The sequence below is a fragment of the Pantoea coffeiphila genome (assembly GCF_016909495.1).
Lineage (GTDB): Bacteria > Pseudomonadota > Gammaproteobacteria > Enterobacterales > Enterobacteriaceae > Erwinia > Erwinia coffeiphila.
In genome coordinates, this window is the sequence record NZ_JAFBFW010000005.1 from 403,701 (window position 1) to 519,043 (window position 115,343).

The 115,343-nt window shown below is 54.9% G+C and carries 100 protein-coding genes and 2 CRISPR repeat arrays (2 of these 102 cut by a window edge); of the genes, 57 read left to right on the top strand and 43 right to left on the bottom strand.

What is annotated here, in order from left to right; translation table 11 throughout:
• The 11 genes from murF to lpxC all read left to right on the top strand — a co-directional run.
• On the top strand, nt 1–264 hold the 3' portion of the coding sequence (murF, locus tag JOE09_RS18095) for a UDP-N-acetylmuramoyl-tripeptide--D-alanyl-D-alanine ligase (RefSeq protein ID WP_205066711.1). 1,098 nt of this gene lie to the left of the window's left edge; the window shows 264 of its 1,362 coding nt (coding positions 1,099–1,362); its start codon lies off the left edge, out of view; its stop codon occupies nt 262–264.
• Complete coding sequence (mraY, locus tag JOE09_RS18100; protein ID WP_205066712.1) at nt 258–1,340, top strand: phospho-N-acetylmuramoyl-pentapeptide-transferase; 1,083 nt, start codon at nt 258–260, stop codon at nt 1,338–1,340. Before murF ends, mraY begins: the two co-directional genes overlap by 7 nt.
• Before the next feature lie 2 nt (nt 1,341–1,342).
• A complete protein-coding gene (gene murD, locus JOE09_RS18105) occupies nt 1,343–2,659 on the top strand; it encodes a UDP-N-acetylmuramoyl-L-alanine--D-glutamate ligase (protein ID WP_205066713.1) in 1,317 nt (438 codons plus the stop codon).
• Complete coding sequence (gene ftsW / locus JOE09_RS18110) at nt 2,659–3,867, top strand: cell division protein FtsW (RefSeq protein ID WP_205066714.1); 1,209 nt, start codon at nt 2,659–2,661, stop codon at nt 3,865–3,867. The genes murD and ftsW overlap by 1 nt, the downstream gene beginning before the upstream one ends.
• A 3-nt stretch (nt 3,868–3,870) precedes the next feature.
• Nucleotides 3,871–4,929 carry an undecaprenyldiphospho-muramoylpentapeptide beta-N-acetylglucosaminyltransferase gene (murG, locus tag JOE09_RS18115; protein WP_205066715.1) on the top strand — a complete coding sequence of 353 codons (1,059 nt, stop codon included), beginning with the start codon at nt 3,871–3,873 and terminating at the stop codon, nt 4,927–4,929.
• Between the two features lie 60 nt (nt 4,930–4,989).
• Nucleotides 4,990–6,468, top strand: a complete 1,479-nt coding sequence (gene murC / locus JOE09_RS18120) for a UDP-N-acetylmuramate--L-alanine ligase (RefSeq protein WP_205066716.1) — start codon at nt 4,990–4,992, stop codon at nt 6,466–6,468.
• Nucleotides 6,461–7,381 carry a D-alanine--D-alanine ligase gene (locus tag JOE09_RS18125; RefSeq protein ID WP_123337233.1) on the top strand — a complete coding sequence of 307 codons (921 nt, stop codon included), beginning with the start codon at nt 6,461–6,463 and terminating at the stop codon, nt 7,379–7,381. The genes murC and JOE09_RS18125 overlap by 8 nt, the downstream gene beginning before the upstream one ends.
• Nucleotide 7,382: 1 nt before the next feature.
• Entirely contained in the window at nt 7,383–8,222 is an 840-nt protein-coding gene (ftsQ, locus tag JOE09_RS18130) for a cell division protein FtsQ (RefSeq protein WP_205066717.1), read from the top strand.
• The gene (gene ftsA, locus JOE09_RS18135; protein WP_105595356.1) at nt 8,219–9,475 is read left to right on the top strand and encodes a cell division protein FtsA; all 1,257 of its coding nucleotides are present in this window, start codon (nt 8,219–8,221) and stop codon (nt 9,473–9,475) included. Before ftsQ ends, ftsA begins: the two co-directional genes overlap by 4 nt.
• A 78-nt stretch (nt 9,476–9,553) precedes the next feature.
• Nucleotides 9,554–10,708 carry a cell division protein FtsZ gene (gene ftsZ / locus JOE09_RS18140; protein ID WP_105595357.1) on the top strand — a complete coding sequence of 385 codons (1,155 nt, stop codon included), beginning with the start codon at nt 9,554–9,556 and terminating at the stop codon, nt 10,706–10,708.
• Nucleotides 10,709–10,809: 101 nt separating this feature from the next.
• Complete coding sequence (gene lpxC, locus JOE09_RS18145) at nt 10,810–11,727, top strand: UDP-3-O-acyl-N-acetylglucosamine deacetylase (RefSeq protein WP_105595358.1); 918 nt, start codon at nt 10,810–10,812, stop codon at nt 11,725–11,727.
• Nucleotides 11,728–11,739: 12 nt separating this feature from the next.
• On the opposite strand, the gene JOE09_RS18150 is transcribed toward lpxC, so the two are convergent.
• The gene (locus JOE09_RS18150; RefSeq protein ID WP_200545182.1) at nt 11,740–12,249 is read right to left on the bottom strand and encodes a DUF721 domain-containing protein; all 510 of its coding nucleotides are present in this window, start codon (nt 12,247–12,249) and stop codon (nt 11,740–11,742) included.
• A 21-nt stretch (nt 12,250–12,270) separates the two neighbouring features.
• Between JOE09_RS18150 and secM the strand changes: the two genes are divergently transcribed.
• Entirely contained in the window at nt 12,271–12,774 is a 504-nt protein-coding gene (secM, locus tag JOE09_RS18155; protein WP_105595360.1) for a secA translation cis-regulator SecM, read from the top strand.
• A 74-nt stretch (nt 12,775–12,848) separates the two neighbouring features.
• On the top strand, nt 12,849–15,554 hold the full coding sequence (secA, locus tag JOE09_RS18160) for a preprotein translocase subunit SecA (RefSeq protein WP_205066718.1): 2,706 nt from the start codon (nt 12,849–12,851) through the stop codon (nt 15,552–15,554).
• Nucleotides 15,555–15,668: 114 nt separating this feature from the next.
• Here secA and JOE09_RS18165 read toward each other — a convergent pair whose 3' ends face one another.
• Together JOE09_RS18165 and JOE09_RS18170 are read right to left on the bottom strand one after the other, a co-directional pair.
• Nucleotides 15,669–16,445: a prepilin peptidase gene (locus JOE09_RS18165; RefSeq protein ID WP_420830666.1), complete on the bottom strand. Its 777-nt coding sequence runs from the start codon at nt 16,443–16,445 to the stop codon at nt 15,669–15,671.
• A gap of 252 nt (nt 16,446–16,697) precedes the next feature.
• Entirely contained in the window at nt 16,698–17,282 is a 585-nt protein-coding gene (locus JOE09_RS18170) for a winged helix-turn-helix domain-containing protein (RefSeq protein WP_205066720.1), read from the bottom strand.
• Between the two features lie 401 nt (nt 17,283–17,683).
• On the opposite strand from JOE09_RS18170, the gene mutT reads away from it, so the two are divergent.
• Nucleotides 17,684–18,076, top strand: coding sequence for an 8-oxo-dGTP diphosphatase MutT (mutT, locus tag JOE09_RS18175; protein ID WP_105595364.1), 393 nt, complete (start codon nt 17,684–17,686; stop codon nt 18,074–18,076).
• A gap of 43 nt (nt 18,077–18,119) precedes the next feature.
• Here mutT and yacG read toward each other — a convergent pair whose 3' ends face one another.
• The 3 genes from yacG to coaE are packed head-to-tail and all read right to left on the bottom strand — an operon-like array spanning nt 18,120 to nt 19,694.
• Entirely contained in the window at nt 18,120–18,323 is a 204-nt protein-coding gene (gene yacG, locus JOE09_RS18180) for a DNA gyrase inhibitor YacG (RefSeq protein ID WP_205066721.1), read from the bottom strand.
• Nucleotides 18,324–18,334: 11 nt separating this feature from the next.
• Nucleotides 18,335–19,078, bottom strand: a complete 744-nt coding sequence (gene zapD / locus JOE09_RS18185; protein WP_205066722.1) for a cell division protein ZapD — start codon at nt 19,076–19,078, stop codon at nt 18,335–18,337.
• 4 nt (nt 19,079–19,082) lie between these two features.
• The gene (gene coaE / locus JOE09_RS18190) at nt 19,083–19,694 is read right to left on the bottom strand and encodes a dephospho-CoA kinase (protein ID WP_205066806.1); all 612 of its coding nucleotides are present in this window, start codon (nt 19,692–19,694) and stop codon (nt 19,083–19,085) included.
• Between the two features lie 269 nt (nt 19,695–19,963).
• Here coaE and JOE09_RS18195 point away from each other — a divergent pair, with 269 nt between their 5' ends.
• Entirely contained in the window at nt 19,964–21,004 is a 1,041-nt protein-coding gene (locus JOE09_RS18195; protein WP_200563451.1) for a GMP reductase, read from the top strand.
• A gap of 42 nt (nt 21,005–21,046) precedes the next feature.
• On the opposite strand, the gene hofC is transcribed toward JOE09_RS18195, so the two are convergent.
• From hofC to JOE09_RS18230, 7 genes are all read right to left on the bottom strand, one after another.
• Complete coding sequence (gene hofC / locus JOE09_RS18200; protein ID WP_205066723.1) at nt 21,047–22,246, bottom strand: protein transport protein HofC; 1,200 nt, start codon at nt 22,244–22,246, stop codon at nt 21,047–21,049.
• The gene (gene gspE / locus JOE09_RS18205) at nt 22,243–23,634 is read right to left on the bottom strand and encodes a type II secretion system protein GspE (protein WP_205066724.1); all 1,392 of its coding nucleotides are present in this window, start codon (nt 23,632–23,634) and stop codon (nt 22,243–22,245) included. The genes hofC and gspE overlap by 4 nt, the downstream gene beginning before the upstream one ends.
• A complete protein-coding gene (ppdD, locus tag JOE09_RS18210; RefSeq protein ID WP_105595371.1) occupies nt 23,631–24,071 on the bottom strand; it encodes a prepilin peptidase-dependent pilin in 441 nt (146 codons plus the stop codon). Before ppdD ends, gspE begins: the two co-directional genes overlap by 4 nt.
• A gap of 306 nt (nt 24,072–24,377) precedes the next feature.
• The gene (nadC, locus tag JOE09_RS18215) at nt 24,378–25,268 is read right to left on the bottom strand and encodes a carboxylating nicotinate-nucleotide diphosphorylase (RefSeq protein WP_205066725.1); all 891 of its coding nucleotides are present in this window, start codon (nt 25,266–25,268) and stop codon (nt 24,378–24,380) included.
• A gap of 157 nt (nt 25,269–25,425) precedes the next feature.
• On the bottom strand, nt 25,426–25,962 hold the full coding sequence (locus JOE09_RS18220) for a DUF4865 family protein (protein ID WP_205066726.1): 537 nt from the start codon (nt 25,960–25,962) through the stop codon (nt 25,426–25,428).
• Entirely contained in the window at nt 25,959–26,357 is a 399-nt protein-coding gene (locus tag JOE09_RS18225; protein WP_205066727.1) for a tautomerase family protein, read from the bottom strand. Before JOE09_RS18225 ends, JOE09_RS18220 begins: the two co-directional genes overlap by 4 nt.
• Before the next feature lie 3 nt (nt 26,358–26,360).
• On the bottom strand, nt 26,361–26,669 hold the full coding sequence (locus tag JOE09_RS18230; RefSeq protein ID WP_205066728.1) for a carboxymuconolactone decarboxylase family protein: 309 nt from the start codon (nt 26,667–26,669) through the stop codon (nt 26,361–26,363).
• 105 nt (nt 26,670–26,774) lie between these two features.
• On the opposite strand from JOE09_RS18230, the gene JOE09_RS18235 reads away from it, so the two are divergent.
• A complete protein-coding gene (locus JOE09_RS18235) occupies nt 26,775–27,695 on the top strand; it encodes a LysR substrate-binding domain-containing protein (protein WP_205066729.1) in 921 nt (306 codons plus the stop codon).
• Here the strand turns inward: JOE09_RS18235 and JOE09_RS18240 are convergent.
• The 3 genes from JOE09_RS18240 to JOE09_RS18250 all read right to left on the bottom strand — a co-directional run bounded on the left by JOE09_RS18240 (nt 27,670) and on the right by JOE09_RS18250 (nt 29,545).
• A complete protein-coding gene (locus tag JOE09_RS18240; RefSeq protein WP_205066730.1) occupies nt 27,670–28,374 on the bottom strand; it encodes an anti-sigma factor in 705 nt (234 codons plus the stop codon). The two genes, JOE09_RS18235 and JOE09_RS18240, sit on opposite strands and share 26 nt — an antisense overlap.
• Nucleotides 28,371–28,916, bottom strand: a complete 546-nt coding sequence (locus JOE09_RS18245) for an RNA polymerase sigma factor (protein WP_205066731.1) — start codon at nt 28,914–28,916, stop codon at nt 28,371–28,373. The genes JOE09_RS18240 and JOE09_RS18245 overlap by 4 nt, the downstream gene beginning before the upstream one ends.
• Nucleotides 28,917–28,987: 71 nt before the next feature.
• A complete protein-coding gene (locus JOE09_RS18250) occupies nt 28,988–29,545 on the bottom strand; it encodes a fasciclin domain-containing protein (RefSeq protein WP_205066732.1) in 558 nt (185 codons plus the stop codon).
• A 183-nt stretch (nt 29,546–29,728) separates the two neighbouring features.
• Here JOE09_RS18250 and ampD point away from each other — a divergent pair, with 183 nt between their 5' ends.
• Complete coding sequence (gene ampD, locus JOE09_RS18255; protein WP_105595379.1) at nt 29,729–30,298, top strand: 1,6-anhydro-N-acetylmuramyl-L-alanine amidase AmpD; 570 nt, start codon at nt 29,729–29,731, stop codon at nt 30,296–30,298.
• Between the two features lie 3 nt (nt 30,299–30,301).
• Entirely contained in the window at nt 30,302–31,156 is an 855-nt protein-coding gene (ampE, locus tag JOE09_RS18260; RefSeq protein ID WP_205066733.1) for a beta-lactamase regulator AmpE, read from the top strand.
• Between the two features lie 86 nt (nt 31,157–31,242).
• Here ampE and aroP (JOE09_RS18265) read toward each other — a convergent pair whose 3' ends face one another.
• Both aroP (JOE09_RS18265) and aroP (JOE09_RS18270) read right to left on the bottom strand, forming a co-directional pair.
• Nucleotides 31,243–32,598: an aromatic amino acid transporter AroP gene (gene aroP / locus JOE09_RS18265; protein ID WP_205066734.1), complete on the bottom strand. Its 1,356-nt coding sequence runs from the start codon at nt 32,596–32,598 to the stop codon at nt 31,243–31,245.
• Between the two features lie 1,003 nt (nt 32,599–33,601).
• Nucleotides 33,602–34,957 carry an aromatic amino acid transporter AroP gene (gene aroP / locus JOE09_RS18270; protein WP_205066735.1) on the bottom strand — a complete coding sequence of 452 codons (1,356 nt, stop codon included), beginning with the start codon at nt 34,955–34,957 and terminating at the stop codon, nt 33,602–33,604.
• Nucleotides 34,958–35,458: 501 nt separating this feature from the next.
• Here aroP (JOE09_RS18270) and pdhR point away from each other — a divergent pair.
• The 8 genes from pdhR to JOE09_RS18310 all read left to right on the top strand — a co-directional run bounded on the left by pdhR (nt 35,459) and on the right by JOE09_RS18310 (nt 45,132).
• Nucleotides 35,459–36,223: a pyruvate dehydrogenase complex transcriptional repressor PdhR gene (gene pdhR, locus JOE09_RS18275; RefSeq protein WP_105595383.1), complete on the top strand. Its 765-nt coding sequence runs from the start codon at nt 35,459–35,461 to the stop codon at nt 36,221–36,223.
• 190 nt (nt 36,224–36,413) lie between these two features.
• Nucleotides 36,414–39,077: a pyruvate dehydrogenase (acetyl-transferring), homodimeric type gene (gene aceE, locus JOE09_RS18280; RefSeq protein ID WP_205066736.1), complete on the top strand. Its 2,664-nt coding sequence runs from the start codon at nt 36,414–36,416 to the stop codon at nt 39,075–39,077.
• A gap of 13 nt (nt 39,078–39,090) precedes the next feature.
• Nucleotides 39,091–40,701, top strand: a complete 1,611-nt coding sequence (gene aceF / locus JOE09_RS18285) for a pyruvate dehydrogenase complex dihydrolipoyllysine-residue acetyltransferase (protein WP_105595385.1) — start codon at nt 39,091–39,093, stop codon at nt 40,699–40,701.
• Between the two features lie 176 nt (nt 40,702–40,877).
• Nucleotides 40,878–42,305 (top strand): dihydrolipoyl dehydrogenase, encoded by a 1,428-nt coding sequence (gene lpdA, locus JOE09_RS18290; protein ID WP_205066807.1) that lies wholly within the window; start codon nt 40,878–40,880, stop codon nt 42,303–42,305.
• Between the two features lie 254 nt (nt 42,306–42,559).
• Nucleotides 42,560–43,264 carry an SDR family NAD(P)-dependent oxidoreductase gene (locus JOE09_RS18295; RefSeq protein ID WP_205066737.1) on the top strand — a complete coding sequence of 235 codons (705 nt, stop codon included), beginning with the start codon at nt 42,560–42,562 and terminating at the stop codon, nt 43,262–43,264.
• Nucleotides 43,265–43,277: 13 nt separating this feature from the next.
• A complete protein-coding gene (locus JOE09_RS18300) occupies nt 43,278–43,952 on the top strand; it encodes an energy-coupling factor ABC transporter ATP-binding protein (RefSeq protein WP_205066738.1) in 675 nt (224 codons plus the stop codon).
• A complete protein-coding gene (locus JOE09_RS18305) occupies nt 43,949–44,593 on the top strand; it encodes an energy-coupling factor transporter transmembrane component T family protein (RefSeq protein ID WP_205066739.1) in 645 nt (214 codons plus the stop codon). Before JOE09_RS18300 ends, JOE09_RS18305 begins: the two co-directional genes overlap by 4 nt.
• Nucleotides 44,593–45,132 carry a biotin transporter BioY gene (locus JOE09_RS18310; RefSeq protein ID WP_200545234.1) on the top strand — a complete coding sequence of 180 codons (540 nt, stop codon included), beginning with the start codon at nt 44,593–44,595 and terminating at the stop codon, nt 45,130–45,132. The genes JOE09_RS18305 and JOE09_RS18310 overlap by 1 nt, the downstream gene beginning before the upstream one ends.
• A 582-nt stretch (nt 45,133–45,714) precedes the next feature.
• Here JOE09_RS18310 and JOE09_RS18315 read toward each other — a convergent pair.
• On the bottom strand, nt 45,715–46,701 hold the full coding sequence (locus JOE09_RS18315; protein WP_205066740.1) for a zinc-dependent alcohol dehydrogenase family protein: 987 nt from the start codon (nt 46,699–46,701) through the stop codon (nt 45,715–45,717).
• Between the two features lie 46 nt (nt 46,702–46,747).
• Here JOE09_RS18315 and JOE09_RS18320 point away from each other — a divergent pair, with 46 nt between their 5' ends.
• The 3 genes from JOE09_RS18320 to JOE09_RS18330 are packed head-to-tail and all read left to right on the top strand — an operon-like array spanning nt 46,748 to nt 49,864.
• Nucleotides 46,748–47,182: an acyl-CoA thioesterase gene (locus JOE09_RS18320; RefSeq protein ID WP_200545238.1), complete on the top strand. Its 435-nt coding sequence runs from the start codon at nt 46,748–46,750 to the stop codon at nt 47,180–47,182.
• Complete coding sequence (locus JOE09_RS18325; RefSeq protein ID WP_205066741.1) at nt 47,182–48,699, top strand: class I adenylate-forming enzyme family protein; 1,518 nt, start codon at nt 47,182–47,184, stop codon at nt 48,697–48,699. The genes JOE09_RS18320 and JOE09_RS18325 overlap by 1 nt, the downstream gene beginning before the upstream one ends.
• On the top strand, nt 48,656–49,864 hold the full coding sequence (locus JOE09_RS18330) for a thiolase family protein (protein ID WP_205066742.1): 1,209 nt from the start codon (nt 48,656–48,658) through the stop codon (nt 49,862–49,864). Before JOE09_RS18325 ends, JOE09_RS18330 begins: the two co-directional genes overlap by 44 nt.
• Nucleotides 49,865–49,879: 15 nt before the next feature.
• On the opposite strand, the gene JOE09_RS18335 is transcribed toward JOE09_RS18330, so the two are convergent.
• On the bottom strand, nt 49,880–50,767 hold the full coding sequence (locus JOE09_RS18335; protein ID WP_205066743.1) for an enoyl-CoA hydratase/isomerase family protein: 888 nt from the start codon (nt 50,765–50,767) through the stop codon (nt 49,880–49,882).
• The gene (locus tag JOE09_RS18340; protein WP_205066744.1) at nt 50,764–51,705 is read right to left on the bottom strand and encodes a LysR family transcriptional regulator; all 942 of its coding nucleotides are present in this window, start codon (nt 51,703–51,705) and stop codon (nt 50,764–50,766) included. Before JOE09_RS18340 ends, JOE09_RS18335 begins: the two co-directional genes overlap by 4 nt.
• Nucleotides 51,706–51,806: 101 nt before the next feature.
• Between JOE09_RS18340 and JOE09_RS18345 the strand changes: the two genes are divergently transcribed.
• A complete protein-coding gene (locus JOE09_RS18345; protein ID WP_205066745.1) occupies nt 51,807–52,805 on the top strand; it encodes an aldo/keto reductase in 999 nt (332 codons plus the stop codon).
• Between the two features lie 39 nt (nt 52,806–52,844).
• Here the strand turns inward: JOE09_RS18345 and JOE09_RS18350 are convergent, their stop codons facing one another.
• From JOE09_RS18350 to JOE09_RS18360, 3 genes are read right to left on the bottom strand one after another with little or no spacing between them, the layout of a single operon-like run.
• Complete coding sequence (locus JOE09_RS18350) at nt 52,845–54,227, bottom strand: aspartate aminotransferase family protein (RefSeq protein ID WP_205066746.1); 1,383 nt, start codon at nt 54,225–54,227, stop codon at nt 52,845–52,847.
• A 50-nt stretch (nt 54,228–54,277) separates the two neighbouring features.
• Nucleotides 54,278–55,696 carry an APC family permease gene (locus tag JOE09_RS18355; RefSeq protein WP_205066747.1) on the bottom strand — a complete coding sequence of 473 codons (1,419 nt, stop codon included), beginning with the start codon at nt 55,694–55,696 and terminating at the stop codon, nt 54,278–54,280.
• A gap of 30 nt (nt 55,697–55,726) precedes the next feature.
• Nucleotides 55,727–57,220 carry an aldehyde dehydrogenase gene (locus JOE09_RS18360; protein WP_205066748.1) on the bottom strand — a complete coding sequence of 498 codons (1,494 nt, stop codon included), beginning with the start codon at nt 57,218–57,220 and terminating at the stop codon, nt 55,727–55,729.
• 1,564 nt (nt 57,221–58,784) lie between these two features.
• Between JOE09_RS18360 and acnB the strand changes: the two genes are divergently transcribed.
• Complete coding sequence (acnB, locus tag JOE09_RS18365; RefSeq protein WP_205066749.1) at nt 58,785–61,382, top strand: bifunctional aconitate hydratase 2/2-methylisocitrate dehydratase; 2,598 nt, start codon at nt 58,785–58,787, stop codon at nt 61,380–61,382.
• A gap of 276 nt (nt 61,383–61,658) precedes the next feature.
• Here acnB and JOE09_RS18370 read toward each other — a convergent pair whose 3' ends face one another.
• Nucleotides 61,659–62,582 carry a LysR family transcriptional regulator gene (locus JOE09_RS18370; RefSeq protein ID WP_205066750.1) on the bottom strand — a complete coding sequence of 308 codons (924 nt, stop codon included), beginning with the start codon at nt 62,580–62,582 and terminating at the stop codon, nt 61,659–61,661.
• Between the two features lie 66 nt (nt 62,583–62,648).
• On the opposite strand from JOE09_RS18370, the gene JOE09_RS18375 reads away from it, so the two are divergent.
• Nucleotides 62,649–63,266, top strand: coding sequence for a LysE family translocator (locus JOE09_RS18375; RefSeq protein WP_205066751.1), 618 nt, complete (start codon nt 62,649–62,651; stop codon nt 63,264–63,266).
• Nucleotides 63,267–63,461: 195 nt separating this feature from the next.
• Nucleotides 63,462–63,827, top strand: coding sequence for a protein YacL (yacL, locus tag JOE09_RS18380; protein WP_205066752.1), 366 nt, complete (start codon nt 63,462–63,464; stop codon nt 63,825–63,827).
• Between the two features lie 344 nt (nt 63,828–64,171).
• Here the strand turns inward: yacL and speD are convergent, their stop codons facing one another.
• The 3 genes from speD to JOE09_RS18395 all read right to left on the bottom strand — a co-directional run bounded on the left by speD (nt 64,172) and on the right by JOE09_RS18395 (nt 66,324).
• Nucleotides 64,172–64,981: an adenosylmethionine decarboxylase gene (gene speD / locus JOE09_RS18385; protein ID WP_105595407.1), complete on the bottom strand. Its 810-nt coding sequence runs from the start codon at nt 64,979–64,981 to the stop codon at nt 64,172–64,174.
• A gap of 27 nt (nt 64,982–65,008) precedes the next feature.
• Nucleotides 65,009–65,866, bottom strand: coding sequence for a polyamine aminopropyltransferase (gene speE, locus JOE09_RS18390; RefSeq protein WP_205066753.1), 858 nt, complete (start codon nt 65,864–65,866; stop codon nt 65,009–65,011).
• A gap of 110 nt (nt 65,867–65,976) precedes the next feature.
• The gene (locus JOE09_RS18395) at nt 65,977–66,324 is read right to left on the bottom strand and encodes a YacC family pilotin-like protein (protein WP_105595409.1); all 348 of its coding nucleotides are present in this window, start codon (nt 66,322–66,324) and stop codon (nt 65,977–65,979) included.
• A 180-nt stretch (nt 66,325–66,504) separates the two neighbouring features.
• Between JOE09_RS18395 and cueO the strand changes: the two genes are divergently transcribed.
• From cueO to cas6f, 12 genes are all read left to right on the top strand, one after another.
• Nucleotides 66,505–68,193: a multicopper oxidase CueO gene (cueO, locus tag JOE09_RS18400; protein WP_205066808.1), complete on the top strand. Its 1,689-nt coding sequence runs from the start codon at nt 66,505–66,507 to the stop codon at nt 68,191–68,193.
• A 183-nt stretch (nt 68,194–68,376) separates the two neighbouring features.
• Nucleotides 68,377–69,846: a CRISPR direct-repeat array (repeat unit 28 nt; unit sequence GTTCACTGCCGTACAGGCAGCTTAGAAA).
• 362 nt (nt 69,847–70,208) lie between these two features.
• Nucleotides 70,209–71,141 (top strand): retron St85 family RNA-directed DNA polymerase, encoded by a 933-nt coding sequence (locus JOE09_RS18405; RefSeq protein WP_205066754.1) that lies wholly within the window; start codon nt 70,209–70,211, stop codon nt 71,139–71,141.
• Nucleotides 71,138–72,796, top strand: coding sequence for a retron Ec78 anti-phage system effector ATPase PtuA (gene ptuA / locus JOE09_RS18410; protein WP_205066755.1), 1,659 nt, complete (start codon nt 71,138–71,140; stop codon nt 72,794–72,796). The genes JOE09_RS18405 and ptuA overlap by 4 nt, the downstream gene beginning before the upstream one ends.
• Nucleotides 72,793–73,437, top strand: a complete 645-nt coding sequence (gene ptuB, locus JOE09_RS18415; protein ID WP_205066756.1) for a retron Ec78 anti-phage system effector HNH endonuclease PtuB — start codon at nt 72,793–72,795, stop codon at nt 73,435–73,437. The genes ptuA and ptuB overlap by 4 nt, the downstream gene beginning before the upstream one ends.
• A 141-nt stretch (nt 73,438–73,578) precedes the next feature.
• On the top strand, nt 73,579–74,556 hold the full coding sequence (gene cas1f, locus JOE09_RS18420; protein ID WP_205066757.1) for a type I-F CRISPR-associated endonuclease Cas1f: 978 nt from the start codon (nt 73,579–73,581) through the stop codon (nt 74,554–74,556).
• A complete protein-coding gene (gene cas3f / locus JOE09_RS18425) occupies nt 74,553–77,828 on the top strand; it encodes a type I-F CRISPR-associated helicase Cas3f (RefSeq protein WP_205066758.1) in 3,276 nt (1,091 codons plus the stop codon). Before cas1f ends, cas3f begins: the two co-directional genes overlap by 4 nt.
• Nucleotides 77,829–78,303: 475 nt before the next feature.
• Entirely contained in the window at nt 78,304–78,837 is a 534-nt protein-coding gene (gene abiEi / locus JOE09_RS18430) for a type IV toxin-antitoxin system AbiEi family antitoxin (protein ID WP_205066759.1), read from the top strand.
• A complete protein-coding gene (locus JOE09_RS18435) occupies nt 78,830–79,750 on the top strand; it encodes a nucleotidyl transferase AbiEii/AbiGii toxin family protein (protein ID WP_205066760.1) in 921 nt (306 codons plus the stop codon). The genes abiEi and JOE09_RS18435 overlap by 8 nt, the downstream gene beginning before the upstream one ends.
• Before the next feature lie 106 nt (nt 79,751–79,856).
• Nucleotides 79,857–81,203, top strand: coding sequence for a type I-F CRISPR-associated protein Csy1 (csy1, locus tag JOE09_RS18440; RefSeq protein ID WP_205066761.1), 1,347 nt, complete (start codon nt 79,857–79,859; stop codon nt 81,201–81,203).
• Nucleotides 81,200–82,150 carry a type I-F CRISPR-associated protein Csy2 gene (gene csy2 / locus JOE09_RS18445; protein ID WP_205066762.1) on the top strand — a complete coding sequence of 317 codons (951 nt, stop codon included), beginning with the start codon at nt 81,200–81,202 and terminating at the stop codon, nt 82,148–82,150. The genes csy1 and csy2 overlap by 4 nt, the downstream gene beginning before the upstream one ends.
• A gap of 23 nt (nt 82,151–82,173) precedes the next feature.
• On the top strand, nt 82,174–83,178 hold the full coding sequence (csy3, locus tag JOE09_RS18450; protein ID WP_205066763.1) for a type I-F CRISPR-associated protein Csy3: 1,005 nt from the start codon (nt 82,174–82,176) through the stop codon (nt 83,176–83,178).
• Between the two features lie 9 nt (nt 83,179–83,187).
• Nucleotides 83,188–83,742 carry a type I-F CRISPR-associated endoribonuclease Cas6/Csy4 gene (cas6f, locus tag JOE09_RS18455; RefSeq protein WP_205066764.1) on the top strand — a complete coding sequence of 185 codons (555 nt, stop codon included), beginning with the start codon at nt 83,188–83,190 and terminating at the stop codon, nt 83,740–83,742.
• Nucleotides 83,743–83,871: 129 nt separating this feature from the next.
• Nucleotides 83,872–85,520: a CRISPR direct-repeat array (repeat unit 28 nt; unit sequence GTTCACTGCCGTACAGGCAGCTTAGAAA).
• A gap of 59 nt (nt 85,521–85,579) precedes the next feature.
• Here the strand turns inward: cas6f and JOE09_RS18460 are convergent.
• Complete coding sequence (locus JOE09_RS18460; RefSeq protein ID WP_205066765.1) at nt 85,580–86,860, bottom strand: cystathionine gamma-synthase family protein; 1,281 nt, start codon at nt 86,858–86,860, stop codon at nt 85,580–85,582.
• Between the two features lie 248 nt (nt 86,861–87,108).
• Here JOE09_RS18460 and hpt point away from each other — a divergent pair, with 248 nt between their 5' ends.
• Nucleotides 87,109–87,645 (top strand): hypoxanthine phosphoribosyltransferase, encoded by a 537-nt coding sequence (gene hpt, locus JOE09_RS18465; RefSeq protein ID WP_105595412.1) that lies wholly within the window; start codon nt 87,109–87,111, stop codon nt 87,643–87,645.
• A gap of 113 nt (nt 87,646–87,758) precedes the next feature.
• Here the strand turns inward: hpt and can are convergent, their stop codons facing one another.
• Nucleotides 87,759–88,421, bottom strand: a complete 663-nt coding sequence (gene can, locus JOE09_RS18470) for a carbonate dehydratase (protein WP_105595413.1) — start codon at nt 88,419–88,421, stop codon at nt 87,759–87,761.
• A 119-nt stretch (nt 88,422–88,540) separates the two neighbouring features.
• Here can and JOE09_RS18475 point away from each other — a divergent pair, with 119 nt between their 5' ends.
• Nucleotides 88,541–89,467: an ABC transporter ATP-binding protein gene (locus JOE09_RS18475; protein ID WP_105595414.1), complete on the top strand. Its 927-nt coding sequence runs from the start codon at nt 88,541–88,543 to the stop codon at nt 89,465–89,467.
• Complete coding sequence (locus JOE09_RS18480; RefSeq protein WP_205066766.1) at nt 89,464–90,234, top strand: ABC transporter permease; 771 nt, start codon at nt 89,464–89,466, stop codon at nt 90,232–90,234. The genes JOE09_RS18475 and JOE09_RS18480 overlap by 4 nt, the downstream gene beginning before the upstream one ends.
• A 50-nt stretch (nt 90,235–90,284) precedes the next feature.
• Here JOE09_RS18480 and panD read toward each other — a convergent pair whose 3' ends face one another.
• The 9 genes from panD to thpR all read right to left on the bottom strand — a co-directional run bounded on the left by panD (nt 90,285) and on the right by thpR (nt 97,403).
• Nucleotides 90,285–90,665: an aspartate 1-decarboxylase gene (panD, locus tag JOE09_RS18485; protein ID WP_062747172.1), complete on the bottom strand. Its 381-nt coding sequence runs from the start codon at nt 90,663–90,665 to the stop codon at nt 90,285–90,287.
• A gap of 63 nt (nt 90,666–90,728) precedes the next feature.
• Entirely contained in the window at nt 90,729–91,583 is an 855-nt protein-coding gene (gene panC, locus JOE09_RS18490) for a pantoate--beta-alanine ligase (protein ID WP_200563069.1), read from the bottom strand.
• Nucleotides 91,584–91,598: 15 nt separating this feature from the next.
• The gene (panB, locus tag JOE09_RS18495; protein ID WP_200563068.1) at nt 91,599–92,393 is read right to left on the bottom strand and encodes a 3-methyl-2-oxobutanoate hydroxymethyltransferase; all 795 of its coding nucleotides are present in this window, start codon (nt 92,391–92,393) and stop codon (nt 91,599–91,601) included.
• A 101-nt stretch (nt 92,394–92,494) separates the two neighbouring features.
• Nucleotides 92,495–92,974 carry a 2-amino-4-hydroxy-6-hydroxymethyldihydropteridine diphosphokinase gene (gene folK, locus JOE09_RS18500; protein WP_205066767.1) on the bottom strand — a complete coding sequence of 160 codons (480 nt, stop codon included), beginning with the start codon at nt 92,972–92,974 and terminating at the stop codon, nt 92,495–92,497.
• Entirely contained in the window at nt 92,971–94,398 is a 1,428-nt protein-coding gene (gene pcnB, locus JOE09_RS18505; protein ID WP_205066809.1) for a polynucleotide adenylyltransferase PcnB, read from the bottom strand. The genes folK and pcnB overlap by 4 nt, the downstream gene beginning before the upstream one ends.
• A 58-nt stretch (nt 94,399–94,456) precedes the next feature.
• Nucleotides 94,457–95,368, bottom strand: a complete 912-nt coding sequence (gluQRS, locus tag JOE09_RS18510; protein WP_420830662.1) for a tRNA glutamyl-Q(34) synthetase GluQRS — start codon at nt 95,366–95,368, stop codon at nt 94,457–94,459.
• A gap of 68 nt (nt 95,369–95,436) precedes the next feature.
• The gene (gene dksA, locus JOE09_RS18515) at nt 95,437–95,892 is read right to left on the bottom strand and encodes an RNA polymerase-binding protein DksA (protein WP_105595421.1); all 456 of its coding nucleotides are present in this window, start codon (nt 95,890–95,892) and stop codon (nt 95,437–95,439) included.
• Nucleotides 95,893–96,161: 269 nt separating this feature from the next.
• Complete coding sequence (gene sfsA / locus JOE09_RS18520; RefSeq protein WP_205066768.1) at nt 96,162–96,866, bottom strand: DNA/RNA nuclease SfsA; 705 nt, start codon at nt 96,864–96,866, stop codon at nt 96,162–96,164.
• Nucleotides 96,867–96,875: 9 nt separating this feature from the next.
• Nucleotides 96,876–97,403 (bottom strand): RNA 2',3'-cyclic phosphodiesterase, encoded by a 528-nt coding sequence (thpR, locus tag JOE09_RS18525; protein WP_205066769.1) that lies wholly within the window; start codon nt 97,401–97,403, stop codon nt 96,876–96,878.
• Nucleotides 97,404–97,479: 76 nt separating this feature from the next.
• Between thpR and hrpB the strand changes: the two genes are divergently transcribed.
• From hrpB to fhuB, 7 genes are all read left to right on the top strand, one after another.
• Complete coding sequence (gene hrpB, locus JOE09_RS18530) at nt 97,480–99,921, top strand: ATP-dependent helicase HrpB (protein WP_205066770.1); 2,442 nt, start codon at nt 97,480–97,482, stop codon at nt 99,919–99,921.
• 123 nt (nt 99,922–100,044) lie between these two features.
• The gene (gene mrcB / locus JOE09_RS18535) at nt 100,045–102,606 is read left to right on the top strand and encodes a bifunctional glycosyl transferase/transpeptidase (RefSeq protein WP_205066811.1); all 2,562 of its coding nucleotides are present in this window, start codon (nt 100,045–100,047) and stop codon (nt 102,604–102,606) included.
• 296 nt (nt 102,607–102,902) lie between these two features.
• Nucleotides 102,903–103,625 carry an acid phosphatase gene (locus JOE09_RS18540; protein ID WP_275584435.1) on the top strand — a complete coding sequence of 241 codons (723 nt, stop codon included), beginning with the start codon at nt 102,903–102,905 and terminating at the stop codon, nt 103,623–103,625.
• A gap of 294 nt (nt 103,626–103,919) precedes the next feature.
• Entirely contained in the window at nt 103,920–106,121 is a 2,202-nt protein-coding gene (fhuA, locus tag JOE09_RS18545; protein WP_205066771.1) for a ferrichrome porin FhuA, read from the top strand.
• 48 nt (nt 106,122–106,169) lie between these two features.
• Nucleotides 106,170–106,964, top strand: coding sequence for a Fe3+-hydroxamate ABC transporter ATP-binding protein FhuC (fhuC, locus tag JOE09_RS18550; RefSeq protein ID WP_105595428.1), 795 nt, complete (start codon nt 106,170–106,172; stop codon nt 106,962–106,964).
• A gap of 9 nt (nt 106,965–106,973) precedes the next feature.
• Nucleotides 106,974–107,855, top strand: a complete 882-nt coding sequence (gene fhuD, locus JOE09_RS18555) for a Fe(3+)-hydroxamate ABC transporter substrate-binding protein FhuD (protein ID WP_205066772.1) — start codon at nt 106,974–106,976, stop codon at nt 107,853–107,855.
• A complete protein-coding gene (gene fhuB / locus JOE09_RS18560; RefSeq protein ID WP_239553166.1) occupies nt 107,852–109,831 on the top strand; it encodes a Fe(3+)-hydroxamate ABC transporter permease FhuB in 1,980 nt (659 codons plus the stop codon). Before fhuD ends, fhuB begins: the two co-directional genes overlap by 4 nt.
• 122 nt (nt 109,832–109,953) lie before the next feature.
• Here the strand turns inward: fhuB and hemL are convergent, their stop codons facing one another.
• A complete protein-coding gene (hemL, locus tag JOE09_RS18565; RefSeq protein ID WP_205066773.1) occupies nt 109,954–111,234 on the bottom strand; it encodes a glutamate-1-semialdehyde 2,1-aminomutase in 1,281 nt (426 codons plus the stop codon).
• A gap of 274 nt (nt 111,235–111,508) precedes the next feature.
• Between hemL and erpA the strand changes: the two genes are divergently transcribed.
• Complete coding sequence (erpA, locus tag JOE09_RS18570) at nt 111,509–111,853, top strand: iron-sulfur cluster insertion protein ErpA (protein ID WP_105595431.1); 345 nt, start codon at nt 111,509–111,511, stop codon at nt 111,851–111,853.
• Nucleotides 111,854–111,927: 74 nt separating this feature from the next.
• Here the strand turns inward: erpA and JOE09_RS18575 are convergent, their stop codons facing one another.
• The 3 genes from JOE09_RS18575 to mtnN form a co-directional block, all read right to left on the bottom strand.
• Nucleotides 111,928–112,185 (bottom strand): hypothetical protein, encoded by a 258-nt coding sequence (locus JOE09_RS18575; RefSeq protein ID WP_205066774.1) that lies wholly within the window; start codon nt 112,183–112,185, stop codon nt 111,928–111,930.
• Between the two features lie 146 nt (nt 112,186–112,331).
• Nucleotides 112,332–113,126, bottom strand: coding sequence for a vitamin B12 ABC transporter substrate-binding protein BtuF (gene btuF / locus JOE09_RS18580; protein ID WP_205066775.1), 795 nt, complete (start codon nt 113,124–113,126; stop codon nt 112,332–112,334).
• Complete coding sequence (gene mtnN, locus JOE09_RS18585) at nt 113,119–113,817, bottom strand: 5'-methylthioadenosine/S-adenosylhomocysteine nucleosidase (protein ID WP_205066776.1); 699 nt, start codon at nt 113,815–113,817, stop codon at nt 113,119–113,121. Before mtnN ends, btuF begins: the two co-directional genes overlap by 8 nt.
• 89 nt (nt 113,818–113,906) lie before the next feature.
• Between mtnN and dgt the strand changes: the two genes are divergently transcribed.
• Nucleotides 113,907–115,343: the 5' portion of a dGTPase gene (gene dgt / locus JOE09_RS18590; protein ID WP_205066777.1), read on the top strand. The gene runs 69 nt beyond the window's last position; the window shows 1,437 of its 1,506 coding nt (coding positions 1–1,437); its start codon is at nt 113,907–113,909; its stop codon lies off the right edge, out of view.

Genomic DNA, 115,343 nt, shown 5'->3' on the forward strand with positions numbered 1-115,343 from the left:
GCGGAAGCCGCCGAATGCCATCGCCAGGTCGGTGAAGCGATTCGCCTGGCCGGGATTGATAAAGTTTTAAGTACAGGCAGCCTCAGCCATGACATCAGTGATGCCAGCGGCGTTGGGGAGCATTTCAGTGATAAGGCATTACTTAGCGCTCGCGCGCTGGCGCTGCTTTCTGAACATCAAAAGATAACCGTATTAGTCAAAGGATCGCGTAGTTCTGCAATGGAGCAGATCGTACGTACCTTACAGGAGAAAGGCGCATGTTAGTCTGGCTGGCCGAGCATTTGGTCTCTTTATATTCTGGCTTTAACGTCTTTTCCTATCTGACGTTTCGCGCCATTGTCAGCCTGCTGACCGCACTGTTTATCTCGCTGTGGATGGGTCCACGGATGATCGCCCGCCTGCAGGAAATGTCATTTGGCCAGGTCGTGCGTAATGATGGCCCGGAGTCGCACTTCAGCAAGCGCGGCACGCCGACCATGGGCGGGATTATGATCCTGACCTCGATCACCATTTCCGTTCTGCTGTGGGCGTATCCTTCTAACCCTTACGTCTGGTGCGTGCTGTTTGTGCTGGTGGGTTACGGCATCGTCGGCTTTGTGGATGATTACCGTAAGGTGGTACGTAAAGATACCAAGGGGCTGATTGCTCGCTGGAAATACTTCTGGCAGTCAGTGATTGCTCTGGCGGTTGCCTTTGCTATGTACGCTATTGGTAAAGATACCCCAGCAACCCAGCTGGTGGTGCCGTTCTTTAAAGACGTGATGCCGCAGCTGGGTCTGCTCTATCTTCTGCTGACCTACTTTGTGATCGTCGGCACCAGTAACGCCGTTAACCTGACCGATGGCCTGGATGGCCTGGCCATTATGCCAACGGTGTTTGTTGCCGCAGGCTTTGCCTTAGTTGCCTGGGCTACCGGTAACGTGAAATTTGCTGAGTACCTGCATATTCCTTATCTGCGCCATGCCGGTGAGCTGGTGATTGTCTGTACCGCTATTGTCGGTGCCGGGCTTGGATTCCTGTGGTTTAACACTTACCCGGCTCAGGTCTTTATGGGCGATGTCGGCTCTCTGGCCCTCGGCGGTGCGCTTGGGACTATCGCCGTGCTGCTGCGTCAGGAATTCCTGCTGGTGATTATGGGCGGCGTGTTCGTGGTTGAAACCCTGTCCGTTATCCTGCAGGTCGGCTCGTTTAAATTACGCGGCCAGCGTATTTTCCGCATGGCACCGATTCATCACCATTACGAACTGAAGGGCTGGCCGGAGCCGCGCGTGATTGTGCGCTTCTGGATTATTTCACTGATGCTGGTGCTGATTGGCCTGGCAACGCTGAAGGTACGTTAATCATGGCTGACTATCAGGGTAAAAAAGTCGTCATCATCGGGTTGGGCCTGACCGGCCTTTCCTGTGTTGATTTCTTTTTAGCGCGTGGCGTAACGCCGCGCGTGATGGATACCCGTGTCGTTCCGCCTGGGCTGGAAAAACTCCCGGCGGCGGTTGAACGCTGGCTGGGGTCTCTGAACGACAGCTGGCTTCTGGACGCTGACCTGATAGTCGCCAGCCCGGGAATGGCGCTGGCGCATCCTTCACTGATGGATGCGGCGGAAGCGGGCGTTGAAATTGTCGGTGATATCGAACTGTTCTGCCGCGAGGCTCAGGCACCGATTGTCGCCATTACCGGTTCGAACGGTAAAAGCACCGTCACCACGCTGGTCGGCGAAATGGCGCAGGCCGCAGGCTGGCAGGTAGGGGTCGGCGGCAATATCGGCCTGCCAGCGCTGATGCTGCTGGATAAACCGGCGCAGCTGTACGTACTGGAGCTTTCCAGCTTCCAGCTGGAAACCACAAGCAGTCTGCGTGCGGCGGCGGCAACGATCCTCAACGTGACTGAAGATCATATGGACCGCTACCCGCTGGGCATGCAGCAGTATCGTGCGGCTAAGTTACGAATTTATGAAAACGCTGCGGTGTGCGTGGTCAACGCGGATGACGCTATGACCATGCCGGTACGCGGTGCAGACCAGCGCTGCGTCAGCTTCGGCGTGGACGTTGGCGACTACCATCTCAATCGCCAGCAGGGCAGTACCTGGCTGCGGGTGAAAGGTGAGAAGGTGCTGAATACTGCGGAAATGAACCTGACGGGCCAGCATAACTACACCAATGCGCTGGCCGCGCTGGCGCTGGCGGATGCCGTTGGCCTGCCGCGTGCGACCAGTCTGAAGGCGCTGACGACCTTTGCTGGGCTGGCGCATCGCTTCCAGCTGGTGCGTGAAAATAACGGTGTGCGCTGGATTAACGACTCTAAAGCCACCAACGTCGGGAGCACCGAGGCTGCGCTGAATGGTCTACAGGTTGCCGGTACGCTCTGGCTGCTGCTGGGCGGCGACGGCAAGTCCGCCGATTTCAGTTCGCTGACCCGGTTCCTGCAGGGCGATAACATTCGCGTTTACTGCTTTGGCCGTGATGGTGCTGAGCTGGCGGCGCTGCGGCCGGAAATTTCCGTACAAACAGACACGATGGCTGAAGCGATGGCGCAGATTGCCGGTCAGGTTAAATCGGGCGATATGGTGCTGCTGTCACCCGCCTGCGCCAGCCTGGATCAGTTTAAAAACTTTGAGCAGCGCGGCGACCTGTTTGCCCAGCTGGCACAGGAGATGGGCTGATGCGATTACCCGGTCTGAGCCTTGCTGGTGGCATTTCCGATCGCCTGAAGGGCTGGGTGATGGGATCGCGCGAGAGCGATACCAACTCAATGGTGCTGTACGACCGCATGCTGCTGTGGCTGACCTTTGGCCTGGCGATTATCGGTTTTGTGATGGTGACGTCGGCATCGATGCCGGTGGGGCAGCGCCTCTCCGACGACCCGTTTTATTTCGCCAAGCGTGATGCGTTCTATATCGCACTGGCGTTCGGCATGTCGCTGGTTACGCTGCGGGTGCCGATGGCTGTCTGGCAGCGCTACAGCAACATCATGCTGATGGTGACGATTTTTATGTTGTTGGTGGTACTGGTGGTGGGAAGCTCGGTGAACGGTGCATCGCGCTGGATTGCCCTCGGGCCGCTGCGTATTCAGCCCGCGGAACTGTCAAAGCTGGCGCTGTTTTGCTATCTGGCCAGCTATCTGGTGCGCAAGGTTGAAGAAGTCCGCCATAACTTCTGGGGCTTCTGTAAGCCGATGGGTGTGATGGTGGTGCTGGCCGTACTGCTGCTGGCTCAGCCTGACCTTGGAACCGTGGTGGTACTGTTTGTGACCACGCTGGCGATGCTGTTTCTTGCCGGAGCGAAATTATGGCAATTCCTGGCGATCATCGGCTCCGGGATTTTTGCCGTTTGCCTGCTGATTGTGGCGGAACCGTACCGTATGCGACGCGTCACATCGTTCTGGAACCCGTGGGAAGATCCGTTCGGCAGCGGCTACCAGTTAACCCAGTCGCTGATGGCATTTGGTCGCGGTGAATTCTGGGGCCAGGGCCTTGGGAACTCGGTGCAAAAACTGGAATATTTACCCGAGGCACATACCGATTTTATCTTCTCGATTATTGGGGAAGAACTGGGTTATATCGGTGTGGTTTTCGCGTTGTTAATGGTATTCTTCGTCGCTTTTCGCGCGATGTCCATCGGGCGCAAGGCGTTAGAGATCGATCAGCGATTTTCGGGCTTTCTGGCGTGCTCAATCGGCGTCTGGTTCAGCTTCCAGGCTCTGGTTAACGTTGGCGCTGCGGCGGGCATGTTACCGACCAAAGGCCTGACGCTGCCGCTGATCAGTTACGGTGGATCGAGTCTGATTATTATGTCGACTGCCATCGTGCTGTTGTTACGTATTGATTATGAAACGCGTCTGGCAAAAGCCCAGGCGTTTACGCGAGGTTAGTCGATGAGTGGAAAGCGACTGATGGTGATGGCCGGTGGAACCGGGGGGCACGTTTTCCCCGGGCTGGCAGTTGCGCACCATCTGATAGCACAGGGCTGGCAGGTGCGCTGGCTGGGAACCGCAGACCGAATGGAAGCGGACCTGGTGCCAAAACACGGAATCGACATCGAGTTTATTCGTATTAGCGGACTGCGCGGTAAAGGTATCAAGGCGCAGCTGGCTGCACCGCTGCGGATCTTTAACGCCTGGCGCCAGGCGCGGGCGATTATGAAACGCTGGCAGCCGGATGTGGTGCTGGGAATGGGCGGTTATGTTTCCGGTCCCGGCGGTCTGGCGGCATGGAGCTGCGGAATTCCGGTCGTGCTGCATGAGCAAAACGGTATTGCCGGGCTGACCAATAAGTGGCTGGCAAAAATTGCCAAAAAAGTGATGCAGGCGTTCCCGGGTGCATTTCCGAATGCGGAAGTCGTCGGTAACCCGGTGCGAACCGACGTGCTGGCGCTGCCGTTACCGGCAGAACGTCTGACCGGTCGTGATGGCCCGGTGCGAGTACTGGTGATCGGCGGTAGTCAGGGTGCGCGTGTGCTAAACCAGACTCTGCCACAGGTGGCTGCGATTCTGGGCGACAGCATTACGTTGTGGCATCAGGTCGGGAAGGGCGCGCTGGACAGCGTTAACCAGGCGTATGCGCAGGTGGGGCAGACCCAGCATAAAGTCACCGAATTTATTGATGATATGGCGGCAGCCTATGCCTGGGCGGACGTTGTGGTATGTCGCTCCGGCGCATTAACCGTCAGCGAAGTCGCGGCGGCAGGGTTACCGGCGATTTTTGTCCCGTTCCAACATAAAGATCGCCAGCAGTACTGGAACGCGCTACCGCTTGAGCAGGCCGGTGCCGCAAAAATTTATGAGCAGCCGCAGTTTACCGCTGAAACGGTTGCCTCAACGCTGGCAGGCTGGGATCGCGCAACGCTGCTGCAGATGGCCGAAAAGGCCCGCGCCGTTGCCATCCCGGATGCTACAGAGCGCGTCGCTGCTGAAGTCAGCAAAGCGGCGCTGTAAACACTATTTGCAGAGTCGGGATTACCCGATTCAAAGAAACACAGGTGTGGCAAAGAAGAGATGAATACACAACAACTGGCAAAACTGCGTTCTATCGTGCCCGAGATGCGTCGCGTCCGGCACATCCATTTTGTTGGCATCGGTGGTGCCGGCATGGGCGGTATTGCCGAAGTGTTGGCGAATGAAGGTTATGAAATCAGCGGCTCCGACCTGGCACCGAATGCGGTGACCCAGCATCTGAGCGCGCTGGGCGCAACGATCTATTTCAACCACCGCCCGGAAAACGTTAGCGATGCCAGCGTGGTGGTGGTGTCGACCGCGGTGGCACAGGATAACCCGGAAGTGGTGGCTGCCCGTGAAGCACGTATCCCGGTGATCCGCCGCGCAGAGATGCTGGCTGAACTGATGCGTTTCCGTCACGGCATTGCGATCGCCGGAACTCACGGGAAAACCACCACCACGGCGATGGTTTCCAGCATTTATGCCGAAGGCGGACTGGACCCGACATTCGTAAACGGTGGGCTGGTTAAAGCCGCAGGCACCCATGCTCGCCTGGGCAGCAGCCGCTACCTGATTGCTGAAGCGGATGAGAGTGATGCGTCATTCCTCCATCTGCAGCCGATGGTGGCGATTGTTACCAACATCGAAGCCGACCATATGGACACGTACCAGGGCGACTTTGAGAACTTAAAGCAGACGTTTATTAACTTCCTGCACAACCTGCCGTTTTACGGCCGTGCGGTGCTGTGTATTGATGATGCCGTAATCCGCGATCTACTGCCGCGCGTCGGCCGCCAGATCACCACCTACGGCTTCAGCGATGATGCCGATGTGCGGGTTGAGAATTACGAACAGCGCGGCGCGCAGGGGCTGTTTACTCTGGTTCGCCACGATAAACCGTTAATGCATGTGACGCTGAACGCGCCGGGCCGCCATAACGCGCTGAACGCCGCTGCTGCCGTGGCGGTTGCCACAGAAGAAGGCATTGAGGATGAAGATATCCTCAGCGCACTGGAAAGCTTCCAGGGCACCGGACGTCGCTTTGACTTCCTCGGCGAATACCCGCTGGCAGAAGCCAACGGTCATCCGTCGGGCACCGCGATGCTGGTTGATGACTATGGACATCATCCGACCGAAGTTGACGTTACGATTAAAGCCGCACGCGCGGGCTGGCCGGACAAAAACCTGGTGATGATTTTCCAGCCGCATCGCTACACGCGTACTCGCGATCTGTATGACGATTTCGCTAACGTGCTGTCGCAGGTCGATGTATTGCTGATGCTGGACGTCTATTCTGCCGGTGAAACCGCCATTCCCGGGGCCGATAGCCGGTCACTGTGCCGCACGATTCGCGGCCGCGGCAAAGTAGACCCGATTCTGGTTTCCGATCATGACGCCGTACTGGAAACCCTGCTGCCGAAGCTTTCCGGCAATGATTTGATCCTGGTACAAGGTGCAGGAAACGTTGGGCGTATTGCCCGCAAACTGGCAGAGCTGAAGTTACAACCGCAGACGAAAGAAGAGGAATATCATGGCTGATAAAGTAGCGGTATTGCTGGGTGGAACGTCCGCAGAGCGTGACGTATCCCTGTTATCGGGTGCGGCCGTACTGGCCGGACTGAAAGAAGCGGGCGTGGATGCACATCCGGTAGATATTCGTGATGTTCCTGTACTGAGCCTGAAAGAACAGGGCTTCACCAAAGCCTTTATTGCTCTGCACGGTCGCGGTGGCGAAGACGGCACGCTGCAAGGCGTTCTGGAGTTCCTGGATATTCCTTACACCGGCAGTGGCGTGATGGCATCAGCGATTACCATGGACAAGCTGCGCAGTAAGTTCCTCTGGCAGGGCTGTGGGCTGCCGGTTTCGCCGTATGTGGCGTTAACCCGCAAGCAGATGGATGCCGGTATCGACGGTGACGTCGCTGACAGCATCGCTGCCCTCGGTATGCCGCTGTTTGTGAAGCCAAGCCGTGAAGGTTCCAGCGTGGGGATTTCCCGCGTGAACCATGCTTCTCAGCTGCATGCAGCGCTGGTGGAAGCCTTCCGCCACGATGACGAAGTGCTGGTTGAAGCCTTCCTCAGCGGTCCGGAATACACCGTTGCGGTGATCGGCGACCAGATTATGCCGTCTATCCGCATTCAGGCAGCCAGCGAATTTTATGACTATCAGGCGAAGTACATTTCTGATGATACGCAATATTTCTGCCCGTCAGGATTAAACGATGAGCAGGAAGCAGAACTGAGCCAGCTGGTGATCGCCGCATGGCGCGCACTGGGATGCAGCGGCTGGGGTCGTGTTGACGTGATGATGGGCGGTGACGGTCGTTTCTACCTGCTTGAGGTGAACACCTCGCCAGGGATGACCAGCCACAGCCTGGTACCGATGGCGGCTAAGCAGGCTGGCCTGAGTTTCTCACAGCTGGTAGTACGTATTCTGGAACTGGCCGACTGATATGTCTCAGGCGGCGTTAAATGTTCGAAACCGCGAAGCGCAGGAGAAAGCGCGAACCGGGCGTAGCAATGGCTCACGCCTGGCCGGGATACTGTTTTTGCTGATGGTTATCGGCACCATGCTGGCCGGCGGTTTTGTTGTATTGAAGTGGATGAACGATGCATCAAGACTGCCGTTATCGAAGCTGGTAGTAACGGGGCAAACCCACTACACCAGGAATGATGATATCCGTCAGGCGATTTTATCGCTTGGCGAACCCGGCACCTTTATGTCGCAGGATGTGGACATCATCCAGCAGCAGATCGAACGTCTGCCGTGGATACAACAGGTGAGCGTGCGCAAGCAGTGGCCGGACGAATTAAAGATTCATCTGGTTGAGTATGTGCCGGTTGCGCGCTGGAATGATGTGCACATGGTTGATGCCGACGGGAAATCGTTCAGCGTTCCGGCCAGCCATCAGGATAAAGAAGCGTTACCGCTGCTGTATGGCCCGGAAGGGAGCGAAACGGAAGTGTTGACCGGCTACCACCAGATGCGGGATGTACTGGCGGCGAGCAAGTTTAAGTTAAAGGCTGCGTCAATGACTGCGCGTCGGTCATGGCAGCTGGTGTTAGATGATGATACCCGCCTGGAGCTGGGGCGTAGTGAAGATATGAAGCGGTTAAAACGCTTTATCGATCTCTACCCGACTCTGCAACAGCAGGGCCAGGCGGAAAACAAGCGTATCAGCTACGTGGACCTGCGTTATGACTCTGGCGCGGCAGTAGGATGGACACCCGAACTCATTACTAGCGCTGAAAGTCATCAGCAACAGAATCAGGTACAGGCTAAACAACAATGATCAAGTCGACGGACAGAAAACTGGTAGTTGGACTCGAGATAGGCACCGCGAAGGTTGCCGCCCTGGTAGGAGAAGTCCTGCCCGATGGCATGGTCAATATTATCGGGGTGGGCAGTTGCCCGTCTCGCGGCATGGATAAAGGCGGCGTTAACGACCTGGAATCGGTAGTGAAGTGCGTTCAGCGCGCTATCGACCAGGCTGAGCTAATGGCAGATTGTCAGATTTCTTCGGTTTATCTGGCGCTGTCGGGCAAACATATCAGCTGCCAGAACGAAATAGGGATGGTTCCTATTTCAGAAGAGGAAGTAACCCAGGAAGATGTGGAAAACGTGGTTCACACCGCGAAATCCGTCCGTGTTCGTGATGAACACCGCATCCTCCATGTTATTCCGCAAGAATACGCGATCGACTATCAGGAAGGGATCAAGAACCCGGTTGGATTATCCGGCGTGCGCATGCAGGCAAAAGTGCATCTGATCACCTGCCACAACGATATGGCGAAGAACATCGTCAAAGCGGTAGAACGCTGCGGCCTGAAAGTGGATCAGCTGATTTTTGCCGGGCTGGCCTCAAGTTTTGCTGTGTTGACCGAAGATGAGCGTGAACTGGGCGTCTGCGTGGTGGATGTCGGTGGTGGCACGATGGACATTGCGGTTTATACCGGCGGCGCGCTGCGTCACACCAAAGTTATTCCTTATGCGGGTAACGTGGTAACCAGCGATATCGCTTATGCTTTTGGTACACCACCAACGGATGCCGAGGCGATTAAAGTCCGTCACGGTTGTGCGCTTGGTTCTATCGTTGGCAAAGATGAAAACGTTGAAGTGCCGAGCGTGGGTGGCCGACCACCGCGCAGCCTGCAGCGTCAGACGCTGGCTGAGGTTATCGAGCCGCGTTACACCGAGCTGCTGAATCTGGTCAACGACGAAATCCTGCAATTGCAGGAACAGCTTCGCCAGCAGGGCGTTAAACATCACCTCGCGGCCGGTATCGTTCTGACCGGCGGCGCGGCGCAGATTGAAGGATTGGCGGCTTGCGCCCAGCGTGTTTTCCACACGCAGGTGCGTATCGGACAGCCGCTAAACATCACAGGATTAACGGATTACGCGCAGGAGCCTTACTACTCAACGGCGGTTGGCTTACTGCACTACGGAAAAGAATCTCACCTCAGCGGTGAAGCAGAAGTAGAAAAAAGAGCCTCAGTGGGTAACTGGTTCAAGAGAATCAACAGCTGGCTGAGAAAAGAGTTTTAATTTTTACCATAGAGATCATGCTAGTCTTATTAGTATTAGTGATCTCCAGGCGAACAGGCACATAAACGGAGAGAAATTATGTTTGAACCTATGGAATTAACCAATGACGCGGTGATTAAAGTCATCGGCGTCGGCGGCGGCGGCGGTAATGCCGTAGAGCATATGGTGCGTGAACGTATCGAAGGCGTTGAGTTCTTCGCGGTAAATACAGATGCTCAGGCCCTGCGTAAAACCGCAGTCGGCCAGACAATCCAGATTGGTAACGGAATCACCAAAGGTCTGGGCGCGGGTGCAAACCCGGAAGTCGGCCGTAACTCTGCCGAAGAAGATCGTGAAGCACTGCGTCAGGCACTGGATGGTGCGGACATGGTGTTTATCGCTGCTGGTATGGGCGGCGGTACTGGAACAGGTGCTGCGCCTGTTGTTGCCGAAGTGGCGAAAGAGCTGGGCATCCTGACCGTTGCCGTGGTGACCAAGCCGTTTAATTTCGAAGGCAAAAAACGCATGGCGTTTGCCGAGCAGGGCATCGCTGAACTGTCTAAGCATGTCGATTCACTGATCACTATCCCGAACGACAAGCTGCTGAAAGTTCTGGGCCGCGGAATTTCTCTGCTTGATGCATTTGGTGCGGCGAACGACGTACTGAAAGGTGCCGTGCAGGGTATTGCCGAACTGATCACCCGTCCGGGTCTGATGAACGTTGACTTTGCTGACGTGCGTACCGTGATGTCCGAAATGGGCTACGCGATGATGGGCTCCGGCGTGGCATGCGGTGAAGACCGTGCGGAAGAAGCAGCAGAAATGGCGATCTCCAGCCCGCTGCTGGAAGATATTGACCTTTCTGGTGCACGCGGCGTGCTGGTTAACATTACCGCCGGCTTCGATCTGCGTCTCGACGAATTCGAAACCGTGGGTAACACCATCCGTGCCTTCGCCTCCGACAATGCTACCGTGGTTATCGGTACATCACTCGATCCGGAAATGAACGACGAACTGCGCGTCACCGTGGTGGCAACCGGTATCGGTATGGACAAGCGTCCAGAAATCACACTGGTGACTAACAAGCAGTCTTCTCAGCCTGTGATGGACCATCGTTACCAGCAGCACGGTATGTCGCCGCTGCCGCAGGAACAGAAGCCTGCTGCAAAAGTGGTTAACGATCAAAGTCCTCAGACTAACAAAGAGCCAGATTATCTGGATATTCCGGCCTTCCTGCGTAAGCAGGCGGATTAAGAATTTACCTAAAAAGTGGGAAAATTCACTCTTTGTGTTAAACTATTCGCCCGCCAGTGCAGTAAACTGGCGATCGGATAGAATTTTTGCGAGATAATGCGATGATCAAACAACGGACATTAAAACGTATTGTTCAGACGACTGGCGTCGGTTTACACACCGGCAAAAAAGTCACGCTGACGTTACGCCCTGCGCCGGCTAATACCGGGGTCATCTATCGCCGCACTGACTTGAATCCACCGGTAGATTTTCCGGCTGATGCAAAATCCGTGCGTGATACCATGCTCTGTACTTGCCTGGTGAATGAGCATGACGTGCGTATTTCGACAGTCGAACATCTGAACGCTGCCCTTGCCGGCCTCGGCATCGATAATATTGTGGTGGAAGTTAACGCGCCTGAAATTCCAATTATGGACGGCAGCGCAGCACCCTTTATCTATCTGCTGATGGATGCCGGTATTGAAGAACTGAACAGCGCTAAGAAATTTGTCCGCATCAAACAGCCTGTCCGGGTTGAAGACGGCGACAAATGGGCCGAGCTTTCGCCGCATAATGGTTTCTCTTTGGATTTCACCATTGATTTTAACCATCCGGCAATCGACTCCAGCTCTCAGCGCTACCGCATGGACTTCTCTGCTGAAGCCTTTGCGCGTCAGATCAGCCGTGCTCGTACTTTCGGTTTTATGCGTGATATCGAAGCGCTGCAGTCTCGTGGCCTGTGCCTGGGCGGCAGTTTTGACTGTGCAATCGTGGTGGATGACTACCGCGTATTGAACGAAGACGGTTTACGCTTCGAAGACGAATTCGTACGTCACAAAATGCTCGACGCGATCGGTGACCTGTACATGTGTGGCCACAACATTATTGGTGCGTTTACCGCATTCAAATCGGGTCATGCACTGAACAACAAGTTACTGCAGGCGGTTCTGGCTAAGCAGGAAGCGTGGGAATGGGCAACGTTTGAAGACGAAGCTGAACTCCCGGTGACATTCAAAGCACCAAATCTGGTTCTGGCGTAAGCCATAACCACTCTAACGACTGGTTGAGCTGGTACTCTCTCCGGCCAGCGAGGCCAGTCGTTCTAATATCTTCTTAAGTTTTTCCGGGCTTTGGCTCGCAACGCTGCGTAAAATCTCCGCACTATGTTCACTCAACTGCCTGATTGGCGGTTTTTCTGCTTTTTGCGCCTGAATGCTGCTTTCTTGAACGGATTCATGTCCTTTTGCCGCGAGGGAAGGATTAATCCTGATGTCGATCGACGTCAATGATGGTAATATTTGGGCACGTAATGCTGACAGCAGGCTGGATTGTTCATAGCGTAAACGCATCAACCAGCTGGCGTTAGCCGTTTCGATCACCAGAATTCCCTGGCGAAAATTAGCCACACGGCACCAGGGATGCAGCTGAGCGGGAATAACTCCCTGCACTGCGCGATTCAGCTTGTTCAAGGCAATCGCGCGCTGCTGAATATTTTGCAGCATGCTTTTATCCTGGGCCTGGTCGAAATAACTTTCAATTGATTGTGGGCGACTATCACGCATAGCTAGCTCCGGCGGAACACAGTGATCGGTATTCTAAATCGTTGGCGACAATTTGGCAGACGGTATTTCTGGCCGCATCTCCTGTTGGGGATGGTCGCGGCGAGTCTCGGCCTGCCTCAGGCGTCAGCGCATGACCGCACTACCTTAGCAGAAACCTCTTCCAGAAGCCTGAATATCGGCAGCGCTGCGCGTTTTGACAGCCTGGCACTGCTACAGGAAAGCGTTCGCCGCCCTTCATTTAGCGTAGACTACTGGCATCAACATGCGATTCGTACGGTCATCCGCCATCTGTCGTTTGCCCTGACGCCTTCTGTCGTTCCGGCTGCTGAGGAAGTTCAGCCGCTGCAGGCGCAGAAGCTGGCTCTGCTGGACACCCTTAACGCGCTACTGACACATGAGGCCCGGCCTCCGGTCATTATTCGGCGTACCGCTCCGCGTGAAGTGGCTGTTCTTCCGTCTCATCATATCGGCCTGTGGCTGGCCCAGGTTCGCGGTATTCGTGCCGGGCCCTCTCTTCTCAGCTAAATTCATATAAAAATCGTTAATAATCAAACAGTATGACCGCGGAAAAAAGCCGTGGCTGAGAGAAATTACTTATTATGTTTACAAAATTACTGACTAAAGTTTTTGGTAGCAGCAATGACCGTACCCTGCGTCGCATGCGCAAAGTCGTTGAGCAGATTGGCAAAATGGAACCGGATTTCCAGAAGCTAACCGATGAAGAGCTGAAAGCGAAAACCGGCGAATTCCGTGCCCGCCTGGAAAAAGGTGAAGTGCTGGAAAACCTGATCCCGGAAGCCTTCGCCACCGTTCGTGAAGCCAGCCGTCGCGTGTTCGGTATGCGCCACTTCGACGTCCAGCTGCTGGGCGGTATGGTACTGAACGATCGCTGCATCGCCGAGATGCGTACCGGTGAGGGTAAAACCCTGACGGCAACCTTGCCAGCCTACCTCAATGCCCTTAGTGGCAAAGGGGTTCACGTGGTGACCGTTAACGACTATCTGGCCCAACGTGACGCCGAAAACAACCGTGGGCTGTTCGAATTCCTTGGGCTGAGTATCGGTATCAACCTGCCGGGTATGCCTGCACCAGCCAAGCGTGCCGCCTATGCTGCGGATATCACCTACGGCACCAACAACGAATACGGTTTTGACTACCTGCGTGACAACATGGCGTTCAGCCCGGAAGAGCGCGTACAGCGTAAGCTGAACTATGCGCTGGTGGATGAGGTGGACTCAATCCTGATCGATGAAGCGCGTACGCCGCTAATCATCTCCGGTCCTGCGGAAGACAGCTCAGAACTGTACATCAAAGTTAACAAAATCATTCCTCACCTGATCCGTCAGGAGAAAGAAGACTCCGACTCATTCCAGGGCGAAGGTCACTTCTCTGTTGATGAAAAAGCGCGTCAGGTTCACCTGACCGAGCGCGGCCTGGTGACGATTGAAGGGCTGATGGTCAGCGAAGGCATTATGGAAGAAGGCGAGTCCCTTTACTCACCGGGCAACATTATGATGATGCACCATGTGACCGCTGCGCTGCGTGCCCATGTGCTGTTCACCCGCGACGTTGACTACATCGTAAAAGACGGTGAGGTGATCATCGTTGATGAACACACCGGCCGTACCATGCAGGGGCGTCGCTGGTCTGACGGCCTGCATCAGGCGGTAGAAGCCAAAGAAGGCGTGGATATTCAGAACGAAAACCAGACGCTGGCTTCGATCACTTTCCAGAACTACTTCCGCCTTTATAACAAGCTGGCCGGTATGACCGGTACTGCGGATACCGAAGCGTTTGAATTCAGCTCGATCTATAAACTGGATACCATTGTTGTACCAACCAACCGTCCGATGGTGCGTAAAGATCTTCCTGACCTGGTCTACATGACCGAGAAAGAGAAAATTGATGCGATCATTGAGGACATCCGCGAACGTACCGCTAACGGTCAGCCGGTGCTGGTCGGTACTATCTCGATTGAAAAATCAGAAGTGGTTTCCAACGAGCTGACCCGCGCGGGCATCAAACACGAAGTTCTGAACGCCAAGTTCCACGCCCGTGAAGCGGATATCGTGGCGCAGGCCGGTCAGCCGGGTGCGGTAACTATCGCCACCAACATGGCTGGTCGTGGTACAGACATTGTGCTGGGCGGCAGCTGGCAGGCTGAACTGGCCGAGCTGGAAGAGCCAACACAGGAGCAGATCGACGCCATTAAGAGCGCGTGGCAGATCCGTCATGATGCAGTGCTGGCTTCCGGTGGTCTGCATATTATCGGTACCGAGCGCCATGAATCCCGCCGTATTGATAACCAGCTGCGCGGTCGTTCCGGTCGTCAGGGTGACAACGGTTCATCCCGTTTCTATCTGTCGATGGAAGATGCTCTGATGCGTATTTTCGCCTCTGACCGCGTTTCCAATATGATGCGTAAACTGGGGATGAAGCCGGGCGAAGCGATTGAGCACCCATGGGTGACAAAAGCGATTGCCAACGCGCAGCGCAAAGTGGAAAGCCGCAACTTCGATATTCGTAAGCAGCTGCTTGAATATGATGACGTAGCTAACGACCAGCGCCGTGCTATCTACACCCAGCGTAACGAACTGCTGGATGTTTCCGACGTGTCAGAGACCATTATCAGTATTCGCGAAGATGTCTTTAAAGCCACCCTCGACAGCTACATTCCACCGCAGTCGCTGGAAGAGATGTGGGATATTCCTGGTCTGCAGGAGCGTCTGAAAGCTGATTTCGACCTCGATCTGCCGATTGGCGAATGGCTGGATAAAGAGCCAGATCTGCATGAAGAAACGCTGCGCGAGCGTATTATGGACCAGGCGAAAGAGCAGTATCAGCGTAAAGAAGAAGTCGTTGGCGCTGAAATGATGCGCAACTTCGAAAAAGGCGTGATGCTGCAAACGCTGGACTCACTGTGGAAAGAGCACCTGGCCGCTATGGACTACCTGCGTCAGGGCATCCATCTGCGTGGTTACGCGCAAAAGGACCCGAAGCAGGAGTACAAGCGTGAATCCTTTGCCATGTTTGCCGCGATGCTGGAGTCGCTGAAGTATGAAGTTATCAGCACGCTGAGCAAGGTTCAGGTACGTATGCCGGAAGAAGTTGAGCAGATGGAAGAACAGCGCCGTCAGGAAGCTGAACGCCTTGCTCAGCAGCAGCATCTCAGCCATGTCGATGATGAAACTGAAGCCGCTCAGGAACTCGCTGCGCAGACCGGTGAGCGTAAAGTGGGCCGTAACGACCTCTGCCCGTGTGGTTCAGGTAAAAAATATAAACAGTGTCACGGCCGTCTGGCGTAATTTGCCAGCCAGCTAAGCGCTGAAACAGGGCCGGGTGATTACCCGGCCTTTTTTTGTCTGAAGGAAAAGTAAGAAAGAATAAACAAAGAAGGAGCGAGGGTGGGTGAATGGTCCTTATGCCGCGTTTCTGATAATAAACAGAATGAGTCCGGCAGCGGCGAGTCCTGGCCCGAACGGAAAGGGGGCTGATAACGATCGCCGGGAAATCAGACGGCTGGCACAAAGCCAGATAATGCTGCTGAGTGATGCCAGCAGTAACAGCAGCGGTAAGGCCTGCCAGCCCAACCAGGCACCTAAGGCTGCCAGCAGCTTGGCATCTCCCAGTCCCAGCGCTTCTTTCCCCCGCAGCAGGCGATAGCCATACGCAAGCAGCCACAGCACCAGATAGCCGACCAGTGCGCCGATTACACTCTGCTGTAATGAAATATGCGGCAGACAGTGGAGGAGCTGAAACAACATACCCAGCCATAACAGCGGAAGCGTCAGTAAATCGGGCAACAGCTGATGCTCAATATCGATCAGGGTCAGTGCCAACAGTAGCCAGACAAGTATCCATGAGGCGATCAGCGTTCCTCCTGGCGGCAACAGTGCGGCCATCATCACCCATAACAGCATGCAGCTTAACTCGACCAGCGGATAACGACACGATATGCCGTGCGAACAGTAGCGGCAACGCCCTCGTAGTATCAGCCAGCTAAAAAGAGGGATATTATCAAAGCATTCAAGCGGATGAGCACATTGCGGGCAATGGGATCGCGGCAGCCACAGATTAAAGCCGTTCTCCTGACGCTTGATCATGTGCGGCAGGCGATAAACCACCACATTGAGCAGACTGCCAAAGCAGATCCCCAGCAGCGCAGTGAAGAAGAACAGAACGGGATTATTCATCAGGTAACTCCTTTTACCTTTTACATATTATCCGGGGCGATAAGCCTGTTACTGCGTTACTGCGTTACTGCGTTACTGCGTTACTGCGTTACTGCGTTACTGCGTTACTGCGTTACTGCGTTACTGCGTTACTGCGTTACTGCGCTGGTTGAGTGAAGCTATCGCCATTTATCCGTTAGGTACAGCATAAATGGCGGCTTTATTGCGGCTATGGAAACCTGCTCGCAGCTTCTCTTCGTCTTTACATTCATGTTGTTAAATAAATACGATCAGAGCCACAAACATACACAGGATAAAAGCATTCTGCGTAATTGATGATTGTGAAAAATACGGTGAGCGCATTAATTGCTCTGATAGTGCAACATTGTTGTGTCGTGCATTTTCTGCATTTATTATCGTATTCTCAATAGTCGTATCAGAATCTGAATTTGCTGCGCCTGTTTGCCGTTTCACTGATGTATATTCTTCAACAGGTGCTTTTGCCAGCGTTTTCCACTGATTCTCATTTAATTTCAAACCGTAATACGGTACGGTAATCAGCAAATTTGCGGGTAAGTTATTGCGATGCAACAAAGCCCTGATCTGGAATGTCAGTTGATGATAATTGTTGTCGCTAATTCGCTGGTGATTTTCGTACCAAACGATATTGATAATATCCCGTTTGGTGTAGACTTTTTTAATCAGACATACGAGTAAACGTTTTTGTGCTTCATTTAAATCGATGCTGAGCTGGCGCGATGCTATCTCCAGAGTATTAGTATTACAGTTAACGATTACACCTTCAGATAACTCCAGTGTATCGTGATTGAGTATTTCAATACATTCTTCAGTGCTAAACATGATGTAATCCTTATGCGTTGATGTTTTCAATGCCGATAATGCTAATTTTAAGTGTTATTTCTTGCAAGAGGGTGAAATTATTAAGGCGTGATTAATAATAAATTAATGTTTTTATCTTGTTGTTTTTAAAGTAATTAATGGTCTGTTTTTGATATTGCTTAATAATAAATTAAAAACAATATTATTGGTTTTTTTTATCTTTTTTCATGATGGCTTTCATTTTTTTATGGTGGTTTAATACATTTTTACATGCTTTTTCTTCATCTTTTAATGAATTCAGGGTTTCCTGGCTTTGACTGAATTCTCTACAGGGAACATACACTGAAATCATGAGAAGAGTGTTGCGGATGCACCAGGGTAAATGCTAATGTTTAACAGGTTTTTCTATCAGAGTGATAATTATGAAGTATCTGCACATTGCTGTGGGGATTATACGTGATGCACAGCAGCGTATTTTTTTGACGCAGCGTTCGGCTGATTCTCATATGGCAAATAAATGGGAGTTTGCTGGCGGTAAGTTGGAGTCTGGGGAAACGGCTGAACAGGCATTAAAACGTGAGCTGAATGAAGAAGTCGGCATTGACGCGATTAGTTTTCTCCCCTTTATGACAATTGAACATCAATTTGACGATCGGCACGTGACAATCGATTTCTTTATTGTGGAAGAATGGCTAGGTGAACCCTATGGACGGGAAGGTCAACCACAGCGTTGGGTGGCTCAAAGTGAACTGGTGGCTGAAGAATTTCCACCAGCTAATGCTGAAGTTATTGCTCGTCTTAAAGCCAGCGCGTAAAGCATCAGGTAATATTCGACGAGCTATAACATTAAACTAGCCGTTATCGGAATTCGTCTTGCTGCTCACTCCAGTCATCGCTGTCGTTTTGATCGCTATGGCTGGGGATATATTTCTCTTCAGCAGCCCATTCACCTAAATCAATCAGCTGACAGCGCTTGCTGCAGAAAGGGCGCCACGTGCTTTGTTGATCCCAGGCCACCTGTTTACCGCAGGTGGGGCAATCCACCATCGTTACGTCACTCATTTTTTATAACCTTAACAACAGGCCAGCTCGAAATCGAGACGGGCAGGGACTTCACCATTTTCACTGTCCAACGGCAGGAAGCGAATGGCATAACGGCTCTTATGGCCGGAAACTTGAGGATATAGCGAATCCTCAAGCTTTAACTGTAAACGCAGCAGATCGGCGTTTTCGGCGTTGTCCTGAAAGAACCCATTCAGGCTGGTGTGATTGCGGAAGATCCCTGCCTGGCGAATCAGGTCAAGAATGGTGGTGAGTGCAGCTCGAATCGGTTCCAGCGAACTGAGCCACTTACTGACCTGGCGATCGCGCACCGATTGTTCAACGTGCAGCCAGATGTGCAACGTCGGGAGATCAAAACTACAGCATCCACCAGGAATGCTTAAACGCTGACGGACCAGACCGATCATCCGATCTTCACGTAGAGCCTGTCCCATCCGCGGTGCAGCCATCAGCGCATCGTTGCGCTTTCTGAGGTCGCTGCTCAGGGCATTGACTAAGGTGATATCAACACCGGGCAGTTCAGCCCATGAACGCAACTTCTGCTGCTGCCGTTCCAGTTCTTTTAAAATTTCGGTTCTTAACTCGCCGCGTTCAAAAACGTCCAGCAGTTCTGCCGCATTGCGAAAAAAAGTCAGTGCGCCAAGATGGTCAACAATATTCTGGCTTGCGGATAGCTGCTTGAGTAAGAACTCAATGCGTAGCCAGGTGCGCATTTTTTCATTCAGTGGGTATTCAAAAAGAACCGTTGTACTCATGCTGTTAATCCCGATCTTTTGCCGCAGCCAGTGCGATGTAGCGCTGGTTGAGTACGGCAACATGCGCTATCACCTCTTCCGGTGACGCGCTGTTATCAATAATGTCATCAGCCACCGCCAGGCGCTCATCGCGTGAAGCCTGGGCGGCCAAAATGTTTTCAGCCTGTTCACGACTGATATTGTCGCGAGCCGTGGTGCGGATCAGTTGGGTTTCTCGATCCACATCAACAACCAAAACCCGGTCAGCCAGGCGTTGTAGTCCATTTTCTACCAGTAGCGGGACAACCCACAAACACCATGCAGAACGTGCTAATGCTAACTGTCGTTGTGTCTCAGCGTGGATAAGAGGGTGTAACAAATTGTTAACCCAGTTTTTCTCTACGCCAGAATTAAAAATGATATGGCGTAACGCCGATCGGTTCAGGCCGCCGGTTGGCAACAGAACATCGTCACCAAACCTTTCCTGCAAGGCCAACAGCGCCGGTTGACCGGGCTCGACCACCTGACGGGCAATGATATCGGCATCAATAACGTCAATGCCCAGCTGCGCAAAGGCATTGGCAACGGTACTTTTCCCGCTGCCGATCCCGCCGGTCAGCGCTACGGTGTAAGGCATAGCTTGATTCTCGCTCCCTTGCAACGGTACATCTGCAACGTCACCGGGCTTTACAATGCGGAAGACGGCAAATATGAGGCACAGATCACAAGAGATATTTACAGGTAAATTTATGGGATTGTAGCGTAAATATTTCATGTTTCGCAGTCTTGTCGACGCGTTTTTAGCGCGTATGATAACGTCACTGGAACTGGCATTCAGCCTGTGATCGGAGATCTCCCCTGAAAGGGGACGTTTCTGAATCAACGCCATAAACCAGGAAAATCGTTATGCGTATTGAAGAAGATATCAAGTTAGGCTTCAAAGATGTCCTCATTCGGCCTAAGCGTTCAACGCTACAAAGCCGTTCTCAGGTGGAACTGGAACGTCAGTTTACCTTCAAGCATTCGGGTATTGCCTGGTCAGGTGTACCGATTATCGCCGCCAATATGGATACCGTTGGTACCTTCAGCATGGCGGAGGCGCTGGCTTCTTTCGATGTTCTCACCGCGGTACACAAGCATTACAGCGTTGAGCAGTGGAGCCAGTTTATCGCCCGGGTGCCGCAGTCTGTGCTGCAACATGTCATGGTTTCAACCGGTACCTCTGCTGAGGACTTCAATAAACTGCAGAAAATTCTCGCACTTTCGCCGCATTTGAACTTCATCTGTATTGATGTTGCCAACGGTTATTCAGAGCATTTTGTTACGTTTCTTAAACGGGCGCGAGAAGCCTGCCCTGGCAAAACGATCTGTGCCGGAAATGTGGTAACCGGTGAAATGGTGGAAGAACTTATCCTTTCCGGTGCCGATATTGTAAAAGTTGGCATCGGGCCGGGTTCAGTCTGCACTACGCGGGTAAAAACCGGCGTCGGTTATCCGCAGCTTTCCGCCGTTATTGAGTGCGCCGATGCCGCACACGGCCTTGGCGGTCAGATCGTCAGCGATGGTGGCTGTTCCGTACCGGGCGATGTTGCTAAAGCTTTTGGCGGTGGCGCGGACTTCGTCATGCTGGGCGGGATGCTTGCCGCTCACGATGAGTGCGAGGGCGAAATCATTGAAGAGAACGGCGAGCAGTTTATGCTGTTTTACGGCATGAGTTCTGAGTCTGCGATGAAACGCCACGTCGGCGGCGTAGCGCAGTATCGTGCAGCAGAAGGTAAAACCGTTAAACTGCCGCTGCGTGGCCCGGTTGAACTGACTGCCCGTGACATACTGGGTGGCTTACGCTCGGCTTGCACCTACGTTGGTGCGGAACGACTGAAAGAGCTGACCAAACGCACAACGTTTATTCGCGTTGCCGAGCAGGAAAACCGCGTTTTTAACCGCTAACGGCCGCTGTTGAACCTCCCTGCGTTGATTGAAAAGGGAGGTTCAGCCCAGCGCATCCCCAAGGCGAAATACCGGCAGATACATTGCCACCACCAACGTTCCTACGATAATACCAATCACCACCATCATCATCGGTTCCAGTGCTGCAGCAAGCGTATCGGCCAACTGGTGTGTCTCGGCCTCATGCCAGCTGGCAAGTCGGGTCAGCATCGCGTCCAGCGATCCAGACTCTTCACCCACCTTGATAAGCTGGTAGCACAGAGGCGTAAACAGACTGTGTGGTTTCAGCGCCTGGTGCAAAGGATTACCTGCGGCAATATGCTGCTGAAGCTTAACGATGGCTTCCTGCCAGAGTAATGCGCTGACGGTTTTCTCCACCGCCTGTAGGCTTTGCAATAAAGTCAGACCCGCGTGCTGAGTCAGCGCCAGGGTCGTGTAAATCTGGCTGAGCTGGCTGCCCCGATAAAGCGGTGATAATAACGGAGTCTTCAGCAGAAGCCTTTGTTCAACTCTTTGCCAGTTCGGGATGTTTTTACGCTGCCTGCGATAGAACATGCCGGCAGCGATGACCGGCACTATCAGCAGTGGTGCCTGCTGCTGTAACCATTCTGAAAAGGCAATCACCGCCGCGGTAAAGGCAGGCAGTGGCGCATCAAAAGTCTGATAGATCGCGACAAATTCCGGCAGTACAAAAATCAGCATGCCGATGCTCACCAGTAGCGCGACGGCCAGAATAAACAGCGGATAGCGCAGCGCTTTCTTCACTTTCTGCTGCAACAGCTGCTGCCGTTCCTGCTGCTGTGCAAGCCGCAGGCAGCATTCATCCAGCTCGCCTGTGAGTTCACCGATATGAATCAGTGCAGGATAAAGTGGCGAGAACACTTCTGGCCACTCCCGTAGTGCTGATGAAAATGGCTCGCCGTGCGTTATCTTCTCCTGCAGGTTTAGCAGGAGTGCCCGCCAGCCTGAATCGGGATGGCCTTCAGCGAGCAGCTGAAGCCCACTGACCAGTGGCATTCCCGCTTTTAACAGCGTTGCAAGTTGACGGATGAAGGCGATTTTATGTTGCCACCGCCAGTCACCAGCACGGTAGCGGCGACCGCGGGAAATTTTTAACGGTAGCTGTTTCATACCGACGATTTCATCAACGACCCTGGCAGAATCTGGCGCAAAGCCGCAGCCGCTGTGAATAGCACCATTATCGTCGATCGCCTGCCAGCGAAATAAATAGCGCCTGCTCATCCCGGTCCTCCGGTCACTCGCGTCAGCTCTTCGAGTGTTGTCTCTCCTCTATTAACGCAGTGCAGCCCGCCGGTGAATAAAGGTTCCATACCCTGTTGGAGAGCTAACTTTGCCAGTGTTTCCGGACTGGCATTCTGTGCAAGGGCATTTTGCAGTGATGGAAAAACGGGCAGCATCTCAAACAGCGCCAGCCGACCGTAATATCCCGAAAAGCAACGTTCACACCCAACGGCTCGCCAGTTCTGCACCGTTCCCGGCCAGATATCGCTGGGAAAATGCGCCAGTGCTTCCGCTGGCTCGCGGCAGTGCGAACAGAGCTTCCTCACCAGGCGCTGCGCAACGATCAGTTTGAGTGCGGAGGCCAGCATATAACCCGGAACACCCATCTGCCCCATGCGAACCAGCGTTTCCGTGGTGGAGTTAGTGTGCAGGGTAGAGAGCACCAGATGCCCGGTTTGCGCGGCCTTGACGGCTATTTCAGCCGTTTCAGCGTCGCGGATTTCCCCCAGCATAATCACGTCCGGGTCCTGGCGAAGCAGCGCCCTCAGCACAAGATTGAAACTCAGCCCGGAACGCGTGTGGATCTGGGTCTGATTGACTCCCGCAAGCGGGATCTCTACAGGGTCCTCTACGCTGCACAGATTGCGGCTGGGTGCATTAAGCCAGCTCAGGCCGCTGTAAAGCGTAAACGTCTTGCCGCTGCCGGTAGGGCCGGTCACCAAAATTAACCCCTGTGGTTTAGAGAGCGCGCTACGGTAGTGTTTTAGCAACGTCGCAGGCATGCCGAGTTTTTCCAGTGATATTGCCTGTTCATCACTTTGCAGTAGCCGTATTACTGCTTTTTCGCCGCAGCGCGTGGGCAGGGTCGATAACCGGAAAGACTCGGTTTTATCGGCAAGCACCAGCGAAAACTGGCCATCCTGCGGGACTCGCCGTTCAGCGATATCCAGACTGGCAAGTATTTTAAGCCGGGCGATTAGCGGCGCGCTGCCCTCACTGAGAACCATTGCCTGCTGTAAAACGCCGTCCACCCTTATCCTGATCCGCAGACCGTGCTCCTGGGGTTCAATATGCACATCGGAGGCGCGTTTTTGCAGTGCCATACTCAGCAGTTGGTTAACTCTGTCTATTGCGCCAGCGCCTGCCTCATCAGGGCGTTCTGCCCCTTCCTGGGGTCCCTGATTACGGTGTAAATATTGCTCGAGCCGTGCCTGCGGCCAGCATTCCACGTCGATTACGCCAGGTGTGAGAAAACGCAGCTCCGTCATCATCTCGTGCGGTGGCGTACCGGACAGCGCAATGTGCAGGCGCTGGTGGCTGAACTCAACGATTGCGGCCTGATAGCGCTCGCAGATGGCTTCAACGGCACGCTGGCTGGCGCTAATCATTGTTTCTGCTCCTGTTCAAAGCGGAACAGGTCCTCACAGGCTTCTTTTAATCCACTGCTGTCGCTGGTGCAGCTACGCTGCCAGCTGAGATAGCCGTCGCTGCTGTCCCACTGTGGTGTTAATGTCACGTTCAACCCTTTCAGGCTTTCCTGACCGGTGAGCGAGATAATGCCTGCGCTTACCGTTATCGCAGAAACGTAGCGCGAAGTTCGCGTTGAAGGCACACCCTGACTGCCAGCATCACAGCCGGTAATGCCGCCGTGCTCAATCGCACATAGCTCAACACCGGTTTTATACGGCATAGCCGTTTGCAGCATGTCTGTCAGTGCAGCCTTCTGCAGGTAGTTCTGGTATGCGGGCAGGCCAATCGCACTCAATATGGCGACAATGGCAATAACGATCATCAATTCAATCAACGTAAATCCCTGCTGGCTCATGGTAAGTCTCCTTGTGGTTAACAGGAGGCACCATAATCCTGAATAAAAACGTGGAATAGCGGCAAAGCAGGCAATTCAGAGGCTGATTCAAAACAATTAAACGGGGTAGCTTTGTTGCATAAAAGGTTTGCGGCAAGTGCCGCATTTTGCCTCTTAAGGGCTTTTGAGGGACAGGCGCACGGCGTATCTTTCGCCACTCCCGGCTATGTATTTCAGGCCGGAGGGCACCAGTTAAAGGGATTTCAGGGATAAAAAAGGTCAGCACAAAAGGCTGACCGTGGGAGGTATATGGAAAGCGGCAGAGGCTTAACGAAAACGCATCGACAGATCCAGTGCCCGCACGTGCTTGGTCAGTGCGCCAACAGAAATATAGTTGACCCCGGTTTCGGCAAAGGTCCGCAGCGTTTCATCGGTGACGTTGCCAGACACTTCCAGCAACGATCGGTTATTGCTCAGAGTGACGGCTGCGCGCATCTGCTCAACGCTGAAATTATCCAGCATGATAATGTCTGCGCCAGCATTCAACGCCTGTTCCAGTTCGTCCAGGGACTCGACTTCAACTTCAACCGGCACGTCCGGGTGCAGCCAGAATGCTTTTTCAACCGCTTTGGCAATCGAACCACAGGCGATGATGTGGTTCTCTTTAATCAGGAAAGCATCGGACAGGCCAAGTCGATGGTTAGCACCACCTCCGCACAGCACGGCATACTTCAGCGCTGTGCGCAGTCCCGGCAGCGTCTTTCGTGTGTCCAGCAGCTGAGTGTGTGTGCCTTCCAGCAGGGCAACATAGCGGCTAACCTCCGTTGCCACACCGGAAAGCGTTTGAACAAAGTTCAGCGCTGTGCGTTCCGCCGTCAGGATCAGCTGGGCCGGGCCGCTAACCTCAAACAGCGTCTGGTTGGTGGTAATCGCATCCCCATCGGCAACGTGCCAGGTAATTTGCGTTTTATTCCCCAGCTGGATAAACACCTCTTCAACCCAACGTTTGCCGCAGAAGATCCCAGGTTCACGGGTGATCACCACCGCGTGAGCCTGGGTATCCTCTGGCAGCAGGCCAGCAGTGATGTCTTTGCAGGGATCGACTTCGCCACCAAGGTCTTCACGCAGCGCCTGGGCGACGGCAGGGGGAATATCGTCCTCAATACGCTCCATCAACTCGATACGGCGGTTATCAGGATCGTAACGGCGGGATGTCATGATTTAACTCCGAAAGGTCGGGTAACAGATATTGCCATGCTAGCCTGTTTTTCCCCCGTTTGTCAGCCATCGGTGGGGCCTGTTATCCGACATTTTCTTATCGACTCCGGTACCAGAAACACCGGTATCCGCTCTATTCTGGCGTTAACCCGGCTGGCTACCGAGTAGAGAGGGAGATATGCCCAACGCGATAGCGCTCTGTACTCGGGGCATCGCCAAACGGCATTTCGCTTAGCTCAAAGCAGAGCCGCCGCCACTGCTGTACATCCCAGGCAAGGATGCGGGTGATACCGGCTGCTGGTTCGGGGAGGTTGCTGATTTGGCTTAAATCGCTGTCTACAGCAATGGGCACGATCTCACGTCGGGCAAAGGCGGACCGTTGCAAAGTGCTACCCGGGCGGAAGCCCAACACCGGCCAGCAGTCGATAGCGGGCCTGCCGAAGTCAGAAATCAGTTTTTTAAAACTGTTGCTTTGTAAAAAAACGGCCATGCCAGCGCTGTCCTGCCACAAATAGAACGGCGCGTAGAGTGGTTCACTGGCGGTATGCGGATCTCTACTGCAGGCATAGCACCAGGCTTTGATAACCAGGCCGGGAAAGTTATCCAGCAGGTGTCCGTTTTCCCGCACGCGATTTTCAATAATCGTCATGTCGTAGTCGGTGGGCAGACGAAAGCGATATTGCATGGCGATCATAGCGGCTGCTCCTGCGGCCAGTTGAACGGATTTCCGTTGGCAAATGACCAGTCTTCAGGCTGGCTGAAACTTAATGTGATCATCACATCTTCCGGGCGCACCGCCAGTTCGGCAGAGAGCCGCCGGGCAAGATGCTGATAGAAGCGCTGTTTCTGTTCCACGCTGCGTGGCCGGCCTGCGGTGATATGAAACCAGATAAATCCCTCTGAACGCGGTCCGCCAAGATAGTGACGAGGGAAAACACGCAGCCCGGGGGCATATTCATCAAACAGCTGGAAGCAGTCATCCTGCGGCACATCGAAGAAATCGACCAGCGTCTGATGTAAAAGGGCTGAAAGGGCCTGCCGGAACTCCGCGGTTTTTCCAGCAGGCAGAGCGATACGAGTAAAAGGCATGGTTTACTCCTCCGGAAAATGTAAATGACCGAGTGCGGTGACTGCGGCGGGCCAGCCGCAATAAAACGCCAGATGGGTGATAACTTCCGTCAGTTCGGCGTGGGTGAGGCCATTTTCCTGGGCAAAATTCAGGTGCCACGGCAGCTGCTGATGGCGGCCTGCGGCAATCAATGCAGCAACGGTAATCAGGCTGCGATCGCGCCTGCTCAGCTCGCTGCGCTGCCAGATAGCGCCAAACAAAGTTTCATTTGTAATCGCAGCAAAATGGGGGGCAATTTCTGCCAGATCGTCGCGGGTAAGTGAGTGAGGCATCTTAACTCCCTGTGGATGTTGATGAGTGAATGCCAGAATAGAGGGAAGTAATTGTTTATAAAATCGCATATATTTGGATTGATAATCCCGAAAATCAGGATGGTTATGTCTCAGAATAAACGTGTGACTTTTGACCTTGAAGCGCTGCGCACTCTGGTAACCGGTATTGAGCTGGGCAGCTTTGCGCTGGCCGCCGTAAAACTTAATCGCTCAACGTCAGCGGTCAGCGCCCAGTTGAAAAAGCTGGAACAGCAAAGTGGCCTGCCGCTGCTGCAAAAGTCCGGACGTCGACTGGAACTCACTGCTAATGGTGAATTGCTAATGGCATATGGTCGCCGCCTGCTTGCCCTCAATGACGAAGCTTTCAGCGTGCTCTGTGGTCGTCATCTGGCAGGCAGCGTAAGCCTGGGAATGCAGGAGGACTTTGGTGAGTCGCTCTTGCCAGACTTGCTGGGGCAGTTTGCCCGTGCTTTTCCACAGGTTGAAGTCTCAGCAAGTATTGGTCGCAATGGTGAACTTGTGCAGGCGATGCGTCAGGGAGAGCTTGATCTGGCGCTGTGCTGGCAGGGTGACGAAAATACGCGGTTTATGCAGGCACTGCCTGCCGCACCGCTTCACTGGATTGGACGTTCTGATGCCGATCTGGCGCGCTGGCTGACAGGAGAGGAGACGCTGCCGCTACTTCTGTTTGATGCGCCCTGCATGATGCGAAGCCGTGCAATTGATGCCCTTGACCGGGCGGCGATCCCCTGGCGGGTGGCTTTTACCAGCCGTAGCCTGAGCGGTATCTGGGCCGCCGCCGCCGCCGGGCTGGGTATTACGCTTCGCAGTCGTTTTGGTCTACCTGCCGGGCTGCAGGTGCTACAGCATGCACGGCTGCCATTGCTGGGCAAGTTGGGAATAGCGCTGCATACGGGCGACGAGCGGCTGAACCCTGCGGCAGAGCGGCTGCGCGATATCATTTTGGAACGGCTGGTACCCCCCGTGTCGCAGCCGTCCTCTACAGTAGAGATATTTTACCGCTGAATAGTACGGGGCCGGTAGGTTGGCCGGTTGGTGAACCGCCCGGCGGCTCCAGACTGATTGCGAGATCCGGTAAGGCATCAGGTTTTAGAGGAGCAAGGTCCACCCGACGGTTGCCGGAGACATCCAACAGCCCTAATGACTGCGGCTTGCCGCCTGGTGGGATCAGCCAGAGTTGCAGACTGTGGTCAGGCCCGATGTTCGGTGGTGCCGCCGTCTGCACGGTCAGCCTGTCTTGCGCCGGGTTGATGCCGATAACCCAGATCCCCTGTTGCTGACTGTTGCTCAAAACGGCAATCGCCTGAGGGGGCACGGGGGGAGGAACCAGCTGGGTATAAAGCAGTGCGCCGGCAAATGAGGCTGCCAGACCCCAGCCAAGCCATAAAGGCCATGTACTGCGCGGTATTTTTACCGGTTGCGTGACAGGTGGAGACGACAACGTGCCGGGTTGTGATTCTGTGGGCAGATCGCCAACAATGCGCGGCCACAGTGTTTCTGGCGGTGTAACGGGGATGACATCGCTATCCAGTGCGACCAGCGCGTTTTGCCAGCGCTGGACTTCAGCTGCCAGTTCGGGGTCCTGCTTTATACGGTGCATGAAACGCAGGCGAGCCGCACCACGCAGCGTACCCAGGGCATATTCTGCGGCCAGGGCGGAATCAAAATCGTGTTTGCTTTTCATATGCCCACGCAGCCTTTTAAATGCATTAAGGCCCGGCGTATCCAGCTTTTGACGGTACCGGCAGGCTGTTGCAGATGTAGCGCGATTTCACCATGTGAAAGACCATGATGATAAGCCAGAACGATGCTTTGCCGCTGCTCTGCGGGCAGGGCGTCCATGCAGGTTAAAAGCCTGCGTGATTCGTATGTCGAAGGTGTGGGATCGCACGTACCTTCACCCGCGATCGCATCGCCCTCATCGTCCAGTTCCAGAACGCGATTGTCCTGCAAACGCAGATAATCAATCGCACGATGGCGAACAATATTGGTCAGCCACGTTTTGGGCGCGCTTTGGGTCGGATCGAAGCTGCCAGCCCGCTGCCAGAGAGCGAGAAAACTGTCATGCAGTACTTCCTCCGCCCAACCACGACGGTGAAGAAGACGTAGCGCGATGGCAAACAGATAGGGCGAGTAGCTGCGGTAAAGCGCTTCGAAAGCGCGTTTATCACCGGCTGCCACTGCCCGAATCAGTAAAACCTGACTGTCGATTGATTCTTCCGCCATGAATCGTCCTGATAGAAGTGCAGAGGTGAACAACGCGTTCCCCCTGCACAGGGTATAGACCCTTTTTATCGTTATGGCATTAGCACAGTATCAATAACGTCGATTGCGCCATTTTTCTGCTGAACGTCATAGGTACTGATGTTGGCGACATTACCCTGGTTATCTTTCAGCTGCAGGTTGTGTGGGCCATTCTGCATCACCCACAGCGAAGCGCCGTTAACGGTTTTCAGCTCGGCACGGCCATGGCCCTGTTTGACCTTTTTCTCCAGCGCCTTCATGTCATATTTCCCGGCCACGACGTGATAGGTGAGCACGGCGGTCAGTTTGCTTTTATTTTCAGGTTTTAGCAGCGTATCGACGGTACCCATAGGCAGTTTGGCGAAAGCCGCATTAGTCGGGGCAAATACGGTGAAGGGGCCGGGGCCTTGCAGCGTATCGACGAGGCCTGCTGCTTTAACTGCGGCGACCAGCGTGGTGTGATCCTTCGAGTTCATCGCATTTTCAACGATATTTTTAGAAGGGTACATGGCTGCCCCTCCCACCATCACAGTGTTTTGTGACATCTCTGCCAGAGCGGCAGCGCTAAACAGTAAAGATGCACACAGAGCGGAACGGATGACAGTTTTCATGCTGAATTCCTCGGGTAAGAGAAGGCGTATTTGCCTCATATTGCTATCTACGTTCAGCGATGAAAAACGGATGCAGAAAAATGAAAATATTATTTTTACGCGACAAGCGTGCGGCGAGAAGTTTGCCGGAGCCAAAATAAATCATGTTAATCTGAGCAGATTCTGATGACAGGGGAGTAGGGCATGCAGTTGCAAGATGGCTGGATTAACGAGGCCAGAAAAGTTCCGTCGCCGCATTTTAACCAGCGACCGAATGATGAAAAACCCTCGCTGTTGGTGATCCACAATATTAGCCTGCCGCCCGGTGAGTTCGGCGGCCCCTGGATTGACGATCTGTTTACCGGTCAGCTCGATCCCAATGCTCATCCTTATTTTGCCGGCATCAGCCATCTGCAGGTTGCCGCTCATTGCCTGATCCGTCGTGATGGGGAGGTTGTGCAATACGTGCCGTTTCAGCTACGCGCATGGCACGCGGGCGTGTCAAACTATCAGGGACGTGAAGCCTGTAATGATTTTTCAGTCGGTATTGAACTCGAGGGCACCGATACGTTGCCCTATACCGATGCGCAGTATCGTTCTCTGCAGGCCGTTACCGAACAGCTGATTGCTGAGTATCCGGCAATGGCCCTGAATATTACCGGGCACAGCGACATTGCACCGCAGCGTAAAACCGATCCCGGCCCTGCGTTCGACTGGGCCCGATTCCGCACCGCTCTGGCGCAGCAAGTCCAGGGTAAAAAAGATGGGAGTTAAGGCATGACGTTATTTAGCCTGTTGTTGGTTCTCGGATGGGAACGCCTGTTCAAAATGGGTGAGCACTGGCAGCTGGATCATCATCTGATGCCATTCTTTCGCAGAGTAAAGTATTTCTCGCTGCTGCGTACCCTGTTGATGACGCTGGTAGTGATGTCTGTCGTGGCGGTGGTGATGCTGTCGCTGAAAGGCTGGTTTTTCGGCGTGCCGCAGTTAATTTTTTGGATCCTTGTTGGCCTGCTGTGCATCGGGGCGGGTTCGGTTCGCCTTCACTATCACGCTTATCTGCGTGCTGCCAGCCATAATGATGTGCATGCGCATGATGCGATGGCGGAAGAACTGACCCTGATCCACGGTGTGCCGGGTGAGTGCAGCGAACGTGAGTATCTTGGTGAATTACAGAATGCGCTGCTGTGGATTAACTTCCGATTTTATCTTGCTCCGCTGTTCTGGTTTGTCGTCGGTGGTCCGTGGGGGCCGGTGCTGCTGGTGGGCTATGCCTTCCTGCGTGCCTGGCAAAGCTGGCTGGCGCGGCAGCGCGATCCGCTTACCCGTTCCCAGTCAGGCGTGGATGCACTGCTGCACTGGATTGACTGGATCCCGGTTCGGCTGGTTGGTGTCGCTTACGCGCTGCTGGGCCACGGCGAGCGTGCGCTGCCCGCCTGGCTGGCCTCGCTGGGCGATCGCCATACGCCGCAGTATCAGGTGCTCACCCGTCTGGCACAGTTCTCGCTGGCACGCGATCCGCATATGGATAAGGTAGAAACGCCACGCTTGGCGGTCTCGCTGGCGAAGAAGGTATCGCTGGTGCTGGTGGTGGTGGTCGCATTGCTGACGATTTACGGTACGTTGGTATAAGCCCAGGCCGAGAGCGGCGGGGAGTCATGCAGTAATAAAAAATCAGGCCAGCATATGCTGGCCTGATTGCGTTCTGTCTGAAGAGATTATGCTTTCTGAGAGCGATTCTTCAGCCAGTAGCCGATAGCCAGAATCAGTATCCATACCGGAATCAGCCAGACGGAAATGGCCATGCCCGGGGTGATTGCCATCAGCACCAGAATACCGGCGAGGAACAGCAGACAGATCCAGTTGCCCAGCGGATATAGCAGCGCCGGGAAGCGGGTTTTCACGCCCTGCTGATCTTTCTTACGACGGAACTTGATGTGCGCCATGCTGATCATTGCCCAGTTAATCACCAGCGCAGAAACCACCAGTGCCATCAGCAGACCAAAGGCTTCACCCGGCATCAGATAGTTCAACAGTACGCAAAGCGCAGTGGCGATAGCCGAGAACAAAATCGAAATCACCGGCACGCCACGGCTATCAACTTTCAGCAGCGCTTTCGGTGCGTTGCCCTGCTGAGCCAGACCAAACAGCATGCGGCTGTTGCAGTATACGCAGCTGTTATACACCGACAGCGCGGCGGTAAGGATTACGACATTCAGCGCGTTAGCCACCAGAGCATCACCCAGTTCGTGGAAGATCAGTACGAACGGGCTGGTATCAGAGGTGACGCGGGTCCACGGCAGCAGCGACAGCAATACGGCCAGTGAACCAATATAGAAGATCAGGATGCGCCACAGCACCTGGTTAGTGGCTTTAGGGATGCTGGTTTCCGGATTATCCGCTTCTGCTGCGGTGATCCCCACCAGTTCCAGACCGCCAAAGGAGAACATGATAATGGCCATCATCATCACCAGGCCGCTAAAGCCGTTCGGCAGGAAGCCGCCCTGATCCCACAGATTGCGCACGGTAGCCTGCGGGCCGCCGTTGCCGCTGAACAGCAGCCAGCCACCAAACAGGATCATGCCGATAACCGCGACCACTTTGATAATGGCAAACCAGAACTCCATCTCGCCGAACACTTTCACGTTGGTCAGGTTGATGGCGTTGATCAGCACAAAGAAGGCGGCGGCGGACATCCAGGTAGGCACGTCCGGATACCAGAATTGAATATATTTACCGACGGCCGTCAGTTCGGCCATGGCTACCAACACGTACAGGACCCAGTAGTTCCAGCCGGAGGCAAAACCGGCGAAGTTACCCCAGTACTTATAGGCAAAGTGGCTGAATGAACCGGCGACCGGCTCTTCCACGACCATCTCTCCCAGCTGGCGCATAATTAAAAATGCGATAAACCCGGCAATCGCGTAACCCAGAATAACGCCAGGCCCGGCAGATTGAATAACAGACGCACTTCCCAAAAACAGGCCGGTACCCACGGCCCCACCCAACGCGATCAGCTGAATGTGGCGGTTTTTCAGGCCACGGTGCAGCGTTTCGCCCTGCTGTTGTCCCATGTCTAACCTCATGATGTTTTATTATTTTTCGTCTTTTCAGCAGGCCCTGCCGCCATGCTGTATCGAAAAGTTTACGATTGTTGTGTGAGTAAATATGAGCCAGAACGTAGCCTCAGGAAGAGAATAGTGCTAAGCGCAGAGGTTTGCACTCGCTTTTTGCTCTACACTCGCAGAAATGACTAAAAAAGCAGCGTGCTGTCTCATTTTTTACTATCTATGTTTTGTCACAAATTGGTGCAAATGACGAATAACATTCTCTTATGACCGGTGGGGTTGCTTGGCTGGTGGATAGGTGCTCAGGAATCCGCCTCTGAGGCCTCGCTCCCTGCACCTCAGCGCCGCGGATTGCCCGGCCGCCGGAGAGGCGGGTTCCCTTTTGACTCAATCACCCGCTGTAAGTAACGGAAAGAGAGGGGAGGGTTTCTGGTTAGATTAGGTGGTGTTTTTCGGCTGCGATCTGTTTATCAGGCAATACTAATATTAGTAAGCGACCGATTGCAGACCTGAACGGGCTATCCACGGCACTAAAGGGAAGAGGGGAAAGGGAACAAGCTTGTGACCAGACTTACCTGTTCATCAGGCAATACCAATATCAGAAAGCGGACTGGCTGCTGCGCCGAACGGGCAATCCGCAGCGCTGAACGGAGAGAGGAAGCCAGGATTCGCCCACAGGGAAGTGGGCGAAAGGGACAGCCGCGCAGGACGCGCGTCTGTCCCGGTCCGTCAGGCTGACGAGCGAAGTGAAGGGACCGCAAAGCGGCGCGAGGACCCGCCCGGCAGGAGGAGCAGCCAGTCAGCGCTATCACTGTTATCCCAGAGATAACCAACAACATAAGACCAGTCAGCGCCGCCGCCGTTATCCCAGAGATAACCAACAACATAAGACCAGTCAGCGCCGCCGCCGTTATCCCAAAGATAACCAGCAGCATTAAACTTTCAGAGCTACCGCTGTTATTTCCGACAACTTCATTTCAGCTCGGCCTTGACGAGTATCAATGTAACTTTACGCCTTCACCGAACGGCGCTTGAACGCATAGCCAATCGCCAGAATGCCAATCCATACCGGAATCAACCACACGGAAATCGCCATGCCCGGCGTCATCGCCATAATTACCAGCACACCGGCCATAAAGGCCAGGCACAGCCAGTTGCCGAATGGATAGAACAGCGCCTTAAAGCGTGGCTCAATCCCTTGCTGGTTAGCGCGCTTGCGGAAACGCAGGTGTGCCAGACTGATCATCGCCCAGTTAATGATTAATGTAGAAACCACCAGTGACATCAGCAGAGAGAATGCCTCGCCCGGCATCAGATAGTTGATCAGTACGCCGATAGCGGCGGCGGCGGCGGAAATCAGAATGGCATTCACCGGCACGCCACGACGATCGACCTTCATCAGCGCCTTCGGTGCGTTACCCTGCTGCGCCAGCCCAAACAGCATGCGGCTGTTGCTGTAAACACAGCTGTTATACACCGACAGCGCAGCGGTCAGGATCACCACATTCAGCGCATTTGCAACGAACGCATCACCCAGTTCGTGGAAAATCAGCACGAACGGACTGGTATCTTCCGAAATACGAATCCACGGCATCAGCGACAGCAGCACGGTCAGTGAACCGATATAGAAGATCAGAATACGCCACAGCACCTGATTGATCGCCTTCGGGATGCTCTTCTCAGGATTCTCGGCTTCCGCAGCGGTCAGGCCGATCATTTCCAGCCCGCCGAATGAGAACATAATGATTGCCATCATCATCACCAGGCCGTGCAGGCCGTTCGGCATAAAACCGCCATGATCCCACAGGTTACTGACCGTGGCCTGCGGGCCGCCGTTGCCGCTGAACAGCAGCCAGCCGCCGAAACCAATCATGGCGACGACCGCCACCACCTTAATAATGGCAAACCAGAACTCCAGTTCGCCGAACACCTTCACGTTGGTCAGGTTAATGGCGTTAATCAATATAAAGAACACCGCTGCGCTGACCCAGGTCGGGATCTCGGGATACCAGAACTGAATATATTTACCGACGGCAGTCAGTTCGGCCATGGCAACCAGCACATACAGCGCCCAGTTGTTCCAGCCGGATGCCAGCCCGGCAAACGGTCCCCAGTACTTATGCGCAAAGTGGCTGAAGCTGCCTGCTACCGGCTCTTCAACAATCATCTCACCCATCTGACGCATAATCAGAAAGGCGATGATACCCGCGATGGCATAGCCCAGAATGACGGCGGGGCCGGCCGATTTGATAACCGATGCGCTGCCCAGAAACAGGCCGGTACCGACGGCACCGCCTAATGCGATAAGCTGAATGTGGCGGTTTTTTAACCCGCGATGCAGCGTCTCGCCCTGCTGATGTTCCATACTCTTCCTCGTGATGCTTGTTTTTATTTATGTCTGCCAGCGTGGTTAAATCTAATAACGTACTGAAATATTTACGCTTCTCGATTAAGGAAAACCGGGTTGTATCTGGCGTCGCGCAGAGAATAGTGGTAGGCGGGGTGCTTTGCACTTTCTTTCTCATTCTGTGCGCCTGCGTGGTTAAAAAATCACCGATCGCACCGGGTGAGTGCATAACGATTTTAGGGAGCAGCATAAGGGAAATCGTGCATCGCATTTGGTGCTTTTAGTGGGGTGCAATTCAACTAAGCTGCTGCCGTGTTTCAAAAAAGTTTTAAAAATTAACATTTATTATGCATTCGAGTGCGCCCGAAAAATTCCGCTTACCCCTTGCCAGGAACGAGACGGGGGTCTGGTTTCGCCGGGTTGTCATATAGACATCAGGTGAATACTTTGTTACTTTACGGGCACCTTTTTTAAATTGGTATTACCAATTAACTCTGGCACATCGTAGAAGAAGGGATAATGGCCTACAGTAAGATCCGCCAACCAAAGCTCTCTGACGCCATCGAGCAGCAGCTTGAGTCCCTGATTATGGAAGGGACGCTGCGTCCCGGAGAGAAATTACTGCCCGAGCGCGAGCTGGCCGTGCAGTTTGATGTCTCCCGTCCTTCCCTACGAGAAGCAATCCAGCGTCTGGAAGCAAAAGGTCTGCTACTTCGCCGTCAGGGCGGTGGCACCTTCGTCCAGAAAACCCTGTGGCAAAGCCTGAGCGATCCGCTCATCGAACTGCTTGCCGGCCATCCTGAATCCCAGTTCGACCTGCTGGAAACGCGTCATGCGCTGGAAGGGATTGCCGCCTATTATGCCGCGCTTCGCGGGACCGACGACGATATTGCACGTATTCAGCACTGCCATCTGCAGATTCAGACCGCCCAGGACAGCGGCGATCTGGACGCAGAAGCCGACGCGGTGATGCAGTATCAGATTGCTGTCACAGAAGCCGCGCATAATGTGGTGCTGCTGCATTTGCTGCGCAGTATGGGTCCGATGCTGGAACAGAACGTAAGACAGAACTTCGAGTTGCTCTACTCGCGTCGGGAGATGCTGGTGAAAGTGAGTGAACATCGCGCCAGTATTTTTCAGGCGATTGTGGCACGCGAGCCGGAACAGGCCCGTGAAGCCTCACACCGCCACCTGGCGTTTATCGAGGAAATATTGCTGGACAGAAGTCGGGAGCAGAGCCGTAGAGAGCGTTCCCTGCGACGTCTACAGCAACGTAAGGAATAACGTAAGTAAAACGCGTAACTATAACGCGGCACTATACCCGAAACCATTGGCGTAACGGCTAACACAGCGCCAGCACCAGGGACGCAGGGTATAAACGACGAGCCTGTCTCTTTGTGTTTTAAACGACAGAACGCAAAGAGACAGGCTCCAGACAATTCAACGTATTAGACACAGATAAGGAATACCCCCCATGTCAGAACGTTTAAACAATGACGTGGATCCGATCGAAACTCGCGACTGGCTACAGGCGATCGAATCGGTCATCCGTGAAGAAGGTGTTGAGCGCGCACAGTATCTGATTGACCAGGTCCTGAGCGAAGCACGTAAAGGTGGCGTGAAAGTGGCTGCCGGTGCTGGGGCCAGCAACTATATCAACTCTATTGCTGTTGAAGATGAGCCGGAATACCCTGGCAACACATCTTTAGAACGTCGTATCCGTTCTGCTATCCGCTGGAACGCCATTATGACCGTTCTGCGCGCATCGAAGAAAGATCTGGATCTGGGCGGCCACATGTCCTCCTTCCAGTCTTCTGCCACTATCTATGAAGTGTGCTTCAACCACTTCTTCCGTGCGCGTACGGAAAAAGACGGCGGCGATCTGGTTTACTTCCAGGGCCACATTTCTCCAGGTGTTTATGCTCGTGCCTTCCTGGAAGGTCGTCTGAGCGAAGACCAGATGAACAACTTCCGTCAGGAAGTTCACGGTAAAGGTCTGTCTTCTTATCCACACCCTAAACTGATGCCTGACTTCTGGCAGTTCCCGACCGTATCAATGGGTCTGGGTCCATTGGGTGCGATCTATCAGGCTAAGTTCCTGAAATATCTGGAACACCGTGGCCTGAAAGATACCTCTCAGCAGACCGTTTACGCCTTCCTGGGCGACGGTGAGATGGATGAGCCAGAATCTAAAGGTGCGATCACTATCGCTACCCGTGAAAAACTGGATAACCTGGTCTTCATCATCAACTGTAACCTGCAGCGTCTGGATGGCCCGGTAACCGGTAACGGTAAGATCATCAACGAACTGGAAGGCATCTTCGGTGGTGCTGGCTGGGAAGTGTTGAAAGTGATCTGGGGCGGTCGTTGGGATGAGCTGCTGCGTAAAGACACCAGCGGTAAGCTGATCCAGCTGATGAACGAAACCGTTGACGGCGACTATCAGACCTTCAAATCCAAAAACGGCGCGTACGTGCGTGAGCACTTCTTCGGTAAATATCCGGAAACCGCTGAGCTGGTGAAAGATCTGAGCGACGACGAGATCTGGTCACTGAACCGTGGTGGTCACGATCCGAAGAAAGTCTACGCTGCACTGAAGAAAGCGCAGGACACCAAGGGCAAACCTGTGGTTATCCTGGCTCATACCATCAAAGGTTACGGTATGGGTGACACCGCGGAGGGCAAAAACATTGCTCACCAGGTGAAGAAAATGAACATGGACGGCGTGCGCTATATCCGCGACCGCTTCAACGTGCCGGTTGACGATGCTGCCATCGAAAAACTGCCGTACGTGACCTTTGCTGAAGGCTCAGAAGAGCACACCTACCTGCACGCACAGCGTCAGAAACTGGGTGGCTACCTGCCAACTCGCGAACCTAAGTTCAGCGAGAAGCTTGAAATGCCAACGCTGGAAGATTTCCGCCAGCTGCTGGATGAGCAGAACAAAGAGATCTCTACCACTATCGCTTTCGTGCGTGCCCTGAACGTGATGCTGAAGAACCCGTCGATCAAAGATCGCCTGGTACCAATCATCGCCGACGAAGCGCGTACCTTCGGTATGGAAGGCCTGTTCCGTCAGATCGGTATTTACAGCCCGAACGGCCAGCAGTACACCCCGCAGGACCGTGAGCAGGTTGCTTACTATAAAGAAGACGAAAAAGGTCAGATCCTGCAGGAAGGCATCAACGAACTGGGTGCAGGCGCATCGTGGCTGGCGGCGGCAACGTCTTACAGCACCAACAACCTGCCAATGATCCCGTTCTACATCTACTACTCCATGTTCGGTTTCCAGCGTATCGGCGACCTGTGCTGGGCAGCAGGTGACCAGCAGGCTCGCGGCTTCCTGGTAGGCGGTACTTCAGGTCGTACGACGCTGAACGGTGAAGGTCTGCAGCACGAAGATGGCCACAGCCACATTCAGTCTCTGACCATCCCTAACTGTATCTCTTACGATCCAGCTTATGCGTACGAAGTTGCCGTGATCATGCATGACGGTCTGGTACGTATGTACGGTGATGCACAGGAAAACGTGTACTACTACATCACCACGCTGAACGAAAACTACCACATGCCAGCGATGCCGGAAGGCGCTGAAGAAGGTATCCGTAAAGGTATCTACAAGCTGGAAACTATCGAAGGTAGCAAAGGTAAAGTTCAGCTGCTGGGTTCAGGCTCTATCCTGCGTCACGTGCGTGAAGCGGCAGAAATCCTGGCGAAAGACTACGGCGTTGGCTCTGACGTGTACAGCGTCACCTCCTTCACCGAACTGGCCCGCGACGGTCAGGACTGTGAGCGTTGGAACATGCTGCACCCAACTCAGGAAGCACGCGTACCGTACATTGCTCAGATCATGAGTGATGCACCGGCCGTAGCGTCTACCGACTACATGAAACTGTTTGCAGAACAGGTTCGCAGCTACATCCCAGCCAGCGACTATCGCGTACTGGGTACTGACGGCTTCGGTCGTTCAGACAGCCGTGAGAACCTGCGTCACCACTTCGAAGTGGACGCATCTTACGTTGTAGTTGCAGCACTGGGCGAACTGGCTAAACGCGGCGAAATCGATAAGAAAGTGGTAGCGGACGCTATTGCCAAGTTCGAAATCGATGCTGATAAAGTTAACCCGCGTCTGGCATAAGAGGTAAAGAGTAATGGCTATCGAAATCAATGTACCGGATATCGGCGCGGACGAAGTTGAAGTCACCGAAATCCTGGTGAAGGTTGGCGACACTGTTGAAGTTGAACAGTCGCTGATCGTGGTGGAAGGCGATAAGGCTTCTATGGAAGTCCCTTCTCCGCAGGCGGGCGTGGTTAAAGAGATCAAAGTTGCGACCGGCGATAAAGTCGAAACCGGCAAACTGATCATGATCTTCGAAGCAGCAGGTGGCGCAGCTGCGCCATCCGCTCCGGCTGAAGAGAAGAAAGAAGAAGCGGCTGCACCCGCTGCTGCGGCACCGGCTGCGGCCAGCGGCCCGAAAGACGTGAACGTACCGGATATCGGCGGCGACGAAGTTGAAGTTACCGAGATCATGGTAAAAGTGGGCGACACCGTTGAAGCAGAACAGTCGATCCTGACCGTTGAAGGCGACAAAGCCTCAATGGAAGTGCCGGCTCCGTTCGCGGGTACCGTGAAAGAGATCAAAGTAGCGACCGGCGACAAAGTCAGCACCGGTTCACTGGTGATGGTCTTTGAAGTTGCAGGCGCTGCGCCAGCTGCTGCGGCTCCCGCTGCGAAAGCTGAAGCACCGGCTGCGGCCGCACCGGCTAAGCAGGAAGAGAAAGCGGCTCCGGCTGCTGCCCCTGCTAAAGCTGACGCGAAATCCGACTTCGCTGAAAACGACGCTTACGTTCACGCGACTCCGGTTATCCGCCGTCTGGCACGCGAGTTTGGCGTAAACCTGGCTAAAGTCAAAGGCACCGGTCGTAAAGGGCGTATTCTGAAAGAAGACGTTCAGACCTACGTTAAGGACGCGGTAAAACGCGCCGAAGCGCCAGCCGCTGCTGCGGGTGGTGGTCTGCCTGGCATGCTGCCTTGGCCGAAAGTGGACTTCAGCAAATTTGGTGAGATTGAAGAAGTTGAACTGGGCCGTATCCAGAAAATCTCTGGTGCGAACCTGAGCCGTAACTGGGTGATGATCCCGCACGTTACGCACTTCGACAAAACCGACATCACCGAGCTGGAAGCCTTCCGTAAGCAGCAGAACGATGAAGCGGCCAAACGTAAGCTGGACGTGAAATTCACCCCAGTGGTCTTCATCATGAAAGCCGTTGCTGCGGCCCTTGAGCAGATGCCTCGTTTCAACAGCTCACTGTCCGAAGATGGTCAGAAACTGACGCTGAAGAAATACATCAACATCGGTGTGGCGGTTGATACGCCAAACGGTCTGGTGGTTCCTGTGTTCAAAGACGTGAACAAGAAAGGGATTACCGAACTGTCTCGCGAGCTGATGGCTATCTCCAAGAAAGCGCGTGATGGCAAACTGACCGCTGGCGAAATGCAGGGCGGCTGCTTCACCATTTCCAGCCTGGGCGGTATCGGGACAACTCACTTCGCGCCGATCGTTAACGCGCCTGAAGTGGCTATCCTGGGCGTCTCCAAGTCTGCCATGGAGCCGGTCTGGAACGGTAAAGAGTTCACTCCGCGTCTGATGATGCCGATGTCGCTCTCCTTCGACCACCGCGTAATCGACGGTGCAGATGGTGCACGCTTCATCACCATCATCAATCAGGCACTGGCTGACATTCGCCGTCTGGTGATGTAACAGCAGACAAGGCCGGCGCAAGCCGGCCTTGTTATAAGGGATTTAGATATTCGTGGCACCGCGGTTTGCAGATTATTAACAATTCTGTAAACTCTTGCGGTGAACGCGTCCCGGTGGAAGAAGGGCGTTGAATCAAAAGCTGTCTGACCCGCCGGACTATCAAATAAGAGGTCATGATGAGTACAGAAATTAAAACTCAAGTCGTGGTACTTGGGGCAGGTCCTGCAGGCTATTCTGCAGCCTTCCGTGCAGCGGATTTAGGTCTGGAGACCGTCATCGTTGAGCGTTACAGCACCCTTGGTGGTGTTTGTCTGAATGTCGGCTGTATCCCTTCTAAAGCCCTGCTGCACGTGGCGAAGGTGATTGAAGAAGCGAAAGCGCTTGAAGCTCACGGTATCGTGTTCGGCAAGCCGCAAACCGACGTTGACAAAATCCGCGCCTGGAAAGAGAAAGTCATCAACCAGCTGACCGGCGGTCTGTCCGGTATGGCGAAAGGCCGTAAAGTGAACGTGGTTAACGGTCTGGGCAAATTTACCGGCGCAAATACTCTGGTTGTGGAAAATGAGAAGGGTGAAACCACCACGATCACTTTCGACAATGCCATCATCGCGGCGGGTTCCCGCCCAATTCAGCTGCCGTTCATCCCGCACGAAGACCCACGCGTTTGGGATTCTACCGATGCGCTGGAACTGAAATCAGTCCCAGAGCGTCTGCTGGTGATGGGCGGCGGTATCATCGGTCTGGAAATGGGTACGGTTTACCATGCCCTGGGTTCACAGATTGATGTCGTCGAGATGTTTGACCAGGTGATCCCTGCTGCAGATAAAGACGTGGTGAAAGTGTTCACCAAGCGTATCTCCAAGCAGTTCAACCTGATGCTGGAAACCAAAGTTACTGCCGTTGAAGCAAAAGAAGACGGTATCTATGTAACTATGGAAGGCAAAAAAGCCCCTGCAGAACCACAGCGTTACGATGCGGTGCTGGTAGCTATCGGCCGCGTACCGAACGGTAAAGGTCTGGATGCGGGTAAAGCGGGCGTGGAAGTGGACGATCGCGGCTTTATCCGCGTCGACAAGCAGATGCGTACCAACGTACCGCACATCTTTGCTATCGGCGACATCGTGGGTCAGCCAATGCTGGCACACAAAGGCGTGCATGAAGGCCACGTAGCGGCAGAAGTGATTTCTGGTAAGAAACACTACTTCGACCCGAAAGTGATCCCATCTATCGCCTACACCGAGCCAGAAGTTGCCTGGGTGGGTCTGACCGAGAAAGAAGCGAAAGAGAAAGGCATCAGCTACGAAACCGCCACCTTCCCGTGGGCTGCTTCTGGCCGTGCTATCGCTTCCGACTGCGCAGACGGCATCACCAAGCTGATCTTCGACAAAGCGACTCACCGCGTGATCGGTGGTGCGATTGTTGGTACTAACGGCGGCGAGCTGCTGGGCGAAATCGGCCTGGCAATCGAAATGGGCTGCGACGCTGAAGACCTGGCGCTGACCATCCACGCTCACCCGACTCTGCACGAATCGGTTGGCCTGGCAGCTGAGATCTTCGAAGGTAGCATCACCGACCTGCCAAACCCGAAAGCGAAGAAGAAGTAATCGCTGACGGCTCCGCAAGGGGTAATTCGCGTTAGTTAGCGAAAACTAAGCCGCTATTGTTAACAGATAGCGGCTTTTTTACGGATAGTCCCGGACGATCGACCTGACGCGGCCTCACCTGAGCGTCACGAATGGTTGAAGCGAGATTTCGCTATTAGCCTGGTTTTAACCGACTTGTAAACCAAAAACGTATTTTTCCTTTTACGCTAAATAGCGTATCTTTGCCGCTCACGTTTTCAGATTTAAGGCTCTCCGTGTCAAACAACGTCGCCCTGATTACCGGTGCCAGCCGTGGCATTGGCCACCATCTTGCCCGCCATTTCTATGCGCAGGGATATCATCTGATTCTGCTGGCACGTGATGCGCAGGCGCTGAATGCGCTTGCCGCCGGGTTCGATCCGTCCCGCGTGCAGACGCTGGCGCTGGACGTGTGTGATTTTGCCAGCGTGTCGCAGCGGGTGCAGCATGCGCTTTCCCGCCACGCCCGGCTGGATGTACTGATTAACGCCGCCGGTATTTTCCGCGCAGGCTCCACGCAGACGCCGCTGGATGACTTCAGCGCGCTGCTGGCTACCAACGTTACCGCCATCCATCATCTCTGCCAGCTTTGCACGCCGTGGCTGCAAAAGTCTGAAGATGGTCGCATCTTCAACCTGGCTTCGGTCAGCGGCGTGCAGCCCTACGGCAGCGTCGCCAGCTATGCCGCCAGCAAGCACGCGCTGGTCGGCTACAGCCGCTCGATTGCCCGCGAGCTGGGCTCGCTGGGAATTAAAGTCACCACGCTGTGCCCGGACGTGGTGGATACCGATATGGCCGCCGGTTCGGGGCTGTCTGCGGAAGAAATGCTGAGCACGGACGATATCTGCCGCGCGGTGGATTTTGTGATGTCGCTGTCACCGGCCGCCGTCATTGAGCAACTGACGATTGGTCGCCAGTATCGTCCGCGTAAACCGTCCTGAGCGAGGCATTTTGATGATTGAACTGAAAGAGGTCTCCCACGCTTACGGCGATCGCAAGGTATTGAAGAATATCAACTTACAGCTAACCGAGAAGCGTGTCGGCATCGTTGGCAGCAACGGCTGCGGCAAAAGTACCTTCGTTCGCCTGCTGAATGGCTTGCTGTTGCCTTCTCAGGGCGACGTACTGATCGACGGCCTGAATACCCGTCAGCAGGGCAAAGCGGTGCGGCGTAAAGTCGGCTTTGTTTTCCAGAACCCCGACAACCAGATTGTCTTTCCGGTGGTGGAAGAGGATCTGGCTTTCGGCATGAAGAACCTCGGGCTGGATAAAGCCACGATCCGCGAGCGTACCGACGCGGCGCTGGCCCGCTACGATATGCAGGATCTGCGTCAGCACCCGGCTCACCTGCTCAGCGGTGGGCAAAAGCAGCTGCTGGCGATCTCCGGTGTGCTGGTGATGGAGCCGGAATATATCGTTTTTGATGAGCCCACCACGCTGTTGGATCTGCGCAACAAACGCCGCATTGCCGCCGCGATTGCCGAACTGGATCAAACCGCGATCGTTGTTTCACACGATCTGGAATTTTTGCAGGATTTTGACCGCGTACTGGTGTTTGAACGCGGGGAAGTTGCCGTCGATGATGTGCCTGCCGTGGCGCTGAAAGAATATGTCAGGATGATGTCATGACCTTGAGTGATTACGTACCGGGTAACTCGTTTATCCATCGCCTGCCGTCGGGGATTAAGATCCTTTCCCTGGCGCTGGTGGGTACGCTGCTGTTTGTTTTCCCCCTGCTGGCGGTGGTGCTCTCCACGCTGGTTGTCGTTGCTGCGCTTTACCCGCTGGCGGGTATTGGGCCAAAAATAATGCTGCTGCAGCTGAAACCGCTGATGTGGGTGCTGGCGCTGCTGTTTGCCGTACAGTGGTGGATGGTGGACTGGGTTTCTGGCGTGCTGGTCGTTGCGCGACTTTCCGCGCTGCTGCTGCTGGCGGCGCTGGTGACGCTGACCACGCGCACCACCGATATGATTGATGCGCTGGAAAGCGGGCTGTCCTGGCTGCGTTTTTTGCGCATCAACCCGGCGAAGGTCAGCCTGGCACTCTCGCTGGCCTTGCGTTTTATCCCGGTGCTGGCCGCCATCACCGCCGAAGTGCGTGAAGCGCAGAAAGCGCGCGGCCTTGACCGCAGTGTGATTGCCGTGGCGGTCCCGGTTATTGTCCGTACCCTGAAAATGGCTGATGACATTGCGGCGGCGCTGGAAGCCCGCGCATACGATCCCCAGCTTAAACGTCCCCAAAGCGATGCTGAAAAGTCGAGAGGCTCTTAATGTCCACCAGAGATATTGTTTATATAGCGCTGTTTGCCGCGATGACTGCGGCGCTGGGTCTGTTCCCGGCCTTTAGCCTGCCGGTGATTGGCGTGCCGATTACCGCGCAGACGCTGGGCTGTATGCTGGCGGGGGCGATTGCCGGTGCTAAGCGGGGTGCGCTGGCGATGGTATTGTTCGATCTGCTGGTGGCTATCGGGCTGCCGCTGTTGGCCGGTGGCCGTGGCGGGCTGGGGGTTTATATGGGGCCCGGCGGTGGTTTTATTCTCTCCTGGCCGCTGGCGGCACTGGTCATCGGCTTGTTGTACCAGCGCGGTCTGCGTTCACTGACGCTGGTGAAGGAGCTGCTGATTATCGCACTGGGTGGGATTGTGGTGATTTATGCCTGCGGTATTCCGTGGATTGCCGCCGTTGCGGGTATCACGCTGAAGCAGGCCGCACTCGGCTCGCTGGGGTTTGTGCCGGGCGATATCGTGAAGGTGGTGCTGGCGGCGGTGATTGTACGGGCGGTACGGCGGGCTTATCCGACGTTGGGATAGAGTTGGGCGCTGGGTACTGGCGTATGGGGTTCAGCCTCTGCTGCTGCTTCAGGGCGGTCCTCGCGCCGCGCTGCGGTGCCTTCGGTTACGCCATTACGCCGAACGGATCGGCCAGGATTGAACGTCCCTGTTCAAACCCGGCCTGACGCCAGCATCCCTGCTGTCGTCTCCTGGCGCAATGGCTCCACCTCAGCGCTGCGGATGCCCTTACGCAGCAGCAGAGGCTGTCCCCTCCAGATAATTTCATCGCTTTTAGCTTTTGGGCTTTCAGGCAACACAGAAATCAGAGAGCAGGCTGGCTGTGCCCACGAGAGGGCAATCCACAGCGCTGAACGAAGAGAGGAAGCCAGGATTCGGCCGCATGGACGCGGCCGAAAGTCACAGCCGGGCCAGGACGGCCCGTCTGTGGCGGTCCGGGAGGCTGACGAGCGAAGTGAGGGGACCGCAACGCGGCGCGAGGACCCGCCCGGCCGGGGGCACTGCCAGCCAGCGCTAACTGCTGACTCTACAAACAACGCAGCACAAATTTCCATTTGTAACGCGCTCTGGCTGGTCTGCGAACGAACTTCCGACACGGCTGCCTCAAAGCTTCAGCAGAATCTTCCCCTTCAGCGCACCGGACAACACCGCATCCACCGCCTGATGAATATCCGTCAGCGCAAACTCGGCTACCACCTCGGTGGCAATCACCCCATCGCGGATCAGTGCCATCACTTCATCGATACGCCGCTGCACCAGCGACTTCTCATGGCCGTGTACCCACAACCGTAAATGGAAATTAGAAAAACGAATATCCGGGCGGCTGCGCCAGAAAGTCGGAGGGATCGGCTGACCGGATAGCAGGCCATAGTGAATAAACTGCCCACCCGGCATCAGCGCCTCAGCCAGCGACAGCGACTCTTCACCGCCGATGCAGTCCAGAATCGCCTCCACGCCGCCGCCGCGCTGAAGCGCCGCCAGCTGCTGCGGATAATCCGGGCTGCTGCTGTTCAGCACACTCTCAACGGGAAAGTCGTCAAACAGTGTCAGGTTCTCCGCCTTGCGCACGATGGCGATGGCCCTGATGCCCAGGTGGCTGGCAATGCGGATCAGCATCTTGCCAATCGCCGAGTTGGCGGCATTGATGATTACCCGCATCCCGGGCGTAAAGTGCAGCTCTTCCGTTAGCATCAGCAGGGCGGTCATCGGATTCACGTAGCTGGTCGCCGCTTCTTTATCACTGACGAAATCGGGCAGGGTAAAACACCACTGCGCCTCGCTGTCTTTATAGGTCTGCCAGGCACCCATACTCCCCACCGGCAGCACCCGCTGACCGGGCAGAAGTGAGGGATCGTTGCTCTGAACGATATGCCCCATGCCCTCGAAACCGGGAACGAAAGGTAAGGTAATACGTGAACGGTAGGCACCGGAAATAGTAATAATATCAGAGGGATTTATCGTCGCCCATGCCATCTTAACCCGTACCTGACCGGCAGCTAATTCGCTCTGCTCACCGGATTCCAGCCGCAGAATATCCCTGATATTACCGAACTCGCGGACCATCGCTCTGGTGAATAAACTCTCTTTCATGGTATATTTTCTTTAGTGGCTTCTGGTTTACAGGTTGATGATTTTTATGCAGCAGTATAATAGTGAAACATTTCGCGTATCAATGCGTGATATCGATCTGAATGGTCACGTCCATAATTCAGTTTACCTGGATTATTGTGAAGATGCCGTGGTTAATGCCTTTCGCCGTGCAGATATTTTAGCCTTATTTCGCCCGCAGACGGCCGGTGTGGTTTATCACGTAAAAAAATGTGAAGCGACCTTTCATTTCCCATTATCAGTCGACGATGTGGTAGAGCCTCAGGTATTCATTGAGAAGCTCGGTAACAGCAGCTTAATATTTTCTATTCACCTGAATTTACAGGGAAGAAATATTCTGGCTGCCGAAGGAAAATTAGTCTGGGTCTGCATTAACCCTGCCGATAATAAGCCCTGTCCGATCCCTGAAGAAACCCGTAAGGCTTTGATCCATCACTTTCCGCAGCCAGGAGCCGGAGCCTGATGCCGGTTCACGACAGGGTTCAGCAGCACGCCCAAAAACATCCCCACGCCATTGCGGTGAATATTGATGGCCAGACGCTGAGCTGGTTACAGCTGTGGCAGCACTCGCAGGCACTGTATCAGCTTATTCTCAGTGAGTCCCAGAACGGCCATACCGTGGCGGTAGCGACCGGCAATGCGATTGCTTTCCCGATAGCCTGGCTGGCGGCAACCGCACAGCCTCTCACCGCGGCAATCATAGACCCGCTGCTGCCAGCCGAACAGCTGCGCGAAATGCTGAGCCGCATTAAGCCGGGCCTGCTGCTGTTAAACCAGCAGGATCGGGCGACGATCGCGCTGGCCGATGCGCTACAGATCCACTGGCTGGCGGTGGATCGCTGGCTGGAAAGCGATCCTTCTGTTACCGAAGATCGGCCCGCATTCAGTCAGGGAATGCATGATACCACGCCGTTTTTGATCAATTTCACCTCCGGCACCACCAGCCTGCCGAAGGCGTTTGTCCGATCGCGCCGCTCCTGGCGCAGCAGCTTTGAAAACGGCGAGGCGATCTTTCAGCTGACGGATGCGCCCTCAACGCTGTTTCCCGGCCCGCTGTCGAACGGCATTGGCCTCTACTGCCTGAATGAAACGCTGTATGCGGGCGGCTGTTTCTACAGCCTCGGCAAGTGGCAGCCGGACGCCGCCCTGGCGTTGATCGCCGGGCAGCAGATCCAGCGCCTGGTGGTGGTGCCAACGATGATTGCCGGTTTTGCCCGCGTGGCTGATGGAGAAGCGTTTCCCGGCCTGCGTAATTTGCTCAGTGCCGGAGCCAAGCTGGAGCTGAACCACTATCGGCAGGCGAGGGCGCTGTTTCCCGCAGCGCGGATGCAGGAGTATTACGGTGCATCGGAGCTGGGATTTGTCGCCGTTTCCACACTGAACGACGACAGCATCAGCGACTCTCTGGCCAGCGTTGGGCAGGCTTTTCCGGGGACCACCATTGAAATCCTCGACGATGATGATGTGCCGGTGGCGATGAATCAACCGGGGCGGATTTTTATTCGCAGCGAGCAGATTATCGAGGGGTATTTATGGGGTGATGACGGCGGCGCATTTAAAAAAACACCCAGTGGTGCCACGGTATCGGATATCGGCTATCTGGATGAACGGCAGAACCTGCATATTATCGGCCGCCGGGGAAATATGATCCTCAGCGGCGGTAATAATATTTACCTGTCAGAAATAGAAACGACGATCAAAGCGATCCCGGGTGTTATAGAAGCGATAGTTATTGCCATTGATGATAATTATCTGGGGAAAAAGATCGTCGCTATTATTGAGGCGGAATTAACGCTGGCGGAAACGATCCCGGAAATATGCCGCGAGCATCTGGCGAAATACAAATTGCCACGCCACTATTATCACATCAGCCACTGGCCTTTAACGCCCGCTGGAAAAATTAAACGTGCCGGGCTGGAAATAAGGATCGCAAATCATGACCTCAGAACCGATCTCACTGAACTATCAGCCGGGAGATGACTGGCAGCCGGTGGTTGTCGCCGCGGTACGCACGCCGGTAGGTAAGGCGTACGGTATGTTGGCCGGGCTGCCGATGGAAGCACTGCTGGCACCGTTGTTCGCCCGATTGCTTGCTACCTTACCGCAGGGGTTCAGTGCTATTGATGAGGTGATTATCGGCAATGCGACCGGCGGCGGCGGCAACATTGCCCGTCTGGCGGCGCTCAGTGCCGGACTGCCGCTGGCGGTGCCAGCGGTGACGGTCGATCGCCAGTGCGGTTCCGGGCTGGAGGCGGCGATCAACGCCTGCCGTCTGATCCAAGCGCGGGCGGGAGAATGCTATCTGGCCGGTGGCGTTGAGAGCGTGAGTACCGCGCCGTGGCGGGTAGAAAAGCCCGGATCGTTGAAGCAGCAGCCGCGTTTTTACGGCCGTGCGCGTTTTTCCCCGGACGATATCGGCGACCCGGATATGGGCGAAGCGGCGGAAAACGTGGCCCGCCGCTGCGGCATCAGCCGCGAACGACAGGATCGATTTGCCCTGCGCAGCCATCAGCGAGCCTTTGCCGCACAGCAGCAGGGCGCATTCCGCGATGAGATCGTGCCGCTGAACGTGGCGGGGCAGGCGATCGCGCAGGATGAATGCCCGCGCCCGACAACCTCGCTGGCCCGGCTGGCCGCGCTGCCGCCTGTCTTTGCCGCCGACGGCAGCGTGACGGCGGGCAACTGCTGCCCGCTGAACGACGGGGCATCGCTGCTGCTGGTCATGAGCCGCCGACTGGCGCGCGAGTGTGGTTTTGTACGCGGGCTGCGCTTTATTGATGCCTGTAGCGCCGGAGTGGACCCCAACTACCTCGGGCTGGGCCCGGTTCCCGCCACGCAAAAACTGCTGGCGAGGCAGCCACAGCTGAACCTCGACCGCGTTGCCGCCATTGAGTTTAATGAAGCCTTTGCCGCTCAGGTGCTGGGCTCACTGGATGCATTGGGCATCGACGAGCAGCGCGTTAACCGCCAGGGTGGGGCTATCGCGCTCGGCCATCCCTACGGCGCGTCCGGGGCGATCATGGTAACGCGGCTGTTTAGCCAGCTGGTACAGACGGCAGATTGCGAGGACGGGTTTGGCCTGGCGATGCTGGGAATTGCCGGTGGCCTGGGGCTGAGCGCGCTGTTCCGCGCACAGACGCTGTGATACACCACCCGGCTGTTATCTGCCGCGCCACTGCGGCGGGCGGCGCTCGCTAAAAGCGCGCAGGCTTTCCTGATAATCTTCGCTCTGCTGAAGCTGGCGCAGCACCTCATCGGCGGAGGGCTGAGGGGCTTTCTGCTGCGAATCCTCACCGGTGGAGGGCAGAGAATGTGTCTCCTCACCGTCGCCGGTGGAGGGCAGAGGGGGTTTCTGCTGTGTATCCTCACCGTTAGCGGTGGTGCGCAGATGCTGTTTCAGCAGTGTGTTGCACGCCTGCACCGCCAGCGGGGCACTGCGATTGATGCGTGCCGCCAGCGCCAGCGCTGCATCCTTCAGGTCGTCATGCGCGGCCAGCTGATTGAAGAGTCCCAGCGCCAGCGCTCGCGGCGCATCGATAGCTTCGCCGGTCAGCAGCAGTTCACGGGCGATATTCACCGGCAGTCGGGCGGCAAGCTGGCCGATGGCTCCACCGAGCGGCAGCAGGCCGTGCGTCACCTCGGGCAGGGCAATTTTTACCTGCTCGCTGGCAACGATAAAATCGCAGTTCAGCGCCATCTCCAGCCCGCCGCCAACCGCATGGCCGTTCAGGGCAGCGATCCAGATTTTTCGCCGGGGCTGATGCTGTAGCGGATTGTAGCCGCCGCAGCGGTTGCGCACCTTTTTGCCACCGTCGATAAACGCCTCCTGCAAATCTGCCCCGCTGCAAAACGCGCTGCCGCTGCCGGTCAGGATCACCGTCCAGATCTCCGGGTTCTGCTCGCTGTAATCCAGCCACTGCTCCAGTTCGGCAATCATCATCGCGTTATAGGCATTGCGCTGCGAAGGGCGGTGCAGCGTCAGGCACAGCACGTGGGAGGCCGGACGGTCTGCCAGCACAAAGCGGGTTAGCGGTTCATCTGCGGTCATGGCGGATTTCCTGCATGGAAGGATTCAGGCGAGTCTACCACGCCCCGATTGATCTGCTGCACCCAGTCAATAAAGCAGCGCAGCGCAGCGGAGTGGTATTTGCGGCTGGGGTAGTAAAGCCAGAGCCCCTCAGGCTTTGCGGCATAATCGGTGAGGATTTCCACCAGTGAACCGTCGGCCAGCCAGGGCTGCGCCAGCTCGCGCATCACCAGCGCCGCACCCGCTCCGGCGCGGGCGGCCTGAATCATCAACATATCGTTATCCAGCGTCAGATCGCCGCTGACCGCCACATCGAGCGCCTTACCTTCCGTCTGAAATTCCCATTTGTACAGCATGCCGCTGGGGAAACGCCGCTGAATGCACGGATAGCCCGTCAGCCCTTCGGGATGCTGCGGCGTGCCGTGCTGAGCAATCAGCGCCGGGCTGGCAACGATCGCCCCGTGTATCGGCGGGCCAAAGGGAATGGCAACCATGTCCTGTGGAATCGCCTCGCCGAAACGCACGCCGGCATCGAATCCCTCTTCAATGATATTGACCAGGCTGTCGCTGGTGGCAATCTCCAGTGCGATATCCGGGTAGCGCTGACGAAACGGCAGCAGGATGCGCTGCAACCAGAGCGTTGCGGCGCTGCGCGGCATATTCAGGCGCACCGTCCCACGCGGATCGGCCCGCCAGCTGTTCAGCTCATCGACCGCACTGGAAAGATCCACCAGCGCTGGCTCAATCCGTGAGAGAAAAGCGCGCCCGGCCTCGGTCAGCGATACGCTGCGGGTCGTGCGGTTCAGCAGCCTGACGCCGATGCGCTGCTCCAGATGGTTCATGGTATGGCTGAGCGTGGACGGCGTGACGTTGCGCTCTTCCGCCGCCTTGCGGAAGTTCAGGTGGCGGGCAATAGCGGCAAAAATCTCCAGTTCCTGGAGCGTGGTGCGATTTTTCATATTGATGATTATTTTTCACTAAACCGGTTAAATGGCATCAATTGTTGATTTATTCCGTGAGAAGTATAACTGCTTCATCGCCAGTTAACCGGAGTATCACCATGAAAAAAAGAACGTTAGGCACTGAAGGCTTGCAGGTTTCCGCCATTGGCCTTGGCTGCATGGGAATGAGTTTCGCCTACGGTGCTACCGATGAGCGCCAGGCGATGAATACGCTGCATCGCGCCTTCGACCTTGGGGTGGATTTCCTCGACACGGCAGAGGTTTACGGTCCTTTTACCAATGAATCGCTGCTTGGCCGCGTGCTGAAAGGGCATCAGGGTAAGGTCAAAGTTGCCACGAAATTTGGCTTCCATATTACCGATGAAGGCGAGGGCTGGGAGCGCATTAAAGGCGTGAACAGCCGCCCGGAAAACATCCGTGCGGTGGCAGAGGCTTCACTACAGCGGCTGGGCATTGAGGCGATAGACCTGCTGTATCAGCATCGCCCCGATCCGGCGGTGCCGGTGGAAGAGGTGGTGGGCACCATGGCCGATCTGGTGCGCGAGGGTAAGGTTTTGCATCTGGGGCTGTCGGAAATCTCCAGCGAGACGCTACAGCGTGCGCAGGCGGTACATCCTATCGCTGCCGTTCAGAGTGAATACTCGCTGTGGAGCCGCGATCCTGAACAGGGGCTGCTGGAAACCTGCCGTCGTCTCGGCGTCGGTTTTGTTCCCTACAGCCCGCTGGGACGAGGCTTCCTGACCGGTAAAGTGGCGGCTGCAGGCACGCTGGCCGAAGATGATTTCCGCCGCTATCTGCCGCGCTTCCAGCAGCAGGCGTGGGAACATAATCAGCAGCTGGTTGTACAGCTGACGGAGATGGCGCAGGGCTATCGGGCGAGTCCTGCTCAGCTGGCGCTGGCCTGGGTGCTGGCGCAGGGAGAAAATATTGTGCCGATCCCGGGGGCACGGCAGCTGGCCCATCTGGAGGATAACTGCGCGGCGGCCGATCTGGCCATTAACGACCGCGATCTTGCCACGCTGAATACGCTGTTTGCCCCGGAGAATATTGCCGGGGAGCGCTACAGCGAGCAGGATTTTGCGCTGGTGGAGCGGTAAGGGGAGGCGGCAGACCGATCGTGGTCTGCCGTCAACCGGTTAGCGAATCTTGTATTCCTGCGCGGTGCGTTCCACTGCCCGGCGGGTTTTTTCCACCAGCTCATCCAGCTCTGCATGGGTAGCAACCAGCGCCGGTGCCATAATCATTCGCCCCAGCGTGGAACGGATAATTACCCCTTCTTCGAAGCCATAGCTGCGGCAGCGCCAGCTGATCTCATCCTCATTCGCGAAGCGTTTCCGCGTGGCTTTATCGGCGGTAAACTGTAGCGCTGCCACCAGACCGGCGCCCTGAATCTCACCGATCATGGGATGCTCGCCAAATACCTCACGCAGTTTCCGTTGCAGGTAAGGCCCGGTATCGTTTTTTACCCGCTCAACGATTTTTTCATCACGCAGCGCCTTGATATTGGCAATCGCCACCGCTGCCGCCACCGGATGCCCGGCGTAGGTCAGGCCATGAGCAAACACACCGCCGTGCTCGACCAGCGCTTCCGCCATGCGCCTTGAAAGGATCAGGCCGCCCATTGGAATGTAGCCCGAGGTCAGCCCCTTGGCGATGGTGATGGTGTCCGGCTCAAAGCCAAAATGCTGGTGGGCGAACCACTCTCCGGTACGGCCGAATCCGCCGATGACCTCATCCGCGCACAGCAGCACATCGTACTGGCGGCAGATGCGCTGGATCTCCGGCCAGTAGCTTTCCGGCGGGAAGATCATCCCGCCCGCACCCTGGAACGGCTCGGCGATAAATCCGGCGACGTTCTCACTGCCCAACTCAAGAATTTTTTCCTCCAGCTGACGGGCGCACTTCAGCCCGAACTCTTCCGGCGTCAGATTGCCGCCGTGCGCGAACCAGTATGGCTCATCAATATGGGCAATATCCGGCAGCATGCCGCCCATCTCGTGCATAAACTTCATGCCGCCCATCGCGGTACTTGCCAGCGTTGAACCGTGATAGCCGTTCCAGCGGCCAATCATCACCCGTTTCTGCGGTTTGCCCACCACCTGCCAGTAGCGGCGCGCTGTACGGATTAACACTTCGTTGGATTCCGATCCGGAATTGGTATAAATCACGTGGCTGTAGCGGTCGGGCAGCAGGCTGAACAGCAGCTCGGACAGCTCGATCACCGACGGGTGGGTGGTGTGGAAAAACATATTGTAATAGGAGAGCTGTTCCATCTGCCGCGTGGCGGCGTCGATCAAATCCTGGCGGCCGTAGCCGAGAGCGGTACACCATAGCCCTGACATGCCGTCCAGATACTGGCGGTCGTCATTGTCCCAGACGTAAAGCCCTTTAGCGCGGTTCATCACGCGCGGGCCCGCCGCGTTCAGTTTTTTCTGGTCGACGAAGGCGTGGATGTTGTGTGCCGCATCCATATTCTGCCAGGTTTGAGTGCTGTGCTGTTTTGCTTCATTATTTTTCATCGGTTGTGCTCCAGTCGGTGTAAGGTACAGCAGGATTTTTCCTGCCTGATTTAGCTTTTATGCGGTGGATTCAGTGCTTTCTCGATGGGTTCCGGGGTAAACAGCGGCTTATGCATCACCAGTTTTACCCACAGCGCGCCGATAATTGCCACCACCGCCAGTACACTGCCAGCGACGGTGAACACTTCACCCGCCATCTCCGGTGTGGGGGAGGCGTTCCAGATGCCGTACAGCATGCCGACGATCCCCAGGACCTGCGGTAGCGGGTAAAAGGGGGTTCGAAATGGACGCGGCAGATCCGGGTAGCGGCGGCGTAACACGATGACGTTGATATGGGTAATGATGTAGGCCAGCAGCCAGCAGATTGCTGCGGCCAGCAGCAGCAGGCTGATGGAGTCGGCGTTCATCAACAGCAGCGGTAGCCCGGTGATAGCGGCCACAAACAGCACCGCCAGCCACGGCACGCCGTTGCGGCTCTGGCGGTTGAAACAGGGGAAAGCCTGACCGTTTTGCGACATGCCGCTGAGCATGCGTGGGATAGTGGCCAGAGAGGAGTTCAGCGTACTGCAGGTAGCGGTGATGGCGGCGGCGAGCAGCAGCAGCTTGCCGCTTTCACCGAACACTTTGGTGGCGAACAGGAAGTGCGGTAGATCGTCCCCGACCAGGGCGGATCGCGGTAGCACCAGCAGTGCGCCGAGGCAGTAGAGGATGATGGTGATAAAAATCAGCGTCAGTCCCACCATCATTGCGCGCGGAATATCGCGCTGAGGCCGTTTGGTCTCTTCAATCAGCGGGCAGACGAACTCCGCACCGACAAACCCCCAGACGGTAGTGGCGACCAGCGCTATGGCTCCCCAACCCCAGCCCTGCGGCGCCAGGCTTCCTTGTTCAATGACGCTGTGTACTGTTTCCGCCTGCGGACTGGTAATGGCGCAGATACCCAGTACCAGCAGTACTATCATCATGATCACCGCCAGCGCCGTTTGCAGGCGAGCGAAGATATCGATGTTCATCAGATTGAACAGGGTAAACAGTAATAACACGCCGGCAGCCACGGTCAGCGGCGGCAGTGAACTGTGCGGGAAGATTTTGCCGATAATTAAATCAAGCAGCAGCAACTCTGCCGATAGCGCAAACATCGCCACGACGATATAGCCTGAAAAGGTGGCAATAATTGCCGGAAAGTGGCCGAGGGCGACCTCGGTATAGCTGCACAGGCTGCCCGATCGTGGGATCATGAGTGACAGCTCGGAGAACGAGCAGGCGTAACTGAGGGCCAGCAGCCAGGCCAGCGTTAGCGGGAGGATCAGGCTGATTCCGGCAATCCCTACCGCGTGCAGCATCATCACCATCACCCCCTGCGATACCACCAGGCCAACGGCAACGGATATCAGCGAGAGAAAACCCAGCTTCGCCACCGGCTTCACTGAAGCGAGCTTACTGGCTGATACATCTGTATTTTGCGACATGAGTCTGTCCTTTATGCAGGAGAACGAGGGTCACTGGCACAGCTGAATCCAGGTGGTTTTTAACTGGGTAAACTTGTCGAACGCGTGCAGCGAAAGGTCGCGGCCAAAGCCTGACTGCTTGCCGCCGCCGAAGGGAACGCTGACGTCGATCGCATCAATGGTATTAACGGATACCGTGCCGACATTCAGCCGCTGGGCAACCCGGTGCGCACGGCTGAGATCGCCGCTCCACAGCGACGCGGCCAGCCCGTAGACGCTGTCATTGGCAAGGGCGATCGCCTGCTCTTCACCATCGAAGGGCATCACCGCCAGCACCGGGCCAAAAACTTCTTCCTGCGCCAGCTGCATCTCGGGCCGTACGCCGGTAAAAATGGTCGGCTGGATAAAGTTGCTTGAGCCGTTAATCGTCAACCGCTCGCCGCCGCAGCGCAGTTCTGCCCCCTGTTCGCGGGCAACCTGGATGTAGCTCATGACTTTTTCGCTATGGCGGCTGCTGACCATCGCACCGGCGTGGCTGGCAGGATCGAGCGGATCGCCCGGCTGCCATTTCTGGGCCTGAGCCAGCAGACGTTCAACGAATTCATGGTGAATGCTGTGCTCAACCAGCAGGCGGGAGTTGGCGGAGCAGACTTCGCCCTGGTTGAAGAAGATGGCAGCAGCGGCTTTTTCCGCAGCCAGTTCAAGGTTGTGGCAGTCGGCGAAGATCAGGTTCGGGCTTTTTCCGCCGCACTCCAGCCAGACCTGTTTGAGGTTTGACTGCGCGGCATACTGCATAAAATATTTTCCGACCTGAGTCGAGCCTGTGAACACCACGGCATCGATATCTGCATGCAGACCAAGCGCTTTGCCGGTAACGTCGCCGTTACCGGGAAGCACATTGAGTACGCCCGGCGGCAGGCCTGCTTCCAGCGCCAGTTCAGCAAGGCGCAGCGCGGAGAAGGGCGACTGTTCTGCCGGTTTGAGTATGACGCTGTTGCCTGCGGCCAGTGCCGGGGCCAGTTTCCATGCGGCCATATCCAGCGGGAAATTCCACGGCACCACGGCGGCGATGACGCCGAGCGGTGCGCGGGTAATCATCGCGACGGCGCTCTGCGCTGTGGGGGCTATCTGGCCGTAAAGTTTGTCCAGGCTTTCGGCATACCATCTGAACACGCCTGCCGCGCCGGGTACGTCAAGCTCTCTGGCATCGGTCACCGTTTTGCCCATGCTCAGCGAATCCAGCAGCGCCAGCTCATCGGCATGCTGCATGATCAGGTCCGCCAGGCGCAGCAGAACCTGTTTACGGGAAGCGGGTGACTGCTGCGACCAGTCTCCGCGTTCAAAGCAGCGGCGCGCCACGCCGACGGCCCGATTGACCGTGTTCTGCTCGCTGATATCCACTTCGGCCAGTATCCGCTGGGTTGCCGGGTTGATAACGGCGAAGGTTTTTTCACTGACCGAGGTCAGTTTCTGGCCATCAATAATTGCCCGTTGGATAAAGTGCTGCTGTTCCGCGCGCTGCTGCCACTTCTGTTGTGTCCACATCGGTTTACCCCCGCTGGTGAATGTTGAGATGACAGGATGTTTAAAAATTGTTAAATCCTGCGTCATCCTAACGCCGGGGGGAGTGGGCGAAAATTAGTAAAAATGTATAGGGTGAGCATGAAAATCCGTGGCAGTGGGGCTGGTGGAGAATATTCTCTGGCTGAGTTGGCTGAGTTGGCTGAGTTGGCTGAGTTGGCTGAGTTGGCTGAGTTGGCTGAGTTGGCTGAGTTGGCTGAGTTGGCTGAGTTGGCTGAGTTGGTTGAGTTGGCTGTGGCTTTGGGGATCGGGGTGCAGCCTCTGCGGCGGCCGGGCGGTCCTCGCGCCGCTTCGCGGTCCCCTCGGTTTCGGCTGCGGGTCTTACGGATCGGCGCGGAGCGGGCGTCCTGCCCGCGCCACGCCTGAGCCCAGCATCCCTGCTGGTCTCTCCGGCCCCGCCGCCTGCACCTCAGCGCTGCGGATTGCCCGGCCGCCGCAGAGGCTGAACCCCTTCGTACAATGTGCTGGCTGCATGAAACTTCATGGGGATCATAGTGTTTGGTGGGGCATGCCTGAAGTGGTATGAGAATTGCGAAAATAAACGGGCCACTGCGGTGTAATGAAAGAAGGTGTCCGGGCTACACCGTGATGAAGTACGTGTTGGTACTGGTCTCTCCGGTCCCGCCGCCTGCACCTCGGCGCTGCGGATTGCCAGGCTGCCGCAGAGGCTGAACCCCTTTATGCAATGTGCTGGCTGCCTGAAGCTGCATGGAAATCATGATGTATGGTGGGGCATGCCTGAAGCTGCATGGAAATAATGGTGTTTGGTGGGGCATGCCTGAAACTGCATGATAATCATGATGTTTAGCGAGCCTTGCCTGAACAGTATGAGAATTGTGACGATTAACAGCCAGTGCCTGAAAGGTATAAGAACGGTGTTTTTGAACAGGCAACATTGTTATTGAAAGCGGGCTGGCTTTGGCCCCTGAAGGGCAATCCGCAGCGCTGAACGTAGCGAGGAAGCCAGGATTCGCCCACAGGGAAGTGGGCGAAAGACGCAGCCGCGCAGGACGCGCGTCTGCGTCGGTCCGACAGGCTGACGAACGAAGTGAGGGCACCGCGAAGCGGCGCGAGGACCGCCCGGCAGGGGCCACAGCCAGCCAGCGCGAGCACACAACTCCCACCCTCCACCAGCCAGCGCGAGCACATAACTACCAGCCATCACCAGCCCCTAACCCGAATCTCAGGTTATCAACTAATGCGAAAAGTTGACGATTTTTAGCACAAAATTAAAAGCGACAAAGATTAATTACTGGATTAAATGCCGCTATATCACCCAACGAACAGAATAAATACTAAACATTAACCATCTGACTAGTGTGGAATGCTGTAAAAAAGGAACTAACCGGAGTTGACGCACCTCGCAAATAATGTTGCTTATTTGTAAACAGATTAACATGCGAGCGAAATCCTGCTATGCTGCCCCACGCGGAACCGGGCGCCTTACCCTACACATGGATGGTTATCACTAATAGCGGTGACTTGGGTGACCCGGGATGCCATATACAATGAGAGCGAGGAGAACGTCGTGCTAGAAGAATACCGTAAGCACGTTGCCGAGCGTGCTGCCCAGGGGATCGTTCCTAAACCGTTAGATGCTTCCCAAATGGCCGCGCTGGTTGAACTGCTAAAAGCCCCTCCAGCGGGTGAAGAAGAATTCCTGTCAGACCTGTTGATCAATCGAGTCCCGCCGGGTGTAGATGAAGCGGCCTATGTTAAAGCCGGTTTCCTGGCCGCTGTCGCGAAAGGCGAAGCTACCTCCCCTCTGGTTACTCCTGAAAAAGCAGTTGAACTGCTCGGCACCATGCAGGGCGGCTATAACATCCATGCGCTGATCGAAGCCCTGGATGAAGAAAAGCTGGCTCCGATTGCCGCAGAAGCCCTGTCCCATACGCTGCTGATGTTCGACAACTTCTACGATGTTGAAGAAAAAGCCAAAGCGGGCAACCCACACGCGAAAAAAATTATTCAGTCGTGGGCTGACGCAGAATGGTTCCTGAAGCGTCCTAAACTGGCAGACAAAATCACCGTAACCGTGTTTAAAGTGACCGGCGAAACCAATACCGATGACCTCTCTCCGGCACCGGATGCATGGTCTCGCCCGGATATTCCACTGCACGCGCTGGCGATGTTGAAAATCGAACGTGATGGCATTGTACCCGACGATGCCGGTAACGTTGGACCGATCAAACAGATCGAAGAATTACAGAAAAAAGGCTTCCCGCTGACCTACGTTGGTGACGTGGTCGGTACCGGTTCATCACGTAAATCCGCCACCAACTCGGTACTGTGGTTTATGGGTGACGACATTCCTTACGTGCCTAACAAGAAGGGCGGCGGCGTGTGCCTCGGCGGCAAAATCGCACCGATCTTCTTTAACACCATGGAAGATGCCGGTGCACTGCCGATCGAAGTGGAAGTCGACAAGCTGAACATGGGCGACGTGATCGATATCTTCCCTTACAAAGGCGAAGTGCGTAACCACGAAACCGACGAACTGCTGGCGAACTTCGAGCTGAAAACCGACGTGCTGCTGGATGAAGTGCGCGCCGGTGGCCGTATCCCGCTGATTATCGGCCGTGGCCTGACCTCGAAAGCCCGTGAATCTCTCGGCCTGCCGCACAGCGATGTGTTTGTTCAGGCGAAAGATGTGGCTGCCAGCACACGTGGTTTCTCACTGGCGCAGAAAATGGTTGGCCGTGCCTGCGGCGTGGACGGTATCCGTCCTGGCGCTTACTGCGAACCGAAAATGACCTCGGTAGGTTCTCAGGACACCACCGGCCCGATGACCCGTGACGAGCTGAAAGACCTGGCCTGTCTGGGCTTCTCAGCCGACCTGGTGATGCAGTCGTTCTGTCACACCGCTGCGTATCCTAAGCCGGTTGACGTGACCACTCACCATACTCTGCCTGACTTCATCATGAACCGTGGCGGCGTGTCGCTGCGCCCGGGCGATGGTGTTATCCACAGCTGGCTGAACCGTATGCTGCTGCCGGATACCGTCGGTACCGGTGGTGACTCCCACACCCGTTTCCCAATCGGTATCTCCTTCCCGGCGGGTTCTGGTCTGGTGGCGTTTGCCGCTGCGACCGGCGTGATGCCGCTGGACATGCCTGAATCGGTACTGGTGCGCTTCAAAGGCGAAATGCAGCCGGGTATCACCCTGCGCGACCTGGTTCACGCGATCCCGCTGTACGCGATTAAAGCAGGCCTGCTGACCGTTGAGAAGAAAGGTAAGAAAAACATCTTCTCCGGCCGCGTGTTGGAAATCGAAGGCCTGCCTAAGCTGAAAGTTGAGCAGGCATTTGAGCTGACCGATGCTTCCGCAGAGCGTTCTGCCGCCGGTTGTACCATTAAGCTGGATAAAGAGCCGATCATCGAGTATCTGCAGTCCAACATCGTGTTGCTGAAGTGGATGATCTCTGAAGGCTACGGCGATCGTCGTACGCTGGAGCGCCGCGTAGAAGGCATGGAAAAATGGCTGGCCGATCCGCAGCTGCTGGAAGCCGATGCTGACGCAGAATATGCCGCGGTGATCGACATCGATCTGGCGGATATCAAAGAGCCAATCCTGTGTGCGCCAAACGATCCGGACGACGCCCGTCTGCTGTCTGACGTGCAGGGCGAGAAGATCGATGAGGTCTTTATCGGTTCGTGCATGACCAACATCGGTCACTTCCGTGCCGCTGGTAAACTGCTGGATGCCCATAAAGGGCAGCTGCCAACCCGCCTGTGGGTGGCTCCGCCAACCAAGATGGACGCTGCACAGCTGACTGAAGAAGGTTACTACAGCGTATTCGGTAAGAGCGGTGCGCGCATCGAGATCCCGGGCTGTTCACTGTGCATGGGTAACCAGGCGCGCGTGAAGGATGGTGCAACGGTGGTATCGACCTCAACGCGTAACTTCCCGAACCGCCTCGGTAACGGTGCTAACGTGTTCCTGGCCTCCGCCGAGCTGGCTGCGGTTGCTTCTCTGCTGGGCAAACTGCCTACGCCGGAAGAGTATCTGAAGTTTATGGATCAGGTGGATAAAACCGCCGTGGATACCTATCGTTATCTGAACTTCGACCAGCTGAGCCAGTACACTGACAAAGCTGACGGCGTGATTTTCCAGACTGCGGTCTGATAACGCCGAGAGAGAGGATTTTTCCGCTTTCAGTCGGTAAAAATCATTCAGATTGGGCAATGCTTCAGGTAGAAATGGATGAGCATTGCCCCGTTAAAAAGAGCCGCCGGTCGGCTCTTTTTTATTGCCCGTCTTAAACTTCCCCCCACTGAAAGCGGCCTCCCGTCAGGCTCATCTTTGCCCGAAGCCCCGGCGGCTGCCATTCCCGTCAGACCTGTCTCTGCCCGAGGCTCCGGGTGTGATGCCCGGCGGTCTGTTGTGCATTGATTTTCTTCTTCATGCCTGCAATTTCAGCCATGCCAGAAGCTCCGCCTGCGGGCTGCCCGGCACGAGGGGCTTTGGCGACAGCAGGCAGTAGTGGGAACCATCCTCGACAAACCCCAACGGCGCGTTCAGCACGCCGCTCTCCACATCGTCTCGCACCAGGTGCCACGGGCCGATGGCCACCCCCAGACCCGCCACGGCGGCCTGCAGGCTGAAATAGAAGTGATCGAACGTTTGCCCCGCATTATCAACAGAGGGATGATCCGCAGCGGCCGCCCATTCCTGCCATGCGCCGGGCCGGGTACGCGTATGCAGACGCGGTGCATCACGCATGAGTGTGGCAGTATGCTGCTTTTCGCTAAACCAGCCTGCGGCCTTATCCGTACGGCAAACCGGGCCGACCTTTTCAGCAAACAGCGGTTCGGCGTGATAGCTCCCCGGTAGCGGAAAATCGCTGCGGCGAATTGCCAGATCGATACCGCTGGCAAAAGAGAACGGGCCGCCGCCAGCAACAAGATGAACGTCGGTGCCCGGATGGCGAGCCTGAAAATCTGACCAGCGGGGGATCAGCCAGCGCATCAGCAGCGTTGGTTCGCAGGACAGTACCCACCGCCGCTTCTGGCTGGCGCTGGCGCGCAGCTCGCTGACCGCCTGGCGCATCAAATCCATTCCCTCTCCGACTGCCCTCGCCAGCGTGCGGCCCGCAGCGGTCAGAAATACCCGTCGGCTGCGGCGCTCGAACAGCGCCACGCCCATTTCGTCCTCCAGCAGGCGTACCGCCCGGCTGACCGCGCCGTGCGTAAGGTGAAGCTCAGCGGCGGCGCGGCTGAAGTTCTCCAGCCTGGCGGCGGTCTCGAAGCAGCGCAGCGCCAGCATCGAAGGCAGTCGCTCATCGTTTAATGGTGATTCAGGCTCACCGTTGATGTCAGAAATCATCGTTATTCATCCTGATAACCTACCGCTATTATCGCGGCAATTAACTCATTTCTGACAGGATAACTCATGACCGAACTGATAGCTGTAATCACCATTACTCTGCTGGCCGTGATCAGCCCGGGGCCGGACTTTGCCATGGTCACGCGCAACAGCCTGATGCTGTCGCGCCGGGCGGGCGTGCTGACAGCACTGGGGATTGGCCTTGGCGTGCTGGTTCACGTGACCTATACGCTGGTTGGCGTCGGGCTGCTTATCCAGCAGTCGCTCTGGCTGTTTAACACCATCAGGCTGGTGGGTGCCGTCTGGCTGGTGTATCTCGGCGTTAAAATGCTGCGCTCCCGCGCGGGCGGCGCGCCGGTTGACCGCCGTGTGTTACCGCTGTCCGACGCGGCGGCGCTGCGCACCGGCTTTCTGACCAACGTCCTCAATCCGAAGACGACGATCTTTATCGTCAGCCTGTTTATGCAGGTGGTAGGGCCTGAAACGCCGCTGGCGGTGCAGATCGGCTACGGCGCGTTTATCTCGGTGGCGCATATGGCGTGGTTTAGCCTGGTGGCGCTGGGCTTCTCGGCGGGTGCAGTACGGGATCGATTGCTGGCCGTGCGCCACTGGATTGACCGCGCTTTTGGCGGGCTGCTGGTTGTATTTGGCCTGCTATTGGCAGTAACGGGAGGAAATCGTTAAGTGCGGCAGTGCCAATGCGTTCATGCTGGCGTGTGATACCCGCCGCTGACAAGCCGTTGCGAACCTGACCGTCGTCGATATTGCTGTTTTTCCCCCGCCGGGCTGCGATAATGCGCGCTGATGCTCAGTATTATCCGGGCAGAGGCGCAAAATAGCCTTGAGCATGCGCGGTCAGTCTGCCGGGAGGGGAACACGATGGAATATGAATTTTTACGCGATATCACCGGGGTGGTGAAGGTTCGCATGTCGATGGGCCACGAGGCCGTTGGCCACTGGTTCAACGATGAGGTGGATGAAAAAAATCTGGCATTGCTGGATGAAGTCGAAGCCGCCGTTGCCAGCGTTAAGGGCAGCGAGCGCCAGTGGCAGCGCGTGGGGCGGGAATACACTCTGTGGCTGGATGAGGAAGAGGTGATCGTTCGTTCTAACCAACTCGGCTTTGAAGGCGATGAAATGGAAGAGGGCATGAACTACTACGACGAAGAGAGCCTGTCGTTCTGCGGCGTAGAGGATTTTCTGGCGGTGATTACCGCCTACCGCGCGTTTCTGCAGGGGCGTTAAGCCCGGTAGCCCGGCGCGATCATAACGTCCTACCTGAAACGATCACTACCGTACAGTCAGTGTGGGAATAACAGCGCGATCTTGCCCAGCGGCGGATCGCGCTCACCGCCGACAGGCGGCTTAGAAAATAGATCCAGCAAGACCATCGATATGCACGGTGTTCACTGCCGTACAGGCAGCTTAGAAACGGCGCTTTAGCTCTGCCTCTGCCGCTTCAGCGTTCACTGCCGTACAGGCAGCTTAGAAATAACAGGAAAGGTATGGTTTTAGACAGCACATCCTTAAGCCTGCTAAAGGGCGATCCGCAGGTCGCCCTTTAAGGCTCTCATGCCTGTATGCAGCAGCTACTGCGTTTTTAATCCCACCGACGGAATATTGCGTCCGTAGTAAATCTCCCGCATCTCTTTCCACAGCAGATCGGTGATCCGCTTGTGCTCCTGCGGGCTGAGATCGTCAGGTTTAGTGTTAAACAGATAGTGGCGAAGATCGAAATCCTTCAGCAACATCTTGGTGTGGAACATATTTTCCTGATAGACGTTCACGTCCATCATGTCATACATCCCTTTCATATCGTCGGACATAAAGTTCTGGATTGAATTGATCTCGTGGTCGATAAAGTGCTTCACCCCGTTTACGTCGCGGGTGAAACCGCGCACGCGATAGTCGATGGTGACAATATCGGATTCCAACTGGTGAATCAGGTAGTTCAGCGCCTTCAGGGGCGAAATCACCCCGCAGGTCGACACTTCAATATCGGCGCGGAAGGTACACAGGCCGCCTTCCGGATGGCTTTCCGGGTAGGTGTGAACGCAGATATGGCTTTTATCCAGATGGGCAACTACCGAGTTCGGCAGCGGGCCAGGATGTTCAGAGGTATCAATATCGCGCGGATCGATCGGCTCTTCGCTGACCAGAATCGTTACGCTGGCACCCTGCGGTTCGTAGTCCTGGCGGGCAATATTCAGCACGTTAGCGCCGATAATCGAGCAGGTTTCGCTGAGAATTTCCGTCAGACGGTTGGCGTTGTACTGCTCATCAATGTACGCAATATATCCGTCGCGTTCCGCTTCTGTGTTCGCGTAACAGATATCGTAGATACAAAAACTCAGGCTTTTCGTCAGGTTGTTGAAGCCATGTAGTTTAAGCTTTTGCAATTTCGTTCACCCCCTTAAAATGCCCGGTCATTTGGCCAGCGCATTTAACAGATACTGTGGCAGGGCAAAGCTGCCCGCGTGGATTGCTGGATTGTAGTAGCGGCAGGTCAGCCCGGAGGCGGCAAAGCGCGCGGCAATCGTTGTTGCATCCAGCTGGCGCAGCGCCGGATTATCGCTGGCCCAGGCAAAGGTCATGATGCCGCCGTAGTAGGTCGGTACCGCCGCCTGATAGAAGCTGACGTCTGTGAAATAGTGGCCGAGTTTGCGGTGGCTGTTGACCGCCTCGTCCTGCTGCAGGAAGCAGACGCCATTCTGCGCCACGAAGATGCCATTTTCATTAAGGATGCGGTGGCAGCCTTCGTAGAAGTCTGAGGTGAACAGGCTCTCTCCCGGACCGATCGGATCGGTGCAGTCAGAGATAATCACGTCAAACTTTTCAGCGGTCTGCTTCACGAAGTTCACGCCGTCATCAATCACCAGCGTAAAGCGCGGGTCGTCATAGGCACCCTGGCTGTGGTTCGGCAGATACTGTTTGCAGAAGGTCACCACTCCGGCATCGATCTCAACCATGGTGATTTTTTTGATGCTCTGATGGCGGCTCACTTCGCGCAGCATGGCACCGTCGCCGCCACCGATAATCAGCACGCTTTCCGCCGCGCCGTGGGCCAGCAGGGGAATATGGGTCATCATCTCATGATAAATGAACTCATCGCGCTCGGTGGTTTGTACCACGCCGTCCAGCGCCATCACGCGGCCCAAAGCGGCATTTTCAAAGATGATCAGATCCTGGTGCCCGGTCTGCTCGCGATACAGTACATTATCGACAGAAAAATACTGTCCGAATCCGGCATGAAGGGTTTCATACCACATTTCTTTATCGGCCATGGTGGGGTTTTCTCCTCATAACAGCCACGAAAAATGGGGGGAAACAGGATAGCGATTTCTGACCGTGGTTGCACGGTCAATTCAGACGCGGGGAGGGGAACGGCGGGTAATTATCGGACGTAGGCAAGCAGGCTCAGTGAGTCGCGGGCCAGGGATTTGCACTTGGTGTCGTTCGGAATGGCAATACCGCTCAGATCGCGATAGCTGTCCTCACCGAGTGCTTTCATATTGAAGCTGTTGTAATTGCTCAAATCCCAACGATTCTGCTGCGCATAAAACATCAACGCACGACGAACCTGCCCGTCCGGAAGATCCTGGTAGCCACAATCATTTTTCAGATAAACAAATACAGCGGTTAAATCGGCCAAATCTTCTGCTTCCGTTTCACTCAGGGCGAAACTGGTGGAGGAGAAGCCAAAAAGCCCTAGCAGCAACAGAGCCTTGATGCTTTTCTTCATAGTTATTCTCATTCGTGTGCAATGAGCAGACGTTAGCACAGTTCAGGCCGGGTGCCAGCCCCTTTTCCCTTAGAAATCCTGCGATATGCCGTTTTCGCATTTTTTATCGCGGCTTGACCTTCCCGCTGGGTAAGGGTTTATGCTGCCTGTATTTTCGACATCTGACAAAAGGAATGGATGATGCAACGTCGTGACTTTCTAAAATTAAGCGCCGCGCTTGGCGCAGCAAGCGCCCTGCCGCTGTGGAGCCGCTCGCTGATGGCGGCTGAACAGCGTCCTTTATTACCCGTTCCCTCACTGCTGCTGCCCGATGCGCGCGGTGAAATTAAACTCGTGGCCCAGCAGGGCACCAGCCACTGGCGGGGCAAAGATGTTCCCACCTGGGGCTACAACGGCGGCCTGCTTGGCCCGGCGATCCAGCTGGAGCGCGGCAAAGAAGTCCGTGTCAATATCTTCAACCGCCTGCCCGACGCCACCACCGTACACTGGCACGGTCTGGAAATTCCCGGCGAAGTAGACGGCGGGCCGCAGGCGAGAATTGAACCGGGGCAGCAGCGCAGCGTCAGCTTTACCCCTGACCAGCCCGCCGCCACCTGCTGGTTCCACCCTCATCAGCATGGACGTACGGGTTATCAGGTTGCGCAGGGACTGGCGGGCTTGGTGCTGATCAACGACCCCGAGAGCGGCAAACTCCTGCTGCCAAAACAGTGGGGCGTGGATGATATTCCGGTGATCCTGCAAGATAAACGCCTGACCGAAGACGGCAGCAAAATCGATTATCAGCTCGATGTGATGGACGCGGCGGTCGGCTGGTTCGGCGATATGCTACTGACCAACGGCGCGATTTATCCGCAGCACGGCGTGCCGCGCGGCTGGCTGCGTCTGCGCCTGTTGAACGGCTGCAACGCCCGCTCGCTAAATCTGACTACCAGCGACGGCCGACCGATGTACGTGATTGCCAGTGACGGTGGTCTGCTAGCGGAGCCGGTCAAACTGAGTGAGCTGCCGATGATACCGGGTGAGCGCTTCGAAGTGCTGGTCGATACCTCCGACGGCAAACCGTTTGAACTACAAACGCTGCCGGTGCGACAAATGGGCATGACGCTGACGCCGTTTGACCAGCCGCTGCCGGTGCTGTCGATTACCCCGCTGCGGGTCATGGCCAGCGGCACGCTGCCGGACAAGCTGGTGGAGATGCCTGCCGTTGCGGTGCCGCAGGCTTCCGACACTCGTTGGCTACAGCTGATGATGGACCCTGAGCTGGACCGCCGGGGCATGCAGGCGCTGATGGATAAATACGGCCATGCGGCGATGGCGGGGATGGACATGTCCGCGCACGGGATGGGCGGTGCGACAGGCGATCGTTCTGCAGCAGCAACAGCCGGGAAAATGCAGGGCATGGATCACGGCAGTATGAGCGGAATGGACCACGGAAAGATGGCCGGGATGGGGCACGGCAAGATGGCGGGAATGGACCACGGCGATATGAAGAATAAGCAGGCGAAATCTCCGGCACCCTTCGATTTTCACAATGGAAATAAGATTAACGGCGTTGCTTTCAATATGGAGAAACCCGCGTTCGAGGCGAAGCAGGGCGTGTGGGAGAAGTGGACCATCTCCGGTGAGGGCGACATGATGATGCATCCTTTCCACGTGCACGGCGCCCAGTTCCGCATCCTGTCTGAAAACGGCAAACCGCCGGCAGCGCACCGCAGCGGCTGGAAGGACATGGTGCTTGTAGAGGGCTGGCGCAGCGAAATTCTGGTGCGCTTTAACCACAAGGCGGACAAACCCAACGCCTATATGGCGCACTGCCATCTGCTGGAGCATGAAGATACCGGGATGATGCTGGGCTTTACCGTGGCGTGATGGCTGGAGCCGCCGGGGCAATATTGTGCCTCGGTGGAACTGGTGAGTTGATACCCTTTATTTTACGGTTTTTTCATCTATCTGATTTGTATGGATATTATTATGGCTGTAAAAAAGAGGGGTTAACGAGCGCTTAAAGCGAAAACCTGATTATCCTCATCGGGTTATCGTGACAGGATAACGGTTCACTGCCGTACAGGCAGCTTAGAAATGGCGTGCCACTTCGGCGATTAGGCTGGTTTCGTTCACTGCCGTACAGGCAGCTTAGAAATGGAAAAACTTCTGGGAAGAAATGGCCCGTAAGTTCACTGCCGTACAGGCAGCTTAGAAAACCACACCTCTATCTCCGAAGGCGTTATATTTGTTCACTGCCGTACAGGCAGCTTAGAAATGGTACATCGAGCCAGCGGAGACCGGACCACCGTTCACTGCCGTACAGGCAGCTTAGAAAAATCGTCAATATTGCCATCCCAATGTATGAGGGTTCACTGCCGTACAGGCAGCTTAGAAATGCGTGATAGTCTCGGGCCAGGCAGGCGTAGTGTTCACTGCCGTACAGGCAGCTTAGAAATTTCCAACTCCGCAACGTGGGCTACTGGATTCGTTCACTGCCGTACAGGCAGCTTAGAAAAGTGCAACATCCAGAGGCTGTGTATTCCAACCGTTCACTGCCGTACAGGCAGCTTAGAAATGAATCATAAAACCGGTGGTGGCATCCTGATGGTTCACTGCCGTACAGGCAGCTTAGAAAGATAAGACCTGCAAAATCTCCTCATCGGTCGTGTTCACTGCCGTACAGGCAGCTTAGAAATACAACCCCGGATGTAACATGAATGGCGAAAAGTTCACTGCCGTACAGGCAGCTTAGAAATTCCCAGATGATGCCAGCACCAGCCACAGACGGTTCACTGCCGTACAGGCAGCTTAGAAATGACAGCGGACCAGCAGCGCGTAATTGCTGAAGTTCACTGCCGTACAGGCAGCTTAGAAACAATCGCGTTAAACCCGTTGTTCTGGTCCAGCGTTCACTGCCGTACAGGCAGCTTAGAAAAGGAGAATGGTGTAGTGCTCTGCAAAATGGGGGTTCACTGCCGTACAGGCAGCTTAGAAATGACAGGCAAAACCGGCAGTCCGCCAAAACCTGTTCACTGCCGTACAGGCAGCTTAGAAAAAACTCGCCTACCCATACCGGCGCGATGTTCTGTTCACTGCCGTACAGGCAGCTTAGAAAAAATAACAGCAATGTGCAGAGACTGGTAATGTGTTCACTGCCGTACAGGCAGCTTAGAAAAGAGAACGGCTTGAATCCGATAACAGTGACATGTTCACTGCCGTACAGGCAGCTTCGAAACATTCGGCAGAACTGTTCGGGTGAGGCTTAAAGTTCACTGCCGTACAGGCAGCTTAGAAATTTCAGGAAGAGAGACCATCGAAGCCGTCAGGGTTCACTGCCGTACAGGAAGCTTAGAAAAGTATTGGGCCTCAAGCGCATTAATTGCCGCTGTTCACTGCCGTACAGGCAGCTTAGAAAAGGTTGCAGCCCGTAGCTCTCGGTGCGAATGATCGTTCACTGCCGTACAGGCAGCTTAGAAATTACAGTCCTCACAGGTGTCCATGCCCCACTAGTTCACTACCGTACTGGCCGCTTACAGATGCTTGCTTTATCTACGAGCCAGGTAGAACAGGTGTACTATCGTACTGTCTCCATCACTAGAATCACAGTAGCTTATCTGGGCACATTGTTTGACTGACGTAAATTAACTAATTGAATTTTATGAATTAAACATTGTTGTTAAGTAGGGGCATGTAAGATAAGCTTGAACAACTCTTTAGCGTTGGACGTATTACGTCTAGTCGGGTGATTAGCCAGACTCTAACTTATTGAACGTATTTGGGGTTGCGAAAGTGTCGCAACCCTCACTCGTTCCTCCTTCGGGTTGCGACACTTTCGCTTCCTTTAGTAAAGAGTTGAGCCCGGAAGAATAGATCCTTCCGGGCTTTTTACAGGTAATATTATGTCGTTAATTAACAGGTTAGCTACGTCGTTACAGCAGAGCGAACTGAAGGTAAATGCATACCTGGAAGGTGCATCGGGTAAGTACAAAGTTTACAGAATTCCCAAACGTACAACGGGTTTTCGAATCATTGCGCAACCTGCTAAGGCGCTGAAAGATTACCAACGTGCTTTTCTCCAGCTTTACCGCTTCCCCATTCATGAGTGCGCGATGGCGTATCAGAAAGGCAAAAGCATACGTGATAACGCGTTGGCTCATGCTCGAAATCCTTACCTGCTCAAAACCGATCTGGAAGATTTTTTTAATTCAATTACGCCCGATATTTTCTGGCAATGTGTTGAACGATCTTCCTCCAGTGAGTTGCAGTTCCAACTAGCGGACCGACGCTATGTGGATCAGGTTCTCTTCTGGAAGCCTACCAAACGCAGCACGCGGTTGATGTTGAGCGTGGGGGCGCCTTCTTCCCCTGTTATCTCGAATTTTTGCCTTTACGAATTCGACACACTCATTAATGAATACTGTCGTGAACTGGACATTATTTACACACGTTATGCGGATGATCTGACTTTTTCCTGCAACACCCGTGAAGTGCTTAAGTCCGTTCCTGCGATTATCGAAACACTGTTAAATAAGATTTTCAGCAAAAAACTAAGGCTGAATCGTGGTAAAACCATTTTTTCTTCTATGGCGCATAACCGCCATGTTACGGGCGTCACGCTAAATAACGAAGGTCGGCTTTCTTTAGGTCGTGAACGCAAAAGGTTTATCAAGCATCTTATTAATCAGTACCGATATGGGATGATTGATGAATCTGATAAGGCCTATCTTGTTGGACTACTGGCTTTTGCAAGCCATATTGAGCCAGATTTTATTCTTAGAATGAACGATAAATATTCATATGAGCTGATGGATCGTTTGAGGAGGCAGCAGTGACTAAACAACTGGAGCGTAAAGCCAGAGGAGGGAGTTTACTCTCTGCCTTCGAACTTTATCAGCAGGAGAAAAGTACAGCTTCTCTCGGCCCGGATGAGAAAGCCGGAGAGTGGTTCGAGTTTTGCTGGAGTTATCTACAAAATTCCGCACATCTCAATTCCGACATATATTCTCCAGAAAATCCATTTTTCATGCGTTCGATGTCACTGACCGATTTCCGTCGCTTCCCACAGCTCGATATAAATTTTGAAGCCGATCTGACCATTATTATTGGTAATAACGGGAAGGGTAAAACCAGTATTCTTTATGCGATTTCCAGGACGTTGAGCTGGTTCACTGCGAATATCCTTAAAGAGGACAGCAGTGGGCAAAGACTTAACGAATACTTGGATATCAGGAATGATTCAGATAATCGTTTCACGGATATCAACTCCAGTTTCTCTTTTGGCAAAGGACTTAAGAACATTTCTATCCGGCTTTCGCGCTCAGCTTTGGGCGCTGCTGAGCGGAGAGAAAGCATTATCAGACCGGCTAAAGAGGTTGCGGATATCTGGCGGGTTATCAACGATCGGAGAATCGTTAATCTTCCTGTTTTTGCACTTTACTCCGTTGAACGCTCACACCCCTTCAAAAAATCGGCAAAAGAGAGCGCTGAAAACCGAGAAGAGCGGTTTGATGCATACAATTATGCGTTAACCGGTGCCGGGCGTTTCGATCACTTTGCTGAATGGTTTATCTCTCTTCACAAAAGATCTGAGGCTCAAGGGGCATCGGCAATCGAACTACTGCAAGAGCAGGTGAATGACCTGGAGCAGTTAGTCAACAACGGGCTGATCTCAATGATCCCGCTTCTGGAAGAGACGAAAAGTAAACTACTGACGGCTCAGCTGAGAAAAGAGGCGCTCCAGTCCGTGAACATTCTGACGGACGTGACCCAAATGGATATTGTATCCCGAGCCATTACCCGGGTCGTCCCCAGCATAAGTCGCATTTGGGTTGAGACATCATCGGGTGCGGATATTATCAAGGTTACGAACGATCTGCAGGATGTCACTATTGAACAGCTATCTGATGGACAACGGGTATTTCTGGCCCTGGTCGCCGACCTCTCGCGACGTATGGTTATGCTTAACCCGCTGTTAAAAAATCCGCTTGAGGGTCGAGGCATCGTTCTCATTGATGAGATTGAGCTACATCTTCATCCAAAATGGCAGCAGGAAGTTATCGTTACTTTGCGCACGGTTTTCCCTAATATCCAGTTTGTCGTCACAACCCACAGCCCAATCGTGTTATCCACGACTGAAACTCGCTGTATCCGTGAGTTCAGGGAAAACGATAAAACCGGAGAGGTGTTTTTGGCCGTCCCTCCTATTCAGACCAAAGGCAGTGAGAATTCGGAAATTCTTGAGCAAGTGATGGGCGTTTTCTCAACTCCGCCGAACATTGCTGAATCCTATCTCCTTAGCAATTTTGAGGAATCAATTATTGGTGAGGGTGATGAACTGAGTGCTGAATCTCTCAACCTTTATAATAATATCGCTTCGCATTTTGGCCAGAATAGTTCCGAGCTGAAAAAAGCAGACAGCCTGCTACGCCTTCACCGAATGAAAAACAAAATTAGCCGAGCAAAACGCGAAAAGGATAATCAGGGATGAAGTTACTCAACCGTACTGCTGGACCGGAACATTTACGCCAGTTCAGGGGCGGACGCGACCGGTGGAGGGCTGTTGATAAAGAATTAATTTGGCGGTATTTATTAGAAATGCAGGGTGAGTTTTGCGCCTATTGTGAGTGCAGTCTCAATCGGAAGCACATAGAACATTTCAGGTCGAGAGATGAATTTACTGCATTAACCTTTGAATGGGGGAATTTATTTGGATCGTGTGGGGATACAAAAGCAGGTGGCTGGCAACGTTGTGGAATATATAAAGATAATGGCGCAGGTCAGTACCATCCGGATCACCTTATCAAACCTGATGATGACAACCCTGACGATTATCTTTTATTCCTGACCTCGGGGCAGGTTGTTCCTGCTAAAGGCATCGACGAGATAAAATTATTAAAAGCGCAGGAAACTATTAGGGTATTCAACCTTAACGGAGATTCTGCACTGCTTGGCCGTAGAAAAAAAGCGTTAAGCTTCATTATGGAGGAAGTTAAAGAGCTTTATGATGCCTATGATGAACTTGGTGAAGAGCAATGGCGCGAATTTCTTGATGATGAGGTTAACGCTTCTAAAAATAAAGAGTTCAGTACGGCATTAAAGCACGCATGGCTTCACAAATGCGATTATTAAGTGGTATTGATTTTGGTGTTTAGTTAACTGATTGATTAAAATAATAAAGTTTATTTTTTTTGAAGCGCAGTTCATCAGCAGTATAGAAAGTTAAACATGCATAGTGATTACATGTAAATCTAACACCGCCAGAGGATCAGTATGGAAACGATCGGCTCGTCGGATTTAAAGACGATTCTGCATTCCAAACGCAGCAATATTTATTACCTGCAATACTGCCGGGTTTTGGTAAACGGTGGACGTGTGGAATATGTCACGGATGAAGGTAAACGATCGCTTTACTGGAACATCCCTATCGCAAATACCACCGTGGTGATGCTGGGAACCGGCACGTCGGTGACTCAGGCTGCGATGCGCGAGTTTGCCCGTGCAGGTGTGCTGGTCGGATTCTGCGGAGGTGGCGGCACACCGTTGTATGCGGCTAATGAAGTTGAAGTCGATGTTTCCTGGCTGAGTTCGCAAAGCGAATATCGCCCTACGGAATATTTACAGCACTGGGTTAGTTTCTGGTTTGATGAAGAGTTACGTTTGGAAGCTGCAATTGCGTTTCAGCGCGTTCGAATAAACCAGATTCGGCAGGCATGGAGCAGTGCGAAAATGCAGCGAGAAGATAAATTCACTATTGATATTCCTCGTCTGAACGGTGTCCTGGAACGTTTTGAGCAGGGCCTCGCAGGTTGTCGTAATAGTACTGATCTGTTGGCGCTCGAGGCAGTAATGACCAAGGCGTTATATAAACTCGCTGCCGAAAGCGTTAAATATGGCGACTTTACCAGGGCAAAACGTGGGGGTGGTATCGATCGCGCCAACCGTTTTCTCGATCATGGTAACTATCTGGCCTATGGCCTTGCTGCGGTGGCCTGTTGGGTTATCGGCTTACCGCACGGATTAGCCGTGCTGCATGAAAAAACTCGCCGGGGCGGGCTGGTATTTGATGTAGCGGATTTGATTAAAGATGCACTGATTCTACCGCAGGCGTTTATTGCGGCGATGGCCGGTGAAGAAGAACAAGAGTTCCGCCAGCGCTGCCTCACCAGCCTGCAAAATGCTGATGCGCTGGATACGATGATTAACGCGCTGGAGTCCGTAGCGCAGCAGCTGAGCCGGGTGGGAAAATGAATATTCTGTTAATTTCCCAATGTAATAAACGGGCTTTGGAAGAGAGTCGGCGAATTCTCGATCTGTTTGCGGAACGAAAAGGCGATCGTAGCTGGCAAACCGCTATTACCTGGCAGGGGTTACAGACGCTGCGTAAGCTGCTGCGCAAAACCGCGCGCAGGAATACTGCGGTTGCCTGCCACTGGGTCAAGAAGGACGGGCAAAGCGAACTGCTATGGATTGTTGGAAACCTTCGCCGTTTTAATGAGCTGGGCACTGTTCCAACGAATACCACGACGGCTGACGTACTCAAAAGTAAAGACGAAAACAGCTGGCACAGCATTGAAGCGATAGGTCTGCTGGCCGCTATTGCGGGTCTTTTTCATGATTTCGGTAAGGCTAACAGCCTGTTTCAAAAAATGCTGCGCGGAGAAAAGGGCATCCGTTCGTTTCAGCCCTATCGCCATGAATGGATTTCGCTGCGCTTATTTTGTGGTTGGGTGGGTGAACGCAGTGACCGTGAATGGCTCAGCGCGTTGAGCCACATAGATGCCAGTGATGAACCTGCAATGCTGGCATCTGTGAAAAAAGATGGACTGACGGATTCACCTAACGCGTTCGAAAAGCTACCACCGGTAGCCCGAGTGGTGGCCTGGCTGATTCTCTCTCATCATCGTTTACCCAGCTATCAGCGAAGAAAAGGTCAGGGTTTGCCTCCTGAACTTATCAATCAGGAGCACTGGCTGACTCATCATCTTGACGTGGTGTGGAACGCGCTTAATCATGAAATGACAGACTGGATGCAGTCAGATCTTCAGGCGCAGTGGCTGTTTCCACAGGGAACCCCGATACGCAGCAGTACATGGCGGGCGAAAGCCAGAAAACTGTCACAGCGATTACTGGCTCAGCCTGCGTGGCTGGCCCAGATCGATCTTAATCAACGGTTTACCTGCCATCTTGCCCGCCTGGTTCTTATGCTGGCCGATCATTTCTATTCTTCTCAGCCAGCAACACCCGGCTGGCAGGCTCCAGGCTATTTATCCCTTGCTAACACCGATCGTGATACCGGTAAACCAAAGCAGAAGCTGGACGAGCATAATATTGGCGTGGCGCAGAATGCGTTGCTTCTGGCCAGAAGCCTGCCGAATTTACGGCGCAGCCTGCCAGCGATTACTCGCCATAAAGGATTTAAAAAGCGCAGCGAGCAAGAAAAATATCGTTGGCAGGACAAAGCTTATGATGCCGCACTTGCCTTGCGTGAGCGAGCAGCAAAGCAGGGATTCTTTGGCATCAATATGGCTTCAACCGGCTGCGGTAAAACATTCGCCAATGCGCGTATTATGTACGCGCTGGCCGATGAACAGCAGGGTTGCCGTTTCTCGGTGGCCCTTGGTCTACGAGCCTTAACGCTGCAAACCGGTGATGCGCTGCGTGAAAAACTGACGCTGCAAGAGGATGATTTAGCGGTACTGATTGGTTCGCAGGCTATGGCACAGTTGCATCAATTGCGGATCGATGAAGAGACATCCGCTGCTGCTAACGGCAGTGAATCCGCCGATGCGTTAGTGGCTGAGCATCAGTATGTCAGTTACGACGGTAGCCTGGATGACGGACGACTTAGCCTCTGGCTCAAAAGCGACAACAGCCTACATAAACTGATCAGTGCGCCAGTGCTGGTGACGACTATCGATCACTTAATCTCTGCAACGGAAGGACTACGGGGAGGCCGACAGATTGCTCCCATGCTGCGGTTACTGACTTCGGATCTGGTGCTTGATGAACCGGATGATTTTGATATTGATGACCTTCCTGCCCTGTGCCGGCTGGTTAACTGGGCAGGGATGCTGGGTTCGCGCGTGCTGCTTTCCTCGGCAACGTTGCCTCCCGCGCTGGTGCTGGCGCTGTTTAATGCCTATCGCAGCGGGCGTGAAATTTTTCAGAAAGCCTGTGGGCTGGATGAGAACAGTCCGGTTTGCTGCGCGTGGTTTGACGAGAATGAGACGTTTACGGAAGAGGTGATCCAACCGCTGGAGTTTAAATCGCGACATGAAGAGTTCGTTACGCGGCGGATAGGCCGTCTGGATAAAACACCGGTGCTGCGGCGTTGCAGATTGGTGCCGATTGCTTCTGCAACGCATGATGAAGCAGCAGTGTATCGTAGCGTTGCTGAATGCATATTCAGTTCGATGCTGGCTCTGCATGCTGAGCATCATCAACGTCACTCTGAATCGGGTAAAACCGTGTCCGTGGGCATTGTGCGTATCGCCAATATAAACCCGCTGGTTGCGATTGCCCGGCTACTGATGTCGACCCCTGCTGCGGAAAACCACCATATTCATTACTGCGTGTACCACAGCCAGCATCCTCTGGCGATGCGTTCATGGATTGAGCGCAGATTGGATGAGACCTTAACGCGCTATCAGGAGCAGGCTTTATGGCATGTTGAGGAAATCGAAAATGCGCTGAGTCAGCATCCGCAACAGCATCATCTGTTCGTGGTACTGGCAACGTCCGTTGCTGAAGTCGGCAGGGATCATGATTACGACTGGGCGATTGCCGAACCGAGTTCAATGCGCTCACTTATTCAACTGGCGGGTCGAATCCAGCGCCATCGACAGCAGCCGGTAGGGGCGGATAATTTCTATATCCTGCAGCAAAATATACGCGCGTTAAAAAATCCTGGTACACCGCGAGCGGCCTACTGCCTGCCCGGTTTTGAAAATACAACGTTTATGCTGGCCAGCCACGATCTTAATCAACTGCTGAAGCCTGAACAGTACGCAATCATCAGCGCCGCGCCGCGTATCCAGGAAAGAGCGAAACCGGACGTTCGCTCACCTTTTAGCAATTTTGCCGATCTGGAGCATCGACGTCTGTGGGTAGAATTACAGGGAGTAAAGGATTCCCCTGACTGTGCTGCGCTCTGGTGGCGCGAGCAGATGACATGGTGCGGTGAACTACAGCGTCAAAAGCCCTTCCGTCAATCGCAGCCTGAATTGCTGTATTTTCTATTGATTGCTGAAGAAGGGGATATCCCCGAATTCTACTTTCCAGATGATGGCCCGGCAGGCCGTAAGCGAAGCGGAGACTTCTCCGTGGTTAACCCTGTATTTGCCAAAGGGAACAGCGCATGGATGGTGCCGGACTATCAGCAAATCTATCTGGATCTGGCCGATAAACTGGGTATGGAGTTAGAAGCGATAAGTATACGCTTTGGCGAGATCGTTCTGCCTGACAGACAGGGTGATAGCTGGTGTTTTCATCCGATTTTTGGCGTGTTTAAAGAAAGGTAGGTGTTTCTTATATTATTGATATGGCGTAAAAATTACGCCATATCAATAAAGGGTTAGTCTAATGGTCTGCCTGTTCGGCAGTAAACGTAATGTATATGTATAGCAACTATTTCTAAGCTGCCTGTTCGGCAGTGATGTCATCATACCGTTTAAAGCATTTTTATTGCCAAACATTTTCAAGTTTGAAGCCCTCCTGCTTTTTGAACAAAATTTCCTCTTTGCAAGTTGATTACGCTGATGTAGTATCATCTTTATGATCTTTTATATATTAATAGTAACTAGGTTGTGTATTTCTGAGTGATTAGCGTAACCACCGAACATCTAAGTTTTTTGAGCGGTTCAACAGTACATTATTGATTGTTCATGTTTACAAATAGTCCTCTTTTTTGGGTCCTTTTTGTTTACATAAATCAATATAATTCAGTATTATTACATTTAGGGCTCTTTTTTGGGTCTTTATTGTAGAGATAAAGAGATGAATACACTAAGTGCGATTAACTCGCTGGATAGTTACAGTGAAAAAGGGCGATATGTTTTTCATTTAAATGACTTCAGAAACTTGTTTTCTGATGAACCAGAGCGGGCGTTGAAGTCTTCCCTCAAACGACTGGTTGATAAGAAAATACTGACCCGAGCCGCACAAGGTGTATATGTTTACAATCGAGCCAATAAAGACGCTTATATCCTTGAACATATTACTAAAACTCTGCGTAGGGGGGAATACAACTACGTGAGTCTTGAATCAGCGCTATCCCAATATGGTGTGATTTCTCAGGTGCCAATGGACAGGCTCACAGTGATGACCACCGGAAGAAGTGGGGAGTTTAGTACACCCTGGGGAATGATTGAGTTAACGCACACAGAAAGGTCCGTCGGCGATATTCTTCAAGGTACTATTGAAACAAAGTCTCCGATTAAGTTTGCAAAAAAAGATACCGCTTTACGGGACCTCCGACGAGTTGGCCGGAATATGCATTTAGTTGATTTCGGAGCCCTGGAAAATGCCTAAAAAAGTAGAATTTGATGAGCTGGTCGAAGAAGCTATCCGACAGGGCGGGCTGGCAAACTTACGTCCGGTGGTAGAAAAAGAACTACTGCATTATGACATTCTCTTTTGCCTTTCAGAAGCCGGGTTACTCAAAGGGCTGACTTTCCAGGGCGGTACATCTTTGCGGCTCTGCTACGGCTCAAACCGGTTCAGTGAAGATTTGGATTTTGCCGGAGGTCGTGATTTTTGTTCTGCTGATTTGATAAAGGTAAAAAATTGCATTGAGGATTATCTTGGCGAACGTTATGGGCTCGAAGTAACGGTTAAGGAGCCCAGGGATTTGCGTGAACAGCCTGAGTATGCTGAGGTGAAAGTTGATAAATGGCAAATATCCGTAATAACAGCACCGGAAAACAAGGATATACCCCGGCAGCGTATCAAAATTGAAATTGCCAATATTCCTGCCTATACCCATGCTTACCGACAGTTAGTTCGCAATTACACGGTTTTGCCGGATGGGTACAGTGATACATTGATAAAAGTTGAAACACTTGAAGAGGTTATGGCGGATAAACTGGTTTCCCTTCCAGCCGCAACTCATCGTATACGCTATCGCGATATGTGGGATCTCATTTGGTTACAGCAGCAGGGTGCAACAATCGATGTAAACCTGGTGAGTAGAAAATTGAGTGATTATAAGATTGAGCGCTTTCAGGAAAAAATTCAAAATCGATTAGATTCTTTCCGGGAAATCATTGAAGACGGTAAGTTTTACGCAGAAATGAAACGCTTCATACCCTCATCGGTTTATGAAACGAGTATTGGAAAAGAGGGTTTTTCTTTATTTCTACAGGATAGTCTTAAAGATTTATTTACCCAGTTAAAAAAAGGATTGTATTCGGATGGAAGTGGTGTGAATTCATTTAGATTATGATTTTTAAATATAAATTAGCATTGGTTCATAAATGGCAATTTACATATCTGTAATTTTATTGGAGTTAAATCATTTATTAATTTATTAATTTATTAAAGGAGATTGCATGTTGCAGGAGACATTGGCTTCTTTTATTACCGACTACATCAATGAACGGAAAACAGCAAAGCTCGAACTATTTGAAAAGGAAGAGAAAAAACAGCTATCCGCTCTGTCTGAACAGGGGGAGGCAGCATCGGTCGTGCAGGACCTGAATCAACAGCGTGCGGAAATTGAAAAAAAATACCAGCTGAAAGCCTGGTTAACCGATGCCGCCAGTCGGGCCGGGCAAATCAGCCTGGTCACTCATGCGTTGAAGTTCACCCACAGCGATGCACGCGGCAGCAGCGTTTTCTCTGGGGAGGCAACCACTTCCACTTCCTATCTTTCAACCGCAACGCTAGGTAAACCAACGCTGGATGCAGTGGGTAACGCTGCGGCACTGGATATCGCCAAGCTGTTGCAAACTGAAGTTCAGGGGGATTCATTAATCGCCAGCCTTAATCGTGGTGATTACTCTGCGCTGGAGTCCTTAACCGATGACAGAGAACTTTCAGATGTCTGGATTGAAGGATTCAAACAGGTACTGATCGATAAGCAACCCGCCAGCCATAAACTGGCTAAGCAAATCTATTTCCCCATCGCGCCACAGCATTACCATCTTATCAGCCCTCTCTTTTCATCCTCTTTGGCACATGTCCTGCATCAGCGTATTGCCGATGCGCGATTCAGTGAAGAGGCCAAAAATGCGCGAGCGGCAAAGAAGGCAAAAACCTGGCATAGCGAAGCGGTGGTGGATTTTCCTGCCACCGCGGTAACTAACTTCGGGGGGACTAAGCCGCAGAATATTTCTTATCTGAACAGCGTGCGCAGGGGAAGAGTCTGGTTGTTACCCTGCTTGCCTCCTGCATGGCGGGCGGTGATTAAACCACCTTCGAAAAACCAGTCCCTGTTTTCTTACAGTGAATTTTCCCGCCAGGCCTGGCCGGTAATTCTCAGAATGAAACGCTACTTACATCAGGTACAGCCGTTGGACAGTACGATGGAGATTCGTCAGCAGCGGTTGGCCTTCACTGATGAAATTATCGATATCCTGTTCAATTATGCTGCGGGGATTCAGAACCTTACGCAGTTCAGCGGTTGGAGTGCCGATCCGGAATGTAGGCTAAAACAGTCTCAGCGGCTCTGGCTGGACCCGCTGCGCAGCAAAACCGATCGGCAGTTTCAGCTTGAGCGTGAAAAGGGTGACTGGAAACAAGAGATCGCCCGTGATTTTGGCCTGTGGCTCAATCATCAGCTGCGGGATGAAACGCTGAGGTTGGGGGCAGTGGAGCACCGGAATTTTTCGGCATCTCCTTTGCTTAACAAGCGCCTGCGCGAACTGGAAGATGATTTAGCAGAGGATCTGCCATGAGCAACCTGATTATTTTACGCCATCTGCGTGTCGAAAACGCCAATGCGATTGCCGGCCTTACCTGGGGTTTTCCGGCTATAACGCATTTTCTTGGTTTGACTCATGCGTTGTCTCGCCAGCTCACTCAAACACACGGTATTGAGTTAGACGGTTGTGGCGTGGTCTGCCATCAGCAGCAGGTACACGCGCACTCTTCAGGCCGCGATCACGTATTTTCCCTGACCCGCAATCCACTAACCCGAGAAGCTAAGACAGCCGCTTTTAATGAAGAGGGGCGGATGCACATGACGGTATCTCTGTTGATTCGCTTTAACGGAATGATTCGTGATGGGGAGCAGGGGGCTGCTGCACTTGCCGGGCATATTGCAACGCTGTGTCAGCGGTTGAGGCTGGCCGGAGGAACGGTGACTGCCATAGAGAAGGTGCAGATTATGGGGTGGCCAGAGGATGAGCGGCAGGCCCGACGGGTATTGCGTCGTTTACTACCTGGTTTTGCCTTGTTGGATCGCTCTCCTTTGCTGGCTGAGCATTTTTCCCATCTGCAGCAGTCCCGGCCTGAAGCCGAAATGATTGATGCGTGGCTGGATTTTTCCACCATCAAAATGCAGGCGGTAGCAAATGAAGCTGAACCAGATGAACCTGTTAGCTGGCAGTATCAGCCTAAACCAGCCGCAGGCTTCCTCGTTCCGTTGATGATCGGTTATCAGGCGATTTCTCCGATCTATGAGCCCGGCAAGGTAAGTAATGCTCGTGATACGCACACGCCGTTTTGTTTCACCGAGGCGATATATGGCGTAGGTGAGTGGCGAGGCCTGCATCGAGTTGATGATTTACGTGAACTGCTCTGGCAGTACCACTATGAGGATGGAAGCTATCTCTGCCGGAGTGAAATAACGGCCAGCGACCAGAATTACTCAGAATATGACGAAGAAATCAATTACAACTAATTTAACGTTATAAGGAAATAATCATGGCTAAATCAACAATTAAGACCGCATCCGTCCTGGCTTTTGAACGCAAATTATCTAACTCTGATGCCATCATGCTGGCTGGAAAATGGCAGGAAAGTGAGGGATGGCAGCCAATCAAAATTCAGGATAAGGCGGTGCGCGGTACCATTTCTAACCGTTTGAAGAATGCGATTGCCAGCGATCCGTTAAAGCTTGATGCTGAAATTCAAAAAGCGAACCTGCAACGCGTTGATGTTGCCGCTCTGCCGTACGACACCGATACCCTGAAAGTCTGTTTTACCCTGCGGGTACTGGGCGATCTCTCCACGCCATCCGTTTGTAATGATCGCCTGTATCAGGCAGAACTGACCTCCGTAATTAACGGTTATGTCACCCGGCACGGCTTCAGCGAGCTGGCGGCACGCTACGCCGAAAACATTGCGAATGGGCGTTTTCTGTGGCGAAACCGCGTTGGCGCCGAGCGAATTTCGGTACAGGTAAATAGCGGAGAGCGCGTCTGGAAGTTTAACAGCCATGACTACAGCCTGCGTTCGTTCAGTCAGCCACAGGGCGATCTGCTGGAACTGGCACAGGCAATTGAACAGGGTCTGGCTGGTAATGCATTCGCGCTGTTTAACGTGGAAGCGCAGGTTTACCTTGGCAACGGCCAGGAAGTCTTTCCATCACAGGAGCTGGTGCTGGACAGCAACAGTAAAAAAAGTAAAGTCCTCTATCAGATCAATGATGTCGCTGCTATACACTCGCAAAAAATCGGTAATGCCTTACGGACTATCGATACCTGGTATCCGGAGGCAGATGAACAGGACGTCGGTCCAATTTCAGTAGAGCCTTATGGTTCAGTCACCAGCAGAGGTATCGCTTATCGCCAGCCGGTTAAAAAAATGGATTTTTACACGCTGCTGGATAACTGGGTCACTAAAGCGCAGGAACCTGATGTGACGCAGCAACACTATGTGATGGCTACGCTGATTCGTGGTGGCGTATTCGGCGAGAAAAGCGAGTAGAGGCTGGCTATGGATTACTATCAGGATATTCGCGTACTGGCGGATGCTGAGACAGCGGAGCACGTTGTCATGGCGCAGCTTTTTCAACGATTGCACCAGTATTTACAGCGTGCCGCCGATGGCCGGATAGGTATCAGCTTTCCGGAGGTAAAACTGACGCTGGGCAACAGGCTGCGGCTACACGGATCGCAGGAGGATTTGTCTTCCCTACAGCAGTGCGACTGGCAGCATGGTCTGAAGGATTATATTCATTGCGACGTTATAGCCAGGGTGCCAGAGAATAAAAGCTGGCGCACCGTCAGGAGAGTGCAGGTCAAAAGCAGCGCTGAGCGCCTGCGCCGCCGCTCGGTTAAAAAAGGCTGGTTAAGTGAATCAGAGGCGCAGCAGCAGATTAACGCGATAAATGAACAGCGTAGCGATCTGCCTTTCCTGTTTATAAAAAGTGGCAGCAACGGTAACGCCTATCCATTTTTTATTGAGCATGGTCCGATCGGTCCTGTGCCGGTTCCTGGAGAGTTTAGTTCCTATGGCTTGAGTGCCACTACACCTATCCCCTGGTTCTGACCCTTTTTTTTCCTCCAACGCTAACCTGTTGATTTTTATTAGCGTTGGAGGGGCCGTTAGAAAGAGGGTTTATTTAGAATATTTGGCTTTTCAGCCTGTTTCACAGATGGTTAGATGTTTTTCATAACAGTTCACTGCCGTACAGGCAGCTTAGAAAACAGTCAAGACAAGATCCTGATGATAAACTATGTTCACTGCCGTACAGGCAGCTTAGAAAAACAGAAGTATCGGCGGGAACGCTGACAATTGGTTCACTGCCGTACAGGCAGCTTAGAAATTCTACATAGCCTCGCCTACATAATTGAATGCGTTCACTGCCGTACAGGCAGCTTAGAAAAAAACGTTGCAGCCAACACACAAGCAATTGCAGTTCACTGCCGTACAGGCAGCTTAGAAAATAAACCTTTACCATGCCCACCGCCTACACCAGTTCACTGCCGTACAGGCAGCTTAGAAAACGATAAGCCGCTCTCATTTTTTCTTCAACCAGTTCACTGCCGTACAGGCAGCTTAGAAAGACAACAATGTTTGTTTGAACTCCGCGCCGAGGTTCACTGCCGTACAGGCAGCTTAGAAATGATTACAAATCAGTTTTTTCATCATATCAGCGTTCACTGCCGTACAGGCAGCTTAGAAAAAAGAAAGCCAGATTTTATCCCAAACAAATCAGTTCACTGCCGTACAGGCAGCTTAGAAACAATCCAGATGGAGCTGAAGTGTAATCTTTTGGGTTCACTGCCGTACAGGCAGCTTAGAAATCGTTAACCTGTTCCAGATTCTGGTAGAAAACGTTCACTGCCGTACAGGCAGCTTAGAAAAGAAGCGCAAGCTTATTAACGATGTCTTCCTCGTTCACTGCCGTACAGGCAGCTTAGAAATCAAAATGGAGGCCGGAAAGGTCAAGTTCTGTGTTCACTGCCGTACAGGCAGCTTAGAAACAGTAGACCCCTACGCCAGCTGCGTCGCAGATGTTCACTGCCGTACAGGCAGCTTAGAAAATTCTGGACGGGCGTAAGACGCAGACGCGGCGGTTCACTGCCGTACAGGCAGCTTAGAAATGCGAGCATGGGTGAAGACAAAAGAGGAATCAGTTCACTGCCGTACAGGCAGCTTAGAAACATCGTGAATGCTTTCCAATCTGCCCCCGCAGGTTCACTGCCGTACAGGCAGCTTAGAAATGGTTCCACCACTTGCCCCGCTTGATTTGGGGGTTCACTGCCGTACAGGCAGCTTAGAAATACCTTCGCATCAATTAAGCCGCTGACAATCTGTTCACTGCCGTACAGGCAGCTTAGAAAATTGAAATCTACAGGAGCGACTATTGGGAGGGGTTCACTGCCGTACAGGCAGCTTAGAAATTTTGATTGAGCAGCCAGGTCAGCAGATGTTGGTTCACTGCCGTACAGGCAGCTTAGAAAATTCGCCAGCCGTGGGCCTGGCTAATCGTAAAGTTCACTGCCGTACAGGCAGCTTAGAAATGAGTGAGATAACGCTTCTTCACTGAATCGCTGTTCACTGCCGTACAGGCAGCTTAGAAATGTCCCGGTCGTTCGCCATAACCCATCTGGATGTTCACTGCCGTACAGGCAGCTTAGAAATAAATCCAAATGGAAATTTCAGAAGGCCGCATGTTCACTGCCGTACAGGCAGCTTAGAAAATCACCGGCTTCTGATTACGTCGAGACTCGGCGTTCACTGCCGTACAGGCAGCTTAGAAACACCAGCGAATCGCTTCGCATGCGCCTTTACGGTTCACTGCCGTACAGGCAGCCCCAATAAAACATCCAACGACAACTCATAACCAGCAGCTCCACCGGCTGCCGCTGGATATCAACCGTTACCCCAGCAGCGCCAGCCGCAGATCCTCGATTAAATCGTCTTTATTCTCGATACCGATCGACAGGCGAATGGTGGTGGATTTAATGCCGATACGGTCGCGGACCTCCAGCGGAACGCCTGAGTGGGTGGTGCTGGCCGGGTGGCTGGCGAGGGATTCGGTGCCGCCCAGGCTGACCGCCAGCTTGAACAGCTGTAGCGCGTTGAGAAACTTAAACGCTGCCGCTTCACCGCCGTGAATATCAAAGGAGAAGGTGGAACCGGCACCGCTGCACTGGGCGCGATACGTTTCGCCCTGCGGTGAGTCGGCGTCGAGGAACGCCAGGTAGTGGATGTGTTCCACCTGCGGATGGCTGCGCAGAAACTCCGCCACCGCGGCGGCGTTGTCGTTAGCGCGCTCCATTCGCAGCGCCAGCGTTTCCAGCGATCGGCCAATCATCCAGCTGGAATGCGGATCGAGCTGGGTGCCAATGGCGCTGCGCAGCGCTTTCACCTGGCGGATCAGCGCCTTGCTGCCCATTGCTGCCCCGGCAATAAGATCCGAATGGCCACCAACGTATTTAGTCAGCGAATAGAGCGAGATATCCGCGCCGTGTTCGGTGGGGCGTGAGAATACCGGCCCCAGCAGCGTGTTATCGCAGGCAATGACCGGGCGGTAATTCTGCTGCTGCTCAATCCTGTCCGCAACGCGTTTAATCAGCGCAATATCCACCAGGCTGTTGGTCGGGTTGGCCGGGGACTCAATCAGGATCACCGAAACGCGGCCCTGCGCCAGCGCCTTGTCGGCTGCGGCCTGAACCGAGGCTTCATCCACGCCGTCGGCGAATCCCACGCTGGAAATATTAAGATTGCCGAAGGTTTTACTCAGCAGGGTTTCCGTACCGCCATAAAGCGGCTGGGAGTGCAGAATGGTGTCGCCAGGACGGGTAAAGGCCAGCAGCGTGGTAGAAATCGCCGACATGCCGGAGGAGAACAGCGCTGCGCTGTCGGTGCGTTCATACACCGCCAGCCGGTCTTCAACAATTTCGCTGTTCGGATGGTTAAAGCGCGAATAGACCAGGCCGTTTCCCTCGCCCGATGGCGGTTCGCGGCGGCCGGAAACGTAGTCAAAGAAATCGCGGCCCTCTTCGGCACTGTTAAAAACAAAAGTGGAAGTCAGAAACACCGGCGGTTTGACTGCGCCTTCCGACAGCGCCGGGTCGTAACCGTAGTTGAGCATCTGGGTTTCGGGCTGCAGTTCGCGGTTGCCGATATGCGTTTTTTTGGAATGTGAGGAAGCCATGTAATCTCCTGCCTTTTGGCACGGTGCTTTTATTATTGGCGCTAAACTATCATGCGCGGTATGGGCGGGATAAATGAATTAACGTTCTATGGATAAAACATGTAGCGATATAAAATATGGCTATCTTTACGTTTAGCAGTCCGTATGTCTATTGCGTAATTTAACGCGGTGCGTTGCGCAACGGAGGACGTCACGAGGGAGAAATGTGCTAAACTGTGCCGCTTTCCCTGAACAATCGACGATTAACTATGAAACATACCGTTGAAGTAATGATCTCCGAAGCCGAGATCAAATCCCGTATCGCTGAGCTTGGCCAGCAAATCAATGAGCATTACCGCAACAGCGGCAGCGACATGGTGCTGGTTGGCCTGCTGCGCGGCTCCTTTATGTTTATGGCCGACCTGTGTCGCGCCATTGATGTTCCTCACGAAGTCGATTTTATGACCGCTTCCAGCTACGGTAACGGCACCTCCAGCACCCGCGATGTAAAAATCCTCAAGGATCTGGATGAAGATATTCGTGGCAAAGACGTGCTGATTGTCGAAGATATTATCGATTCAGGTAATACGCTGAGCAAAGTGCGGGAAATCTTCAGCCTGCGCGGGCCTAAGTCACTGGCGATTTGTACCCTGTTGGATAAGCCCGAGCGCCGGGAAGTGCAGGTGCCGGTTGAATACGTCGGCTTCTCTATTCCTGATGAGTTCGTGGTGGGCTACGGTATTGACTACGCCCAGCGCTATCGTCACCTGCCGTATATCGGCAAAGTGGTGATGCTGGACGAGTAAATCGGGCTAAATGACCGCGAGTGCACACCGCACAATCGACCAAGGCCGGAAATTTCGGCCTGTTATATGATATGCGGCAAAGTGCAGTCGGGCAGGGGGTTGCCGCCCGTGGCTTACGGATTGAGGTCCGGGTCGTTCAGCAGGTTAGCGATGCCGTGACGGTAGCGCTGTTCCAGAATCTCGCGGCTGGTGGCCGTTACGCCCAGGTCGCGCAGATAGCCGTCCAGGATGCCGTATACCCAGCCGTGAATTGTCACCTTCTGTCCGCGTTTCCACGCTGACTGCATCACGGTTGAGTGACCAAGGTTGTAAACCTGCTCAATCACGTTGATTTCACAAAGTTTATCGAAGCGTTTTTCTGGTGCCAGCTCACCCAGCAGCGAACTGTGTTTGTACCAGAGATCGCGAATGTGCAGCAGCCAGTTGTTAATCAGGCCCAGCTCCGGGTTTTCCACCGCCGCCTGAACGCCGCCGCAGCCGTAGTGGCCGCAGATAATAATATGTTCAACTTCCAGCACCTCCACCGCGTACTGCACCACGGAAAGGCAGTTGAGGTCGGTGTGAATCACCAGGTTGGCCACGTTACGGTGAACAAAAAGTTCGCCAGGCTCCAGCCCGGTCAGGCGCTCGGCGGGTACGCGGCTGTCGGAGCAGCCGATCCACAGGAAACGGGGTTTTTGTGCCAGGGACAAACGTTCAAAAAAACCGGGATCTTCCTCCTTCAGCAATCTGGACCATTCGCGGTTATTGCTGATAAGGGTTTCAATATCTTTCATAATGGTGTCGACCAGTCACACAAAAACGTTGCGGTAATATAGGGCAATGCTCAGCGATTGAAAACGGCAAACAAGAAACTAAACGCGATACGATAAATACAAAGGGCTATTTCTTACCTATGACTTATGCACTGGAACTTGAAAAACTGACCAAAACCTACGCGGGCGGAGTTCAGGCGCTCAAGGGAATTGACCTCCGGGTTGAAGCAGGTGACTTCTATGCGCTGCTCGGTCCCAACGGGGCAGGTAAATCCACCACTATTGGCATCATCAGTTCGCTGGTGAATAAAACCAGCGGCCGGGTGCGGGTGTTTGGTTACGATCTGCAAAACGATGTGGTCAATGCCAAGCGTCAGCTGGGGCTGGTGCCGCAGGAATTTAACTTTAACCAGTTTGAAACCGTGCAGCAGATCGTCGTCGATCAGGCCGGTTATTACGGTGTGGAGAAGCGCGAAGCGGTGAAGCGGGCGGAAAAATATCTGACCCAGCTCGACCTCTGGCAGAAGCGTAACGAGCGTGCGCGTATGCTCTCCGGCGGTATGAAGCGCCGCCTGATGATTGCTCGTGCGCTGATGCATGAACCGAAGCTGCTGATCCTGGATGAGCCAACCGCCGGGGTGGATATTGAGCTGCGTCGTTCGATGTGGACCTTCCTGAAAGATCTGAATGCCCGTGGCACCACCATTATTCTGACCACTCACTATCTGGAAGAGGCAGAAATGCTGTGCCGCAATATCGGCATTATCCAGAGCGGTGAACTGGTGGAGAACACCTCAATGAAGGGACTGCTGGCGAAGCTGAAATCTGAAACCTTCATTCTCGATCTGGCTGCAAAAAGCCCGCTGCCGCAGCTGGAAGGATTTAAATATCGGCTGGTAGATACCTCTACGCTGGAAGTGGAAGTGCTGCGCGAACAGGGGCTGAACAGCGTGTTTAGCCAACTGAGCGCCCAGGGCGTGCAGGTGCTGAGTATGCGCAACAAGGCTAACCGTCTTGAGGAGCTGTTTGTTGACCTGGTCAATGGTCACACGGGAGAGAAAGCATGACACATTTGTACTGGGTAGCCCTGAAGAGCATCTGGAGTAAAGAGGTTAACCGCTTCGCCCGTATCTGGATTCAGACGCTGGTCCCGCCGGTGATCACCATGACGCTGTACTTTATTATCTTCGGTAATCTGATCGGCTCACGCATTGGTGAAATGCATGGCTTCACCTATATGCAGTTTATCGTGCCCGGCCTGATCATGATGGCGGTGATCACCAACGCCTATGCCAACGTCGCCTCGTCGTTTTTCAGCTCCAAGTTCCAGCGTAATATTGAAGAGCTGCTGGTGGCACCGGTGCCAACGCATGTGATTATCGCCGGTTACGTTGGCGGCGGCGTGGCGCGCGGGGTCTGCGTGGGCGTGCTGGTGACGGCGATTTCGCTGTTCTTCGTGCCTTTCCAGGTGCATTCGTGGCTGATGGTGGCGGTGACGCTGCTGCTGACGGCGATTCTGTTCTCGCTGGCCGGGCTGCTGAACGCGGTATTTGCCCGCACCTTTGACGACATCAGCCTGATCCCGACCTTTGTGCTGACGCCGCTCACCTATCTTGGCGGGGTGTTTTACTCGCTGACGCTGCTGCCGCCGGTCTGGCAGATGGTCTCCAAGCTGAACCCGATCGTCTATATGATTAGTGGATTCCGTTACGGTTTCCTCGGCATCAATGACGTGCCGCTGGGCTTTACCATGGCGGTGCTGGTGGCGTTTATCGTGGTGTTTTATGCGCTAGCGTGGTCGCTTATCCAGCGCGGTCGCGGGCTGCGGACCTGATGTGATTGACTGAACTGAACGGGGCGACCAGCAATGGCCGCCCCGTTTTTTTACGCCACCTGAACCGGTACGGCTTTCGCCACGCGCTTCATCTGGTTGTCGCCTTCAAAGTAGGCCACTTTCGGCTGCCATTCGCGGGCTTCCGCATCCGACATCTGCACATAAGAGCAGATAATCAGCAGGTCGCCTTCGCAGGCGCAGCGTGCGGCCGCACCGTTCACCGAAATGATTTTCGAGCCGCGCTCTGCGGCAATGGCGTAGGTGGAAAAACGCTGGCCGTTGTTGACGTTGTAAATATCGATCGCTTCATACTGCAGGATGCCGGAAGCGTCGAGGAAATCCTGATCGATGGCGCAGGAGCCTTCGTAATTCAGGTCGGCCTGGGTGACTTTTACCCGGTGGAGTTTACCCTGCAACATAGTACGGTTCATAAGCTGTAACTCTGCAATCAGTCGAAAAACGAACGACAGTATTGCCCCTGCGGGCAACGCTGTCTACTGGGTGAGATCAACCTGCTGATTATCAATCAGGCGGGCTTTACCCAGCCACGCGGCCATCAGGATCACCGCCCGGCGGCTGTCCGTGGTTAACGGCAGCAGGGTATCGGCATCCACAATCGCCAGGCCATCGGCGCGCAGGCCTTTTTCCGCAAGCGCGATCTCCGCGTCGGCAATCAGTTCTTCAATATGGCGCTCGCCGTTGTTGAGTTTGGTGGCGATATCGTTCATCACCTGGCTCAGCCCCGGCGCAATTTTACGTTCATCGGCGGTCAGATAGCCGTTGCGCGAGCTGAGCGCCAGGCCGTCTTTCGCGCGCACCGTTGGCACGCCGACGATCTCTATGTCGTAGCCCATATCCGCCACCATTTTGCGGATCAGCGCCAGCTGCTGGAAGTCCTTCTCGCCGAAGCAGGCAATATCCGGCTGGACCAGGTTAAACAGCTTGCTGACGATGGTTGACACGCCGCGAAAATGCCCGGGGCGGCTGGCACCTTCCAGCAGAGTGGAAAGACCGGGAACGTCGACAAACGTTTGTTCGTGCAGTCCCTGCGGGTAGATATCCGCCGGAGCCGGGGAAAACACCAGATCGACGCCGCGACGGTTCAGCTTTTCACAGTCGGCCTGAAGCGTACGTGGGTAGTTCGCCAGGTCGTCGGCGCGCTCAAACTGCATCGGGTTAACGAAAACGGACACCACCACGATGTCCGCACGCGCACGCGCTTCATCAACCAGTGTCATATGTCCATCGTGCAGGTTGCCCATGGTGGGGACCAGCGCGATACGTTTACCATCCTGACGCCAGCGGCGTATTTCACGGCGGAGCAGCGGCAGGGTTTCAATAATCAGCACGGTGTTTCTCCTCGGTTACTGGAAGCTGTGTTCTTCGGCGGGATAGCTGCCGTTTTCCACTTCCGTGACGTACTGGCGCACGGCTGCACGGATGTCGCCGGTTTCAGCAAGGAAGTTTTTGGCGAATTTCGGGATATGGCCGCCGGTGATGCCGAAGGCATCGTGCATCACCAGGATCTGTCCGTCGGTCACGTTACCGGCACCGATGCCGATAACCGGAATGGTCAGCGCGTCGGTGACGCGTTTTGCCAGCGCCACCGGCACGCACTCCAGTACCAGCAGCTGCATACCCGCGGCTTCCAGCGCCAGCGCATCGTCCAGCAGGCGTTCGGCATCGGCCTCAGCGCGGCCCTGAATTTTATAACCACCGAAGATATTCACCGACTGCGGCGTCAGGCCGAGGTGACCACATACGGGTACTGCACGTTCGGTTAGCTGTTTAACCGTATCGGCCAGCCATTTCCCACCTTCCAGCTTCACCATATTGGCCCCGGCGCGCATCAGCTGCGCTGCGCTGTCGAAGGTTTGCTGTGGCGTGCTATAGCTCATAAACGGCAGATCGGCGAGCAGTAGGGCGGCGGGCGCACCGCGGCGGACCGTTTCGGTGTGATAGGCGATATCAGACACGGTGACCGGCAGCGTGGAGTCGTGTCCCTGAACCACCATACCCAGTGAATCGCCAACCAGCAGCACCTGGATGCCTTCATCGGCAAACAGACGGGCGAAGCTGAACTCATAGGCGGTGATAGAGGCAAATTTACGCCCCTGCTGTTTCCATTGACGCAAGGTCGAGACGGTAGTCGGTTTCATCGTATCCTCAGTAAGAGTCTTCCTGGTTGGCGTATCTTAAAGGATGAGAAGGAGAGTGCAAAGGAGATATCCGGCGCAGCACGGACTGCACCGGAAAGGCATTACCAGGGGCGGATCGCGCTGCTGTCGAGAGGAGCCAGCAGATCGGCAATGCGCGTACCGTCCGGCAGACAGAGGTCGGGAGCGATCTCTCGCAGCGGCAGCAGCATAAAAGCGCGGTTGTGCATATCGTAGTGCGGCACCGTCAGACGAGTCGTTGCCAGCGTCAGGTCGCCAAACAGCATGATGTCGAGATCCAGCGTGCGCGGGCCCCAGCGATGATCCTTACGCACGCGTCCCTGTTCCAGCTCAATACGCTGGGTGTGGTCCAGCAGCGCCTCAGGGCTGAGTTCGGTATCCAGCGCCACGGCAGCGTTAAGATAGTCAGGCTGATCGGGTGGCCCGTACGGCGGCGTGCGGTAAAGCGAAGAGCAGGCAATCAGCCTGCTCTGTGGGATCGCCGCCAGCGCATCCAGGGCTGATTGCACCTGGTGCAGCGGATCGGCCAGGTTACTGCCCAGCGCCAGATAAACCCGCGTCATGCGTTGTTGTTGTCGTATCCGTCACGACGGCCATTCCCCGGTACGCGCTTGCGCGGACGGCGGGTGCGGCGGCGCGGTGCCGGATCGTCACCAAGGGTGTTCAGCATGGTTTTCTGCTGCGGCGGCGCGGAAACCTGGAACTCCCCCCACCAGGTTGTCAGGCGCTGCAGCTCGTGGTTGTTTTCCACTTCGGCACGCAGAGCAAGCAGATCGTAGGCGGCGCGGAACTTCGGATGTTCCATCAGCTTCCACGCGCGTTTGCCGTGGCGGCGAGACAGGCGAAGCTGTAAGGTCCAGATATCGCGTACCAGCGAGGTAATACGTTTCGGGATCGCCAGTGAGCGGCAGGCTTCATCCAGCACGTCGTTCATCGCCAGAGCGAAGGCATCGTAATAGGAAAGGCCGCTTTCCTGGGCAATTTTCTGCGCCGCTTCCAGCTGCGGATACCAGAACATCGCCGCAAACAGGAATGCCGGATTGACGCGCATCTGGCTGTGAATACGGGTATCCGTATTCTTCAGTACCAGCTGGATCATCCGCTCCATGTTGCTGTCACCCTGCTCGGTGAAGTAGCGGGTGATGATCGGGAACAGCGGCTGGAACAGCTGATATTCGCACAGCTTGCGGTAGGTGGCTTCACCGTAGCCCGCCTGCAGCAGCTTGAGGGATTCTTCAAACAGACGTGCCGGTGGGATATCGCGCAGCAGTGTGGCAAGACGCGGGATCGGTTCACCGGTTTCCGGCGCGATGCTCATATCCAGCTTGGCGGCAAAGCGCACGACGCGCAGCATACGCACCGGATCTTCGCGATAGCGGGTTTCCGGATCGCCGATCATGCGAATAATGCCCTGCTGCAGATCGTTCAGGCCGCCGACATAATCGCGGACGGTAAAATCGGCCACGCTGTAGTAGAGGCTGTTAATGGTCAGATCGCGGCGCTGGGCGTCATCTTCGATAGAACCAAAAATGTTATCGCGCAGCAGCATGCCGTTCTGGCCGCGCTGCGAACTGTTACGATCGTCAACGGACGGCTGCTCAGCTTCGTGGTGACCGCGGAAGGTGGCCACTTCGATGATCTCCGGGCCAAACATTACGTGTGCCAGGCGGAAACGGCGGCCCACCAGGCGACAGTTGCGGAACAGTTTACGCATCTGCTCCGGGGTCGCATTGGTCGTGACATCGAAATCTTTTGGCTTTTTACCCAGCAACAGATCGCGTACGCCACCGCCCACCAGGTAGGCTTCAAAGCCCGCTTTATTCAGGCGATAGAGCACCTTGAGGGCATTTTCGCTGATGTCCTTGCGTGAGATATTATGACGATCGCGAGGAATAACGGTCATCTGACGCTCTTCCTCGATCCCGGCTGGTACTACCTCATCGCGACTGAGAACTTTTCGGCAAAAATTAGCAACTCGGGTAAAAATGGGACACCTCGATAGTGACAATGAATTCTGTGCGGTAAAAACAGCGGCTAATCATAGCTCAGAGTGAACCGTTTGAGAATGCCGATGTCGCCGTATCCTGCTGCTGCGCGTCGGTAATCGGGATTAAACTCAAATCCCAGCGACTGACAGCCTGCTGTAAAAGTACTTCCTGTGTCGTATCACGCCAGTTCTCCGTGACCGGCTGGCCAAGGAAGCGCAGCGCCAGTACCAGTGCGGGGCGCGGATCGCCCTCTGGCAGTGGCGTGGCGTGATTCTGTTTCGACAGCTTGTTGCCATCATGATTAAGCACCAGCGGCAAATGCAGATGGTCGGGAACAGTCCAGCCAAACTGCTGATAAAGGGTTATCTGCCTGACCGTCGGTTCGATCAGATCGGCACCGCGCACCACTTCAGTGATCCCCTGAAAACGATCGTCAACCACGACTGCCAGATTATAGGCAAACAGCCCGTCGCGGCGGTGAATAATAAAGTCCTCTGCGGCCAGGCGCGCATCGGCCTGCACTATACCGCGCAGGCGATCGCTGAAGGAGCTGACCGGTGCATCCACCTTCAGACGCAGCGCAGCCTGCTGCGGGCCGTGATGCAGGGTGCGGCAGTGGCCATCGTACAGGCCGCCGATCTGCTGAATGCGGCTACGTGTGCAGGTACAGTAATAGCTCATTCCCTGCTGTTTTAGCCAGTCAAGTGCGGCGCGGTAGGCGTCATGGCGCTGCGACTGCCAGAGCACGTCACCGTCCCAATGCAGACCGTAGTGCTCAAGCTGCCTGAGGATGCGGGTGGCGGCACCGGGAATTTCACGAGGAGGATCGATATCTTCAATACGCACCCGCCACAGACCCTGCTGTGCGCGAGCCTGCAGGTAGCTGCCAACGGCGGCAATCAGAGAGCCGAAATGCAAATCACCGGATGGAGAGGGGGCAAAGCGCCCGATATAGGATGCTGACATCATGAATGGGGAAGGGCAGTGAAACGGGAACGGAGAACCGCCCCCTGATCCACTGCGCAATCCTTGTGCCGTTAACCGGCCATTTGTTTTTCGCGGATTTCCGCCAGCGTTTTACAGTCGATGCACAGATCGGCAGTTGGACGCGCTTCAAGGCGACGGATACCAATTTCAACGCCACATGATTCGCAGTAGCCGAAATCGTCATCCTGCACTTTCTTCAGCGTCTTCTCGATCTTTTTGATCAGCTTGCGCTCGCGGTCACGGTTACGCAGTTCAAGACTAAACTCTTCTTCCTGTGTTGCGCGGTCAGCGGGGTCCGGGAAGTTAGCAGCTTCATCCTGCATGTGCGAAACCGTGCGGTCCACTTCATCCCGAAGCTGGTTGCGCCAGGCTTCAAGGATCTTCTTGAAGTGCTCCAGCTGGGCTTCGTTCATATACTCTTCGCCCGGCTTCTCTTGGTATGGCTCCACCCCAGCGATGGCGAGAATACTCAGGGACGATGTTTTACGGTTTTGCCCTTCTTGCATGTTGTTTCTCCTGGATAACACGCACTATACCCTTCACTTCTCAGGCTGCAGATACTGTCAGCCGGCGAAGTACCACACGGCTATTACCTGCCCTGCATCCCGAGACTGTCGGGCATCGATCCCCCGGAGGGGAAAAAACAGGCCGCTATAAATAACAGAAGCGATTAAGGTTGGCAATTATTCCTGAACATGCCTTGACAAGCATGTGAGGAAGAGCGTATTTGGCCCCTTGCCGAAAGCGTGCTTATAACAGCAAATTGCGCCAATTTTTACAACTCTACCTTCAGGGGCCGAATCAGGCTTATCCCTTCGGGTGATAACTCCGCCTTATAGCAAAGCAGCTCAACGCCATTTTGCTGTGCCTGTACCAGTAGTTCTGCGTAGCGCGCATCAATGTGACTTGCGGGGGCAACGTCCTCAATCCCCGAGTGCAGAACGGCGAAAAACAGAACTGCCCGTTGGCCGGATTGCGCGATCTGGCTCAGCTCGCGCAGATGCTTCTGACCACGCGTGGTCACCGCGTCCGGGAAGTACCCTTTGCCCTGCTGTAACAACGTAACGGATTTGACTTCAATATAGCAGTTACGGCAACCCTCTGCCTGTAACAGGAAATCAATACGGCTGTTTTCGGCGCCGTATTTAACTTCAGGTTGCAGTCGGGTGTAACCGGATAATTCTGCAATCCGTCCTTCTTGCAGCGCTTCACGTACTAACGTGTTAGCACGCAGGGTATTAATGCATATCAACTCTCCGCTTTGCGTTCCGGTCAGCTCCCAGCTGTGGGGATACTTTCGCGTCTGGCTGGCGGAGGTGGAATACCACACGGTATCCCCCGGCGTGGCGCAACCGGTCATCGCACCGGTATTGGCGCAGTGAATCGTCAGCGTCTCACCGTCGGGCGTTATCACATCGGCCAGAAAGCGCTTATAGCGTTTAATTAACGTTGCCGATTGCAGAGCGGGACTGTATTCCATAGGAATTCCTTATTGAAGCGCCCAGTCCTTAATCTCCTTAATACGGGTTCGCCCGCGGGAGAAGTGCGACTGAAACAGCACAAAACGCCCGACGGGCAGCGACCAGCTAAAATGGCGTGCTGGCAGCTTTACCGGCTGCGTAGCCTGGCGCAGTAATGTGACATGCGGATGAAAGGGTTGTGGCGATTGATAGCACCCGCTGCGGGCTGCCTGGGAACGCAGCAAGTCTGCCAGCTGGAGCAGGCCCCGCGGTGCGCGGTGCGGCCCGAGCCAGATCGTTCCCGAACGCGGCCAGTGGCCGGCATCGTCCAGTGTCAGGGTGAATCCCGGTTGCCGAATGCGACCGGCCAGTTGCATCAGCATCTGCGCTTTCTCATCGCTCACTTCACCCAGATACGCCAGCGTCAGATACAGGCTCTCGGCGGCAACGGGAAAACCGGCCTCAGCGGGAAAGCTGTCGGCACGCCACTGGATAATCTGCTGCTTCACCTCATCCGGCAGATTGAGGCCGAAGAACAGCCGTTTAGATGCGCCCATCGCGTCCTCCGGTAAATTAAACCCGGGAATGCTACAATGCGCGGAAGATTAAGACCATGTTGTTATGGAGCTAAACGTGAGTTCATTACCGGTCAGTGCCATTTTGCCCGAGCTGCTGGTGGCGCTGGAATCCTCCCCTCAGGTCCTTCTGGCAGCCCCCACCGGTGCCGGGAAATCCACCTGGCTGCCGCTACAGATTTTAAAGCAGGCTTCCTTTAGCGGGCGCATTCTGCTGCTGGAGCCGCGCAGGCTGGCGGCGCGCAACGTGGCGCAGCGGCTGGCGGAACAGCTGGGGCAGGAGCCGGGTGGGATCGTCGGTTACCGCATGCGCGGTGAAAGCCGCAGCGGGCCGCAGACCCGGCTGGAGGTGGTGACGGAAGGGATCTTAACCCGCATGTTGCAGCAGGACCCGATGCTGGAAGGCGTGTCGCTGGTCATCCTTGATGAATTCCATGAACGCAGCCTGCAGGCCGATCTGGCCCTGGCGCTGCTGCTGGATGTGCAGCAGGGGCTGCGTGACGATCTGAAGGTGCTGATTATGTCGGCGACGCTGGATAACGCGGCGCTAAGCAAACGTCTGCCGCAGGCACCGATGATTGTGTCTGAAGGGCGATCGTATCCGGTGGACCGCCGTTACCAGCCGATGGCGACGAATCAGCGTTTCGACGAAGCGGTAGCCCGGCAGACGGCGCAGCTGCTGCGTGAAGAACCGGGATCGCTGCTGCTGTTTTTGCCCGGCGTGGCTGAGATCCAGCGGGTGCAGACCCAACTGGCTGAGATGATCGCGGCCGATATCGATCTCTGCCCGCTTTACGGCGCGCTGCCGCTGTCCGAGCAGCAAAGGGCGATCCTGCCCGCGGCGGAGGGGCGGCGTAAAGTCGTGCTGGCAACCAATATTGCCGAAACCAGCCTGACGATTGAAGGTATCCGGCTGGTGGTGGACAGCGCGCTGGAACGTAGTGCGCTGTTCGATGTGCGCACCGGCCTGACCCGTCTGCAAACCCAGCGTGTCAGCCAGGCTTCGATGACCCAGCGTGCCGGTCGTGCCGGGCGACTTGAACCCGGCATCTGCCTGCATTTGCTGGCGAAAGAGCAGGCGGAGCGCGCGGCGTCACACGGCGAACCGGAGATCCTGCACAGCGATCTCTCCGCCCTTTGGCTGGATCTGCTGCAGTGGGGCTGTCGTGATGCCGATCAGCTAAACTGGCTGGATCGTCCCCCCCAGACGGCTATTGACGCCGCCCGACAGCTTTTATGTCAGCTGGGCGTGGCGGACGACGGCGGACAGCTGACCGCGCGCGGGCGTAAAATTGCCGCGCTGGGCAGCGAGCCGCGCTTCGGGGTGATGCTGGCGGCAGCGGGTGACAGTGCCGATGCCGTTGCCACCGCCGCGCAGCTGGTGGCGATGCTTGAAGATCCACCGCGCGGCAGTATCGATCTGCGCGACGGTTTTCATCGCCGTCTGCCGCACTGGCAGCGCCGGGCAAAGCAGCTCCAGCAGCGGGCGGGCATCAGCGGTGGCACAGTGGATGAGGATCGCCTTGCTCCGCTGCTGGCGGCGGCTTTCCCGGACCGGATTGCCCGGCGTCGTGGCGATGGGGGGCGCTATCAGCTGGCGAACGGCAGCGGTGCCACGCTGGAAAATGATGAGGCGCTGACCCGTTACGAATGGCTGATTGTGCCGGCTCTGCTGCAAAGCGGCAGCCAGCCCGATGCGCGAATATTGCAGGCGCTGCCGGTCACGATTGACTCCCTGATCCGTGAGGTTCCGGCGCTGGTACAGCAGCAAACGGAAGTGGAGTGGGACGAAGAAAAAGGCACGCTGCGCGCCTGGAAACGCGAGCAGATCGGCCAGTTGGTCCTTAAATCGCAGCCGCTGGCTAAGCCCGATGAGCAGGAACTGCATGCCGCCATGCTGCGCTGGGTGCGCGGCAAAGGGCTGAGCGTGCTGAACTGGACGCCGCAGGCCGAACAGCTGCGACTGCGGCTTTTGTGTGCTGCACAGTGGCTACCGGAGGCCGAGTGGCCCGCTGCCGACGAGTCCACGCTGCTGGCTACGCTTGAACAGTGGCTGTTGCCGGCGATGAGTGGCGTACGCGACGGTAAAGGACTGAAGCAGCTGGATGTGGTAGGTGCGCTCTTACAAATGTTGACATGGTCACAGCGTCAGCAACTGGATACTGTGTTGCCAACTCATTACACTGTGCCCACCGGAAGTCGGCTGCCGATCGTCTACCATGATGATAAGCCCCCGGTGCTGGCGGTGCGACTGCAGGAGATGTACGGCGAAGCGCAGAATCCCAGCGTTGCGCAGGGAAGAGTGCCGCTGGTGCTGGAGCTTTTGTCTCCGGCGCATCGGCCGTTGCAGATCACGCGCGATTTGGCGGCCTTCTGGGCCGGAGCATATCGTGACGTGCAGAAAGAGATGAAAGGGCGCTATCCAAAGCATCTGTGGCCCGACGATCCCGCCAGCGCGCTCCCCACGCGGCGGGTTAAAAAATTTTCCAACCCGTCATAAGTTCCGGCTTTGTTTAGCTGGCATGACGGCCGCGCTATTTCGGAAGGTTCTTCTTCCGCAATAGCCAGAGTAAGACGAGAGTAGTCGGCGTTGCCGACGCCTGCCTCAGGAGAAATGAAACGAATGTCTGACGATCGCGAGCCTATCGGGCGCAAAGGTAAGCAGCCCAAGCCAACGCGGAAATCTGCGGGAAAAGGTCGCTACAGGGAAGAAGAGTATGACGAATATGACGATCAGGATGATGACCAGGAAGACGAGGAGGTAACCCCGGTGCCACGTAAGGGAAAAGGTAAACCACCGCGTAAAAAACGCCGTTGGCTACGACTGCTGCTTAAACTGCTGGTGATCTTTATTGTGGCGATGGCCGCCTATGGCGTTTATCTCGATTCACAGATCCGCAGCCGTATTGATGGCAAAGTCTGGCAGCTGCCGGCCACGGTCTATGGTCGTATGGTCAGCCTTGAGCCGGGCATGTCCTACAACAAAAAAGAGATGATCGCTTTGCTGGAAGGCACGCAGTACCGCCAGGTCACGCGCATGACGCGCCCCGGTGAATTCACCGTGCAGGCCAACAGCATTGAGATGATCCGCCGTCCGTTTGATTTCCCCGACAGTAAAGAGGGGCAGATCCGCGCACGTCTCAGCTTCAGCGGCGACAGCCTGAGCGACATTAAAAACCTCGACAACGGCCGCAGCTTTGGTTTCTTCCGCCTCGATCCGCGGCTGATTACCATGCTGCAATCGCCGAACGGCGAACAGCGCCTGTTTGTTCCCCGTGCTGGTTTCCCGGACCTGCTGGTGGACACGCTGGTAGCTACCGAGGACCGTCACTTCTACCAGCATGACGGCATCAGCTTCTACTCAATTGGCCGTGCGTTCCTCGCCAATATTACCGCCGGTCGCGCGGTGCAGGGCGGCAGTACGCTGACCCAGCAGCTGGTGAAGAACCTGTTCCTGACCAACGAACGTTCGCTGTGGCGTAAGGCGAACGAAGCCTATATGGCGCTGATTATGGATGCGCGCTACAGCAAGGATCGTATCCTTGAGCTGTATCTGAACGAGGTTTACCTCGGTCAGGCGGGCAGCGATCAGATCCGTGGCTTCCCGCTGGCCAGCCTTTACTATTTCGGTCGTCCGGTTGATGAGCTGAGCCTCGATCAGCAGGCGCTGCTGGTGGGCATGGTGAAGGGCGCGTCGTTGTACAACCCGTGGCGCAATCCTAAGCTGGCGCTGGAGCGTCGTAACCTGGTGCTGCGTCTGTTACAGCAGCAAAACGTGATCGACCAGGAGCTCTACGACATGCTGAGCGCCCGTCCGCTGGGCGTGCAGCCGAAAGGTGGAGTGATTACGCCGCAGCCTGCATTTATGCAGATGGTACGTAACGAGCTGCAGGCGAAGCTGGGTGATAAGGTTAAAGATCTCTCCGGCGTGAAGATCTTCACCACCCTGGATTCGGTTTCGCAGGATGCGGCGGAGAAATCCGTTGAGGATGGTATTCCGGCGCTACGCAAACAGCGCGGTCTGAACGATCTGGAAACCGCGATGGTGGTGGTCGATCGCTTCAGCGGTGAAGTGCGCGCAATGGTCGGCGGTGCCGATCCGCAGTTTGCCGGCTATAACCGTGCGCTTCAGGCGCGGCGTTCAATTGGTTCACTGGCGAAACCAGCGACCTATCTGACCGCGCTGAGCCAGCCGGATACCTACCGTTTGAACACGTGGATAGCCGATAATCCGATCTCGCTGAAGCAGCCTAACGGCCAGATCTGGCGTCCGCAGAACGACGACCACCGTTTCAGCGGCCAGGTGATGCTGGTTGATGCGTTGACCAACTCGATGAACGTGCCGACGGTGAATCTGGGGATGACGCTGGGCCTGCCGCAGGTGGTGGACACCTGGACCAGGCTGGGCGTATCGAAAGATCAGCTACAGCCGGTTCCGGCGATGCTGCTGGGTGCGTTGAACCTGACGCCAGTTGAAGTCGCGCAGGCTTTCCAGACGATTGCCAGCGGCGGTAACCGTGCTCCACTGTCGGCGTTACGCTCGGTGATTGCGGAAGACGGCACCGTGCTGTATCAGAGCTTCCCGCAGGCGGAGCGTACGGTCAGCGCGCAGGCGGCTTACCTGACGCTCTATACCATGCAGCAGGTGGCGGATCACGGTACGGCGCGTGCGCTGGGTGCCAAATATCCGAAAGCGATGCTGGCAGGGAAAACCGGTACGACCAATAACCTGGTGGACAGCTGGTTTGCCGGGATCGACGGTAAAGAAGTGGCGATTACCTGGATTGGTCGTGATAACAACCAGCCGACCAAGCTGTACGGGGCCAGCGGGGCGATGCAGCTGTATCGCCGCTATCTGGAAAATCAGGCACCGATGCCGCTGCAGCTGACGCCTCCTGAGGACATCGCCCGAATGAACGTCGACTCTGCCGGTAACTTTGTCTGTGGCTCAGGCAGCAGCAGCTGGCGCTCCTTGCCGGTATGGACCACCGACGCCGATGCGCTCTGCCAGCAGCAACAACAGCAGTTTGATCAGCAGCAGCAACAGCAGCATATGCTGCAGCAAAACAACAATCCTCAGCAGAATCCTCAGGGGCAGCCGCAGACTCAGCCGCAGCAGTCACAGGATCAGCAGAAGGATAGCGATGGCGTCGCTGGCTGGATTAAGGATATGTTCGGTCAATAATCAACCTGAACATGTCAGCATAACCGGGGAGGTAATCTCCCCGGAAATAAAGCGCACTTCGGCATATCAGTAAAAAATAAGACCCGAATTCGATATTGTTATCAATTCGGGTTTTTTTATTCTTATGGGATTTGTGAATAATTAATTGTTTGTATTAACTATTTATTTTAACCTTGCGTGCTATTTAAACTTTTATTTTACATCCTTTTATAAAAAACAGGATCGTGAGCGCATTTTTTAAACATCTGTTTCAGAGAGTATGTGAGCGCTGATTAATTTTATTAAAGGGATAATGTATGAAGCATAATTTAATTGTTTCCAGCTTGCTGTTTAGTGCTACGTTATTATCGACGACCGCCATTCAGGCAGCCGATCAACCGCAATTAAAGCCCGCTCCACTTCACGAAGAATCTTACACCGTCGACAGCCTTTACTACCTGCCACCGCCGCCGAAACAGGGGGATGCTGCCTTTGAAAATGACAAAGCGGCCTATCGTAACGGCTTCAAAATGAAGGGATCGGCACGTTGGAAGCAGGCGGCGGAAGATGCCGATCTTCACCAGGCAAATCAGGCTAAGGTCTGGTCGCAAGCGCTGGGTGTTAATATCAGCGAAACCAGCACGCCGGAGACCTGGAAGATGTTGGGAGAGCTGCTGGTGGTCGGGGCTGATTATGCCAGCAACCGGGCGAAGCAGCATTACATGCGAGTGCGTCCGTTCGTGGTGTTTAATAACCCGACCTGCCGGCCCGCCGATGAAGCAGCGTTGCGAAAAAATGGCTCTTACCCTTCTGGCCATACCGCTTTTGGCACGTTGACGGCACTGGCATTCTCGCAGGCGAAGCCGGAGCGGGCAAAAGAGTTAATGAAAAAAGGCTATGAGTTTGGTCAAAGCCGGGTTATTTGCGGTGCCCACTGGCAGAGCGATGTCGATGCAGGCCGTTATGTTGGTGCAACCGAATATGCGCGCCTGCAAACGTTGCCTGAATTCCATATATGCGCGCCTGCAAACGTTGCCTGAATTCCATAAACAAATAGAGCAGGTTAAAGCAGAACTTCATCAGTAAGTATCTTTAATCTATTTCCGGCAATATTATTGATTTGCTATAGATCTTATTTTTAACCTTACAAACAATAATCTCTTTTCTGGTTGCGTGAGCATTGCTTGCGCGGCCCTTTCTGCGTTTTAACAAGCCGATTTTTTCTTGCAGAACTTGCTTTGTTTCGCATATTATCTAATCCGTTATAATAATAATTCTCGTTTAGCTTCACATTTACCACTCACTCAATCACTCTTTGTTCAGAGAAAAGCAATATGGCCCATTCGCGTGATTTTTCATCAAATAATTCAATCATAAACACCCGTAAGCGTCAGCTGGCAATTTTTGTCGCCATGTCGCTGGCGGGATTAGGCAATGCTATTGCCGCCGGTGAACAGACGATCACCGTAAGTGCTAATGCCGCGAATGGACCGCAGGAAAGTGCATGGGGACCTTCCCCGACGATTGCAGCAGAGCATTCTGCAACCGGGACGAAAACAGATACGCCAATTGAAAAAAACCCGCAGTCCGTTTCTATCGTTACTCGTCAGGAAATGGAGATGCGTCAGGTTCAGTCGGTCAAAAAAGCCTTCGGCTATACGCCGGGCGTGATGGTGGGTAACCGCGGCGCATCAAACGTGATCGATGCGCTGGCGATTCGTGGGTTCAGCGAAACCAACACCAACCAGTATCTGGACGGTATGAAACTGCAGGGGGATAACTACTCCGAGTTTAACATTGACCCTTACTTCCTGGAGCGAGCAGAGCTGCTGCACGGTCCTGCATCCGTACTCTACGGCAAAAGCAACCCGGGTGGTGTTGTCGCGCTGGTCAGCAAGCGCCCGACCACCGAAACGCTGCGTGAAGTCCAGTTCCAGATGGGTAGCGATAATCTTTACTCAACCGGATTCGATTTTGGCGGCGCGCTGGATGACAACAACGAATTCTCTTACCGCCTGACCGGCCAGGCTCGTAGCCAGGATGCGCAGCAGGAGATGAACAAAGAGAAGCGCTACACCATTGCGCCTTCGTTCAGCTGGCAGCCAAACGATAAAACCAACTTTACCTTCCTCAGCTATTTCCAGAACGAGCCAGAAACCGGCTATTACGGCTGGCTGCCGCGTCAGGGTACGGTAGTGCCGATTATCGATTCCAACGGGAATCAGCATAAGCTGCCAACCAACTTTGATGAGGGTGAGGACAGCAACAAAATTTCCCGCAAGCAGCAGATGGTGGGATACAGCTTCGATCATCAGTTCAATGACACCTGGACCGTGCACCAGAACCTGCGCTATGCGAAGGTCACCACCGATTATCGCAGTATCTACGGCAACGGTTTCAACAGTGCTACCAACGAAATCACTCGTGGCGTGGCCCTGTCGCAGGAAGAGCTGAACACTTTCACCGTAGATACCCAGGTTCAGGCGAAGTTTGCCACCGGCGATGTTGACCATACGCTGTTGATGGGTGTTGATTATCTGCGCATGCGTAACGACATTAACGCCGACTTTGGCTCAGCAAATCCAATCAGCGCGATTAACCCGCAGTATGGCAACGACAGCTATACCCTTAACTTCCCGTATAAATATCTGAACAAGCAGGAGCAAACCGGCCTGTATGCGCAGGATCAGTTGGAGTGGAATCGCTGGGTGCTGACGCTGGGTGGTCGCTATGATTTCGCCACCACTTCCGCCTATAACCGTACCGGTAACAGTACCGCTGAGAAAAACGATCAGCAGTTTACCTGGCGCGGCGGTGTGAACTACGTGTTTGATAACGGTATCGCACCATACTTCAGCTACAGCGAGTCGTTCCTGCCGACGGCAGGTACCACTTACGGTGGTCAGCCGTTCGATCCATCACGCGCCAAGCAGTATGAAGCCGGGGTGAAATTCGTACCGAAAGATCGTCCGATTGTGATCACTGCGGCGGTGTATGAGCTGACCAAGAATAAAAACCTGACCGGCGATCCGGATCATAACTTCTTCAGCGTGCAGAGCGGTGAAATGCGTTCACGCGGCATTGAACTGGAAGCGAAAGCCGCCGTTAATGCCAACATCAACGTGACGGCCTCCTACAGCCTGACCGATGCGAAATACACGCATGATACCGATCTGCAGGATCAGCGCCCGGTGCAGGTGCCAAGAAACATGGCTTCCCTGTGGGCTGATTACACCTTCCATGAAACGGCGCTTAGCGGCCTGACCATTGGCAGCGGCATTCGCTACGTGGGTAACAGCGTGGGTCAGTACAGCACCGGAACCGATATTAATAAAAACTTCAGCGTAGCCTCCTACTCGGTGGTTGATGCGGCGGTGAAATACGATCTGGGTCGCTTCGGCCTGCCGGGTTCTTCCGTCGGTGTGAACATCAACAACCTGTTCGATCGTGAATACGTTGCCAGCTGCTACCGCGACTACGCCTGCTACTGGGGCGCGGATCGTCAAATCGTTGGTACTGCTACTTTCCGCTTCTAAATGTCTAACCGGGCGCGGTTCGCTGCGCCCGCCAATCAGAAGATCGCTATGCAACCTCAGCACGCTACAGAAACGACTTTCTCTCTCGATCACGTCAGTTTTACCGTTCCAGGCCGAACGCTGCTTCAGCCGCTGTCTCTGACCTTTCCTGCCGGAAAAGTCTGTGGGCTGATTGGCCACAACGGTTCCGGTAAATCCACCCTGCTTAAAATGCTCGGCCGCCATCATGCGGCAACGGCGGGGCAGGTGATGCTCAACGATCGCCCGGTGGCGGACTGGCAGAACAAAGCCTTCGCCCGTGAAGTAGCCTATCTGCCGCAGCAGCTGCCTGCCGCTGAAGGGATGACGGTGCGCGAGCTGGTGGCGATTGGCCGCTACCCGTGGCACGGTGCGTTAGGGCGTTACGGTATTGAGGACCGCGAACGCGTGGATGAAGCTATTGCGCTGGTCGGCCTGAAGCCGTTTGCCCAGCGGCTGGTGGACAGCCTCTCCGGAGGAGAACGCCAGCGTGCGTGGATTGCCATGCTGGTGGCGCAGAACAGCCGCTGCCTGCTGCTGGATGAACCGACTTCCGCGCTGGATATTGCCCATCAGGTTGAAGTGCTGGCGCTGATCCAACGCCTCAGCCGCGAGCGTGGTCTGACGGTGATTGCCGTGCTGCACGATATTAATATGGCTGCCCGCTACTGCGACCACCTGGTGGCGCTGCGCGGCGGTGAAATGATTGCCCAGGGCGAGCCCGAGGCGATTATGGACGGCGACGTGCTACAGGAAATTTACGGTATTCCAATGGGGATATTGCCGCATCCGCAGGGTGGGGCACCGGTAAGCTTTGTTTACTAAGGATTGATTGTGACCCCGGATATCACACGCCGCCGTCTGCTGACGGCGCTCGCTTTTTCTCCGCTGCTCGCCCATCTTCCCGCTATTGCCCAGCTACCGACCGAAGAGCGGATTATCGCGCTGGAGTGGCTGCCGCTGGAGCTGTTGATGGCGCTGGGCGTAACGCCAATGGGTGCCGCTGAACTGTTTAATTACCGCCAGTGGGTCGGCAAGCCGGAGCTGCCGTCTTCCGTTGTCGATGTTGGTCTGCGCACCGAACCTAATCTTGAGCTGCTCACCCAGATGCGGCCGTCGCTGATCCTCTATTCTCAGGGCTACGGTCCCGATCCGGCCCGCTTCGAACGCATCGCGCCGGGTATGGGCTTCTCCTTTAACGACGGTAAAGGCAAGCCGCTGAGCGCCGCCCGCGACTCGCTGATGGCGCTGGCTAAACGCATTCATCGCGTGCCGCAGGCGGAGGCGCATCTGGCCGAACTGGATGCGTTGATCCTGCGGGTGAAAACGCGTCTGGCGGCACGACCGCAGCGACCGCTGCTGCTGATGTCTATCTTCGACGCACGCCATGCCATTGTGTTCAGCGCCAACGGTCTGTTCCAGCAGGTGATGGACGATCTGGGGCTGGTTAATGCCTGGAAAGGGGAGAGTACCTTTTGGGGCAGCGTGGTGGTCGGTATTGAACGGCTGGCCGATATGCACGATGTTGAGGCGATTAACTTTGAGCACGACAACCAGAATATTATCGACCAGGTGACCTCCGCTTCGCTCTGGCAGTCGCTGCCGTTTGTCCGCGAGGGCCGCTTCCGCCAGGTACCACGCGTGTGGTTCTACGGCGCAACGCTGTCGGCTATTCAGCTGATCCATACTCTTGACAGCGCGCTGGGGGAAAAATGATTAAAACGTATCGCCTGCCCATTTTCCTGCTGCTGCTGCTGTTTGTTTCCGCGCTGCTGCTGACCCTCAGTAACTTTAAACATCATTTGCCGATGGATCAGTGGCTGCTGGCGCTGCGCTCCCCGGACGCCGATAACATTCAGCAAATGGTGTTCCACCACAGTCTGCTGTCGCGGCTGGCTCTGTCGCTGCTGGTCGGCGCCGGGCTGGGGCTGGTCGGCCTGTTGTTCCAGCAGGTATTGCGCAACCCGCTGGCGGAGCCGACCACGCTTGGCGTGGCCAGCGGTGCCCAGCTCGGTATCACTGTGGCTACGCTTTGGAGCCTGCCCGGTGGATTAGTCACCCAGCAGCTGGCGGCGACCATCGGAGCGGTGGCTATCGGTCTGCTGGTGTTTGGCGTGGCGTGGGGTAAACGCATGTCGCCGGTGACGCTAATCCTCGCCGGGCTGGTGCTGTCCCTTTACTGTGGGGCGGTAAACCAGATTTTCGCCATCTTTAACCACGACCAACTGCAAAACATGTTCCTGTGGAGCACCGGTTCACTGAATCAGATGGACTGGAGCAACGTCAGCTTTATCTGGCCGCGCCTGCTGGCCGGTGTGGTGCTGACGCTGCTGATGCTGCGGCCGATGACCCTGATGGGCCTGGACGACGGCGTGGCGAAAAACCTTGGTCTGGGGCTGTCGCTGGCGCGTTTTGCCGTACTGGCGATCGCCATCCTGATCAGCGCCTCGCTGGTGAATGCCGCCGGGATTATCGGCTTTATCGGGCTGTTCTCTCCGCTGCTGGCGAAGATGCTCGGCTTCCGTCGTCTGTTCAGCCGTTTGCTGCTGGCACCGCTGATCGGTGCGCTGCTGCTGTGGCTGGCGGACCAGTGCGTGCTGTGGCTGACCGATCGGCTGGGGGAAATCTCCACCGGGACGGTAACGGCGGTGATCGGTGCGCCACTGCTGCTGTGGCTGCTGCCGCGCCTGCGGACCGGCGGCAGCGGTCCGGCGATGAACTTTGGCGATCGCGTGCCGGCGGAACGGCAGAACGTGCTGCTCTGGTCGCTGTGCGGCGGCGGAGTCATGCTGGTGCTGGCGGCGATCGCGCTAAGCTTTGGCCGCAATGCCGATGGCTGGGTATGGGCAACCGGTGACCTCTGGCAGCAGCTGCTGCCGTGGCGTGGCCCAAGGCTGGTGGCCGCGCTGGCCACCGGGATGATGCTCGGCGTGGCGGGCTGTATGGTGCAGCGCCTGACGGGGAATGCGATGGCCAGCCCGGAAGTGCTGGGCATCAGCTCCGGTGCCGCCTTCGGCGTGGTGATCATGCTGTTTATCGTTCCCGGCGATGCGTTTGGCTGGCTGTTGCCCGCGGGCACGCTCGGCGCGGCGGTGACGCTGCTGATCATCTCGATTGCTGCCGGGCGCGGTGGCTTCTCGCCGGAGCGTATGCTGCTGGCGGGGATGGCGCTGAGTACCGCTTTTACCACCATTACCATGCTGCTGCTCGCCAGCGGTGATCCGCGAATGGCCAGCCTACTGACCTGGATGGCGGGCTCGACCTACAAAATCGATGCCCCGCAGGCGCTGCGCACGGTGATAATCGCCGTGGTGCTGATTGCGCTGGTGCCGCTGTGCCGTCGCTGGCTGACCGTACTTCCGCTGGGCGGTATGACGGCGAAAGCGGTGGGCATGGCGCTGACGCCTTCGCGGCTGGCCCTGCTGCTGCTGGCGGCCTGTCTGACCGCTGCCGCGACGTTAACCATTGGTCCGCTGAGTTTTGTCGGGCTGATGGCGCCGCATATGGCGCGTATGCTCGGCTTCCGCCGCGCGCTACCGCAGCAGGTGATGGCTGCGCTGTTGGGCGGTGGCCTGATGGTCGCGGCCGACTGGTGCGGGCGCATGCTCTCCTTCCCCGATCAGATCCCGGCAGGGCTGCTGGCCACCTTTATCGGTGCGCCGTACTTTGTGTATCTGCTGCGGAAGTCGTAATGAAAAAGACGAACCCCACCGGAAAAGTGGGGGTTCAACGGCAATCTGAACGGGGCGAAAGCCCCGTTTTTTATGCTGCGGTCAGCGACAGATGGCCGCCGACGCGATGCGAGGGTGCGTGATTACAGCTTAGCGAAACTGCGGCGTGCAGCAGAAATCGTGCGCTGGATATCCTCTTTACTGTGTGCGAGGGACATAAAGCCGGCCTCAAACGCTGAAGGCGCGAAATACACCCCTTCTTCCAGCATCAGGTGGAAGAAGCGCTTAAAGCGTTCCACATCGCATTTTGTCACGTCTGCGTAGCTGGTGACGGTCTTTGCATCGGTAAAGAACAGACCAAACATGCCGCCGACGTGGTTCACCACCAGCGGGATATTTTCCGCCGCGGCGGCTTCCAGCAGGCCTTCCGCCAGTTCAGTCGTCAGATCGGTCAGTGTGGCATGGGTACCCGGCTGAGAGATTTCGGTCAGGCAGGCGTATCCTGCCGCCATCGCAATCGGGTTGCCGGAAAGCGTGCCCGCCTGGTAAACCGGACCGACCGGCGCCAGCGCATCCATCACTTCACGGCGACCGCCGAACGCGCCCACCGGCATGCCGCCGCCGATGATTTTGCCCAGGCATGTCAGATCCGGCTCAACGTCGTAGTAAGCCTGCGCACCCGCCAGCGCCACGCGGAAACCGGTCATCACTTCATCGATAATCAGCAGCGCGCCGAACTCATCGCACAGCGCGCGCAGGCCCGGCAGGAATTCCGGCAGCGGTGGGATACAGTTCATATTCCCGGCCACTGGCTCAACGATGATACAGGCGATATCTTCCGGGTACTGCTCAAAGGCGGCACGTACGCTGGCGAGATCGTTATAGGTGCAGGTCAGCGTATGTTTGGCGAAATCGGCCGGGACACCCGGAGAGTTCGGCTGGCCGAGGGTCAGCGCGCCGGAGCCGGCTTTCACCAGCAGGCAGTCGGCGTGGCCGTGGTAGCAGCCTTCAAACTTGATGATTTTATCGCGGTGGGTGAAGCCGCGCGCCAGGCGAATGGCGCTCATGGTGGCTTCGGTTCCCGAGTTAACCATGCGCACTGTATCCATGGTCGGCACCAGTTCGGTGACCAGCTGCGCCATTTTCACTTCCATCTCGGTTGGTGCACCGAAGCTGAGGCCGCGCTCGGCCGCCTCGATCACCGCGTTGCGAATAGCGGGATGGTTGTGACCGAGAACCATTGGCCCCCAGGAACCGACGTAGTCGATATAGGCTTTGCCGTCGGCGTCATACAGCCAGGCACCGTCGGCGCGTTCAATGAAGAGCGGCACGCCGCCGACGCCGGTAAAGGCTCGCACCGGCGAATTCACGCCGCCGGGGATGAATTGCTGCGCCTGAGCGTACAGGTTTTCAGACTTACTCATGGAACCGCTCCTGATTATTCATTAAAAAACCCGTCTATTCTAAGGGAACACCTGCGCGAAACGAAAGGCAGAAAAAATTAACTCAGCGACTGCGCTTGTATTCCACACTATCTGCCCGCACTCTGAGTACGGTAGGGCAGCAGATAGGGATCACCGCACGGGGTGGTACAGCCATAACTTGATTGCTACCCCTGCGTATAAGATAATAGCCATAACAATGGTCGAATAATGACCTGTCAGGCAAATGGCCTGAGTGCATCCTGGAGTATTTTAAATGAGCGACGACGTAGCCGTACCCCTGCAGTTTACCGAAGCAGCGGCCAGTAAAGTGAAGAATCTGATTTCCGATGAGAACAACCCGGATCTGAAACTGCGCGTGTATATCACCGGCGGTGGTTGTAGCGGTTTTCAGTACGGCTTCACTTTTGACGATAAAATTAACGACGGTGACATGACTATCGAGAAAGCGGGCGTGGCGCTGGTTGTCGACCCGATGAGCCTGCAGTATCTGGTCGGCGGCGCGGTGGACTATACCGAAGGGCTGGAAGGTTCACGCTTTATTGTGACCAACCCGAATGCGAAAACCACCTGCGGCTGCGGTTCCTCCTTCAGCATCTGATAGCTTCTCTTCTGAGATTACCCTGGCCTGCACGGTAAGGGTAATCACCCGGCACAGCGGTGCCGGGCAGGGCTTTACCATTCAACGGTGATGAGCCTTTTTTCCAGATCGGTTTCCGTTTTTGGGCTGAGAATCGCCTCGGTGATTTTCGGCTGAACGTCGCTGCGCGTGCCGCAGGCGACGGTGGGCAGGTGTGAGGTGGCTGACATACTGCCATTAACCTGGCACGGTGGTGCAATGATGGTGAGTTGCACACCAATGGTGCCGCTGGTCGCAGCCACACAGGTATGCGCCGCCATTATCAGTCCCAGAGACAGATAAACGGTTTTCATGATCTGATTTTCCTGATGTTTCAATAAGGCCTGTTGGCCAAAATCAGGTAGCTCGCGCGACTGCACGGCTACCGTATTTCTTCTTCACGCTACTGGCCAAAAAGCGGCATTCAGTGCGCGATTCTTAACTGCGTTATGGGTATTTCTTACTTTCTGTCGGGCTGTAACTGGGCGCAAAGCTGCCGCGCGGCCAGAATGATGCGCGGCCCGGCCCGGCTGAACCAGTCGTCGTTGACCGTATAGACCGGAACCTTAAGCTGTGGTTGCCAGAACTGCTCAACCGTCACGGCCCGTGCTGCGTCACCCGGCATCACGATGGCCTGCGGCTGGCGTACCAGCACTTGCTCACGGCTGACCTGCGGCCAGGGCACGCGGCTGTCGGAAAAAATATTCTCTCCGCCGCACAGCCCGAGCACTTCGTTTTGCAGCGTATTATCCGCTGCGGTAAACAGCGGCTTCATACCGAACTGCAAAAACACCCGCTTACGCTGCGGCTGGCGATAGCGCTGCTGGAGATCGTCGAACTGCTGTTGAAGTGTGGCAGCGGCCAGCTCTGCCTGCTGCGGCTGCGGGCTGTACTCTGCAAGCTGACGCAGGGTAGCGATAAGCTGTTCGATGGAGTCCGGGGCCAGCCACAGCACCTTCACGCCCAGCGACTGGAGCTGCTCGATCTGGCGCGGTGATGTTCCTCCACGCCAGGCGATGACCAGATCGGGCTTCAGGCTCAGCAGCTTTTCAGTATTGATCCCCTGCCAGTTGGCCACGTGGACAATACTTTTTGCCTCCGCAGGATAATCCGAATAGTCGCTCACGCCGACCGGCGTGATGCCAGCAGCAAACGCCAGTTCGGTAAGATTGGGGGCCAGTGTGACCACCCGCTGCGGTGCCGCTGCTGCGGAAAAGGTCAGCCACAGCAGCAGGGCGATGAGGCCTTTAGCCATTGGCCAGCTGGGCCAGCAGCGTTTCAACCATCAGGGAAGACTGGGTGGCGGCAACGGCCAGGAACTCTTCAAAGCTGAGGTGAGATTCCTGATCTGCCACGTCGGAGATCGCGCGGACGACCACAAACGGCGTGCCGAACTGATGGCAAACGTGGCCGATTGCCGTGGCTTCCATCTCGACGGCGATCGCCTGCGGGAAGGTACCGCGAATGCGCGCCAGCGGCTCTGCACCGTTGATAAAGGCGTCGCCGCTAACCACCAGGCCGCGTACCGCATTCAGCTGCAGATCGCTGATGCACTGTTCTGCCGCCGCAATCAGCTTGTCGTCGGCTTTAAACGCAGCCGGGCAGCCGGCCATCTGGCCTGGCTCGTAGCCGAAGGCGGTCACGTCGGCATCGTGATAGCGCACTTCATCGGAAACGACGATATCACCGACTTTCAGCGACGGGGCCAGGCCACCGGCAGAACCGGTGTTAATAATGAAGTCGGGTTTACACAGTTCCAGCAGCAGTGTGGTGCCCAGCGCGGCGGAGACTTTACCAATGCCGGATTTCAGCAGGGCCACCTCGACGCCGTTTAACGTACCGGTATAGATTTCGCAGCCTGCCAGCGTGAGCGTTTGACGGTTTTCAATCTTGTCACGCAGCAGCGTCACTTCCTGTTCCATTGCACCAATAATGCCTGCTTTCATGGGGATACTCGCTATTTCAGTGGAATTTTTCGTGGTTTTCGGCGCATAGTCTATCATGGCAACATAACGGAAATAACAGGGAACTCCGGATGACCGGGATCGACTTTCGCAAAAAAATTAACTGGCAGCGCTGCTATCGCCCCTATGAAGGTGAAAAGGACGAGCACGAGATCCTGCGCATTTTCGAAAGCGATCGCGGGCGGATCGTTAACTCGGCGGCTATTCGTCGGCTGCAGCAGAAAACCCAGGTCTTTCCGCTGGAGCGTAACGCCGCGGTACGAACCCGGCTGACGCACTCTCTGGAGGTGCAGCAGGTGGGGCGCTATATCGCCAAAGAGGTGCTCACCCGGCTGAAGGAGCAGGGGCAGCTGGAACCGCTGGGGCTGTCGCAACTGACCGGGCCGTTTGAAAGCATCGTCGAGATGGCCTGCCTGATGCACGATATCGGCAACCCGCCGTTTGGTCATTTCGGCGAGTCGGCAATTAACGACTGGTTCCGCCAGCGGTTGGATGCTGACTGGCAGCCGCAAAGTGCCACTGCCGATCGCTGTGAGGTGGCGGTTTTACGCAGTAAAGAAGATGGTCTTGACCCGCTGCGTGCAAAGATTCGTCAAGATTTATCTCACTTCGAAGGTAATGCGCAGGCGATCCGCATGGTGCATACGCTGATGAAAATGAATCTGACGTGGGCGCAGGTGGGTTGTATTTTAAAATATACGCGCCCCGCCTGGTTTACCGGCGAAATCCCCGTCAGCCATCGTTATTTGATGAAGAAACCGGGGTATTATCTCGCTGAAGAAGAATATGTCGCAAATTTGCGGCAGGAATTAGATTTAGAGCCACACTGCCGTTTTCCACTGACCTATATTATGGAAGCGGCGGATGATATTTCCTACTGCGTTGCCGATCTGGAAGATGCGGTAGAAAAAAATATTTTTACCGTTGAGCAGCTTTACGAGCATTTATACCGGCTTTGGCCGAAACATCAGTCCGGTGACCTGTTTTCTGAGGTGATTACCGTTGCGCTGGAAAAGTCGCGCACTTCGCCTTCCAGCCGCTGCAACGAAGACCAGTTCTTTATGTATTTACGGGTGAATACCGTTTCTCGTCTGGTCCCGCACGCTGCAAATCGTTTTATCGATAATCTTCCCGAGGTCTATCACGGCGAGTTTAACGAAGCACTGCTGGAGGACGGCAGCCCGCACAGCCTGCTGCTGGATATCTTTAAGAAAGTCGCGTTTCGCCATGTTTTTAACCATCCCGAGGTGGAACAGCTGGAGCTACAGGGATATCGAGTGATCAGCGGGCTACTGGATATCTACCGGCCGCTGCTGTTGCTGACACAGCAGGAATTTAGCGAGCTGGTAGAAAAAGATTATCTGAAAGGATATCCGATCGAGACGCGGCTTTTTCATAAACTCTCCACCCGTTTCCGTCAGGCCTATAATGAAGCGGTTGAACGGCTGGATAAAACCCCCGCTGAGACCGAAATCTGGGAATATTATTATCGCGCCCGCCTGTTGCAG

What these genes read in the sequence shown, in the direction of transcription:
- mraY (WP_205066712.1), top strand. Translation starts at nt 258, where the DNA reads ATGTTAGTCTGGCTGGCCGAGCATTTGGTCTCTTTATATTCTGGCTTT.
- murD (WP_205066713.1), top strand. Translation starts at nt 1,343, where the DNA reads ATGGCTGACTATCAGGGTAAAAAAGTCGTCATCATCGGGTTGGGCCTG.
- ftsW (WP_205066714.1), top strand. Translation starts at nt 2,659, where the DNA reads ATGCGATTACCCGGTCTGAGCCTTGCTGGTGGCATTTCCGATCGCCTG.
- murG (WP_205066715.1), top strand. Translation starts at nt 3,871, where the DNA reads ATGAGTGGAAAGCGACTGATGGTGATGGCCGGTGGAACCGGGGGGCAC.
- murC (WP_205066716.1), top strand. Translation starts at nt 4,990, where the DNA reads ATGAATACACAACAACTGGCAAAACTGCGTTCTATCGTGCCCGAGATG.
- JOE09_RS18125 (WP_123337233.1), top strand. Translation starts at nt 6,461, where the DNA reads ATGGCTGATAAAGTAGCGGTATTGCTGGGTGGAACGTCCGCAGAGCGT.
- ftsQ (WP_205066717.1), top strand. Translation starts at nt 7,383, where the DNA reads ATGTCTCAGGCGGCGTTAAATGTTCGAAACCGCGAAGCGCAGGAGAAA.
- ftsA (WP_105595356.1), top strand. Translation starts at nt 8,219, where the DNA reads ATGATCAAGTCGACGGACAGAAAACTGGTAGTTGGACTCGAGATAGGC.
- ftsZ (WP_105595357.1), top strand. Translation starts at nt 9,554, where the DNA reads ATGTTTGAACCTATGGAATTAACCAATGACGCGGTGATTAAAGTCATC.
- lpxC (WP_105595358.1), top strand. Translation starts at nt 10,810, where the DNA reads ATGATCAAACAACGGACATTAAAACGTATTGTTCAGACGACTGGCGTC.
- JOE09_RS18150 (WP_200545182.1), bottom strand. Translation starts at nt 12,249, where the DNA reads ATGCGTGATAGTCGCCCACAATCAATTGAAAGTTATTTCGACCAGGCC.
- secA (WP_205066718.1), top strand. Translation starts at nt 12,849, where the DNA reads ATGTTTACAAAATTACTGACTAAAGTTTTTGGTAGCAGCAATGACCGT.
- JOE09_RS18170 (WP_205066720.1), bottom strand. Translation starts at nt 17,282, where the DNA reads ATGTTTAGCACTGAAGAATGTATTGAAATACTCAATCACGATACACTG.
- mutT (WP_105595364.1), top strand. Translation starts at nt 17,684, where the DNA reads ATGAAGTATCTGCACATTGCTGTGGGGATTATACGTGATGCACAGCAG.
- yacG (WP_205066721.1), bottom strand. Translation starts at nt 18,323, where the DNA reads ATGAGTGACGTAACGATGGTGGATTGCCCCACCTGCGGTAAACAGGTG.
- zapD (WP_205066722.1), bottom strand. Translation starts at nt 19,078, where the DNA reads ATGAGTACAACGGTTCTTTTTGAATACCCACTGAATGAAAAAATGCGC.
- coaE (WP_205066806.1), bottom strand. Translation starts at nt 19,694, where the DNA reads ATGCCTTACACCGTAGCGCTGACCGGCGGGATCGGCAGCGGGAAAAGT.
- JOE09_RS18195 (WP_200563451.1), top strand. Translation starts at nt 19,964, where the DNA reads ATGCGTATTGAAGAAGATATCAAGTTAGGCTTCAAAGATGTCCTCATT.
- hofC (WP_205066723.1), bottom strand. Translation starts at nt 22,246, where the DNA reads ATGAGCAGGCGCTATTTATTTCGCTGGCAGGCGATCGACGATAATGGT.
- gspE (WP_205066724.1), bottom strand. Translation starts at nt 23,634, where the DNA reads ATGATTAGCGCCAGCCAGCGTGCCGTTGAAGCCATCTGCGAGCGCTAT.
- ppdD (WP_105595371.1), bottom strand. Translation starts at nt 24,071, where the DNA reads ATGAGCCAGCAGGGATTTACGTTGATTGAATTGATGATCGTTATTGCC.
- nadC (WP_205066725.1), bottom strand. Translation starts at nt 25,268, where the DNA reads ATGACATCCCGCCGTTACGATCCTGATAACCGCCGTATCGAGTTGATG.
- JOE09_RS18220 (WP_205066726.1), bottom strand. Translation starts at nt 25,962, where the DNA reads ATGATCGCCATGCAATATCGCTTTCGTCTGCCCACCGACTACGACATG.
- JOE09_RS18225 (WP_205066727.1), bottom strand. Translation starts at nt 26,357, where the DNA reads ATGCCTTTTACTCGTATCGCTCTGCCTGCTGGAAAAACCGCGGAGTTC.
- JOE09_RS18230 (WP_205066728.1), bottom strand. Translation starts at nt 26,669, where the DNA reads ATGCCTCACTCACTTACCCGCGACGATCTGGCAGAAATTGCCCCCCAT.
- JOE09_RS18235 (WP_205066729.1), top strand. Translation starts at nt 26,775, where the DNA reads ATGTCTCAGAATAAACGTGTGACTTTTGACCTTGAAGCGCTGCGCACT.
- JOE09_RS18240 (WP_205066730.1), bottom strand. Translation starts at nt 28,374, where the DNA reads ATGAAAAGCAAACACGATTTTGATTCCGCCCTGGCCGCAGAATATGCC.
- JOE09_RS18245 (WP_205066731.1), bottom strand. Translation starts at nt 28,916, where the DNA reads ATGGCGGAAGAATCAATCGACAGTCAGGTTTTACTGATTCGGGCAGTG.
- JOE09_RS18250 (WP_205066732.1), bottom strand. Translation starts at nt 29,545, where the DNA reads ATGAAAACTGTCATCCGTTCCGCTCTGTGTGCATCTTTACTGTTTAGC.
- ampD (WP_105595379.1), top strand. Translation starts at nt 29,729, where the DNA reads ATGCAGTTGCAAGATGGCTGGATTAACGAGGCCAGAAAAGTTCCGTCG.
- ampE (WP_205066733.1), top strand. Translation starts at nt 30,302, where the DNA reads ATGACGTTATTTAGCCTGTTGTTGGTTCTCGGATGGGAACGCCTGTTC.
- aroP (WP_205066734.1), bottom strand. Translation starts at nt 32,598, where the DNA reads ATGGGACAACAGCAGGGCGAAACGCTGCACCGTGGCCTGAAAAACCGC.
- aroP (WP_205066735.1), bottom strand. Translation starts at nt 34,957, where the DNA reads ATGGAACATCAGCAGGGCGAGACGCTGCATCGCGGGTTAAAAAACCGC.
- pdhR (WP_105595383.1), top strand. Translation starts at nt 35,459, where the DNA reads ATGGCCTACAGTAAGATCCGCCAACCAAAGCTCTCTGACGCCATCGAG.
- aceE (WP_205066736.1), top strand. Translation starts at nt 36,414, where the DNA reads ATGTCAGAACGTTTAAACAATGACGTGGATCCGATCGAAACTCGCGAC.
- aceF (WP_105595385.1), top strand. Translation starts at nt 39,091, where the DNA reads ATGGCTATCGAAATCAATGTACCGGATATCGGCGCGGACGAAGTTGAA.
- lpdA (WP_205066807.1), top strand. Translation starts at nt 40,878, where the DNA reads ATGAGTACAGAAATTAAAACTCAAGTCGTGGTACTTGGGGCAGGTCCT.
- JOE09_RS18300 (WP_205066738.1), top strand. Translation starts at nt 43,278, where the DNA reads ATGATTGAACTGAAAGAGGTCTCCCACGCTTACGGCGATCGCAAGGTA.
- JOE09_RS18305 (WP_205066739.1), top strand. Translation starts at nt 43,949, where the DNA reads ATGACCTTGAGTGATTACGTACCGGGTAACTCGTTTATCCATCGCCTG.
- JOE09_RS18310 (WP_200545234.1), top strand. Translation starts at nt 44,593, where the DNA reads ATGTCCACCAGAGATATTGTTTATATAGCGCTGTTTGCCGCGATGACT.
- JOE09_RS18315 (WP_205066740.1), bottom strand. Translation starts at nt 46,701, where the DNA reads ATGAAAGAGAGTTTATTCACCAGAGCGATGGTCCGCGAGTTCGGTAAT.
- JOE09_RS18320 (WP_200545238.1), top strand. Translation starts at nt 46,748, where the DNA reads ATGCAGCAGTATAATAGTGAAACATTTCGCGTATCAATGCGTGATATC.
- JOE09_RS18325 (WP_205066741.1), top strand. Translation starts at nt 47,182, where the DNA reads ATGCCGGTTCACGACAGGGTTCAGCAGCACGCCCAAAAACATCCCCAC.
- JOE09_RS18330 (WP_205066742.1), top strand. Translation starts at nt 48,656, where the DNA reads ATGACCTCAGAACCGATCTCACTGAACTATCAGCCGGGAGATGACTGG.
- JOE09_RS18335 (WP_205066743.1), bottom strand. Translation starts at nt 50,767, where the DNA reads ATGACCGCAGATGAACCGCTAACCCGCTTTGTGCTGGCAGACCGTCCG.
- JOE09_RS18340 (WP_205066744.1), bottom strand. Translation starts at nt 51,705, where the DNA reads ATGAAAAATCGCACCACGCTCCAGGAACTGGAGATTTTTGCCGCTATT.
- JOE09_RS18345 (WP_205066745.1), top strand. Translation starts at nt 51,807, where the DNA reads ATGAAAAAAAGAACGTTAGGCACTGAAGGCTTGCAGGTTTCCGCCATT.
- JOE09_RS18350 (WP_205066746.1), bottom strand. Translation starts at nt 54,227, where the DNA reads ATGAAAAATAATGAAGCAAAACAGCACAGCACTCAAACCTGGCAGAAT.
- JOE09_RS18355 (WP_205066747.1), bottom strand. Translation starts at nt 55,696, where the DNA reads ATGTCGCAAAATACAGATGTATCAGCCAGTAAGCTCGCTTCAGTGAAG.
- JOE09_RS18360 (WP_205066748.1), bottom strand. Translation starts at nt 57,220, where the DNA reads ATGTGGACACAACAGAAGTGGCAGCAGCGCGCGGAACAGCAGCACTTT.
- JOE09_RS18370 (WP_205066750.1), bottom strand. Translation starts at nt 62,582, where the DNA reads ATGATTTCTGACATCAACGGTGAGCCTGAATCACCATTAAACGATGAG.
- JOE09_RS18375 (WP_205066751.1), top strand. Translation starts at nt 62,649, where the DNA reads ATGACCGAACTGATAGCTGTAATCACCATTACTCTGCTGGCCGTGATC.
- yacL (WP_205066752.1), top strand. Translation starts at nt 63,462, where the DNA reads ATGGAATATGAATTTTTACGCGATATCACCGGGGTGGTGAAGGTTCGC.
- speE (WP_205066753.1), bottom strand. Translation starts at nt 65,866, where the DNA reads ATGGCCGATAAAGAAATGTGGTATGAAACCCTTCATGCCGGATTCGGA.
- JOE09_RS18395 (WP_105595409.1), bottom strand. Translation starts at nt 66,324, where the DNA reads ATGAAGAAAAGCATCAAGGCTCTGTTGCTGCTAGGGCTTTTTGGCTTC.
- cueO (WP_205066808.1), top strand. Translation starts at nt 66,505, where the DNA reads ATGCAACGTCGTGACTTTCTAAAATTAAGCGCCGCGCTTGGCGCAGCA.
- JOE09_RS18405 (WP_205066754.1), top strand. Translation starts at nt 70,209, where the DNA reads ATGTCGTTAATTAACAGGTTAGCTACGTCGTTACAGCAGAGCGAACTG.
- ptuB (WP_205066756.1), top strand. Translation starts at nt 72,793, where the DNA reads ATGAAGTTACTCAACCGTACTGCTGGACCGGAACATTTACGCCAGTTC.
- cas1f (WP_205066757.1), top strand. Translation starts at nt 73,579, where the DNA reads ATGGAAACGATCGGCTCGTCGGATTTAAAGACGATTCTGCATTCCAAA.
- cas3f (WP_205066758.1), top strand. Translation starts at nt 74,553, where the DNA reads ATGAATATTCTGTTAATTTCCCAATGTAATAAACGGGCTTTGGAAGAG.
- abiEi (WP_205066759.1), top strand. Translation starts at nt 78,304, where the DNA reads ATGAATACACTAAGTGCGATTAACTCGCTGGATAGTTACAGTGAAAAA.
- JOE09_RS18435 (WP_205066760.1), top strand. Translation starts at nt 78,830, where the DNA reads ATGCCTAAAAAAGTAGAATTTGATGAGCTGGTCGAAGAAGCTATCCGA.
- csy1 (WP_205066761.1), top strand. Translation starts at nt 79,857, where the DNA reads ATGTTGCAGGAGACATTGGCTTCTTTTATTACCGACTACATCAATGAA.
- csy2 (WP_205066762.1), top strand. Translation starts at nt 81,200, where the DNA reads ATGAGCAACCTGATTATTTTACGCCATCTGCGTGTCGAAAACGCCAAT.
- csy3 (WP_205066763.1), top strand. Translation starts at nt 82,174, where the DNA reads ATGGCTAAATCAACAATTAAGACCGCATCCGTCCTGGCTTTTGAACGC.
- cas6f (WP_205066764.1), top strand. Translation starts at nt 83,188, where the DNA reads ATGGATTACTATCAGGATATTCGCGTACTGGCGGATGCTGAGACAGCG.
- JOE09_RS18460 (WP_205066765.1), bottom strand. Translation starts at nt 86,860, where the DNA reads ATGGCTTCCTCACATTCCAAAAAAACGCATATCGGCAACCGCGAACTG.
- hpt (WP_105595412.1), top strand. Translation starts at nt 87,109, where the DNA reads ATGAAACATACCGTTGAAGTAATGATCTCCGAAGCCGAGATCAAATCC.
- can (WP_105595413.1), bottom strand. Translation starts at nt 88,421, where the DNA reads ATGAAAGATATTGAAACCCTTATCAGCAATAACCGCGAATGGTCCAGA.
- JOE09_RS18475 (WP_105595414.1), top strand. Translation starts at nt 88,541, where the DNA reads ATGACTTATGCACTGGAACTTGAAAAACTGACCAAAACCTACGCGGGC.
- JOE09_RS18480 (WP_205066766.1), top strand. Translation starts at nt 89,464, where the DNA reads ATGACACATTTGTACTGGGTAGCCCTGAAGAGCATCTGGAGTAAAGAG.
- panD (WP_062747172.1), bottom strand. Translation starts at nt 90,665, where the DNA reads ATGAACCGTACTATGTTGCAGGGTAAACTCCACCGGGTAAAAGTCACC.
- panB (WP_200563068.1), bottom strand. Translation starts at nt 92,393, where the DNA reads ATGAAACCGACTACCGTCTCGACCTTGCGTCAATGGAAACAGCAGGGG.
- folK (WP_205066767.1), bottom strand. Translation starts at nt 92,974, where the DNA reads ATGACGCGGGTTTATCTGGCGCTGGGCAGTAACCTGGCCGATCCGCTG.
- gluQRS (WP_420830662.1), bottom strand. Translation starts at nt 95,368, where the DNA reads ATGATGTCAGCATCCTATATCGGGCGCTTTGCCCCCTCTCCATCCGGT.
- dksA (WP_105595421.1), bottom strand. Translation starts at nt 95,892, where the DNA reads ATGCAAGAAGGGCAAAACCGTAAAACATCGTCCCTGAGTATTCTCGCC.
- sfsA (WP_205066768.1), bottom strand. Translation starts at nt 96,866, where the DNA reads ATGGAATACAGTCCCGCTCTGCAATCGGCAACGTTAATTAAACGCTAT.
- thpR (WP_205066769.1), bottom strand. Translation starts at nt 97,403, where the DNA reads ATGGGCGCATCTAAACGGCTGTTCTTCGGCCTCAATCTGCCGGATGAG.
- mrcB (WP_205066811.1), top strand. Translation starts at nt 100,045, where the DNA reads ATGTCTGACGATCGCGAGCCTATCGGGCGCAAAGGTAAGCAGCCCAAG.
- JOE09_RS18540 (WP_275584435.1), top strand. Translation starts at nt 102,903, where the DNA reads ATGAAGCATAATTTAATTGTTTCCAGCTTGCTGTTTAGTGCTACGTTA.
- fhuA (WP_205066771.1), top strand. Translation starts at nt 103,920, where the DNA reads ATGGCCCATTCGCGTGATTTTTCATCAAATAATTCAATCATAAACACC.
- fhuC (WP_105595428.1), top strand. Translation starts at nt 106,170, where the DNA reads ATGCAACCTCAGCACGCTACAGAAACGACTTTCTCTCTCGATCACGTC.
- fhuB (WP_239553166.1), top strand. Translation starts at nt 107,852, where the DNA reads ATGATTAAAACGTATCGCCTGCCCATTTTCCTGCTGCTGCTGCTGTTT.
- hemL (WP_205066773.1), bottom strand. Translation starts at nt 111,234, where the DNA reads ATGAGTAAGTCTGAAAACCTGTACGCTCAGGCGCAGCAATTCATCCCC.
- erpA (WP_105595431.1), top strand. Translation starts at nt 111,509, where the DNA reads ATGAGCGACGACGTAGCCGTACCCCTGCAGTTTACCGAAGCAGCGGCC.
- JOE09_RS18575 (WP_205066774.1), bottom strand. Translation starts at nt 112,185, where the DNA reads ATGAAAACCGTTTATCTGTCTCTGGGACTGATAATGGCGGCGCATACC.
- btuF (WP_205066775.1), bottom strand. Translation starts at nt 113,126, where the DNA reads ATGGCTAAAGGCCTCATCGCCCTGCTGCTGTGGCTGACCTTTTCCGCA.
- mtnN (WP_205066776.1), bottom strand. Translation starts at nt 113,817, where the DNA reads ATGAAAGCAGGCATTATTGGTGCAATGGAACAGGAAGTGACGCTGCTG.